Here is a 115,343-nt window from a genome sequence, read left to right on the forward strand (position 1 = left end):
TGTTAGCATGCCGCAGGCGCAACGACGCGCCACACAACGACTTGTCGCTTGGGCAACCATGTCCCTTTCTCCCATGATGCAGCAGTACGAGGACGCCAAGCAGGCGTGCCCCGACGCGCTGTTGCTCTTTCGGATGGGAGACTTTTACGAGCTCTTTTTCGAGGATGCCAAGACCGCGGCGCGGGTGCTGAATCTCGCCCTGACGAGCCGCGACAAAGGGGAAAACCCGGTCCCGATGGCCGGCTTTCCCTACCATCAGCTCGAAACCTATCTCGCGCGGCTCATTCAGGCCGGCCTGCGCGTCGCCATCTGCGAGCAGGTCGAGGATCCCAAGAAGGCCAAGGGGATCGTCAAACGCGAGGTGACGCGCGTCGTCACCGCCGGCACGCTCACCGACGACGCGCTGCTCGATCCGCGCGAAAGCAATTATCTTGCCTCGCTGGTACAAGTAGACGACGCGTGCGGGCTGGCGTGGGTCGATCTGTCGACGGGCCGCTTCCAGGCCACGACGGTGGCCACCGCGCGGCTGGCCGACGAGCTGGCCCGCATCGGCCCCGCCGAGTGCCTGCTGAGCGACGAAGCCGCCCCCCCGCCGGTCGGGCCGAATTCGACCGTGCTCGTCACGCGTCGGCCCGCCTGGGCCTTCGCCGTCGCTACGGCCAAGGAATCGCTCGCGCGACATTTTCGCACGCTGGCACTCGACGGGTTCGGCTTCGACGAGGATGCGGATCGGCACGGGCTGCGCGCGGCGGGGGCCATTCTCGACTACCTGCAAGAGACGCAGAAGACGGGCCTCGCGCACATCGATCGGCTGGTGCCCTATCGCGTGGGCACCCGGCTCGAGATCGACGAGGCAACGCGGCGCAGCCTCGAGATTGTCCGTACCATGCGCGACGGCCGCCGCGAAGGTTCGCTGCTCGGCGTGCTCGACCGCACGACGACCTCGATGGGGGCCCGGCTGCTGGCCGACTGGATCGCCAATCCGCTGACCGACACCACGGCCATCGACGAACGGCTCGATGCGGTGGCCGAGTTGGTGGCCGACGCTTCGCTCAACGACTCGCTGCGCGAAACGCTGGACGGCGTCTACGATGTCGAACGGCTGCTGGCCCGCGTAACGACGGGCCGCGCGACACCGCGCGATCTGTCCTTTCTGGGCAGGACGTTGCGCAAGCTGCCCCATTTGAAGGCAAAACTCGCGGCCCGCCAGAGCGCCTTGCTCTCGCGTCTGGAGGGAGAGCTGGATCTTTGCCCCGAGCTGCGCAGCAAGCTCGACGCCGCGCTCGAGGAGGACTGCCCGCTCGTCTCGCGCGAAGGGGGCTTCGTTCGAGAAGGTTACCGCACAGAACTCGACGAGCTGCGCTCACTGGCCACGGGGGGCAAGCAATGGATCGCGCAGTATCAGGCCGAAGAGATCGCGCGGACGGGAATCGCCAATCTCAAGGTCGGCTTCAATAAGGTCTTTGGCTACTATCTCGAAGTATCGCGTTCGCAGCACGACAAGGTGCCAGCCCATTACGTGCGCCGGCAGACGGTCAAGAATGCCGAACGCTACATTACCGACGAGTTGAAGCAGTACGAGGAAAAAGTCCTCACGGCCGACGAGCGCGCCAACGAGCTCGAGTACGAGATCTTTCTCGAGTTGCGCGAGCTCGTCGATTTCGCCGCACCGCGACTGCGCCAGGCGGCGGCCGTGTTGGCCGAACTCGACGTGCTCGCCGGGCTGGCCGATCTGGCACGCCGCCAGGGGTACTGTCGTCCGCGCGTCGTCGACGCGCCGGTGCTGAGTATCCGCGACGGCCGCCATCCCGTGCTCGATTGTACGGAGCCCACCGGCACGTTCGTGCCGAACGACGTGGTGATCGATGCCGTCGAGGCGGGCATGATGCTCATCACCGGGCCGAACATGGCGGGCAAGAGCACCTATATCCGTCAGGCCGCCCTGCTGACCTTGATGGCGCAGTGCGGCAGCTTCGTGCCGGCGCGCGAGGCCACGATCGGCGTGGCCGATCGCATCTTTGCCCGGGTGGGGGCGAGCGACGAGCTGTCGCGCGGGCGTAGCACGTTCATGGTCGAGATGACCGAGGCGGCGCGCATTCTGAACACCGCGACGCGGCGCAGCCTGGTGATTCTCGACGAGATCGGCCGCGGCACAAGCACCTACGACGGCGTCTCCCTTGCCTGGGCGGTGGTCGAGCATCTCCACGACCGCATCGGCTGCCGCACGCTCTTTGCCACGCATTATCACGAGCTGACCGATCTCGAGCGGACCCTCTCGGGGGTAAAGAATTTGAATGTGGCCGTGCGCGAGTGGGAAGAAGAGGTGGTCTTCCTGCACAAGATCGTCGAGGGAGCGGCCGACAAGAGTTATGGCATCCAGGTGGCCCGGCTGGCCGGCGTGCCGCGCGAAGTGATCGAGCGGGCCAAGCAGATCCTCTCGGAGTTGGAAGAGGAGCATCTCGACGGCGACGGCTCGCCGAAGATGGCCCGCCGTACCTCGAAGGGACGCGGCGCCCAGTATCAGCTCACCCTGTTCGGCCCCGTCGAGCATCCGTTGCTCGACAAGATCCGTGAACTCGACGTCAACCGCCTGACGCCGATCGAAGCCCTCTCAGCCATCCAGACCTGGCAGGCGGAGTTGACGGCAAGGCTGGATGGGAAGAAGCGGAAGTAGGGGGCAGGGGTCAGTGGACAGAGAACACTCGTCACTGACCCCTGACCCCTGACCCCTGACCCCCTGACCCCCTGACCCCCTGACCCCCTGACCACGTTTCCGCTTTTTTGCTTGGCTTCGCTCGGGCCGGTAATTAGCCTGAATCAGTGGTTTCGTCCTTGGCGGCGGGCCCAGGAACTAGAAGCAGTGCGAGGTGTGCGATGGCACGTCCGTGTGGAATGAGGAAACTGGTCGCCTTGACCTGTGCGGCGGCACTGGCGGTCGCGCCGCTGCTCTTGGTGGCGGCCGAGCGCAAGCCGAAGTCGGGCGAGTACAACCCGAAGCATAAGTCGGTCGAGCTCTTCTCGGCGATCGAGCAGGGAGATCTCGAAGTCGAGCTCATTCCGCGCGATTCGACGCAGGCGCGTCTGATGATCCACAACAAGACGGGCGAGGCGCTGAACGTGAAGCTGCCCGAGACGTTTGCCGGCGTGCAAGTGTTGGCGCAAATCGGTGGTGGTATCGGCGGAGGTGGCAACCGAGGTGGTGGTGGCGGTGGCGGACAAAGCTTTGGCGGAGGCATGGGGGGTGGCGGTTTCGGCGGTGGCGGCATGGGAGGTGGCGGCTTTGGCGGCGGACAGTTCAACGTCGCTCCGGAGCGCGTCGGTGAAGTGAAGGTCCGCTGTGTCTGCCTCGAGCACGGCAAGGACGAGCCTCGGCCGAAGATGCACTACGAGCTCCGTCCCCTCGACACGGTCAACGACGATCCTCGTCTCCGCGTCTTGATGCGGGAATTCGGCAAGGGGGAACTCGATCAGCGGGCCACGCAGGCGGCCGCCTGGCACATTGCCAATGGCATGAGCTGGGAGGAACTGGCGGCCAAGGAGATCAAACGCGCCAACGGGACGCGAGAGCCTTACTTCTCGCCGGAAGAGATGCAAACCGCCGTGCAGATGGCCACCGTTGCCGAACGCATCGCCAAGGAAGAAGAGGCGAACGAGCCGGAGAAGAGCCAGGGCGACGACCACGAATCGTCGGCCAGCCTGGGCGACGAACTGCCGAACGAATAGTCGTTCGAAATCTGGCGGTGCGTTCGATGCACCGCGTTGTTCAGGCGGCGACGGCCGATTCAGCGCGTCGCAGGGCCGCGGCCAGACGGCGAATTTCTTGTTGCTGCGCCAAACGCTGGCGTTCCCACTGTTGCGAGGCCTCGAGCACCTCGGCCTCGCTGGCCGCCAGCGTGCTCTGTCGCGCGGCGAGCTGTTCGGTCTGCCGATCGAATTCTGCCTGACGCGCGGTGGCCCATTCTTGTAGCTCGAGCTTTCGCGTGGCGAGTTGTTCCTGGAGCTGGGTCAGTTCGGTGCGGAGCCGTTCGAGCTCCGCGCGCCGCTCTCCCAGCTCGCTCAAGGCCAGGCGATGGTGATCGCCGAGGCGGGCGCGAATTCGCGCGAGCGATTGATTGAGCATGGCGGGGGCCACGCTGCCCGAGAGCTGCGCCCATAGCTCTTCGGTGGCCAGACGCATCTCGAGCGACTCGCGATGGACCTGGTTCAGGTCGGCGCGCATCTGCTCCAAGGCCTCGCGGCGCCCGTCCAGTTCGGCTGCTTCGTCAGCGAAACGTCGCCGCTGCTGCTCGAGTTCTTTGGCGGCGCGTCTTTGTTCGGTGACGAGACGCTGCCGTTCGAGCTTGAGTTGTTCTTGTAGCTCCTCGCGTTCCCCTTCGGCGGCCTGCCGCGCTCCCTGCAATTCCGTAAGGTGGCGTTCGCAGAGTTGTTCTTCGGAGACGAGACGGCGTTCTTGCGCCTCGAGGCGGTTCTCCCAGGCGGCGAGCTCCTTGGCCATCGTCAATTGCTGCGGGCTGGGCTCGCGGCGCCATTGTTCGACGCGTGCGGCCTCGGTTTCAATCGCGGCGCGGCGCCGTTCGAGATTCGCCAGCGCCAGTCGCACTTGCTCGAGCGACGCGGCACGTTGCTGATCGAGTTGCTGCCGTTCGCGCAGGCAGCTCTGCTCCGTGTCGCGCCGCAGGTGCTCGAGATTCGCGCGTGCCTCGGCGAGCAGCGCTTCTTGCTGCCGCAGACGATCGCTCGCGGCGGTCAGTTCGCCCATCTGGCGCGTGAGGTCCTGTTCGCGCAGTTGAGCATCGAAGCCGGCGCGGCGGCAGGCCGCGGTGTGGGCGCTTTCGCTCGTGGCCAGTTGTTGGGCCCGTTCGTCGAGCTGCGTCTGTCGCGCGTCGAGCCGGGTGGCGCGTTCGTCGAGTTCGGTCTCCTTTTCCGCCAACTCCTGGGTTCGTTCCTGGAACCAGAGCCGGCTGTTGCGCCAGTGACTATCGAGCTCGGCGTGGGCGGCATTGAGCTGCGATTCGCGCCGGTCGAGCTCGCGCTGACGCTCGGCGAGATGCTCGCCCAGTTGGCGCGCGTGCTGTTCGAGCGGTGCGCGCAGGTCAAACTCGGCCACGGCGAGATTCACCGCCGGAGCGACTTGTTCGGCCCCCTGGCCAGTTGGTGTCACGGGCGCGGCGACGGTGGCGTCTGCTTGCAGCTCCGACGCCGTACGTAGAACGTGCGGCGCATCGACGCGCGTCTCGGTGAAGCCGCCTTCGGACGTGGGCGCCGTGGCGTCCGATTTCAATCGCGTTTTGGCCATGAGCCTCGCTTCCCGCCGGCCGGCCCGTGCTGGACGGGTCGGCCAGGTCTCTGCAACCGGCAAGATTTTCCCAGGGTCCTAAATCGGCCACTTGCGGGCGCAAGTTGACGGCGATTCGGCGCAAAGGGAGAGCCGGCCGGCGCTATAGGGCACAGCTCCGGGAGACCAGGAGAAATGGGCAGGCGAGGTGCAGCACCCCACCCGGACAGCGACGCTAGCAAGCGGTCGCGCCGGGACGAGGGACAAAAACCGGGTGTGCTTAGGCCTTGGCCGCGTCGAGGGCCTCTTGCAGGCGATGCTTGGGCTGCACACCGACGAAGCGGTCGACCACTTCGCCGCCTTTGAAGATCATCAGCGTCGGAATGCTGCTGATGCCGTAGTTTTGTGCGGCGCCAGGGCTGTCGTCGATGTTGATCTTCGTCACCTTGACGCTGCCGGCGTACTCGTCGGCCAATTGCTCGACCAGCGGCGCGATCATGCGGCACGGCCCACACCAGGGAGCCCAGAAGTCGACCAGCACCGGCACATTCGCCTTGAGGACTTCCGAGTCAAAGCTGGTGTCCGTCACTTCAGTTAGCTTTCCCATGTTCAACTACCTCCCGGGCGTAATGGTGGGGGCCACAGCGCGATCAGCCGACGCAAAGCTCGACCCCGACCACGTTTGCGGCAATTGGCGCCACAGTTCCGATTTCGTTAGCGGAATTATAGGACTAGCGCGCGGGGTGTCAACGCAGGGCCCCATGTCCGCGCAAACCACCGCGCGACAATTGCATTCGACCTCGGCGCTCCCTACGCTACGCCAAGGCGAGAGCCAGTCTTCCCTGCACTTCCACATCATCGGTCGACCATGCGTTGCTTCCTTGTCTCAAAAAGCCCCATGGGCGAGATCTCTTCCGCTGTCACTGATGTCGCGGCCGAAGAGCTTCCGCCGGGCGATGTCACGATTCGCGTTGCCTATTCCTCGCTCAATTACAAGGATGGACTCGCCTCGACTGGTCATCCCGGCGTCGCGCGGCGATTTCCTCACATACCGGGGATCGACGCGGCGGGTACGGTCCTTGCGAGCCAGGACACCCGCTATCGCGCGGGGGACGAAGTACTCGTGACCGGGTTCGATCTGGGGGCTGGCCAGTGGGGCGGTTACGCCGAACAAATTCGCGTACCGGCTGCCTGGGTCGTGCCGCTTCCCACGGGGCTGACGCAGCGCGAGAGCATGATCTTCGGGACCGCGGGCTTTACGGCCGCGATCGGTGTTGAAGCGCTTTTAGCGCACGACATCACCCCCGAGCGCGGCGAGATTGTCGTCACGGGGGCCACCGGCGGCGTGGGAAGCTTGGCCGTGGCGATGCTGGGCCGACTCGGCTACCGCGTGGTCGCGGTGAGCGGCAAACCCGAGGCGGCCGACTTTCTGAAAGAGTTGGGCGCTACGGAAGTCGTGCCGCGCGATGCGGTCGACGATCGTACGGACAAAGCACTGCTCGGCGCGCGTTGGGCCGGCGCCATCGACACCGTGGGAGGTAATACGCTGGCCACGATTCTGCGTTCGACGACCCGGCACGGCTGCGTGACAGCGTGTGGGCTCGTGGGAGGGGTCGAACTGCCGCTGACGGTGCATCCTTTCATTCTGCGCGGCGTGCAGTTGGTGGGGCTCGATTCGGCCACGTATCCCTCCGAGAAGCGTCCCGCGCTGTGGGCCAAGATGGCGGGGCCCTGGCGGCCGAAAAACCTCGACATGCTCGTGGCCGACGAAGTCCCCTTGGAGAGAATTCCGGCGAAGGTAAGCGAGATCCTGGCGGGCAGGATCCGCGGGCGCGTGCTCGTGCGGCTCTGATCTGACGCGCTTCGGTCGGCCCGCCCGCTTGCTGTTTTGCTTCCCTGGCGCGTGGCGACTAGCATGGTCGTGTGATTCCTGCCCAACCGCCCATTCGGGCCACGTGGCCCCTGATATTCGCGCGCCGTTTGCCGCACGCTGTAACTGCGCGCCGCGCCATTCTCGCGCTTGGTTGCCTTGCCACGTTCCTGTTTCTGCCGGCGGGTTCGTCCGCACAAGTCGCCTCCGACACCACGGACATTACTGGCTTCGAGGTGCCCGCCGGCTTTGAAGTCTCCCTCTTCGCCGACGATGATCTCGCCCACAACATCTACTCGATGACCTTCGATGCGCGCGGGCGACTGGTCGTGTCGGGGCCGGGCTACGTGCGGCGTTTGCTCGACGACGACGGCGATGGCCGCGCCGACCGCAGCGAAACCTACTGCGATGGCCCCGCCAGCGGGGCGCAGGGGATGTGCTTTGTCGACCACGATCTGATCTGCACGGCCGATGGCGCCTTGCTGCGCTATCGCGACGAAGATGGCGACGGCACGGCCGATGGCAGCCCGCAACGCTGGACGATGCTGAAGAACTCGGAGCATGGCGCGCATGCCATCGTCCAGGGCCCCGATGGCTGGCTCTACATCGTCTGTGGCAACGATGCCGGCGTTTCACGCGATCACGTGCGGCACGTGGGCTCTCCCGTGCAGGCGCCGCGCTGCGGCGCGATCTTGCGCGTCTCGACCGACGGCAAGCAGTTGGAGGTGCTCGCCGACGGTTTTCGCAATCCCTACGACCTGGCGTTCAACGCGACGGGCCATCTCTTCACGGTCGATTCCGATGGAGAGCGCGATCATCACCTTCCCTGGTATACGCCGACGAGGTTATTCGATGTGGCCGCCGGCCGCCAGCATGGTTGGCTGAACGACGGTCACGTCCGCAGTTGGAACCAGCCCGAGTCCTTTGTCGACAACGTCGATCGCGCGGCTCGGTTGGGACGCGGCTCGCCCACGGGACTCGTCTGTTACCAGCACACGGCTTTCCCCGAGCGCTATCGTCAGGGCATCTTCAGCGCTTGCTGGACGTTGGGACGGATCTACTTCCTGCCGCTGGCGCCCGAGGGCGCCACCTATCGCGCAGAGCCGGAAACCTTCATGCGCACGACGGGGAACGTGGGCTTCGCCCCGTGCGACCTCGAAGTCGCGCCGAATGGCGATCTCTACGTGGCCATCGGCGGACGACAGACACGGGGTGGCGTCTTCCGCATTCGCCATGTAGGAGAAACGCAGAACGAACGGGCAGCAGCTAGTTCCCCCTCCGCGGAACCATCGATCCTCGACGTGTTCGATGCGCCGCAGCCCTGGAGCAGTTGGTCGCGCGCCAGGTGGAGGCCGTCGGCCGAACGGATCGGGCCTGCTCCGTTTCTCGCCGTCGCGCGTGATGCGTCTCAATCGACGGCGCGTCGGCGGCGAGCGGTGGAATTGCTGGTCGAGGTCTTCGCCGGACTTCCGGTCGAAGGGGCGCGCGAGCTGATTCAGGAGGGCGAGCCCGCCCTGGTGGCCCGCGTGGCATGGGCGGTGGGGCTCGAACGGGGCAACCCCGAGAGCCTCTCGCTGCTAGCGCGTCTGACAGGACACGCCGATCCCCGCGTGACACGCGCGGCCTGGGAGGGGCTCGCGCGGCAGCGGTCATTCGCGCGCGATCTCGATCCCACGCCCCATTGGCTTGCGGGGCTGGCGAGCGCCGATCGGCGAGTGCGCGCGGCCACCATTGCCTGCGGCAAACGGGCTGGCCGCGTGAATTTTGCCGCCGCGATCCGCGCGCATCTCGCCGACGAGAATTCCGGCACGTTACCGCCGCGCGTCCAACTTGGCCGGCTGTGGATCGAGCGACCGCTGGCCGCCACGAACCGCGATTGGAGCGAGCTGTGCCTGCACCACTGCCAACAGATTTTCCGCGATACGAACGACTCGCAATTGCGTCTCGAGGCCGTGCGTCTGATGCAGGTGGCGTTGGGGGATATCAAGCAGGGGGAAGCGGGCGCGAAACTGGCCATCGGCTACGAGGCGAACGCGCCCGACGTGGTGGACGAGACGTTTCGCGAAGAGACGGGGCAAGATCTCGCCGCGAGGTTTCCGACCGGGCATGCCGAGCTGGATCGCGAGCTGGCCCGGCTGTTGGCCCTGCTGGGTTGTTCGTCGCTGGAGCTTCCCAGGGCCGTCAGCACGCGTTGGACGAAGGAAAGCACCGTTCCCGATGACGTCCATTATCTGATGGTGCTGGCCCAGTTGCTCGGCACGCGCGAGGAGTATGTCAGCCGCGCTACGGCGGCGGCCCTGCTTGCGCTCGACGAGAAGCTTGCCGCCGGCGGGCTGTTGGTCAGCCGCAACTGGCCCGACCGCGTGCAAGAAACCTTCGATCGACTGATGGCGCGCGATGAGGCCCTCGTGCCGGCGATGCTCGACGATGCAACCTTCGGCCGCGCCGCGCATAGCATGTTCGCCCTGCGCATGACGCCGGAGGGGCGCGAACGCGCCGCACGGCGCATGCTCGACGTGGTGCAAGGGGCCGATCCAGCGGAGGGGGCTGTCTGGACCGACGAACTGGTCCAGGTATTGGCGGGACTGCCCCCCGATGAGGTCTACCCCGCGTTGCGCGGGCAATGGGAAAACTTCGCCCTGCGCGATTCGCTCCTGACGGCCCTCGCTCAACAGCCGCAAGCACAAGATCGCGAGCACTTTGTCGAGGCGTTGTCGTCGTCGCAGCCGGAGAGCGTCGAGCGTGCGGCGAGTGCGCTCGTTCAGCTCGAATTGCCCGGTAGCCGTCATGAGGTGGCGCAGGCGATTCTCGCCCTGCGCCGCTTCAGCCTGATATCGCCCGAGGCGGCGAAGCAACGGCCGCTGGCCGGGGCCTTGGGCGAGCCGGTCGAAGCCCCGTTCCGCCGGCCACGCATGGCCCTGACGTCGTTGCTTACACATTGGACGGGAGAGCCTGTCGGCAAGTTATCGTCCGACGAAGAGTCCAGCGCCGCCTCCGCGCCCGATCGCCCCAGCGAACTCCTGGAGTCGTGGACACGTTGGTTTAGCGAGAAGTATCCCGACGATGTAGAGCTTCTAACGCCGGTCACAACGGCGAGCACGGCCGCCTGGCAGGCACGACTGGCGGGCATCGATTGGACCGCTGGCAGCGAAGAGCGGGGGGCGAAGATTTTCGAGCGCGCCACCTGCCACCGTTGCCACGTGGGCGTGAATCGCTTGGGGCCCGACTTGGCCGGCGTGGCCGATCGCCTGGCGCGTGACGACCTCTTCGGGGCGATCGTCGATCCGGGCCGCGACGTATCCCCCCTTTACCGCACGACGCTCGTCGGCACGCACGACGGCAACGTCTATCACGGGCTCGTCGTTTACGATTCGCCCGAGGGACTGTTGCTGCAGACCAGTCCCGATACGACCGTGCGCATCACGGGCGAGGAACTGACCGTGCGACAAGAGAGTACGCAGTCGCTGATGCCGACGGGCCTGCTCGATGCGTTCACGAACGATGAAGTGGCCGACTTGTACGCGTACTTGAAGACGCTGCGGCCGAAGTGAGGCCGGAGTCGCCGCGGCGAGTACGCGGCGTCACCCGCGTTTCAGAATCTCGCGGACGATGCGTGCGGGGCGGCCGTCGGTCAGCTTTTGATCCTGCCCGTTGTAGTGGAAGGCCAACTGCGTGTGATCGAAGCCGAAGAGGTGCAAGAGCGTGGCGTGGTAGTCGTTCGGGCTGACGGGATCGACGACGGCCTTGTGGCCGAACTCGTCGGTTTCGCCGTACGTGACGCCCCCTTGGATGCCGCCGCCGGCCAGCCAGGTGCTGAAGCCCTGGCCGTTGTGATCGCGACCGACGTTGTCGTCGGAGCCGTTGTTCTCGACGACCGGCAGGCGGCCGATTTCGCCCCCCCAGTGGACCAGCGTCGTATCGAGCAGACCGCGGTCCTTGAGATCCTGCACGAGCGCGGCCGAAGGCTTGTCGGTTTTTGCGCAGCAATCGGCCAGCGCCTGGCGGATGTTCGAGTGATTGTCCCAGATCTGCCCGGCGACAAAGAGTTGCACGAAGCGCACGCCGCGCTCGACGAGGCGCCGTGCGATCAGGCAGCGCGTGCCGTACTCGGCCGTGACGGGGTCGTCGAGGCCGTAGAGCTTGGCGGTTGTAGAACTCTCTTGCGAGATGTCGAGCGCCTCTTTGGCGGCCGTTTGCATTCGGGCGGCGAGCTCGTAGCTGGCGATGCGGGCTTCGAGGTCGCCTTCGCCAGGATGCGCCTCGAGGTGGCGGCGATTCAAGGAAGCCAGCAGATCGAGATTCTGCCGTTGCAACTCGCCGCGCAGGTGTGCCGGCGCGTCGAGGTTCAGGATGCGCGGCTCGGCCGAACGCACCACGGTGCCCTGGTATAGGGGCGGCATCCAGCCGTTCGACCAGTTGCGCACGCCGTCGACCGGGTGCCCACCGGGATCGGTCAGCACGACATAGGACGGCAGATCCTGGCTTTCGGCCCCCAGGGCATAGGTCATCCACGAGCCGAGCGCGGGTCGGCCCGGCTGGGCACGTCCCGTGTTCATGAACCAGATCGAGGGCTCGTGCCCGTTGATATCGGTATGCATCGAGCGGACCAGCGCGATCTCGTCGACGATCTTTGCCGTGTGAGGCAACAGCTCCGACAGTTCCATGCCGCACTGGCCATGTTTGGCGAACTTCCACGGGCTGCCCAGCAGCTTCTTGCTGGCGCGATTGACGAAGCTGTAGGTGACTTCGCCTTCGTAGTCGGTGCCGCTACGGCGGGTGAGCTCGGGCTTGGGATCGAAAAGGTCGACGTGGCTCGGCCCGCCGTGCATGAAGAGCGAGATCATCGCCCGCGCCTGCGGCGGTTGGGGGGGCTGCTTGGGGAGCATGTCGAAATGATGGTTTGCGCGCGGCACATGGGGCGCGGCCCCGAGAGCGCCTTCGTCGCGCAGCAGGCAGGCCAGCGCGACGCTGCCGACGCCCATCGCATTGCGTGCCAGGAAGGCGCGACGCGTCCAGGGAGCTGAGCGCACTATCGGCGCGTCGTGATTCTCGTTTCGACTCATGCTCTTCGGCCTCACTCGGTAGGTCTAGTCGAAGTAGAGGAATTCGTTGCTGCCCAACAGCACCTGACAGAAGTTCGTCAGCGCGGTCCGCTCGTGATCGTCAGCGGTAGGGGGATTATCCTTGCGGTCGTCGGGCACCGGCTGTGCCGCGAGCCACGCCGTTTGCTGCTGGAGAAACTCCGCCACGGTTTTTTGCTCGGCTTCGTTCGGCAGGCGCAGATGCGCCCATTGCCACGCACGCCTGGCTTGTTCCTCGAGGGTGCCGCCACCGACGTGCGCCCGCGCGGCGAAGTATTTGGCCTGCTCGAGGATGAATTCGCTATTCAAGAGCAACAGCGCCTGCTCGGCCACCGTCGACGACGTGCGCCGATCGCAGTTCGTCTCCATGACCGGCGCATCGAAGGCCCGCAACACGGCCAGCGGGCGGCTGCGGCGCACCTCGACATAGACGCTGCGGCGGAAGGCCTCTTCGCCGATGGGCACCACCTCGCCCGGCGTATTCGAGGCCCCTTTCACATCGACTCCCACGACGACCTGACCGACGGCGTCCTCGCGCACGGGCACCGCGGGCCCAAACATCTTGCGGCTGAGCACGCCCGAGGTGGCCAGAATACGATCGCGAACCGACTCGGCGTCGAGACGCCGCACGCTCATCCGCGCCAGCAGGCGATTATCGGGATCGACGGCATCCGCTTCCTCGCGATGCGCCGACGATTGACGGTACGCGGCCGACGTGACGATCAATCGATGTAGTTGCTTCATCCGCCAGCCGCTGTCGACGAATTCGCTGGCCAGCCAGTCGAGCAACTCGGGGTGCGACGGCAATTCGCCCAGGCGGCCGAAGTCGGAGGGCGTACCGACGATGCCCTGGCCAAAGTGGTGCATCCACACGCGGTTTACCAGCACGCGCGCCACGAGCGGATGCCGGCCACTGGTGAGCCAGGCAGCGTAGGTCGTACGGCGGCCCGTCGTGGGCAGGACACTATCGTCCGCGGCGATCGACAGCGGCGCGTCTTCGGTTGAGCAAACTAACAGGTCGCCCGGCGCTACCTCGTGCTTCGGCTGCTTCGGGTCGCCACGATGGAACAGGTGCGTGACGGGGATTTGGCCCGGCATTTCCGTCAGCGGACGAATGAAGTGTTCGGGAGGTTTCTCGGCGCGAATCGTGCCGATCTCGGCGTCGAGCTTCTTCAGTTCGTCGGCGTGCCCCTGGTTGTACTGGTAAAGCACGCCGGGGCTGATGTTCACGCTGGGATGCTCGGCCAGTAACGCGACTTGCTCGGGCGTGCGCTCGGCCGCGGGTGTGTTGTAGGCCGTGCGCAGCGAGTCGCGTAGCTCCTCGGGATGCTTCTGCAATTCCTGCTCGAGCGCGGCCTCCATGAACTCCGCCTGCCGGGCATTGCGCACCGTAACCTTTTCGGCCGCGCGCGCTTCGACTTCGGCGGCAAGCGCGCGATCCGCATCGGTGTAGAGCGAGATGCGGCGCGCATCGGGCGTGCGCCAATTCACCGGATCGAGCGCCGGCTCGAGCACGGCGCGCAGGCGATAGTAGTCGTCCTGCAGGATGGGATCGTAGCGGTGATCGTGACACTGTGCGCAACCCACCGTCATGCCCAGCAAGGCGCTACTGACGATCTTGATCGTATCGGCGACGACCTGGTTGCGCGCCAGTTCCTGATCGATGCCGCCGGTGGCGGTGCCATCGGCCGCCATGCGCAGAAAGCCGGTCGCCACGAGCAGGTCGCGGCTTTCCGGGGTGAGATTCGTGTAGGGGGGCGCGACCATTTCATCACCCGCCAGTTGCTCGCGGATGAACGCGTCCCACGGCTTGTCGGCGTTCAGCGAGCGGATGACGTAGTCGCGATAGTAATACGCATTGTCGCGCGGACGGTCTTCGTCGGTGTACCCTTCCGAGTCGGCGTAGCCGGCCGCGTCGAGCCAGTGTCGTCCCCAACGTTCGCCATAGTGGGGCGAGGCCAACAGGCGATCGACCAGTCGTTCGTAGGCATCGGGGGCCTCGTCGGCGACGAAGAGCGCCAACTCGTCCGCGCTCGGGGGCAACCCGGTCAGGTTGAAGTAGACTCGTTTGGCCAGCGTCCGCTTGTCGGCCTCGGGGCCGAAGGCGATGCCGGACGATTCAAGCCGGGCAAGTAGAAAGGCGTCGATCGGCGTGCGGACCAGCTCGGTGTGGCCGACAGGAGGCACGGGGGGACGTACTACCGGCTGAAACGCCCAGTACTGGCGATCCTCGGGCGAGATGCCGGCGCCGGAGGGAATCGCCTCGGGTTCGTCTCGTTTCGTGGGAGCGCCGGCGTCGATCCAGGCACCGATCGTCTCGATGTCGGAGGTCGAGAGCTTGTGTTCGGTCGGCGGCATCTCACCGTCGCGGATGCGCTGATAAAGGTAACTGTCGTCGCGCTTGCCGGGGGTAATCGCGACCCCCGATTCGCCCCCGGCGACGAGGAATCGCTTGAGACGCACGTCGAGCCCGCCGGCCAGTTCATCGCCATTGCCGTGGCAATGGTAACAATTGGCGCGCATGATCGGCCGAATGTGTTCTTCGAAGGTGAGCGCAGCCGGATCGGCGGCACGGCCTTCGAGTGCGAAGCAACCAATCAGCAGGGCAAATAGGAGCCAGCCGAGGCGCGGCATGAGGGACTCCGGCGGTTGGGGCGCGGTCCCGGGTTGGCTGGGGTGGGACCGCAGGTGGGTACGGTTTTCAAGTATCCTCGAACAGGTGCAAAGTGGCAACCTTTTTTGTCAGCACCCATTGCTTTTCTTCATGCTCAACTGGCGTCGAGACTCACCGCGATTATTGGGCCCACGAACTCGATGAGTTGCAGGATATGATGACGTTGCAACTTGCCAAGAAGCAACTTCAAACATATCTCTCTTGGCTGCCTGTCGAGTGGGGAGCCTAGGACGACAAGATTTGCGCTTAAGCTACCGCAGGCGGCCCCGCGCTTCCAGCGGCCAGATCGCTTCCAGGCGGTCGCCGCGGAAGGCGTAGAACTCGTTGTGCAGTACGGTAGAAAAGTCGCCGTAGCCGGGAATGATCGTCAGACGGTCGCCGATCTCGAGGTGTTCCGCGCTGGGCGCGAGCTCGAGCACGCCATGTTCGGCCGAGAGGGAGACGAACTCAATGTCGTCGTGTCCCACGACGCGCGGCGGATGGATCTCCATGTTGTGCGTCTTACGGCCGGCGTCGATGATCGCGCGGTGGGGCGCCGGCCGGCTCACCACGGTGGCGACGAGCGTCAGCGCAAAGTCGAAGCCCACGATCTGGCAGCGCTCGCGGTAGAAGGCATCCATGAAGATCAGTCCTCCGGCCTGGAGTTCGCTGACGCCGGGGCAGGCGAGCGTTGAAGCGTACGAACCCGTGCCCCCCGCCGAGACGATAGGGCAGGGGAGGCCGGCGCGCAAGAGCAGGTCTTTTGTTTCGGTCAGCATGCCAATGGCCTGCTCGACGCGCGTGCGTTTCTCGTTGGGATCTTCGAGCGTCAAGAGATGTCCTTCGTAACCCATGATGCCGGCCAGTTCGATTCCCGGGGCGGCGTCGATCAACTTCGCGAGTTCCAAAGTGGCCTCGCCGGGGGCCACGCCACAGCGGTGCATGCCGATATCGACCTCGACGATCATCCGGGTGTTCGTGCCGGCTGCGCGCATGGCCTGATTGGTGGCTTCGATCTGCAGCGGGTGATCGACCGTGACAATGGGGTCGGCGACGCGCGTCAGTTGTGCCAGTCGGGCCAGCTTTTGAGCGCCGACAATTTGATTGGCGATCAGCAGGTCGCGAATGCCCCCGGCGGCCATCACTTCGGCCTCGCCCAATTTGGCACACGTAACGCCAATCGCGCCGGCGGCCACCTGCCGGCGGGCAATCTCTGACGATTTGTGCCCCTTCGAGTGGGGGCGCCAGTCGACGCCACGTTCGCGGCAGAGCCCGGCGATGCGGGCTATGTTCGCTTCGAGCCGATCGAGGTCGATCACCAGGGCCGGGGTGTCGAGTTCATCGCGTGTCGAGCCCAGGGGGGGCTGATTCGTGGCCATCGTCTGCTCTTGCTATTTCCCAGAAACATTTTCAGCCGGCCTGCGCTTGGTAGGTAGCCGCCGGAAGGTGATTGTTTTCCCCCGGCGCTACAGAAGCAAGCCACGACAACCATGTCAGGAGTTTGAGGGATGTCAGGTCACCTCAATGCCTTCGAGCGTTATATGCTGGCGGATGACCGTGCGAGTCATCCGATGACCTTTACCGTGCGCATGAAGCTGGCGGGCCGGTTCGATGTCGACGTCTTTCGCCGTGCCGTGCGCCAGGCACTGGCGCGACACCCGTTGCTCTGCTCGCGGGTCGTGGGGACCGGCCGCGCCGCCACTTGGATGGCCAGCGAATCAGAGGTACTCGTCGACGTGGCGGAACTCGACCAGGATCTCCGTTTTCCTGGGCAGGAAAAAATCGACTTGCAACACGAACTGCCCGTGCGGTTGTGGGTGCGCTCGTCGGGCACGGAGACCGAGGTACGAGCCCAGTTTCATCACAGCGCGACCGATGGCATCGGGGCCTATCGCTTTCTCGAAGACACGCTCTGCGCCTACGACGCCGAGGTTCGCGGGACGGCGCCTGCCTGGCGACCGGTGCTGGTAGAGAAGCTCGCACGGCGTGCCAGGTTCGGACTTGCTTGGTGGCAGGTGTTGCTGCGCTTGCCGCAGGAGTTGTGGGGCGTTGTCGTCGGCATGGCCATGTTTCTGCTGCCGAGACCGGCGTCGCTCCGCTCGGGTCCGCACGTGGTCGTGCCGGCCGACGAACGCCGCGAGTTGCTGAATTATCCGACGCACACGTTCACGGTGGACGAAACGAAGCAACTGCGCGAAACGGCGCGTGGCGCCGGCGCCACACTGAACGATCTGCTGCTGCGCGACTTGTTTCTGACGATGCAGGCCTGGAGCGACGCCCGCGGACTCGGCCGAGCGCGACAATTGTTCCGCATCATGATGCCGGTCAACCTGCGCACGGCGGACGATGACGATCTGCCGGCGGCGAACGTCGTAGCGATGGTCTTTCTCGATCGGCACCTGGGCCTGTTTCACCACCCGGCCCTGCTGCTCAAGTCGATCAAGCTCGAAACCTGGTTCTTGAAAACCTTTCGCTTCGGCCTGGCCTTCGTGCGCTCGTGTGCCTTGATCGGATCGATTCGTGGCGGGCTCGAGTTCATGACCCGGGACAATCGCTGTTATGCGACAACGGTGTTGAGCAACATGGGACAAGTGATGACCGACGTACCGCTGCCTCGGCAGAACGGGAAGATCGTGGCGGGTGAGCTGGTGCTGGAAGCGATCGAGTCGGCCCCGCCGGTGCGTCCCTTCACTTCGATGGCGATCACGCCCGTGACGTATGCCGGCCGGATGGCGCTCGTGTTGAACTACGACCGCGAGCGGTTCTCGGCGGCCGAGGCCCAGGCATTCTTGAGTCTTTACGTGCAGCAGCTCCACGCGGCGGCCGGGATCACCGTGACCCTGCCGACGACGCTGGAACCGGCGCTCGCGGCTTGAGGAATCACGGGTTACCAGAGCAAATAACCGCCGTCGAGGACGATCACCGAACCGGTCATGTAGCTCGACGCGTCGCTGGCCAGGTAAAGGGCCAGGGCCCCGATCTCGTGCGGCTCGCCGACTCTACCCATCGGGATGCGCTCTTCGATCTGCTGTTTCAACTCCGGGCGCTCGCCGAACCAGCGCCGATTGGCGTCGGTCAGAAACGCCCCGGGCGCAATGGCGTTCACCGTCACGTTGTAAGGGGCCCAATCGGCGGCGACCGATTTGGTGAACATGGCCAGCGCCGCCTTGCAGGTTTCGTAGGAGCGACCGCGCATCAGCTTGCCCGGGACGAAGCCCGAGATCGACGCCACGTTGATCACGCGACCACGCCGTCGTGGCAGCATGGCGCCGCCAATCAACTTCGTGCAGACAAAGGCCTGCGTTAGGTTCAGATCGACGATCCGCTGCCACTCTTCGAGCGGCATCTCCTCAGTGGGAAAGTTGACTCTCCTTCCGCCGACGTTGTTCACTAGGATGTCGAGGGGCGCGTATTCGCTCAGCACCTGCTCGCAAAACCTGGTCGCTCCCTCGGGCGTGGCGAGATCCGCCACGACGGCCGTCACCCGGGGCGACGACTCGCGCAGTTCGGCGCACGCCGTTTCGAGCTGATCGCCGTCGCGACTGGCAATGATTAGTTCAGCGCCGGCCTGTCCCAAGACGCGTGCCATTTCCAAACCCAAACCACGGCTGCCCCCCGTGACGACGGCTCGTCGTCCGTCGAGGCGTAATCGGTCGAAAACATTCATGGTGCGCTACCTCAAATTCTTCTAGACCAGGTCGGAACCGGGATTTGGCGGAGAGCTTCGAGCGCGAAACGCATCAATCTATTCGCACTTGTGTATTTGTCCGGCTACTATAACGCTCCGTCGCCTCGGTTTGTCGTCCATTCGTGAGGGAAACACGTCATGGATCGTCGAACGTTTCTGTCAGGCACGTCCACCGCGCTGGGGCTGGCCGCGGCGAGCGTTTCATCCACGTTGATCCAGCCACGCCTGGCCAAGGCCGCGCCGAACGATCGCGTGGTCGTCGCCGTAGCCGGCGTGCGCGGGCGTGGCTCTTCCTTGCTGAACACCTTCGCCGGTTTGCCAACGTGCGAAGTGAAATACGTCTGCGATCTCGATGCGAGTGTGCTGGCCGAACGAGTCGCCGGCGTCGAAAGCTCGACCGGCCGCCGTCCCGAGGCGATCAAAGATTTTCGCCGCGCGCTCGACGACAAGAGGGTCGATGCCATCGTGCTGGGTACGCCCGACCATTGGCACGCGATTCCTACGATCATGGCCTGCCAGGCGGGCAAGGACGTCTACGTCGAGAAGCCGGACGGACACAATATTATCGAAGGGCGCACGATGGTGGCCGCCGCCAAGAAGCACGGTCGCGTCGTGCAACTCGGCACGCAATCGCGCAGTTCACCCCACTTCCATGCGGCGATGGAGTACCTGCGGGCGGGCAACATCGGCCGTCCCCTGTTCGCCAAGGCCTGGGAGAGTGCCCAGCAAGGCTCGATCGGTCATCCGCCCGATGGCGAGCCTCCGGCCGGCGTGGATTACGACCTGTGGCTGGGACCCGCGCCGAAACGCGCGTTCAATCCGAACCGTTTCCACGGCAACTGGCGCTGGTTCTTCGATTACGGGACGGGGGATCTCGGCAACGACGGTGTTCATCGACTCGACGTGGCTCGTTGGGGATTGGAAACGGCCATCGCGGCGGCCGGCGAAGCCCCGCTCCCTCTGTTTCCCACCAAGACCACCGCAGTCGGCGGGAAATACTACTTCGACGACGACCAGGAGTGGCCCGACACGTTGATGGTCACCTGGGACTATCCCGGCCGCGTGTTGACCTACGAGATGCGTCTCTGGAGCCGGTACCCGCTGTATGGCGATCCCGAGGGAGCGGCGGTCTACGGCGACCGCGGCTACGTGGTGATTGGCAATCGCCGCTGGCGAGCGTTCGGCTTGAAAGATGAACTCCTGCGCGAAGAGAAAGGGGAGCAGAACGAAATCGGTCACGCGCAGAATTTCATCGACTGCATGCACAGCCGCGGACGGCCGGTGGCCGACCTGGAAACGGTGGGCCACCCGTCAAGCGCGCTCTGCCATTTGGGAAATATCGCCTGGCGGGTCGGCCGGACGGTGAAGTTCGACCCGGCGACCTATACGTTTCCGGGGGACGACGAGGCGAATCGGTATCTGACGCGGGCGGAATATCGCGCGCCGTGGACGCTGCCGACGCTGGACAACGTCTGACGGTGGCGTTCTGCGAACAGCCTGGGGAAGAATGCCTTCGTGGCATTCTTCCCCCCCCTCGCCAGGTTCGCAGCAAAGCTGCTCACGGCTCGCAAAATCACGACGGATGTCGCGATTTTGGGATCGCATCCTGCGATCCGCACAGGCCGAGGAATACTTCCCCGGCCTGCTAACCTCAGGGTTCATCCTGCTGCCCCGGCGGTGTAGACTTTTGGGAAGCGCGAGAGAACTTCGTGTCCCCAGAAGAGGTCAGCCTCACGATGCCCCCACGCCTTATTCGCGGTCTGGATGAACTGCGTACGCTCGTCGGCCAGGAGATCGGCAAGAGCGATTGGCTCGAGATCACCCAGGACCGCATCCAGCAGTTCGCCGACGTCACGGGCGATCATCAATGGGTCCACTGCAATCCCGAGATGGCGGCCGCGCACTCGCCCTATGGCACGACGATCGCGCACGGTTTCCTCACGCTTTCGCTCTGCACGATGCTGGCCCAGGAGATTGCCACGATCGAGGGCATTCGCATGGGCGTGAACTATGGCTTGAACCGTGTGCGATTTCCCAACGCCGTTCGTGTCGGCGCGCGCATTCGCATGTCGTCGGTGCTCACCGAATTGAAGGACATCGCCGGAGGGGGCGTGCAAGTCACGTACAAGCAAACGTACGAAGTCGAAGGAGAGGACAAACCGGCGTGCGTGGCAGAGACTGTCGCGCGGCTGTTCTTCTAATCGGCAACGTCCCCCCACGACAAAGTCCCACTGGGTTTGCTCGCCTCATGAATTCTTGTGCATTCGTTCGAAGCTCGTTCTTCGCGCGCGTGGTGGGGCTGTTTGCCCTCGTGGCGCTGTGCGTCCTGGTGTTTCCCTCGCTATCGATCTCCGCCGAGCGCGGGCCGAACGTCGTCCTCATTCTGGGAGACGATCAGGCCTGGACCGATTTCGGGTTCATGGGGCACCCGACGATCGCGACGCCGCACCTCGACCGGCTTGCCTCGCAGGGGGCCGTCTTCACGCACGGCTACGTTCCGACGAGCCTCTGCCGCGCCAGCCTGGCGACCTTTGCCACGGGACTCTTTCCGCATCAGCATGGCATCACGTCGAACGATCCTCCGCCTGGCGTCGATCGTTCGCTGATGCTGCGACACATGAGCGGCCATGCCACGATACCGCGCCTCTTGGCGCCGGCCGGCTACCTGAGCCTGCAGACGGGCAAATGGTGGGAGGGGCAGCCCGCGCTGGGGGGCTTCACGCATGCCATGTCGCACGGCGATCCCACGCGGGGCGGGCGGCACGGCGACGTGGGGCTGACGATCGGTCGAGAAGGGCTCGCGCCGATCGGCGAGTTTTTCGACACGGTCGGCGAGCGTCCGTTCTTCTTGTGGTACGCGCCGCTGTTGCCTCACATGCCGCACAACCCGCCGCAGCGGCTGCTCGAGAAATACTCTGCGCCCGATCGGCATCCCCAGCTGGCGGCCTACTGGGCCATGTGCGAGTGGTTCGACGAGACGATCGGTGAGTTGCTCGCCCTGCTCGACGAGCGCGGGCTGGCAGAGAACACGCTGGTGGTGTTCGCGGTCGACAACGGTTGGATCCAAGAGACGGGGGAGGCCAAGACGACCCGGGGGGGCTTTGCTCCCAAGAGCAAGCTCTCGCCCTACGATGGAGGCGTGAGGACCCCCGTGATCGTGTGCTGGCCGGGGCACGTTTCGCCGACGAGCATCGCCACGCCCATCTCGACGGTCGATCTCGTGCCGACGATGCTCACCGCCTGCGGTGTCGCGCCGCCGAGCCATTTGCCTGGTACGAATCTGCTGGAGGTGGCGACGGGAAGCCCCTATCCGCGGGACACGATCTGTGGCGAGATCTTCACGCACAATGCCGTCGATATCGACCGCCCGGCGGCGAACCTGACCCACCGCTGGTGTGTCGCAGGAAACAGGAAGCTGATCGTCCCGGCAAAATCTCCTGCCCTGGTGGAACTCTACGACCTTGCCAACGACCCCACCGAGACGAAGAATATCGCAGCCGAAGAGCCTGAGACGGTCGCCCGGCTCCGCACGCGGCTCGACGCGTGGTGGCCGGGTAAGTAATCTTTCGCGCCGCGCGATTCACGGGTGACACAGCACGCATGACCCCAGCGTCCACGCCAGAGATCATGGGTTTTACGACGGTTGCCCCCATCCGCCCGCTCGATCCCCAGCGCACCGTGCTGACCGATGGCGTCGTGGTCTTGCGCCCGGTCCGCGAAAGCGACGCCGACGATGTTTACGCCTCGGTGCGCGAGTCGCTCTCCGAGATGATCGCCTGGCTTCCCTGGGCGCATGCCGACTACACGCGCGAGGAATCGGTCTCGTGGCTCTCGCTCTGCGCCGACCACTGGCGCACTGGGCGCGAGTACAGCTTTGCCATCGGCGATGCCACCGACGGCTCGTTTTGTGGCGCCGTGGGCCTGAACCACTTCGATCACGACACGCACCGGGCGAACTTGGGCTACTGGGTGCGCGCCAGCAAGTCGGGACGCGGCATGGCCACGCGGGCCGCCAGGTTGCTCGCTCCCTGGGGCACCGATGTATTGAATCTCCAGCGGATCGAGATCGTGGCCGCCGTGGGCAATACGCGCAGCGTCCGCGCGGCCGAAAAGACCGGCGCCCTGCGCGAGGGGATTCTGCGCCGTCGCTTGCGCGTCCATGGGAACCAGTTCGACGCCGTCGTCTTCTCCTTTGTCAAAGGCGATTTCTGCCAGCCGACCGAGTGACGAGCGGCGTCAACGAGCGGATCGCGGGACGGTCCCTATCGCCTGTACGGTGGTTCCCCTAGAATCGTGGCACCGCGCTTCGTTTCGCCATTTCCGAGGCGATGGGCGCCCCATCCCGCATCTCTCCCCGCTTCGAGAAAGTGTTTCGCATGCCACGTCGTTTCATCGCGCAGTTCGGCAACCAGGACTCGGTCGACGAGATCTTTCTCGCCGCCGACAAGCAACTGCGGCCGAACCGCAACGGCAACCTGTACCTGCAGGTCGAACTCTCGGATCGCACCGGGCGCATCGGGGCGCGCATGTGGAACGCTTCGGAGCACGTCTATCGCAGCTTCGAGAACGGCGATTACGTTCGCATCGAAGGGAGCACGCAGGTCTACCAGGGGGCCGTGCAACTGATCGTGACGAATATCACGCGTGTGCTGCCCGAGGAGGTCGACGAAACGGATTTCATGCCCCTGGCGACCCGCGAGATCGACGGGTATGTCGTACGCTTGGGAGAGTTGCTGCGGGGTCTGACGAACCCGCACCTGCGTGCCCTGGCCGAAGCGTTTCTCATCGACGAAGAGTTCATGCGGCGCTTTTGCCGTGCCCCGGCCGGGATCAAGCACCATCACGCCTACGTGGGCGGACTGCTCGAGCACGTCGTGAATCTGCTCGAGGTGATCGTGCGGATCGCCGACCGCTACCCGATGATCGACTCCGAGCTGTTGCTGATGGGGGCGTTCATCCACGACATGGGCAAGACCGAGGAATTGGCCTACGATCGCGCCTTCAGCTACACGGACGAAGGGCAGTTGATCGGTCACGTCGTGATGGCCGTGGGCATGCTCGACCGCAAGGTTGCCGAGGCCGAGGCCCTGGCCGGCGAGCCCATCGACGAGGAGCTGGTGCTTCGGCTCAAGCACATGATCGTCAGCCATCACGGACAGTACGAGTTTGGCAGCCCGAAGCTGCCGATGACGCTCGAAGCGGTGGCCCTCGCGCAACTCGACAACCTGGACGCGAAGATCCACGCTTTCGAGCAACAGATGCGTGACGACCCGAACACCGAGAGCAGTTGGACGATCTACCACCAGCAACTGGGTCGCAAACTGTTCAAGGGCCAGCACGCCGTTCCGGCCCAGGGCGCCCGTTGAGCGCGCCCCCCGCTGCGCGTGCCCAGCCAGGGCCGACGCAATGAAACACAGACAACACATTTTCCCAGGACTGCCGCCCCGCGCGGCAAGATTACATGCCCAACGAAGATCTCGAACGAGCGCTCCTTGCGCTCGTGCTTGCGCCCGGCTATCGGCCGATGAAGCCGCGAGCTTTGGCCGAGCAACTCGGTCTCTCGGACGACGACCGTCCGATGCTGAAGAAACTGATTAAACGACTCGTCAAACAAGGCAAGATTGCCTACGGGGCCAACCATCTCGTCGGTCCCGGTCGTCCCACGGGCGCCGCCGCTTCAAAAGACGGTGGACTCATTACCGGTATCTTCCGCCGCGTGGAACGGGGCTTCGGCTTCGTCCGGCCCGCCGGCACGCTGCCTTCCGTCGGCCGCGACGCGGACATCTTCGTTCGCGAGGATCGCGCCGGCGATGCCGCCACGGGCGATACGGTCCGCGTCCGCCTCGCCCAGGGAAAAAACTGGCGTGGCAAGCCTGAGGGGACGATCGTCGAGGTCGTCCAGCGAGAAACGCACCAGTTCGTCGGCACGTATTTCGAGACCGCCGGCACGGGCTACGTGCAGGTCGATGGCACGTTGTTCGCGCGTCCCATCTCGGTGGGAGACACCGGCGCGAAGAATGTGCAGCCCGACGACAAGGTCGTCTTCGAGATGGTCCGCTTTCCGTCGCACATCCACGATGGAGAAGGTGTGATTACGGAAGTGCTCGGCAAGCGGGGCGAGCCGGGCGTCGACACGCAGACGATCATTTACGAATACAACCTGCCCGACGCCTTTCCCGACGATGTGCTCGAAGCAGCTCGCCTCGAGGCCGATCAGTTCAATCCCGACGAGCTGCAGGATCGGCTCGACCTGACGAACGAGACGATCATCACCATCGACCCGATCGACGCGCGCGATTTCGACGATGCGATTTCGCTCGTGCGCATTGAAAAGGGACATTGGCGTCTGGGCGTACACATTGCCGATGTCTCGCACTTCGTGCGACCGAAATCGGCCCTCGATCGCGAGGCGTACAATCGCGCGACGAGCGTCTATCTGCCCGATCGCGTGCTCCCCATGCTGCCCGAGGTCATCTCGAACGGGCTGGCAAGTCTGCAACCCGATCGCGTGCGCTATACGAAGACTTGCTACATCGAATTCACGGCCGACGGGGCTCCCGTGGCGGTCGATCTACACTCGGCGGCGATCAAGAGCTGCCGCCGTTTCACCTACGAAGAGGTGGACGATTATCTGGCCGATCCCGAGATCTGGCGCGAGAAGCTCATCCCCGAGGTTCACGAGTTGCTCGGTCGGATGCACGAATTGGCGATGACGCTGCGTGCGCGGCGTCGCCGGCGCGGATCGCTCGAGCTGTCGATGCCCGAGGTGAAGGTCGATCTCGACAAAGATGGCCGCGTCACCGGCGCGCACGTGGTCGAGAATACGGTCAGTCATCAGATCATCGAAGAGTTCATGCTCTCGGCCAACGAAGCGGTGGCCGAGACGCTGCACGAGGCGCAGTTCGAGTTCCTGCGACGCGTCCATACGGCGCCCGACCCGCGCAAGCTCAAGGCGCTCACCGAATTTGTCAAGGAGCTGGGGTTCGAAGTCGAAAGTCTCGAGAGCCGGTTCGAATTGCAACGACTGCTCGAGGCCGTGCGCGAGTTGCCCGAGGAACGAGCGGTGAACTACGCCGTGCTGCGCAGCCTGCAGCGAGCCGTGTACAGTCCTCAGGTCGAAGGGCACTTCGCGCTGGCCAGCGACTGTTATTGCCACTTCACGTCCCCCATTCGACGTTACCCCGATCTGACGATTCACCGGCTGATCGATGCCCTGCTCGCGAAGCGTAAGCCAACGCAGGACGCGAACGACCTGCTCATCGCGGGGGAACATTGCTCCGAGCGGGAACAGCGTGCGGAAGACGCCGAGCGCGAGTTGACTAAAATCAAGCTGCTGGCCTACCTCAGCACGCGCATCGGCGAGGCAATGGACGCCGTGGTGACCGGGGTCGAGGACTTCGGCCTCTTCGTGCAGGGGATCGAGTTGCCGGCCGAGGGGCTGATTCACATCACCTCGCTCGAAGACGATTACTACGATTTCGATCGGCGATCACACACGCTCAGCGGTCGGCGTGCCGGCAACTCGTTCCGCTTGGGGGATCGCGTGCGGGTTTCGGTAGCACGCGTCGACGTGGATCGCCGCGAACTCGATTTCCGGCTCGTGGCGCGGCAAAAACGCCCCGCGACGCGGCCGGCTGTCGACCAGCGCCGTGGTGAAGTTAAACACAAGCCAGGCCGCGGTTCCTCACACGTGGGACGCCCTGGCGCCGGAAAGCCGAACGACCGCACGGGCGATCGCGGCAAGCCGCACGGCGGTAAGAAGGGAAAGACGAAAGGTCAGAAGAACGCCAGCAACGGCTCCAAGAACAAGAGCAAAGGCAAACGCAAACGCCGTCCAGGCCGCTAGGTGGAACAATTTTGCCACTGCCCACTGACCACTGCCCACTGACCACTCTTCCGGCGACGACCCTGGCGGTCCGGCGAGCGACCGCTACAATACGGGCACGCTTGTTTGGTTTGATTGTTTTGGCAACTTGGCAATCCTCGCACGCCCCCGGGGGCTTTGGTTCCGCCGGCGGGGATTGCATTGTTTCACCACGTCGCGCCCGAGGTGCTGCATGAGCTGCACGCTGGCCCAGACGCCGATCCACGATTGGCACGCTGCGCACGGCGCCCGCATGGTCGACTTCGCCGGCTGGGCGATGCCGGTGCAGTATGGCTCGATCGTGGCGGAACATCAGGCCACGCGTCGGGCGGTGGGCCTGTTCGATATCTCGCACATGGGGCGGATCCGGTTCGATGGCCCCGGCAGCGCGCGGTTTCTCGATCGCCTGGTGACGCGCCGCGTGAGCGATCTCGCCCCCGGTCAGGTGGTCTATTCGCTCGTCACGAACGAGGCGGGAGGCATCCTCGACGACGTGCTCGTCTACCGCCTGCTCGACGCCGCGGGCAACGATTATCACCTGCTTGTGGTGAACGCGAGCAATCGCGAAAAGATCATCGCCTGGCTCGACTCGCATCACGACGCGACGTCGGACGATTGCCGCTACGCCGATCTCACGCACGATTGGGCCATGGTCGCCGTGCAGGGGCCGCGCGCACTCGAGCTCGTGCAGCCTCTTTGCGATGTCGATCTGGCAGCCATGCCCTACTATTCGGCCGCCGAAGCGCTGATCGCGCGGCACGGGGGGGTCGTCAGTCGCACCGGTTACACGGGGGAGGATGGCGTCGAGCTCATCGTCGGGGCGGCGGCCGTCTTGCCGCTGTGGGAGCGTTTGCTCGCGGCTGGCCAGCCCCTGGGCGCGCAACCGGCCGGGTTGGGCGCTCGCGATACCCTGCGGCTGGAAGCGGCGATGCCCCTCTATGGGCACGAGTTGGATGAACAGACCGATCCGTTCCAAGCGGGACTCGCCTTTGCCGTGAATCTCGACAAAGAGTTTCCGGGACGAGACGCACTCATCGCCCTGAGACAAGACAAGTCTCGCCCGCGCCGCATTGGTCTGGAGATCGCCGGACGGCGTCCTGCCCGCGAAGGTTACGTCCTTCTGTCGGGCGGGCAAGCGGTCGGCCGCGTGACGAGCGGAACCTTCTCGCCCACGCTCGAGCGTCCCATTGCCCTGGGGTACGCGAGCCCGGGGTTGGCGGTCCCTGGCACCGAACTGCAGGTCGACTTGCGCGGTCAGGCCGCCGCGGCGCATGTCGTCAAAATGCCCTTTTATCGCCGCGCGAAAAGCTGATTCGCCCGGCGCGCTCGTACAGGAAAAGGAGTTCTCCGCGTGACACCCGATCAATTGCTGTTCGCCAAGACGCACGAATGGGTCCACGTCGCCAACGACGGCGGCGACAAGGTAGCCACGGTGGGCATCTCGGCCTTTGCCGTCGAGGCGCTCACGGATCTCGTCTTTCTCGGCCTGCCCGACGTCGGACGCCAACTCAAGGCGGGAGAAGTCTTCGGCGAAGTGGAATCGGTGAAAGCGGTGAGCGACCTGTACAGCCCCGTTACGGGCGAGGTGGTCGCCGTGAATGGCGATCTGGCCAATCATCTCGAGTGGCTTGGCGAGGATCCTTACGGTCGGAGTTGGCTCGTCAAGATTCGCATCGCCGACGAAAGCGGGCTGAAAGCATTGCTCGACCATGCCGCCTACGAGCGGCAATGTGCGGAAGAAGGACATTAGAGACAACGCCAGTGGTTGGCATGTGCGATTGACGCAATCGCAAGCGCAAAGTATGAGCGAGGGGGCACTTCAAATGGTGCTCATTCCGTGATTCCCCCTCGCTGACGCTTCGGGTTGGGATGACGTGCCACCCGCAACTAGCGTTCGACGCAGTATGAGTCCGGCCCTCACGCCGGCTTTACAGGAGGTTTCAGCCGAACGATGCCTTACGTGTTCAACACCCCCGAAGACCAGCGCCAGATGCTCGCGGCCATCGGCGTCGGCTCGATCGACGAGCTTTTTTCGCTCGTGCCCGCCGAGCTGCGCTTGCAGCGCCCGCTCGAGATTCCGCCCGCCATGAGCGAGCTCGAACTGACGCAGCATGTATCGGCGCTAGCCGCGGCCAACCGTTCGACCGACCAACGGGTCTGCTTCCTGGGAGCCGGCAGCTACGATCACTTCATCCCCGCCGTGGTCGACTACGTCGGCTCGCGCGGAGAGTTCTACACGTCGTACACGCCCTACCAGCCCGAGGTGAGCCAGGGAAACCTGCAGGCCTTCTTCGAGTATCAGACGCTCATTTGCCAGCTCACCGGCATGGACGTGTCGAATGCCAGCCTTTACGACGGCGGGAGCGCCGCGACCGAGGGCGTGCTCATGAGCATGTCCGCGACGCGACGTCACCGCCGCGTGGTGACCGCCGCCAGCGTACACCCGGAGTATCGCGCGGTGCTGTCGACCTACCTGCGTAGCCTGGGAGCCGAGCTGGTCACCGTCGGTACCCCGGAGGGGACGACCGCCCCCGACGATCTGGCCGCCGCCGTCAGCGACGAGACCGCGTGCGTCCTGCTGCAACAACCGAACTTCTTCGGCTGTCTCGAAGAGATGGAGACACTGGTCGAGATCGCCCATCGGGCCGGGGCGTTGGTCGTCGCCTCGGTCGACCCGATCAGCCTGGGCCTGCTCAAGCGGCCGGGCGATTACGGCGCCGACATCGTCGTGGCCGAAGGTCAGTCGCTCGGTAGTCCGCTCTCGTACGGTGGGCCGTTTCTGGGCATCATGGCGGTGCGCGAAGAGCTGGTGCGTCGCATGCCCGGCCGCATCACGGGCGAAACGGTCGATCGCCGCGGACGCCGCTGCTGGGTACTCACCCTGCAGACGCGCGAGCAACACATTCGCCGCGAAAAGGCCACCAGCAACATCTGCACGAACCAGGGGCTCTTCGCCCTGCGGGCCACCGTCTATCTCGCGTCGCTTGGGCCGCGCGGCCTGGGCGAAGTTGCCGAACTCTCGCTGCGCAAAGCGCACTACGCCTGCGACAAGCTCGCGGCGACCGATCGCGTCTCGCCGGTCTTCGAGCGGCCCTACTTCAAAGAGTTTGTTGTCCGCGATGTCGACGGGCATGTGGCAGAACTGCTTGCCGCGGCCGAACGAGCCGGCTTCTTCGCGGGCGTGCCGTTGGGGCGTTGGTATCCAGAACTGGCCGACTGCTTCCTCGTCGCCGTGACCGAGAAACGGACGCGCGACGAGATCGATCGACTGGCCGACTGCGTAGCTCATGCCCAGAGCGAGGCTTGTTCTCTCCATGCGTAATACACGTGCCACACGTTTGTTGTTCGAATTGTCTCAACCGGGGCGCCGCGCGACGCGTTTCCCCGCCAGCGACGTGCCCGAGCAACCGCTCGACGATTTGTTGCCGGCGAGCCACCGTACCGAAACGCCGCCAGATCTGCCCGAACTGGCCGAGCCCGATCTGGTGCGACACTTCGCCAACTTGTCGACCTTGAACATGTCGGTCGACACGCACTTCTATCCGCTCGGGTCCTGTACGATGAAGCACAATCCGAAGCGGAACGAGCGGTTGGCCAGCCTGCCGGGGATCGTGAATCTGCATCCCTACCAGCCCGAAAGCTCGTTACAAGGCATGCTGCAACTGTTGTTCGAGTTGCAGCAAATGCTGGCCGAGATTGCCGGTCTCGACGCCGTTTCGTTGCAGCCTGCGGCCGGTGCGCACGGCGAGCTGGCGGCCTTGCTCGTGGCGGCGGCCTATTTCCGCGAACGGGGAGAGAAGCGGACCAAGGTGCTCGTGCCCGACAGTGCGCACGGCACCAACCCGGCCAGCGCCACGATTGCCGGCTTCGACGCGGTCACGGTGCGCAGCACGCCGCAAGGCTTTGTCGACGTGGCCGATCTCGAGTCGAAGCTCGACGACGACGTCGCCGTGTTCATGATTACGAATCCCAATACCCTGGGGCTCTTCGACCGGCAGATCGCCGACATCGCGGCCAAGGTACATGCTCGGGGGGGGCTGATCTATCTCGACGGCGCGAACATGAACGCGATTCTCGGCATCGCGCGGCCGGGCGATTTCGGCGCCGACATGATGCACTTCAATCCGCACAAGACCTTTAGCGGCCCCCACGGCGGCGGTGGTCCCGGCGCCGGTCCGATCGCCGTCCGCGAGATGCTTGCTCCTTACCTGCCCGCCCCCGTGGTGGTGAAGCGGGGGGAGCGTTACGCGCTCGACTACGATCGCCCCCGCTCGATCGGCCGCGTGCGCAGCTTTTTCGGCAACACGGGCGTGCTCGTGCGTGCCTACTGTTATCTGCGGACGCACGGCCCGGACGGGCTCAAGCGAGTTTCTGAAAACGCCGTGCTCAATGCCAACTACCTGTTGAGTCGCGTGAAGCACATCCTGCCGGTGCCACAGGGGGATCGCTGCATGCACGAATTCGTCGCCACGGCGGCGGACTTGAAGTCGAGCAAGGGCATCTCGGCGATGGATATCGCCAAGCGTTTGCTCGACTATGGCTTCCACGCCCCCACGGTCTACTTTCCGCTGACGGTGCGGGAATCGATGATGATCGAGCCGACCGAAACGGAAAGCAAAGACACGCTCGATCGTTTCGCCGAAACCCTCTTTCGCATTACCGAAGAGCCGGCCGATCTGCTGCACGAAGCTCCCCATACGACTCCGATCAGCCGGCCCGACGAAGTGCGTGCCGCCCGGCAGCCGGTATTACGCTGGTCAGCAGCCACCCAGGGGGCTGAGTCGTAGCGACTTGCTCGTTTCGGCTCGTACCGCCATCGACTCCGCATGAACCTCGCTACCGCGCATCGCTGTCGCTTGCTGGTCGATCCGCCGGGGGGGGCTGCCTGGAACATGGCGGTCGATGAACTGCTGGCGATCGGGGTGGCCGAGCCGAATGAACTCGGCTGTGCCTTGCGATTCTACCAGTGGGAAAAGCCCACCTTGTCGCTAGGCTATTTCCAGTCGCTTCCGCCAGACTACCGCGACATGGTCGAGCGGGGGGAGCTGGCGCTCGTACGCCGGGCCAGCGGAGGGGGAGCGATTTTGCACGATCGCGAGCTGACTTACTCGTTCGTGGTTGGGATCGAGCATCCGCTGGCGGCCGATGCCGAGACGCTCTACCGCCACTGCCACGCGGCGCTGGTAACCGTTCTCGCGCGAAGCAAAGTGTCGGCCGAGCTGGCCGAGCACCGTGAGGCGCGCCCTCCGGCGGAACAGCCCTTTCTCTGCTTCGAACGCCGCGCGCCAGGGGATGTCGTGGTCGGGCCGTCAAAAATCGCGGGGAGCGCCCAGCGTCGACAACGGCAGGCCATTCTCCAGCACGGCAGCATCTTGTTGGCCACATCTCTCCACGCGCCACAAATCCCGGGTTTACGCGAAATCTCGCAATTTCAAGGATCGCCCGACAGTTTGGCTCACGAATTGCAGAAGGAGTTGGCCACTCAACTGCGACTCGCGTTCGAGATGCGTCCACTGAGCTCGACTGAACGAGCTACGGCCGGAGCATTGGTCGAGACGCGGTACGGCAACCGCGACTGGACCTTGGCACGCTAACATCAGCGTTTGCAGAAGTGGACGGTGCGCGACCATGTCGACATCGACCGCTGAAAGAGGCTATCCCGTTGACCCTGATTTTGACTTGCACCCCGTCGACGGGTAGTATCGAAGGGCAGCCTTTGCGCGATGCGGCATTACGGAAAGTAGCCGCCTCTGGGGGGGATGCGCGACACGTCGGCTGCGTTCGATTCGGAACAGCCTATCTCTTGCAGTTGATCGGCGGCGAGGACTTGCCTGCCTCATGGCGCGCCTCGGTAAGCGTTCGCCTTGCATTTTTGTCAGCGAAGGGGGGGCATGAAAACTTCTCTTGCCAAGGCAAGAGGGGGGAACATAATAGGGCCGTTTAGAAAAACCGTGGAGCTTGGGCTGTTTTGCCCCGGCCCGCGTAACAATAGAAGTAGAAGTTTGAAAGCCAATTCGCCGCGATTCCAAACCCGAATGATGCGGGTTGGTCTCGTGGGTCGACAAACCCCCTAGGGGAGTTTGCCGACGGAAGTCGAAAGCCCTTGGATTCGGAGACGTTGAACGCAGAGGATTCGTCGAGCGCTATCGTTACCTCGTATTCCTCTATCTGTCAGATGCTTCCCCTGCGGAGCAACGCCGAACCATGGACGTGAGACTGAAAGTATTGGCGGGGGCAAATAGCGGACAGGAAGTCAAACTTCCCGCGCCGAAGTTCTTTATTGGCCGAGCTGAAGACTGCCACTTGCGCCCGAAGAGCGATTTGATCAGCCGCCACCATTGCGTGGTGATGGTGGAAGATTCGCTCGTCGTGGTGCGCGATCTCGGAAGTCGCAACGGTACGTTCGTCAACGACGAGCAAATCGTGGGTGAGCGAGAACTGCGCGCCGGCGACAAGCTGCGCGTGGGCCCGTTGCAGTTCGAACTCGTCATCGTCGAGTTGCCAGCTGCGAAGAAGCGGCCCAAGGTGACAAGTGTCAAGGATGCGGCAACCCGGACCGCCAATGGCGGCCCTGGGGCGAAAGCCGACGACGACGTCACCCAGTGGCTCAGCGAAGAGACGCAGCCCGAGATGCAGGAGACGCGCGAGATCGAGGCGGGAGACACCGAGGAGATCAATCTCCGGACGACGGTAATGCTCCCCCCCGGCGACGATTCTGCCGAGACGAAGACCGACAGCGCTCACACGGCCCCCCCCAAGCCAGCCGCGCCCCCGAAGAACGCGAGCAACGACAGCGGCAAGGCCGCGGCCGACGTGCTGCGAAAATTCTTCCAGCGACGCTAGCCCGGCCCTTTCTCATCTTTCCTCCGTGCGGGGCCGACGATGCCGCCCCCGCCTGGGGTTCTCTCCGCGCGCTCCCTAGACGGATTTGCGCTTGCGACTCCACTCGCCTTGGAATAGGGTCGAAAGCTGGCCAGTGGTTGGCGGTTCGTCGGCGGCGGCCACTGGCGACGGTGGACCCATCTTGTTGCGACCGAGGAGATTGCGATGTCTGTCGACGAGGAGGCTGTCAAGCGGCGATACCGCGAGTTCCTCGACCTGATGCCATTGACGCTGGCCATTGCCGGCTTGCCCCCCAGCGAGGGCATGCGGCACTATACGACCGAACAATTGCAGGCCCGGGCGCAGATCGTCACGAACGCCTTCCGTATTGCCCGCCAGACGGTGCGCGACTCGATCAAGTCGGCGTAAGCGCACCGTGCATTGATGGAAGCACCACGATGGGTCGATGTCCATGAAAGGTGGCGCAACTTGACCCGCGCTGTCGGCCGCGCCTATAGTTCCACGTGCCATCGTCGGCGATAGAGCAGCCTCAAGAATTGGGGAGTGGGCCGGCGATATTGATGGTCTGGTGCCCCAGGGAGTAGCCGCTTTGAAATCGAATCAAGCCGGAAAGAAGAAGCAGCCCAAGGCGGCCTTGCTGGGGATCGGATTCGATGCCGAGGATGGCCAGACGCGCATCACGCGCGGCGGTAATTTTCTCCTTTACGGCGGATCGGAAGACACCCACTCCGTCATGCGCGAGACGGTCATCAAGGTGAACGAAAAGCTCGAGAATCGGGGTCGCCGGCTCGAGGACGTCTCGACGAGCGACCTGCGCAAGCTTTTCGAAGACCTCTCCGGCTAAGGCAGCCGTCCCACCCCCGAGCCCTGCCTATTCTGCCACCTCTAACGTCTGCGACATGTATAACCGCGGACTTTCTGGAGCGGGCCTGCCCATGGCACCGCCCAAGAGCTTGTCTACAATGGGCTTTCGGCGAGGTGTCGGGCCAATCCGCTCGACTGGGGGGCAGGGTGTTTGAAACTCCTGGCCCCAAGCTAGGGTAAATCTTCACAGACCGGCTCCCCGACCTCCAAAGGTGAGCGATTGTCCGACGACGTCCGAGAGCTGGTCGTCCGTTGCCTGGCGGGTGAGGAGCCTGCCATGGTCGCGCTCGTCGAGCGCTTCCGCGGCGACGTTTTCGGGCTTTGTGTGCGGATGCTCGGGCATCGCGAGGACGCCGAGGACGCCACGCAGGAGACGTTCGTGCGGGTGTTGCGGCACCTGGCGCGTTGGGACCAGTCGCGCGAATTTCGGCCTTGGTTGCTGGCCATCGCCGGGAATCGTTGCCGGACGCTGCTCGCCCAGCGCTCGCAGCGTCCGCAGCCGAGCGACCTGGTAGAAGAGGTGCCCGATGAGACCCCCGACCATCAGGCAGCGAGAAACCTGGCCGAGGAGGTGGATTTGGCACTGGGCGCGTTGCGCGACGAGTATCGCCAGGCCTTCCTCCTCTTCCACGAACAACAACTGAGTTATATCGAGATCGCCGAGGTAATGGCGTGCCCCGTCGGCACGGCCAAGACCTGGGTGCATCGCGCCAGACGTGAAATGGCGGGCCGCTTGCAGCGGCGAGGAATCACGGGAACGGTGAAACATGAAGTGCGGTGAATTTGAAACACGACTCAACGACCTGCTCGACGCGCGGCAACCGCTCGCAGGAGACAAGCAACTCGCGGCCCACGCCGCCGAGTGCGAAACGTGCCGCGCCGATCTGTCGGCCTATGGCGCCTTGGCAGGAGAGATCGCTGCTCGTCCGCGGCCGTTGCCATCGGCCGATCTCGTGTCGCGCGTCATGGCAGACCTGGCGACCCCGCAGGTCGAACGTCCGGCGGATAACCGCACTCCGTGGGTGGCTTTTGCCCTGGCTGCGGCCTTGTTGATCGCGGCGTTCCCCGTGTGGAGTTGGTGGAGCGAACGTGCCGAGGAAGGTGGCACGGCGGTGGCGGTGTTGCCGGTCGAGCAGCCTGCTGGGCTCGCCGATGCATCATCTCCGATCGAACAAGCCAGCGACGAACAGGCCAGCGATCTGCCGATTGGCGAACTGGTGCGTCAGGTGGGAGACCGCTACTTCGACTTGGCGCAAGAAACGCAGGCCAACTATGCCGAATTGGCGTTGTTGCTGCCTGGCGTACGAGCCCCGCGCGAGCAGGAGCCGGCACCGTCCGGCGCCGTGGCCACGGCCGATGCGCGCGGCTCGCGCGGTTGGGTGAACGACATGACCGAGGGATTGAAGCCGGTGACGAACTCGACCGTGGGGGCGTTCAGCTTCCTGCTCGAGGCCCTGCCGACGGAAATTCCGGCCGAGAAGCTCTAGACCGACGATTGTTTCGCGCGGACATTGCCACCGAGGATCCCCAGTCCGCCGGTTGGTTACCGAGGAATGGGATCGCATTTCTCGCCCCTGTCCACGCAGCAATCGAGAGGCTCCTGCCTGCCGTCCGATTCTTCCGGTAGTGGGCCCCCAGCGTCCCTGCCGCGATTCCTGCCCCGGGACGGCCGTTCGATCGACCGATCAGAGTGCCGCGAACATTATTGTGTGGAACGCGGTGGTTGCCGTTCGACCCCCGTCGAGCGACGATGGACCCCTGCCCAGACGTATCGGTGAATCGCGCGTACTGGTTGGGGCCGCGACAAGATACGCAGAACGAGAGAGGTGACCACGTATGAAGGCGGCTCGTGGACTCTGGCACTGGTGCGCTCCCTGGTGTGCGCTGATTCTCTTGTTCGTTGCGCTGGGGGGGCGCGCGGCCCGCGCCGCGGACGATGCTCCCTCGCTGGCCCGACTGGTGCCGGCCGACGCCGGGCTCTACATCGAATTCGATGACCTGGTCAGTCATGCAAGCGACTTCTTCGAGGGGGAGTTCCACAAGCGCTTGATCGAACTACCGCCGCTGGCCAAGTGGCGGCAAGAGAACCAGATTCCCATCGGATCGATCATCGAGGCCCTCTCGCGGCAATTGGGAGTCTCGGCCGACGAGTTCAAGCAAAAGCTGCTCGGCCGCAAGGCGGCCGTCGCGGTGTGGCCAGGAGCTGGCGCGCCGGCCGGTGGATTGTTCCTGCTCGAAGCGGCCGACCAGAAACTGCTCGAGCGCGCTATGCTGGCGCTGGCCGATGCGCATCGCCGAGTCGGCGACTTGAAGCAGGAAGGCGAATTGGAACACGCGGGGAGCAAGTACCGCGTTCGCACGCTCGATCGCGGCGAAAATAACCTGAGCATCTACGTCGCTACGCTCGGTCCCATCGGGGTGCTCACCGGCAGCGAAGCGGTGATGCACCAGGTGCTCGAGTTGCATGCCGCCACGGAAGTAAATGAAAAAAGTCTGGCGGGCACGCGCCCCTTCGCGGTAGGAAGTGCCCGCTGGAAAGAAAACGCCGCGGTGAAAAAGTTCGTCAATCCGCGATCGTTCGAGGAGCAGATGGTTGCCGAGCTCGACCGCGTGGCCGACGATGCGGGCGTGGAAAGCGAAGCGCCGTTCCTGCGCCAGGCGATCGTCGAGGCGTGGCGCGCCTCGGACTATTGGGTCACTTCGATCGAGGTCGGGCCGCGCGTGGCGGTCGATAGCTTCTTCCATCTCGACCGACAGCGCATTCCGGCGGCGCTGCAGAGGGTGATCGACAGCCTCGGGGGGGAGGCGACTTTTCTCCGCCGTGTGCCGAACCATGCGTTCTTCGCTTTTGCCGGCCGGGTGAATCTAGGGCATCTCAGCTCGCTGTTTCTCGCCGCGAGCGATCTGGAGAATTTCGAAGAAGTGCGCGACATGGCGCAGGGCCTGCTCCTGGGGCTCGACCTGTTCGACGACGTGCTGACGAGCCTCGGGCCCGACATGGGCGCCTACCTCGCCTCGCGCGAGAGTGATGCCGCCGATGGAGAGCGACAACTCGACCTGGTGCTTGGTGTCGAGGTGCAAGAACGCGAGGAGGGGGACGATCGCCCTCAAGCATCGACCGCGCTCAAATCGGGCCTGCGCACCGTCATGACGCTGGGTGCCAACTTCATCAACCAGGATCGCGATGAAGACGAGGTGCAAGCCGAGGTGCGCATGGTCGAGATCGAAGGCGTGAAGTTGACATCGCTCGAGGGAGCGGGCGACCGCCTGCCCGGCAGCCTGCCGGGGGGACTGATGGCGACCTATGGATTCGTCGACCGCTATCTCCTGTTTGGCTCGTCGATCGAGGCCGTGTCGCTAAGTCTGCATGATCGTGGAACGGATTCCCTGGCCGAGTCGCCGGAGATTGCCCGCGTGTTGGGGAGCACCATGTCGCCTCCCAGCCAGGTACTCTTCATTCGCTGCGATGAATTTCGCGAGTTTCTGGAGTCGAACCGCGGTTTCTTCGCTTCGGTCGTGTCGATGACGCGCGGACTCGATCGTCAAACGACGCAGCGCAGCCTCGATCAACTGGCCGACGTGCTCAAGCTGGCTGAAACAATCGCCCTGGCGGCGAGCTTCGAAGAGAACGGTCTGCACATCTCGATCGAGCTCGATACGGCAGAAGAGCTGCCCATGTCATCGCAGGGAGAGTAGGCCCCGCCCCTCCAGGCAATGAGATAGCGATATAGCGCGAGTGCTTTGCTCGGACGTCATTTCCAAGCCGCACTGGTCGCCGCAGCCCGTCAATTCCACGTCTTGTGCCTAATCGAGCCAGGCACCACCCGACTGCAGTCGACAGGAGGGTCGTCCGATAATGTGGGTACTTGCACCGCCTTGGTAGCGGACTCTTCCGATTTTTTCGGGCAAGTTCCCATGTTACGCCGCATTGACGCACAGCATTCGTTTTCGTTGGCCGAGGCCCGGGCCCTAGTCGCCGACCTGTTCGAGCCGAAGGCCTGGATCTATTGGGTCGACTTTCTCGTCTCCGATGCGATCGCCTTCGGCAGCCTGTTGGCGATGAACTACCTGCTGCTGTTTACCGAGTTCAGTGCAGGCCAGGCCGTGCTCTGGGCGGGGCTGTACGTGGCGTGCGGCCTGGCGGCCTATCGGGCCTCGCTATTTACCCACGAGTTGTCGCATTTGCGGAGCGATTCGTTCAAGGCGTTTCGCGTGGCGTGGAACGTGGGGTTCGGCATTCCGCTGCTGATGCCCTCGTTTCTCTACCACACGCACCTGTCGCACCACTCACGGCGCGAGTTCGGCACTGCCGACGATGGCGAGTATCTGCCGTTTGCGTATGGTTCACGGTGGAATTGGATCATGATGCTGGGCGAGCCGTTCGTGCTGCCCCTCATCGCACTCGGGCGTTTTCTGATCCTGGCGCCGCTCTCGTGGATGATTCCGCCGTTTCGCCGATGGCTGATGCGGCATGCCTCGTCGATGGTGGTGGCGCCGACCTACGTGCGGCCCGAGCCCTCGGCGGCGGAACTGCGCTGGTGGCGGATACAAGAGGTGGCCTGTTTCGTCGCGGCCTTGGGCACCGTGATGGCGGTGGCGACAGGTCGCATCCCCGTCATCGTGATCGTGCAAACCTATTCGATCGCGTTCTTCGTGCTGATGATCAATGCGATCCGCTCCTTGGGTGCCCACCGTTATCGCTATGGATACGAACCGTCGACCTTTCAGGAGCAGGTGCTCGATTCGGTGAATTTCCCCCACAACTGGCTACTGGGACCGCTCTGGGCGCCGGTGGGATTGCGCTACCATGCCACGCATCACTTGTTTCCCTCGATGCCCTACCACGCGTTGGGTGAGGCACATCGCCGGCTGATGACCCAATTACCGGCCGACCACCCCTACCGCCAGACCGAAGCCCCCGGGCTGTGGTCGGTCATCTTCGACATCTGGACCGCGCGAAATCGGCGCGAGGCCGAACCGGCCGGCCGGGACGTAGCCCCGTCGCGGTCGAATCGCGTCCCGACGCAGGCGTTCTAGGCGCGCGCTAGTACTCTATCTCAGGGGTAGGTCGCCCCCTTCGAGTCGCTCCAGCGCGGCTCATTTTCTTGGATCCGCGAACCTGCAACGCGGACGCCTGACGGACCTGAACTTTTCAGGCTGGCGATTCTGTGATCGCCGACGGCTCGGGCGGGTGTCGAACTGCCCGGCGTGCGTTCCGATTCTGACGGTTGTGACGTGGGTTCTGGCTTGGCGGCCCGCAAGACCGTAAGGATTGCCTTGTAAGAAAATTCCCCGCTACGCGAAATGTTTCGCAGAACCGCCTGTTTTGCGCAAGTGGTGTATTTTATAGGGGAAACAGACCGATCCTCACTTGGCCCCCCGACGTGTCTCCCGCCTTCCCCCAGCCCCAGGTGACCACGTGACCAAGACGACCAAGAAGAGCGGCTCGAAGGAAACTGGTTCTGTAGCGATCGATCGTCGTGCCAAGGCGTCCGCGGAACGTCGGGCGAGCAAGGATCGTCGTTCTCGTACCGAGCCGGTGGCCGTCGAGCGTCGTCAGCTCGAACGCCGCGCGAAGGTCAGCCGTCGTCGTCAGATCGACCCCACCACCTGCGAACGGGACTACTCGGTGGACGAGGTCGAATTCATGCGAGCGCTCGAACAGTACAAGCGCACCAGCGGCCGCATGTTCCCCACCTGTAGCGAGGTACTCGAGGTCCTGCGTGGCCTGGGCTACGAAAAGGTGAGCGGCGTGCAGCGTCCAGCGGCCTTGGTCGAAGGGGCGACGCCAAGCGACGCCGAAGCTGGCGAGAGCGAAGAGTAAGTCTGGCCGTCATACCCGCGTGTAGTAGGGCCCGCCGCCGTTTGCCCTTCGGCGCTTTGGGCGGTGTTTGGTATATTGCCCCAGTCTACAAGTGTTCACCGCCAGAGCGGCCCCTGCGCTCCTCTGGCGCGTGAATCACCGACCCCGGGCGATGTACGATGCCACGCGAGCCAATTCTCAAATCGAGTGATTCTCTTCCCGAGGTTGCCGCGACCGCCAAGAGCTGGCGGTCGCTGGAACTCGACAGCGAGTTCGACATCAGCCTGCGTCCGCAGCGAATGCGCGACATGGTGGGGCAGCGCGAGGTCTACGCGCGGATCGAGATCGCCATCGACGCCGCGTCCAAACGAGGCGAGACGTTGGGGCACATCCTCTTCGACGGACCGCCGGGACTGGGGAAGACCACCTTTGCCACGGTCATTCCGCGCGATCTGGGAGTCTCGTTTCAGATCGCCAGCGGCGCGGTGCTGACGGCGCCCAAGGACCTGGTGCCTTACCTCACCAACGCCGAGGAGGGCTCGGTCCTGTTCATCGACGAGATCCATCGGCTGCCGAAGGCGGTTGAAGAGTTTCTCTATCCGGCGATGGAGGATTTCCGCATCGACATCGCGCTGGGCGAAGGGGTGAACGCCCGGACGATCAACATGCCGCTCAAGCCCTTCACGCTGATCGGGGCGACAACGCGGACCGGACTGCTCTCGGCGCCGCTGCGCGACCGCTTCCAAATGCGGGAGCATCTCGATTTCTACACGGTCGCCGAATTAGCCGAGATCGTGCGGCGTAACGCCACCAAGCTGCGGGCACCGATCGCCGCCGACGCGAGCCTCGAGATCGCCTCGCGCAGCCGCGGCACGCCACGCCTGGCGAACAACCGGCTACGCTGGGTGCGCGATTACGCCACGAGCAAAGCCGACGGCGCCATCACGCGCGAGCTCGCCAACGCCGCGCTCGACATGCAGGGCATCGATCAGCTTGGTCTCGACAAGCAGGATCGCAGCCTGTTGGAGACGATTGCCCGTGTCTTTGGCGGTGGCCCCGTCGGCATCGAGGCGCTGGCGCACACACTGAATACGGCGGTAGACACGCTCTCGGACGAAGTCGAGCCGTATCTCTTGCGCAGCGAACTGGTGATTCGCACGCCCCGTGGCCGCCGCTTGACGGCCAAGGGCTACGACCATCTCGGCCTGCCCGGCACGGCACAGGCCGACGATGGTCAGCAGTTGCTCTTTGGCTGAGGTGTGATTTAGAGCAGGCCGCGCAGTGCCGTCAGAGCGGCTTCGTAGTTCGGCTCGCTGGCGACTTCTTGCACCTGCTCGGCGTAGACGACCTTGCCCTCCTTGTCGAGCACGAAGGTGCCGCGGGCGAGGATCTTCAATTCCTCGATCAGCATGCCCCAGTTCTCGCCGAAGCTGCGGGTCTGATAGTCGCTGGCCGATTGCAGGTTGGTAATGCCTTCGGCGCCGCAGAAGCGGTTTTGGGCGAAGGGGAGGTCGAGACTGACCGTCAGGGCGTTGATCTTATCGCCCAGGGCGCCCAGTTCTTGGTTGAAGCGGCGGGTCTGCGTCTGGCAGACGGGCGTGTCGAGCGAGGGGACCACGCTGATGATCGTCGGCTTCCCCTTCAGGTCGTCGGGGGTGAGGGTCTTCAGGCCGTCCTTGAAGTAGTGCAGCGTGAACGGGGGAGCGGGACTTCCCACCTTCACCGCCTCGCCGGCCAGGGTCATCGGGTTGCCTTTGAACGTGACGGCGCCAGATCGCGACATGGGAAATTTCCTCGCTCGATTTGCGTTGGGGGCTCGGCTCGAATCGTTGCCGTAGTATCGCGCATCTCGGGAAACGTGCAACCCTCTGCCATGCCCCGCCACGATTCCATCCAGGGGGCAGTTTCGGACAGCCCCACGGTTCGTGGATGTCGAACGGCAATGGCTAGCAGGCTGCTGAAAAAGGTCCGTCGTGGCCTTTTTCAGCCTCGCGAAGTGCGGAGTTGAACTCCGCACCGCTCGCAAAAGAACGACTTCCGTCGCTATTTTGTGATCGCATCCAGGCGATCCTAGCAGGCTGCTGACTTTTTCAGCAGCCTGACAGCTCGTCACTGGCATTCACAACAAATCGAAGGAATTGGCGTGGGGGAATTGCCACTGGCTTTTCTGCCGCCTAAGCTGAGGGAACCTGTGGGCCTCGATACGGACAGGCTACCGGCATTCAATCACCTCTCGCCGGTTGCAGGCAGGAAGCGCACGCAGGTCGCTCCGCTTCAAAGGGGCGTGACTCGCAGGCGGTCTCATCATCGAGCGCACGTTCGTGCGTGGGGAAATTGGTTGAAGGAGCAACGTATGGTCGAGTTGGCCCGAGGTTGGTTGGCGGACATTGAACGAGGCCCTGACTGGCTCTTCGTCAGGCTGCAGAAGCCGGAATTTGCAGCCGACGACGCGCCCCCTTTGGCCGATAGCGTGTGGGAACTGCTCGAGCAGCACTTCGTGCATCGAGTGGTGGTCGAGATGGACCAGATCGAGTGGCTGCAAAGCTACCTGGTCGGCCAGCTTGTGCTGCTGCATCGCCGCGCCACGCAGCATGGCGGTATCGTGCGTTTGAGCGGACTTTCGCCCGCCAATCGCGATATCCTGGCCGGCTTGCGACTCGAGAACCGTTTTCCCTACTACGCGAACCGGGACGACGCCGTGCTGGGCTATCTGCCCAAGCAGCCTCGTTGACCGGCTCGTCGCGCGGGGACCATTCCATCGCGGTACGACGCCCCTGCCTGACATCTGCCAGGCACGAGGGGGGGTGCGCGCAGCGATCGTGCCGAGTGCGGCGAATTCGATCCACGCACATCGTACGACGCGGTCATGACGCGCGAGCGCAGACCGCCTCGTCGCCGTGCGTGGTGGTTGTGCAATTCGCTGGGCTTAGCGCCAGGTTACTTCCAGACGGTTGTCGATGGCGCCCACGCCGTCGATGCCGCGAAGCATCTCCTGGGCCATCTGCTTTTGATAGTAGGACTGCACCGTGCCACGCAGCACGACGCGCCCTTCGTGCGTCTCGATGCGCAACATACGACGCGGAAGATGAGGGTTCGATTCGAGGGCCACTAACACGCGCTGGTTCAGTTCCGCCGAGGCTCGATGGTCGAGCAACGAATCAACGAAAGTGGTCATGAAATGCCCTATGAGGACGCCGCCGGGTGGGAAGGATTACAGCGCGATCCGGAGAGGCCGCGCCGGGGGGCTTGCGCCGCGATCCGCCGTGCCGGGAAGCTGGCGTTCGCAACGCAATGCACTCTGCCGAACAAGAAATCGGCAAAATGCTAGCTTGCTGTCTAGTGCTTCCCGTGAGAAGAGATAGGAATTCGCGGCGAGCCTGCCGGTCGTGCCGGTTGTTCAGATGATGCCCGCGGCCGTCGCGGCGGCGAGCGCCTGCGACAGTAAACCGCACAACACCGTGGCCAGCAGGACGATCGCCGCGGTGCGCAAACGTGCATGAAATCGGGCGGCGAAACGGGGCTCGGCGGCAGCGCGTTCGAGAAACTCGATCCGTCGCGCAATGCTCGCGTGCTGCCAACTCCGCGACGATCGAGACGTGCCGTTCAGGTAGGCCAGCTTCTCGAGCGCCGTGACGAACGGATGTACCGCCAGCGACGGTTCGCCGTGGCGATTGCACCAGGCGGCAGGCCCGCCACTGACTTCGACGGCGTAGAGATCGGCCTCGTGCTCGAGTCGTTGCGAGTAGGACCCCAAAAGCACGGCGAGGATGCCACCCAGCAGCACGATCGCCGTGAACCCGCCGGCGAGCGAATCGTCGACGCCGAGCGTGGCCGGCACGCCGGCAATCGCCTGAGCCATGCCGGGCAACCAGTATTCGACCGACCACCACACCGCCACCGGCGCGAGCACGATGAGCCCGCGCATCAGCAGGTGCCGGTAACGGACGTGTCCCAACTCGTGGCCGAAGACGGCGACCAATTCGTCGTCGTTGAAATGGGCCAGCAACCGGTCGCTGAGAAAGACGTAGCGCAACCGCCGCCAGATGCCGGTGACCGCGGCGTTGGCCACGGTCCCTTCGGTCCGCCACAGCAGAATCTCGGTCGGCAGGAAGCCGTTGGCCAGGGCGAGCGCTGTCAGACGCTCGCGCAAGGGGCCGGCAGGCAAGGGCTCGGTCTGCCAGACGGTGCGCAGCAAGAGCGGAAACAACAGAAATAGGGCCGCGATCGGCAGCCCGAACAGGGCCGCACCGAGCGGTTTGTCGAGCAAGTCTGGTTCGAGCACCCGGACCGTGTCGTGCAGCGTGAGGAAGATGAGCAGCGGTACCATCAAGAGGCCGAGCTGGTGGCGGGCCTGAAACAACAAATAGCCACCGCGGGTCCAGAGCGGAGTCGATTCGCCGGTCGCCGCGGTACGGGCCAGACGAATGGCCCGGTCGACCTCGTAGAAGGCGGCCCACGAGAGAAACAAGGGGAGGAGCAGGGGGGCCAGGATCAGCAGTTCGTCGACCAGCACGATATCGCCGAGCCCCCAGTCGGCGCGCACGACGCGGCTCCAGGAAAGGTAGTACTCGGTCGCCAGGGCGATGCCGAGCCACAGCATCCCATGCACCGTGCGCAAGCGACTGAAGCGCATGAGCAGTTGCCGGCGGCGATCGAAGTCGCGGCGCAGCCCGGCGGCGGTAACCCCCGCGGCGGCCGTCGCAAACAGCGAGACCACGGCCACCCCGGCCATGACGGCGATCAGGCGATACGATGCGCCGCCAACCGCCGTTTCGGGCGCGCTTTCAGCGAGCACGATGGTCGCCAGTACGGCCAGCGCAAGGGTCCACTGCATGACGTCGTCCGCATGGGAGAAGGTCCGGGCGCAGAAGGGGCCCGGGCAGAAGTTCCATGCTAGTCAGAGAGGACGCTACCGCCAAACAGGCTGGTGCGATGCCCCTTACGGCGAGGGGAGCAGGCCCCCGGCGCCCGAGGTGAGGGTCTCGATATTGCCCTGTACCGCGTCTTGAGCGGGCTGGGCAAGCAGCTTCAAAAAGACGCTCGGGCGAGGCTGTTGTGGTGGGGCTGGCTCGTCTGGAGTGCTTTCGTCCTTGGCCTCGGCTGCCGCCGTCGACTCCTCGGCCGGCTTCTCCTTCGACGCCCCTTCGGCCGGCATTTCTTCTTCGACTTCAACCTCGACGGCAACGGCTTCGACCTCCGCGCCGGCCTCATCGGCAGGAAGCTTCTGGACCGGCTTCTTGGGCGCGCCGAGAGGCGCCTTGGGCGGTCCGCTGGAACCGCAGCCTACGAGGGTCAGCAGGGCCAACGCCGCACACGCCAAGCCGAACGAACGCATGATCGACCTCTTCGCGAATCCGAAAGAACAGGCTGAATTCATGACGAGCAGCGTTTGCGGCCAACTCGTCGATCCCCAGAAGCGGGGCTTATCCTAGCATCCATGCCGGCATCTCGCCAGCTTGCGGAAGCTGAATGACGCTGACGCTTTCGATATCGGGGTGCCCCAGCACTTCTTCGAGTGCGGCGGCCGGCGGAGCGCTATCCAGATTCAGCACGCCGATGGCCTCGCCCCCCGGGCTCTCGCTCGCGCGGCCGACGGACATTTGCGCAATGTTCACGCGGTGCTTGCCGAAGATCGTGCCGACCGAACCGATGATGCCCGGCACGTCGTGGTGGGTGAAGATCAGCAGAATACCGTCGAGATAGGCCTCGAGCCGGTAATCGCCGAGTCGCACGAGACGTGCGAGCTTGCTGCCGAACAGGGTACCCGCGGCGATGTACTTCTTCGACTCGGTCTCGACCTCGACGGTGATCATCGAGCTGAAATCGCCGGTGTCCGAGCGCGACTCTTCGTAGAGTTTGATGCCGCGCTCGCGGAGCAGCACCTCGGCGTTGACGATGTTGATCTGTTGGGCGAGGGCATTGCGGAGCAGTCCGGCTGCGAAACTGGCGGTGATGAGCTTCGTGTCTTTGCTGGCGACTTCACCGCGGTAGATGAGGCGGCAGGCCTGCGGGGCGCCGCGTCCCATCTGGGCGTGCAGGATGCCCAGTCGATAGGCCACATCGAGAAACCCGCGCAGCCCGGCGAGCTTCTGCGGGTCGACGGGGGTCATGTTCACGGCATGGCGAATGGCGCCGGTGGTCAGGAAATCGACCAGCAGGGTGACGCCTTCGACCGCCACTTTGGCCTGAGCTTCTTCGGTGCTGGCGCCCAGGTGGGGCGTGCAGACCACCCCCGGCAGGCCGTAGAGGGGACTCTTCGTGCAGGGCTCTTCGGCGAAGACGTCGAGGGCGACACCGGCGATCCGGCCACTCTGCAGCCCCTCGACCAGCGCGGCTTCGTCGTAGATGCCCCCCCGGGCGCCGTTGATCAGACGCACGCCGGGCTTCAAGATCTCGAGCTGACGCTTGCCGATCAGGCCGCGCGTCTCTTCGGTCAAGGGGGTATGAACCGTGAGGAAGTCGACGTGAGGCAGCATGCCGTCGACGCTGGGGAAGATCTCGATGCCCAGTTCCTTGGCACGCTCGCTCGACAGGAAGGGATCGTAGCCGAGGACGCGCATCTCGAAGGCCCTTGCCCGAGCGGCGACGGCCTGACCGATGCGTCCCAGGCCGACGATGCCCAGGGTCTTGTCGGCCAACTGCGTGCCCATGTACTTGCCCCGGTCCCAGCGACCTTCGATCAGGCTCTGGTAGGCGGGGGCGATATTGCGCGCCATGGCCAGCATGAGGGCGATGGCGTGCTCGGCCGTGCTGAGGGTATTGCCCGTGGGCGTGTTCATCACGACGATGCCCAGCCGCGTGGCGGCGACCCCGTCGATGTTGTCGGTGCCGACTCCGGCACGGACGATCGCCTTGAGCCGCTGATTGCCTTCCAGGGCGTCGGCGGTGATCTTCACGCCGCTGCGGACGATGGCGCCGTCGAATTCGGCAAGCGCCTGGCGGAGATCATCTCCCTTGAGGCCGGTGCGCACTTCGTACTGGATGCCAGGAGCGGCATCGAGCAGATCGAGACCCTCTTTCGACAACGGATCGAGAACGATGACACGGGGCATGAGGCACTACGCGCTTGTCGCGCGCCAGAAAACAGAACTGCGTTGCGCGGCTACATCACCCGCGATCGGTGGCGTCGCCCGATCCCCCGTCAGGCAGGGAGCGGCGAGCGCGGTTTGGTCGCCCCGGCATTCCAACGCCGGGGGAGCCGCTTGGAAGAATGAAACAGTAACAGCGCGGCCGCCGAAGGCCAAGGACCCAAGTCGCGCGGTTACGGGGCAACTACGAAACCGCCGCCGAGCGGGCCTCGGCTAGTACCTGGCAGGCGGCCGCGGTGCTGGCGCCGAACTCGACGGGCCGTCCCAACTCGTCGAGCACCAACTCGATTGCCGAGAGGGTCGAGAGGATGTCCAACTCGTCGACGATGCCCATGTGGGCGATGCGGAAGATCTTGCCCTTGAGATCCCCCTGACCGCCGGCCACCTTGATGCCGAAACGGGATTCGAGCAACTTGGTGAACTTGGAACCATCGAGCCCCTCTGGGAAGCGAACGGCGGTGAGACCGTCGGCCGGACGCGCGGCGAAGGGCTCGAGACCGATCGCGGCCACCCCAGCGCGGGTGGCGCGGCTCAAGACCCGGGCACGCTCCCAGATCGCTTCCATGCCGGTGGCACGGATCAGCTTCAGGTTCTCGGCCAGCGCGGCGATCATCGTGTGCGCCGGGGTCCAAGGCGTATCGGGGCCATCCTTGATCTTCTTGCGATGCTGCTTGAGATCGAAGTAGTATGCCTGCGGCTTGATCGATTCGATCTGTTTCCAGGCGGCGTCGCTTACGGTGAGGAAGGCAAGCCCCGGGGGCATCATGAGCGCCTTTTGCGAGCCGACGACCAGAATGTCGATCCCCCAGGCCTCGGTGCGGCATTCCATGACGCCGGCGCCGCTGATGCCATCGACGACGAAGAGTGCCTTCGACGGTGCGACGACCTGCGCGATCGCCTTGACGTCGTGGCCGACACCCGTGCTGCTCTCCATCAACGTGCCGTACACGGCGACCGCATCGGGGTGCTTCTCGAGCAAGGTGGCCACGTCATCGGCGCGGACGGCCTCGCCCCATTCGACCTCATGCTTGACCACCTCAATGCCGTAGGCCTGGCAGATATTGACCCAGCGGTGGGCAAAGTTGCCGGCGTCGAGCACGATGGCCTTCCCGCCGCGCGGCACGACATTCGTCACGGCGGCCTCCATGGCGCCCGTGCCCGAACTGGCCAGGACGATCACGTCGGATGACGTTTGAAACACCTCTTTGAGCCCCTCGAGCACCTCGGCGAACAAGGCGCGAAACTCGGGCGTACGGTGGTGATTCACCTGCTTGGCCAAAACGAGCAGGGCTTCCTCGGGCACCTGGGTGGGACCGGGGGTCATCAAACGTTTCTTGAGCATGGACGAATCCTTGAAGGGGCTACCGCGTAGCCGGCTATTCAGCGACCGAGCGCCGGTCCGCCGATGTCTTGGGCAAGCGGGGCAATCCATCCTGACGATTGCAGCCCGCAATTCCTCTCGCCAGGGGGCATTTTATCTCTGCCGTGGAACTTTGACGATGGGGTCTTGGCGAAGCAGTTCGACGCGCACCGCTCCCCCCGGGGGACACGAAGATCAGGGGAAAAGTTCGCCCGCTAGGCGGTCGGCAGCTCGAAGCCGGTTCGGCGGGGACGGTCGAGCAGGGCGTTGGCTTGCTCGTCTCCCTCGAACATTTCGCGTTTGGGGTCCCACTGCAGGGGGCGACCGATCTCGCGGGTGATGTTCGCCAGGTGGCAGACGCTCACCGAACGGTGGCCGATTTCGACGTCGGCCACGGGCAACTCGCGCGAGCGGATGCAGTCGAGCCAGTTCTGCATGTGCCAACGCGCCTGCCAGAGGGCGAGCTCGTCGCTCCACTTGCGTTCTTCTTCGGCCACGTTGACCTGCTTGTTCAACTCGGCGGCGATCTCGGGGGGATTCGAGCTGAACTTGTTGCGATTGATTTCGAGCTTGCCCTTCTCGCAGATGAAGACGGCGCCCCCCATGGGGCCGCGACCTGGCTCGATCACGAAGTTGACCGGCACGCCGCTGGCATACTTCATGGCGACCTGGCCGTGTGGGCCCTCGGAGAGGGGCTTCATTTCCACCGGACCCGTGTCGTCCATACCCAGGGCCCATTGGATCTGGTCGATGCCGTGCGCACCCCAATTGGTCATCTCGCCGCCGGAGAAGTCGCGCCAGCGCATCCAACCCATCCAGGCCTGGTTGTAGGGACGCATGGTTGATTGATTCAGCCAGACGTTCCAATCGAAGTTGGGGGGCAACTCTTGTTCGGCGGGATTCTCGGCCGGCGAGGCCTCGGGTCCGGTGTAGTTGATGGCGCGGACCTCGAGCACCTTGCCCAGCCCGCCGCTACGGACGAGCTCGCACGCCACGCGGTTCATCTCCATCGAACGCTGTTGCGAGCCGACCTGCAGCACGCGGTTGTGCTTGCGGACCGCGTCGACCAGCGCGCGACCTTCGCGCACGTAGAGGGTGAGGGGCTTTTCAGCGTAGACATCCTTGCCGGCCTGGCAAGCATGGATGCAGGGAAGGACGCGTTGAAATTCGCCCGTGGCCACGATCACGGCATCGACATCATTGCGCTCGAGCACGTGGCGATAGTCTTGATACGTGGTCCAATCGGCCCCCTTCTTCGCTTTGAACGCCTCGGCCCGTGGCAGGTTGCAATCCGAGAGGGCCACGATCTGCCCCTCCTCGGGAAGTTGCTCGAGCAGGAGCGACGCTCGCCCACCGACGCCGATCGCCCCGACGCGAATGCGGTCGTTCGCACCGGGCTTGCCGGGCGCCGCCAGCACGTGCCGCGGAATGATCGTGGGCATGCCCCAGGCGCCGGCGGCCAGGGCGGCCGAGGCGCCGAGGAACTGGCGACGAGTCGTGAGCTGCGAACGTACGGTGGGCGTCTTGTGCATGGCGGTGGGCGATCCGAAACGAGGCGTGATTTTGCGTTCCCCCGAGTCTGCGAGTATATCAGGGGAGCGGTCGGGGGGTACCTTTTTGCCGGACGGCCGCCCCTTTCCAATGCGAGAATCATGTCGCGAAGAATTCGTTGGGGAATCCTGGGAACGGCGACCATTGCCCGTGAGGCCGTGATCCCGGCCCTGCTGCGCGAACCGCACAACGCCAACTCGCAAGTCGCGGCCATCGCCTCGCGCGATTTGGAAAAGGCGCGCCGCGCGGCGGCGCAGTTCGGCATCGAGCGTGCGTACGGTTCTTACGAAGAACTGCTCATCGATACCTCGATCGACGCGGTCTACGTTCCGCTGCCGAATCATTTGCACGTGCCCTATGCTCTTCGTGCGTTGGAATGTGGGAAACACGTCCTGTGCGAGAAGCCGCTGGCCTGCACGGCGGACGAAGCGGAGCGGCTCGTGGCGGCCGCACAGTGTTTTCCGCATCTGAAGGTGATGGAGGCGTTCATGTACCGCCACCATCCACAATGGCATTGGGCGAAAGAGGTCGTGTCGAGTGGCGTGTTCGGACCGCTGCGCAGGGTCGAAATGAGCTTCACGTTCTTCGACGATAATCCGGCCAGCATTCTGCACCATGCCGAATGGGGAGGCGGGGCGCTGCTCGATATCGGCTGCTACGGCGTGTCGCTGGCGAGGTTTCTGTTCGGCGCCGAGCCGCTCAGCGTGCGCGGAAGGGAGCAGATCGATCCGCGGTTTGGCGTGGATCGCCTCACCGAGGGCACGCTTGAATTCGCAGCCGGCAGAGCGAACCTCCGCGCGGCGACGAACGAGGAGTTTTCGCAGCGGATGATCGCGCACGGCGAACTGGGCTGGCTCGAGCTCGAGACTCCATTTCTGCCCCCCGCCGACCGGCCCTGTGTGGGGCGACTGCGCAGGGGTGATCGCGTGGAAATACGCGAGTTCGGGCCGTGCGATCAGTACGGCATTCAGGCCGATCTGTTCGTGCAGGCGATCGTTGAAGACTTGTCCGTGCCAACGCCGCTTGCCGATGGGCTGGCGAATATGCGGGTTATCGACGCAATTGTGCGCAGCGCAAGGAATGGGCAGTCGGAACAGCCGTAAACGGCGGAGCAGTCTTGCGTATGGCCAGTTGGCGAGTCGGTGGGAGCTACTTGCTCGGTCGGGACTTGCTCGGGGCGACCGTCTTTTTGTCCTTGGGCTGCTTGGGCTTCTTCTTTTCTTTACGGATGTCTTTGCTACCCATGTCGGCGTGACCTGCTTGTTGATGATTTGACCTGCGTCCGAAGTGGCGCGGCAGGCGAGCGTTCCGTAATCTAGCGTGTGGTACGATTTCGACAACACTATGTGCGCAGCATGTCCTGATGGATGACCATGCGGCACCGACTTCCAGGCGGATTGCTTACGTTGCGGAGTGCGCCGGTAGGTTGCTTGACGACCTCGCGCCGAATGACTCGAATTCAACTACGTTACTTCTCCTGTTTTCGTTGAATCGATCCTGAAACGATTGCAGCACAACCGTATGACTACTTCGAACGCGGCTGGCGAGTTTTCTCACGTCCCTATCGTCGATGTGGCGCCACTCGTGGCGAATTCTGCCGGGCAAGGGGCCGTGGCCGAGCAATTGGGCGCCGCCTGCCGCGAGTGTGGGTTCTTCTATGTCGTGGGGCATGGGATCGAGCCGCGTCTGTTTGTGCAGCTCGAGGAGTTGAGCCGGCAGTTCTTTGCGTTGCCCACGGCCCAAAAGCAGGCAATCGCCATGTCGCGTGGCGGGCGGGCGTGGCGCGGGTACTTTGCCGTGGGAGATGAGCTCACCTCGGGCAAGCCCGATCAAAAAGAGGGGCTCTACTTCGGCGCGGAGTTGCCGGCCGATCATGCCGAAGTGTTGGCGGGCACGCCGCTGCATGGGGCGAACCTGTTTCCCGACGTGCCGGGCTTTCGCGAGGTGGTGCTGGAGTACGTGGGGGCGCTTACGGAGTTGGGGCACGCGCTGATGACGGGCATGTCGCTGAGCCTGGGGCTCGAGGCCGATTACTTCGCGCGCCGCTACACGCGCGATCCGCTGGTGCTGTTTCGCATCTTCAACTATCCGTGGTCGCCACCGCCGGCTGGCACGGACGAAGCCCGCTGGGGGGTCGGCGAGCATACCGACTACGGCCTGCTCACCATGCTCTGGCAGGACAGCACCGGCGGCTTGCAGGTGAAGAGCCGCAGTCGTTGGATCGACGCGCCGCCGATTCCCGGCTCGTTCATCTGCAATATCGGCGACATGCTGGATAGCCTTACGCGAGGCATCTATCGCAGCACGCCTCATCGCGTATTGAACATGGCGCAGCGAGACCGGCTGTCGTTTCCGTTCTTCTTCGATCCGAACTTCCGCGCGGAGATCCGCCCCATCGAAGAGCTGGCCGGTCATGAGATCGAGGATGATCGCGACGAGCGTTGGGACCGCGCGAGCGTCCACCACCTGAGCGGCACGTATGGGGACTACGTGCTGAACAAGGTGTCGAAGGTCTTTCCGCAGTTGCGCAGCGAAGTGATGTGACGGGCCGGCGCGTCAGTGCGGGACGTCGCCATCGTGGCCTAGCGCGGCCATGTAGGGGAGCGCATCGGGATCTTCGTCTCCGTCATCCTCGTCTTCCGTATGCGGTCGGTGGGCGTTGATCCATTCGATCACATAGTAGAAGACCGGCGTGAGAAAGATGCCGAAGACGGTCACGCCCAGCATGCCGCCGAAGACGGCCGTGCCGAGGGTACGGCGCATCTCGGCGCCGGCGCCGTGCGAAAGGATCAGCGGCACGACGCCGATGATGAAGGCCAGCGACGTCATGACGATGGGGCGGAGGCGGAGCTTGCAGGCCTCGAGGGTGGCCTCGCGCACGCTGACCCCCCGTTCGCGCTCGGCCTTGGCGAACTCGACAATGAGGATCGCGTTCTTGCACGCCAGGCCGATGAGCACGACGAAGCCGACCTGCGTGAAGATATTCACGTCGAGGCTGGCAAATAGCACCGCCGCGACCGAGCAGAGCAGGCACATCGGCACTACCAGAATCACGGCCAGCGGCAGGGCCCAGCTTTCGTACTGCGCGGCCAGCACGAGAAACACGAGCACGACGGCCAGGGCGAAGACGATCATCGCCGTGTTGCCGGTCTGAAGCTGCAAGAGGGCCAGCTCGGTCCATTCGGCGCGCATCATGCGGGGCAGGTTGGCCTTGGCGACCTGTTCCATTTCGGTCAGGGCCTGACCGGTGCTCACCCCCTGTTCGGCGGCGCCGTTGATGGGGGCGGCGCGATACAGGTTGTAGCGCGTGATGACGGTCGGCCCTTGCACGTCGCGCACGTCGCTGAACGCGGAGAGGGGGACCATGTTGCCCTCGGCGTTGCGAATCTTGAGTTGCTTGAGATCCTCGATCTGGTTGCGGAAATCGGGCCCGGCCTGGACGTTGACCTGCCAGGTGCGGCCGAAACGGTTGAAGTCGTTGACGTAGAGGGAACCGAGATAGACCTGCAGCGTGTTGAAGACGTCGGCCATGTTCAGGCCCATCCGTTTCGCCGCGGTGCGGTCGATATCGAGATAGAGCCAGGGGCTGTTCGCGCGGAAGCTGGAGAAGAGATCGCGCAGCCCCGGCGTTTTGTCCCCCTCCTGCACGATGCGCTCGGCGACGTTTTGCAGCGTCTCGCTGCCGGCGTCGCCGCGATCTTCGATCACGATCTTGAATCCGCCCGCGGTGCCCAGGCCGTCGACCGGCGGCGCGCCGAAGACGTTGACGGTTCCTTCGCCGATGGCGTTCTTCACGGCGTCTTGCAGTTGCGCGGCGATGACGTCGCCGGTGAGTCCCTTTTCAACGCGATGCTCGAAGGTGTCGAGCATCACATACATGGCGCCGAAGTTGGGAGACGAGGCATTCAACAAGATCGATTGACCGGCGATGGCCACGGTGTGTCGCACGCCGGGAATGGTGGCGGCGATCTTTTCGATCTGCAGCACCGTTTGCTGGGTGCGCTGCAGCGAGGCCGAGTCGGGGAGTTGCACGTTGACGAGCAGGTAGCCTTTGTCTTGCGGCGGAATGAAGCCCTTCGGCGCGGCGACGAAGCTCTGCCAGGTGAGCAGCAGCAGGCCGCCATAGACGAAGAGCACGATCAGGCTGACGCGCAAGAGTCCGCCGACGACGCGGGTGTAGACGCTGGTCGCGCGGTCGAAGACGCGATTGAAGGCGCGGAAGCCCGCCCCCAACAGACGGTTGAGCCAGGGGGCGGCGAACCATCCCACGATGGCCCCCAGGAGGACGGCAATCCAAGGCCAGTAGTCGATCCATCCCGCGGCGACCGGGGCCTCGCCAGGGGCGTGCCCCGCGGCGAACCCGCGTGCGACGAGTTCCCAGCCCAACCAGGCGCCGGCGATGGGAAACGCGATGCGCGGCAGAGGGGGCGTGGCCTCGTTGCCGCGCGGACGGAGCAGAATGGCGGTGAGGGCGGGGCTGAGGGTCAACGAATTGAACGCTGAAATCACGGTCGACACGGCGATCGTCAGCGCGAATTGCCGGAAGAACTGCCCGGTGATGCCGGAGATGAACGCGCAGGGGACGAACACCGCGCTCAGCACGAGTCCCACGGCGATCACCGGCCCGGAAACCTGTTGCATTGCCCGAACCGTGGCGTCGCGCGGCGAGAGTCCGTGCTCGATATGATGCTCGACCGCTTCCACGACCACGATCGCGTCGTCCACCACGATCCCGATGGCGAGCACCAGGCCGAAAAGCGTCAGGTTATTCAGGCTGAAGCCGATGGCCGCCATGGCCGCGAACGTGCCGACCACGGCCACGGGCACGGCCACCAACGGAATGATGGCCGAGCGCCAGTTCTGCAGGAACACGAGCACCACGATGGCCACCAGGATGATGGCGTCGCGCAGCGTCTTGAACACTTCGTTGATTGATTCCTCGATGAACGGGGTCGTGTCGTAGACGATCGAATACTCGACTCCCGTCGGAAAACGATCTTTCAACTCGGCCATCTTCTCGCGGACCAGTTGGGCGACGTCGAGGGCGTTCGAGCCGGGCAACTGATAGATGGAGAGGGCGACGGAAGGCTGTCCGTCGAGCGTACACGATTGGTTGTAGACGAGCGCGCCCAACTCGATATTGCCGACGTCGCGCAGCCGCACGAAACGGCCTTCGGCGTCGGCCTTGAGAATGATCTCGCCGAATTGCTCGACGTCGATCAGGCGCCCCATCGTGCTCATCGTGAACTGGAAGACCTGTCCCGACTCGACCGGGGGCTGGCCGATCTGGCCGGCGGCCACCTGGGTGTTCTGCTGCTCGATGGCGCGGACCACATCGGTGGTGGTCAGCCCGCGGTAGGCCATTTTTTCGGGATCGAGCCAGAAACGCATGCTGTAGTCGCGCTGGCCGATGTAGGTGATGTCGCCCACCCCTTCGAGGCGCGAAAGTTCATCCTTGAGCTGAATCGTGGCGTAGTTGCTCAGGTAGAGATTGTCGCGCGAATCGTCGGGCGAGAAGAGGTTGACGATCATCAGCACGCTGGGGGACTTCTTCTTCACCATGATGCCGCGTCGCTGCACGAGATCGGGCAACGTCGGCTGGGCCAGCGAGACACGGTTCTGCACCAGCACCTGGGCCATGTTCAGATCGACGCCATGCTTGAACGTGACGGTCAGCGTGTAGACGCCGTCGTTCGTACACTGCGACGACATGTACAGCATGTTCTCGACGCCGTTCACCTGCTGCTCGATCGGCGCGGCGACCGTGTCGGCCACGACCTGGGCGTTCGCGCCGGGGTAGACGGCCGAGACCTCGACCGTCGGCGGCGTGATCTCGGGATACTGCGCGATCGGCAAGGCGATGAGCGCGACGCCCCCGGCCAGGGTGATGATGATCGACAACACCGAGGCGAAGATCGGTCGGTTGATGAAGAATTGCGAGAACAAGCCGTTACCTCATTTGGAACGCGGCGCGGTGGAGACGCTGCTGCCGGCGTCGGCCTGCGTGGCGAACTCTCCGGAAGAATCGCTCGCCTGCCTGGATTCGTCGTGCGACTCGTTGGCGATCCGCAGGATCTTCGGGCGCGGTAGCGTTTTGCGCCGCAGGGGCACTCGGGCCAGGCTCGCCACGCGGCGGGCCGTCGCGCCGGCCAGACGGCGGACCGGCCGCAGGCTGAGCGTGCCGAGCACCAGGGCGTTGAACTTGCGCAGCCGCGGCGAAGCAAACAGCTTCGTGTGACTCAGGTAGTCGATCGTGTAGAAGAAGACGGGGGTAAGCACGAGCCCGAACAGGGTGACGCCCAACATGCCGCTGAAGACGGCCACGCCCAGGGCTTTGCGCATCTCGGCGCCTGCGCCGTTCGAGATGATGAGGGGCACGACCCCCAGGATGAACGCCAGCGAGGTCATGACGATCGGTCGCAAGCGCAAGCGGCAGGCGGCCAGGGTCGCCTCGAAGCGGGGCACCCCGGCGACGCGCTGTTGCTTGGCGAACTCGACGATGAGGATCGCGTTCTTGCTGGCGAGCCCCACCAGCACGACGAAGCCGATGCGCGTGAAGATATTGACGTCCAGGCGGGCGATGCTCACGCCGATCAAGGCGCTGAGCAGGCACATGGGCACGACGAGAATCACCGCCAGCGGCAGCGACCAGCTCTCGTACTGCGCGGCGAGCACGAGAAAGACCATCACCACGGCAAAGCCGAAGATGACGGTCGCCGTGTTGCCGGCCAGCAGCTCGAGGTAGGACATGTCGGTCCACTCGAAGCTCATGTTGCGCGGCAAGGTGTTCTTGGCCAGGGTCTCCATGATGGCGATGGCCTGGTTCGAACTGACGCCGGGGGCCGCGGCGCCGTTGATGGCGGCGGCCGGATACATGTTGTAGCGCGTCAGCACCATGGGGCCGTTCACTTCCTGCACGGTCGCCAGTGACCCGAGCGGCACCATCACCCCTTCGGCGTTGCGCACTTTTAACTTCGAGATGTACTCGGGGCGGTCGCGGAATTGGGGATCGGCCTGGATGATGACCTGCCAGGTGCGGCCGAACTTGTTGAAGTCGTTGACGTACAGCGAGCCTTGATACATGCGCAGCACGTTGGCGAAATCGGCCGCGTAGACGTGACGCAGAATCGCTTGCGAGCGATTGAATCGCACGTAGTACTGCGGCACGTTCGCCCGGAAAGAGGAGAAGAGCGTCTGCAGGCCGGGCGTCTCGTTGCCGAGCTTGACCAGCCGCTCAGTTTCTTCCTGGAGCACCTGCGGCCCGACGTCGCCGCGGTCCTCGATCATGATGCTGAAGCCGCCGGCCCGACCGACGCCACGAATCGGGGGCGGCGGGAAGACCTGGATGTTCGCCCCCTTGATCTGCGCGCCAAACTCCTTGCGCAGGTAATTGGCCACCGCTTCGCTCGAAAGTTCAGGCGTGCGGCGGTGGTGATAATCTTGCAGGTTGACGAACATCGAACCGAAGTTCGAACCAAACGCCTGCAACACGAACGACTGGCCCGTGATCCCCGAGCAGTGCTTGACCCCTTCGTGCTGGCGGGCGATCTCGACCATCTGATCGATGACCGTCTGGGTACGCTCGAGCGAGGCGGAGTCGGGCAACTGTACGCTGCAGAGCAGATAGCCCATGTCTTGCGAGGGGATGAACCCCTTGGGAGTGGCGACAAAGCGCCACCAGGTGACGCCGAGCAGGCCCCCGTAGATCAACAGGCAGATCAGGCTGGCGCGCAAGACTCGCCGCACGACCGCGGTGTAGACGTTGGTCGTGAATTGGAAGGCGCGATTGAAGCCGCGGAAAAACCAGCTCAACAACCGATTCGATGGTCCCGCGAGCAGGGCTCCGACGAGCGCTCCGCCGAGGACCAGGATCGTGGGTGCAAGCCACGAGGCGAAGCCCGGGCTTGCGCTGGCGCTATCGATCAGCCAGAGGCGGGTACGTTCGTCGTAAAGATACCAGGCCAACCAGGCACCACCGATCGGAAAGCAGAGCCAGGGCAGGGGGGGCGCCGCGTGCTTGTCGTGACGCTTGAGCAGCACGGCCGTCAGGGCCGGACTGAGCGTGAGCGAATTGAAGGCCGAGATGATCGTCGACACGGCGATCGTCATGGCGAACTGGCGGAAAAATTGCCCGGTGATGCCGGAGATGAACGCGCAGGGGACGAACACGGCGCTCAGCACGAGCCCCACGGCGATCACGGGTCCGGAGACTTGCTCCATGGCCTTGATCGTGGCCTGGCGCGGCGAGAGCCCATGCTCGATATGATGCTCGACCGCTTCGACCACGACGATGGCGTCATCCACCACGATGCCGATCGCCAGCACCAGGCCGAAGAGTGTCAGGTTGTTCAAGCTGAACCCGAAGACCGCCATGGCGGCGAACGTGCCGACGATCGCCACCGGCACCGCCACGAGCGGGATCAAGGCCGAACGCCAGTTCTGTAGAAAGAGCAGCACCACGAGGGCCACGAGCACGATAGCATCGCGCAGCGAGTTGATTACCTCGCGGATCGATTCGCGTGTGTAGGGCACGGTGGTAAAGCCGACGTCGTAAGCGAGCCCCTCGGGAAAGGTCTCGCTCAGCTCCTTCATCTTGGCCATGACCAGGTCGTGCGTCTCGAGCGCGTTCGCGTCGGGACGTTGGAAAATCGCCAGGAAGACCGTCGGCTGGCCATCCATGCTGTTGTTGACGTCGACGCTCTTGGCGGCCAATTCGACCCGGGCCACGTCGCGAATGCGGACCGTGCGCCCCTCGGAGTCCGCCTTGATGATGATCTGCTCGAAATCCTCGACCTCGTCGAGACGCCCTAGCGTGCTGAGCGTAATTTGCAGGTTTTGATCGTCGGGAGATGGCTGCTGACCGATGGCGCCGCTGGCCACCGGGGTGTTTTGCTCTCGGATGGCCGCGGCCACGTCGGCCGGCGTCAGGTTGCGCGCGGCGAGTTTTTCGGGATCGAGCCAGATGCGCATGCTGTAATCGCGCTGGCCGAAGACGTTCACGTCTCCCACACCTTCGACACGGGCGATTTCGTCTTTAATCTGCAGCACGACATAATTGCTCAAATAGAGCTGATCGTAGCGGCGGTCGGGGGAGAAGACCGCCAGGCCCATCAAGATGTCGGGCGAACGCTTGCGCGTGCTGACGCCGGTCTGCTTGATGACGTCGGGCAGGGCGGGGACGGCCAGGCTGACACGGTTCTGCACCAGCACCTGCGCCATGTCGACGTCGACGCCGTTTTGGAACGTCACCGACAGGTTGTACTGCCCGTCGTTCGTGCAAGTCGACGACATGTACATCATGCCTTCGACGCCGTTGACCTGCTGCTCGATCGGCGCGGCCACGGCCTGCGCGACGTCGCGGGCACTCGCCCCGGGATAGGAACAGCTCACCGACACCGTGGGGGGCGAGACCTGTGGAAACTGTGCCACGGGCAGCGTCCACAGCGCCACGGCTCCCGCCAACGTGATCACGATCGACAGCACCGCGGCAAAGATCGGGCGATCGATGAAGAAGCGTGAAATCACGGCTGCAACTCGTAGCGAGAGCGGACGCGGAGCGAGGAGGGAAACGAGGTGGGGCTAGCGCTCGGTCGTCAAACCGGGAAGGGCCGCCTGTACGGCGGGGGGCTCCGTCAGCTTGGCGTCGACCTTGGCCCCCGGCATGACACGCTGCAGCCCCACGACCACAACTTTTTCGTTCGGAGAGAGGCCATTCGTCACGACGCGCAGGCCCGAGTGGAGACTGCCCACATCGACGCGGCGGTAAGCGACGATCCCTTCATCATCGACGACGTAGAGGAAACGCTGTCCCTGGTCGGTGCCCAAGGCCGACTCGGGGACGAGCAAGGCGCGGTAGGGCTCGCCGATCGGCACGCGCACGCGTACGAACAGACCGGGCGAGAGCAGTCGATCGTTGTTGTCGAACACCGCACGAACGCGCAAGGTGCCCGTGCTAGGGTCGACGCGGTTGTCCTCGAAGTTGAGCTGACCCTGGTGGGGATAACCTTTTTCGTCGGCCAGCCCCATCAACACGTCGGCGTGCGTGCCGGCCATGGCGGCGACGGTTCCTTCCGATGAGGCGCGCCGCAAGCGGAGCAAGGTGCGTTCGTCGAGATCGAAGTAGACCCACATCGGATTCTGCGACACGACCCGCGTGAGAATCGTGTCGTCGGCCTTGACGAGATTGCCCGGATCGATGAAGGGGCGGCTGACGCGACCCGCGATCGGCGAGCGAACCTTGGTATAGCCCAGGTTGACGTTGGCGATGGTCAGCGAGGCCTGCGCCGATTTCAGCGCGGCTTCGGCCTCGGCCACGTCGCTGGTCATGAGATCATGGGCCGATTGGGTGATGACGCCGCGGGCGAGGTTCTCTTTCGAACGCTGGAAGTCGAGCTTCAATCGTTCGAGTCGCGCCTCGGCCTGGGCGACGAGCCCTTCGGCGCGCGCGGCTTCCGCCTTGTAGTAGGGGGGATCAATGTCGAACAGCACGTCGCCGGCCTGCACCTCGGCGCCGTGCTTGAAGTGGACGGCGGCCAGGTAGCCGGTAACGCGGGCGCGGACGTCGATGCTCGTCACCGCTTCGGTTTGTCCGGTGAAGTCTTCATAGTCGCGGATGTCTTGATAGACCGGCAGTGCCACTTCGACCTGCGGCGGCAGCATCGGTGGCATGGGGGGCGGGGCCTGACCGCAGCCCGCCAAGGGGAGGGCGAGCAGGCTGAGGGGGAGGATGTACAAGTAGCTCTTCACGATGGCGCTCTTCAACTCTAGCCGTTTTGGCCGTTCCGGAGACTTGGGTCGTTTCGCGGCTGCTCTTCGGGCGGGGGATTGCGCCGGCGGCCGTGCTCGTTGAGCAGGCCATAGAACACCACGTCGATGATGTCCTGCACCTGCGCCTCGACCGAAACCTGTCGCTGCGAAAAGTGATTCGTAAACATCGTGCCGTACATCAGGTCGCCCAGCACGTCGAGGATGCGGTCGACCGGAATGTCGCGGATTTGGCCTTGGGCGATATAGCCGCGGTACAGCAGTCGCAGGCGTTCGCGGTGGGCCTCGCGATGTTCGATATAGGTGGGCTTTTTACGATCCTTGAACAGAGCCCGCTCGTGTACGAAAAGTTCGCACAGTTCGGGGTGCTCGGCGAAGAACGTGAGATAGGACCGCACGACCTGGGCAATGCGGGCGGGGGGATCCTCGATGTGCTCGATGCTGGCATCGATCGAGGCGCACAACTCGCGCATGCCACGATCGGCGGCGGCGAGAAACAGCTCGCGCTTGCTGGGGAAATAGCGGTAGAGGGTGCCTTTGCCGATGCCGAGTGCATCGGCCAGCAATTGGGTATCGGTGTCGGCATACCCACGCTCGGCGAAGAGCTTGGTGGCGACATCGAGAATCTGTTCTCGGCGATCGAGTGTTCTTACGGTGGACAAGTGGGCAAATCCTGCGGTCAAGCTTACCCCCCACGTGGCGGACTGACTGGTCAGTCCGCCACGTCAATCGTAAGTCAACCCTGTCGGATCGTCAACGGCGAAGGGCCAGTTTTGACGGTTCGCAGGGTTGTACCGGGCCGTTTCGTGTTACCCGAGGATGCTTCGGGGGGGCGCCCCGTGGACAGAAGCACGGCCGGGGAACGCGGCGTCCAGGTGGGCGCTCGACGAGGTACCCGGGACGTTGCTATTATCTCAGCCGCGTCCTGCGCCTCGATTTGAGAACCTCCATGACACAGCCTCCTGCCGAAGGGCAGGTACGCCAGCCCTCTGGGCCCAGCCATTCTGCTGCCCCTCCTGCCGCCGCCTCGACGGCATCTGGCAGTTCCCACCACCAGAGTGCTTGGCTCTGGGTCATGTGCCTGACGGGGGTCGACTATTTCAGCACGCTCGGCTACCAGCCTTCGCTGGCCTTCGAGTCGGCCGGTTCGCTCGCCCCTTTGGCTACCGGCGTGCTGGTGCTGGCCACCCTTTTCGGAGCCCTGCCGGTCTACTGTTACGTGGCGGGACGTTCGCCGTTCGGGCAAGGATCGATCCACATGCTCGAAGAGCTGGTCCACGGCTGGACCGGCAAGTTTCTCGTGCTGACGCTGCTGGGATTCGCGGCGACCGACTACGTGATCACCAAGACCCTCTCGGCTGCCGACGCCGCCGAACATCTGTTGCACAACCCGCACTGGCGCCAGGTGGCGCCCTTCCTGCAGAGCCTGAGCGAACATCAGCAGCGGATGGTCGTGACGCTGACGCTATTGATCCTGCTCGGCATCAGCTTCGTGCGGGGCTTCCGCGAGGTGATCTGGATCGCGGCGATCATCGTGTGCGTCTTTCTCGGCTTGAACGCCGTGGTCGTCGGGAGTGGGCTCGTCTATCTGATCGCCCATCCCGGGTTGCTCGGGCATTGGTGGAACGACGTCGTCACGGGCAATTGGCACCTGCACCACGAGCCGATCCTCGCAGGGACCGATTTCTGGACGATCCTGGCGATCGCGCTGTTGCTCTTTCCGAAGCTGGCACTGGGCTTGAGCGGATTCGAAACCGGCGTGGCGGTGATGCCGCTGGTGCGCGGCGACGAGGACGACGATCCCGCACTACCGGCGGGACGCATCCGTAACACGCGCAAGCTGCTGACGTGTGCCGCGGTGATCATGTCGCTGTATCTGCTGGGATCGGCGATGGCAACGGCGACACTGATTCCGCCGGAGTCGCTGGGTCGCGATCAACCGGCGGAACATCGTGCGATGGCTTACCTGGCCCACGGGGAGAGTCCGTATTTTATCAATCCGCTGTTTGGGGTGTTCTTTGGCACGATCTACGACATCAGCACGGTGCTGATCCTGGCCTTTGCCGGCGCGAGCGCGATGGCGGGTTTGTTGAATCTCGTGCCGCAGTACCTGCCGCGTTATGGGATGGCGCCGGGTTGGGCGCGGGCGGCGCGACCGCTGATTATCTTGTTTACGCTCATCAATCTGCTGGTGACGTGGATCTTCAATGCTGATGTGAGCAAGCAAGGGGGAGCCTACGCCACCGGCGTGTTGGTGTTGATTGTCAGCGCCTGCATCGCGACGGTGATCGACACGTTCCGCCACCGCGCAGGGGCCTGGTATCGGCGTCTGGCGTGGCCCTACCTGGCAATTACGATTCTGTTTCTGTACACGATGTCGGCCAACATGTTCGAACGTCCCGACGGCATCAAGATCGCCAGTTGCTTTATCGTGGCGATCGTCGTGTCGTCGCTCTTGTCGCGCGTCATGCGGAGCAAAGAGCATCGCTTTCAGGGATTCGTGTTTGCCGATCCCGAGTCGCGATTTCTATGGGACAGCTTGAAGCACCTGGAGTTTCCGGTGCTGGTGCCGCACCGTCCCGGACGGCGTAGGCTGGAAGTCAAGGAAGCGAGCATCCGCGAGCGTCACCGGCTGGGGCCGGAGGTGCCGATCGTGTTCGTGGAAGTGCAGCTTGGCGATACGAGCGAATTCGAGCATCAGCCGGTCTTGTCGATCGAGAATGTGGGGGAACGCTTCGTCATTCGCGTGGCCGGGGCGGCGAGCATTGCCCACGTGGTGGCCTCGGTAGCGTGCGAGCTTTCGGCCGTGGGAAAGCCGCCGGAGATCCATTTCGGCTGGTCGGACGAGAGCCCGCTGTCGGCCAGCGCCAGCTTCTTTCTCTTCGGCGAGGGGAACGTTCCCTGGATCGTGCGTGAACTGATCCGCAAGACGATTTCCGATCCTGATCGACAGCCGCGCGTCATCGTGGGATGATCTCGGACGTCGTGCGGCTCGCTGGCGTTGGAATTGGACAACGTAAGCCGCCACGTGCTCGATGGCGACAAACTGCTATCGTGCGCGATCGCTTTATAGCGTCTTGAGGTACTCGAGAACGGCCTGTTTTTCGGCCTCTTCGAGTTCGGCGGGGAAGATGTGTCCGGCGTTGCTCTTGCCCACGATACGGCTGTCGAAGTAGGTGCGCCGCGCGCGGGGATTGGTGACGTCGGTGGGGATGTCGTCGTAGGCGGTCACTTCGAGGCCGATCTTTTCCTGATCGTAGCCATCCTCGCTGCGCTGCCAGACGACCGGGCGCTCTTCGGGGTAGAAGAGATGGCGCAGCGTCGGGACGGAGCCATTGTGGAGATATGGCGCCGAAGCCCACACGCCGTCGAGGGGTGGCGCGAGGTAGCCCCCGGGATCGACGATCATTTTCTTCTTGCCGTAATTGCCGAACCAGGTCATTTGCGCGCCGAACCGCATGATCGGCAGAATGGAATCGAGCCGCGTGCGGTCGGTGCCGACGACGTCGATCGGGATGATCTGGTTCGGATACTCGGAGTCTTTGCCGTACGTGCCGTGGCACTCGGCGCAGCGGTTGTTGAAGATCGTCTCCCCCTCGGCGGCCAGTGTGGCATCGATGCTCCACGGCCAGCGTGGCGTCTCGAGCGACTCCATCCAGGCGAGGATCACCCGATAGTCGTCCTCCGCTTTGTCGAAGGCATCGCGCCCATTGGCGGGATCCATCATGAAGGCCATTAGCGCGCGATGATCCTTCGGCGAATGGCCATCGGAGTAGAGATGCGTTTTCTTGTGGACATACCACCAGGCCGGCGCGTCGTGATCGTTGTGCAGCAGCTTGGGCACCATCTGGTTGGGTCGATAGTTGAGATCGCGGTCGCGCAGAGAACCGAGCAAGACGCCGAATACGATGGCATTGGTCGTACCGTTCGAATCTCCGAGGGGGACGTCGAGCTGCTTGGGTAAGGTGGGCACCTGCTGGCCGAGGAGGTGTTTGGTCTGGGCTACCTCGTCGTACAGCGTTTGCATGGCGATGTGCGAATTGGGCAGCCCGGGGATGACCTGCCCCGCCACCTTGCCACCGTGACAGAAGAGGCAGTTGACGGCCCAGCCAGCCGTCTCGTGGCTGGCGGCAAACTGCATGGGCACGCCCCCGGGACGTCCGGGCGCCTCGGTCAGCCCATAGCGGCGGAGGGCCATCTGGCGGCGTTGTTCGGCACTGGCCGACTCGGCCTTGGCACGGAGTGGCTCTTCCCAGACGCGCCAAAGATTGTCGAACACCTCTTGGTCCATCAGCGGCGGGATATAGTGCCGCTCGATGAGCAGGCGATAGCCAGGTTCCTGCGAGTAATCGCGAACCCCCAGGTTGAGGTTCGCGCCAGACGCAACTCCGACGAGGGAGACGACCAGGGCAAAGAAAGCGAAACGCGAGCGCGATTCCATAGACCACACCCCGATGCAGAGCGAATTGCCTGACATGCTATGCAAGCTAACGATTAGGCAGTTAACCTAACGGGCCGGTATGTGTCAAGCTTTTCTCTGCATCGGGATACGTTGCGGATGGCTCACCGAACGCCACCCGTGATATACAACGTTTCGCCGGTTACCCAGGACGAATCGGACGAGGCGAAGTAGAGCACGGCCGGAGCAATGTCGTCGGGCGTGCCGATGCGGCCCAATGGCGTCGAAGCGGCGGTCGCATCGCGATAGTCGGCAAAGACGCTCGCGCGGAGCCCTTCGGTGTCGACCATGCCCGGGTTCACCGAATTGACCCGGATACCGCGCGGCGCGAGCTCTTTGCCCAGGGTGCGGGTGATGGCATCGACGGCGGCCTTCGTGGCGTTGTAGACCGCACTATTGGCCGGCGACCAGGTCGCCACCACCGAACTGATGTTGACGATGCTGCCGCCATGCTTGCCGAAGAGCTTGACTGCTTCTTGGGTGGTTTGCAGCAGGCCCAGCACGTTCAGATTGAACTGCCGGTGAAAATGCTCCTCGGTGATCTCTTCGAGGGGTGCCTGTTCGAAGATGCCGGCGTTATTCACCAGAATATCGACGTGGTCGAAGTGGCGTTTCGTCTCGGAAAAGAGCCGTGCGATGTCGGTGAACTTCGAGACATCGGCCTGAATGGCCACGGCCTTTCCGCCACTCTTTTCAATGTCGGCCACGACCTGTTCGGCGCCCTGCTTGCTCGACGCATAGTTGACGACCACCGACGCTCCTTCGGCGGCCAGCAGTCGGGCAATGCCCGCCCCGATCCCCTTCGAGGCGCCCGTGACGACCGCGACCTTGCCTTGCAGTTTCTGCGACATGAGGACGTTCCTTGTGCTTGTAAACGCTTTGTTGGGTGAACGCTTGGACGGTGGTACTCGAGTGGCTGCCAGCCGGTTTGTGGATCGCGTCTCCGGCCCTGGCTGACGAGAGAGATTACCGGCCCCTGAACGAGAGCTTACAGACGGGGCAAAGAAAAATTTTTTCTCCGGGCGTGAGTGCAGGATGCAAGTCCCCACGGGGCGATCGGAAACAGGGGCGTGTAAGGATTGCCCGGCTGGCTGGTAATCCCCGCTGAGCATACCCCTTGGCGGAGACCCAACCATGTGGATCGTACGACTCGCCCTGCAGCGTCCTTATACGTTCGTGGTAATGGCCCTGTTGATCGTGGTGCTGGGCGCGACCTCGATCACGCAGATGCGGACCGACATTTTTCCCGAGATCGACATTCCCGTCATTACGGTCATCTGGACCTATAAGGGAATGGAGACGAGCGAGGTCGAACGGCGCATCACGACCTATAGCGAATACGCGATGTCGTCGAACGTGAACGACATCAAGCGGATGGAATCGCAGACGCTCAATGGCGTGGCGGTGATCAAGATCTACTTTCACCAGGGGGTGGACGTCAGCACGGCCATGTCTCAGGTCACCTCGGTCAGCCAGGCGATCCGGGCCGTGATGCCTCCTGGCATTCAGCCGCCGATCATCGTGCGGTTCAACGCGTCGAGCGTGCCGGTGCTGCAAGTCGGCCTGAGCAGCGAGACGATGTCGGAGGAAGAGGTCTACGACTACGGGCTCTACATCCTGCGCACTCAGCTTTCGACGGTGCAGGGACTGACGTTGCCCACACCGTACGGCGGCCGCGAGCGGCAGGTGATGGTCGATCTCGATCCGCAATTGTTGCAGGCGAAGGGGATCTCGCCCAAAGAGGTGGCCGACGCGATCAACGCGTACAACCTGGCCTATCCGACGGGCGTAGCACGGATCGATACGCACGAGTATCCCGTCACCTTGAACAATACGCCCCCCACGCCCGATCGCTTTAACGACATTCCGCTCAAGGTGGTCGGTGGGGCAACGATCTTTATGCGCGACGTCGCGCAGGTCCGCGATGGCAGCACCTCGCAGACGACGGTGGTGCGCCGGAACGGCAGTCGTGGGGCACTCGTAACGCTGCTGAAGAACGGCAACGCATCGACGCTCGACATCGTGAACCAAGTGAAGGGGATGATGCCCGAGATCGTGGCGGCGGCCCCGAAGGAGCTGCACATCGAATTGCTGTTCGATCAATCGTTGTTCGTCACCGCGGCAATCGAAGGGGTGGTGGTCGAGAGCATCATTGCCGGTCTGCTCACGGCGACGATGATCCTGGTCTTTCTCGGCAGTTGGCGCAGCACGCTGATCGTGGCGGTGTCGATACCACTCGCCATCCTGTCGTCGATTATCATGCTCTACGCCCTGGGACATTCGCTCAACGTGATGACCTTGGGCGGTTTAGCGCTGGCCGTCGGCATTTTGGTCGATGACGCGACGGTCGAGATCGAGAACATCCACCGCAACCTGGGGATGGGCAAACCGTTGCGGCAGGCGATTCTCGACGGGGCCATGCAGATTGCGGGACCGACGTTCGTCTCGACGCTGACGATCAGCATCGTGTTCGTCTCGGTGTTGTTTCTCGATGGACCGGCCCAGTATCTCTTCACCCCGCTGGCGCTGGCCGTGGCGTTCGCCATGCTGGCGTCGTACCTGCTGTCGCGCACGATCGTGCCGACGATGGTCGATTACCTGCTGCCGGCCGAGCTGTCTCATGGTCACCACGGTGCATCGCAAGGATGGTTTGGGCGGCTGCACGCCGGCTTCGAACGCCGTTTCGAACAGGTCCGCGACGCGTACGTGCGGGTCTTGAAATGGAATCTCGAGCACCGGGGGCGGGTCTTCCTCGCCTTCGCCCTGATCGCCGCGAGCGGCTTCATGCTGTTGCCCTGGGTGGGACGCGACTTCTTTCCCACGGTCGACACGGGCCAATTCCGCTTGCACGTGCGTGCGCCCGCCGGCAGCCGCATCGAAGAAACCGAGCGTTACTTCACGGCGGTAGAGCAGGCGATTCGCGAGATCATCCCCTCGGACGAAGTCGAGCTAGTGCTCGACAACATCGGCCTGCCGAATCGCACCTACGCGATGGCCTTTGGCGACAGCGCCACGACCGGCATGGCCGACGGCGAGATCCTGGTATCGCTTGCGCATCATCGCCAGCAGTCGACCCCCGCGTACATGGCTCGGCTGCGCGAAGAATTGCCGCGACGTTTCCCACAGTTGACGTTCTTCTTCCAGCCGGCCGACATCGTCAGCCAGATTCTGAACTTCGGCTTGCCGGCGCCGATCGATATTCAACTCGCGGGACTGAATCGGCAGGAAAACTACGCCCTGGCCAGCGAGATCGCCGAACGCATCCGCCACATCGAGGGGGTGGCCGACGTCCATCTCCACCAGGTGATGAACGTGCCGAAGTTGCACATCGACGTCGATCAGACGCGCGCCGGCGAGTTGGGCTTCACGCAGCGCGACGTCGCCGACAGCGTGCTGGTATCGTTGTCGGGCAGCGGCCAGGTACAGCCGAACTACTGGGTCGATCCCTCGATGGGAATCTCCTATCTGGTCGAGACGCGGACACCGACCTACAAGCTCGACAACATCGACGCCTTGAACGGATTGCCGCTGGCGTCGCGCAGCAGCCAGGGGGTGCAGTTGCTCTCGAATGTGGCCAAGGTCGAACGCGGCGTGACGGCCGAAGTGGCAAATCACACGAATGTACAACCGACGTTCGATGTCTATGCCAACGTGCAGGCCCGCGATCTGGGGAGCGTGGCAGGCGAGATCAATCGTATTCTCGACGAATATCGCGCGCGGCTTGCCCCGGGCAATACGATCACCATGCGAGGGCAAGTCGAGAGCATGGAGTCGGCCTTCTGGCGATTGGGTCTGGGGCTGATCTTTGCCGCCGTGCTGGTTTACCTATTGATGGTGGTGAATTTCCAGAGCTGGCTCGACCCGTTCATCATCATCACGGCGCTGCCGGGGGCCTTCGTGGGCATCGTGTGGTCGTTGTACCTGTGGCAGACGACATTTAGCGTGCCCGCCCTGATGGGGGCGATCATGTCGATTGGCGTGGCCACGGCGAATAGCATCTTGCTGGTCACGTTTGCCAACGAGCAGCGTGAGGCGGGTTCCTCGGCCTTCGAGGCGGCACTCGAGGCGGGTCGAACCCGCATGCGGCCTGTGTTGATGACCGCCGCGGCGATGATCATCGGCATGCTGCCCATGTCGCTCGGCCTGGGGGAAGGGGGGGAGCAGAATGCCCCGCTGGGACGGGCCGTGATTGGCGGTTTGGCCGTGGCCACCGTGACCACGCTGCTGTTCGTGCCGGTGGTCTACAGCTTATTGCGTCGCGACCAAGTGTCCGCCGCGCCGGTGGAATGATTTTCTCGGGTCACCCGTGTAAGGAACCATCGCGGGGTCGGTATTCCCCGGAAAGGGAAGCCGAGCCCCGATTTTGATAGGAGGAGCCAGGATCATGATTGCCCCCGCGAATCGCGATAGCCACACGAGAATCCCGTCGCTCGATCGTTCGCAGCGTGCCGCAGCGGTTGCCGACGCAGCCCCGGAAGTACCGTTGCCGGCAGGAAGCCCGTCCGTCGGGCGTCGTCAGGGGCGCGCCCGGCGGACGCTGCGCTGGCTGGGCGTAGCGGTACTGGTCGTGGGGATTATCGCGGTGCTGGGGCAGTCCTGGCATGGCGGCACCCACGAAACGGCGCACGCGTCGCCGCGCGGTATGCCGACGTTGCGAACCGTGACGATCGAACGCCCCACGCCGGCCACGGCGGCCAAGGTCGAGTTGCCCGCCAGCGTGCGACCGTGGCAAACGGCCACGCTCCACGCGCGTGTGAGCGGTTATCTCACCGCCTGGCATCGCGACCTCGGCGAGCGTGTCCGCGCGGGAGATCTGCTGGCCGAGATCGAGGCCCCGGAGCTCGATCAACAGTTGGCCGAAGCCGAGGCCCTGACGCGCGAAGCAATCGCCTCGAACGTACAGGCGCAGGCCGAGTTGGTCGAAGCCGAGGCTGACCTGAAAGTGACCGAAGCGCAGTTGGTGCGCGTGCAGGCCGAAGTGGCGCTCGCCAAGAGCCAACTCGCACGGCGACAAAAGCTGCTCGTCAATCGCACGGTGACGCAAGAAGAGTTCGAGACGTTCGAGCGCGAAGTCGAGGCGCGCACGGCGGACGTGGCCGCGGCCGAAGCCGATGTCGCACGGCGCAAGTCGAATCTTTCGACCCGGGCGGCGGTGATCGAGGCGCGCGAGGCCTTTGCCAAGAGCCGGCAATCGAACGTCGAACGCTTGCGCGAATTGCAGGGCTTCAAGCGAATCGTCGCGCCGTTCGACGGCATCGTCACGCGCCGCAGTGCCGAGGTCGGCATGCTCGTGAACGAAGGTAAGGAGCCGATCTATGTCGTCGAGGATATGCGCCGCGTGCGCGTGCAGGTGAGCGTGCCGCAAAGTTATGCCGCCCGAACGATTCCGGGGACCGCGGCCACGGTACGCGTGCCCGAGTCGGAAGGAGAATCCGTCGAGGCAACGGTGACGCGGATTGCCGAGTCGGTCGATGCCGGCAACCGAACGATGCTCGCCGAAGTGGAACTGGACAATACGAACCGCCGCTTTCAGCCAGGGAGTTTTGCCCGGGTCGTGCTCGAACCGCAGGAGCATGCCTCGCCATGGACCATTCCGACCAGCGCTCTTTCGATGCGAGTGGATGGGCCGCACGTGGCCGTGGTGGATGAGCGGGGCGAAATCGAGCTGCGACGGGTGCAACTGGGGCGCGACTTGGGATCGCGCATTGTGGTGATCGAAGGCATCACGGGGATCGAACGCCTGGTGATCAATCCGACCGATGACATGACTACGGGGACTCGCGTGCAGGCGAACGTATCGGACGAACCGGCAGAGTCGATAGCACAGCGTTGAGGTCGGCCGTGGGAGCCGTCCGGGGCGTGGAGCGTGAGAGACCATGAGCCACCTCATTGCTGAGTCGCGAAAAATGGGGGCCCCTCGTCCCGCTGACTTCCAGGGCGTATCATGTGGGCTGAAGCGGTTAAGGCGGACCGCGTTCTCAGACTGGGCGAAAGCTTATGGCTTCACAAGGTGCGACCCGGCCCGTGGACGATTCGCCTCTCACACGCGCCAGCCTGCTCATTCAGATCCGGGACGGAACGAATCACGCCGCGTGGCAGGAATTCGTGGCGTTGTATGGCCCGGTGGTGTATGGCTTCGCGCGGAAGCGCGGCCTGCAGGATGCCGACGCGGCCGATCTGATGCAGGACGTGATGCGTTCGATCTCGGGGGCCATCGGGCGCCTGGAGTACGACCGCAACCAGGGGACCTTCCGCGGCTGGCTCTTCACGATTACGCGGAACAAGGTTTTCAATTTTCTCTCGGCGCGGCGCCATCGCCCCCAGGGGTCGGGCGACTCGGCCACGAATCGCCTGCTGTCGAACACCGCCGAAGAGGCCGACGGTACCGACGTGTGGGAGATGGAGTACCAGCGCCGGCTGGCTTCGATCGCCATGGATCGCGTGAAGGGCGAATTCCAGGAGAAGACCTGGCGTGCCTTCTGGCTGACCGCGGTCGAAGGGGTGACGGCGCCCGAAGCGGCCCAGCAGCTTGGTCTCTCGACCGGCGCGACCTATGTGGCCAAGAGCCGCGTGCTCGCTCGACTCAAGGAGGAAGTCGAGGCGATGCGCCGCCAGGAGGAAAGCTGAGATGAAGACAGGCACCAGTTGCCCTTCGAGCACCGAGCTGCAGCAACTCCTCGACGGCTCGCTGTCGAGCGATCAGCAGGAGGTGTATACCCGGCACATGGACTCCTGCCAGTGCTGCCAGGCAAAGCTTGAGCAGATCGCCACCGAAGGCACGAATCTTTCGCAAGTGGTCGAGCACCTCGATCGCGAGCAACCGCTGGCCACGTCGGCCTATTGGCCGGCCGTCCAGGCGCTCGATACGCACAAGCACACCACGCTGGTGCAGCAGGCGACTCCCTCGGGGGCGCCGTCAACCGTGACTCGTTCGCGCGAGGTTTCGCTCTCGTTCCTGCTGCCGGCCGAAGACAGCGTCTATCTTGGACGGCTAGCGCACTTTGACGTGATGCGCATTCTGGGGCGTGGCGGGATGGGGGTCGTGCTCGAGGCGTTCGATTCGCGCCTGCAGCGCCACGTGGCGATCAAGGTGCTCGATCCCGATATCGCCGACGATGAAATTGCACGACAGCGATTTTGCCGCGAGGCGCGCTCGGCCGCGTCGATTACGCACGAGAACGTCGTGGCGGTGCATCAAGTCGAACGGGCCGGCGAGCAAGGATTGCCTTACCTGGTGATGCAGCTCATCTCGGGCGAGTCGCTCGAACAGCGGCTTTCGCGCGAAGAACGGCTCTCGTTCCGCGACGTGGTGCGCATCGGCATGCAGGCCGCGCAGGGGCTCGCCGCGGCGCATGAGCAAGGCTTGATCCACCGCGATATCAAGCCGGGCAATATCCTGCTCGAGTCTTCGCAGGACCGCGTCAAGCTGACCGACTTTGGTCTCGCCCGCGTGGCCGAGGATGTGAAACTGACGAGCACGGGATACGTCTCGGGCACGCCGCTCTACATGTCGCCCGAGCAGGCGATGGGAGAAGAAGTCGACGCGCGTTCGGACCTGTTCAGCCTGGGGGCGGTGCTGTACGAGATGTGCGCCGGGCAGCCGCCTTTCCCGGGCAATTCAGCCTTGGCCATCTTGCGGCAGATTTCGGATAGCAAGCCGCGCCCCTTGCGCGAATTGAACCCGGTGGTGCCCGACTGGTTCGCCTACACGGTGGACAAGCTGTTGGCCAAGAAGCCAGAGGATCGCATTCAATCGGCGACGCAACTCGCCGAGTTGTTCGAGTTTCACTGGGCGATCATGAAGGCCTCTTCAGAGGAGATTCCACAGGTTTGCGCGATCGAAGAGGCACGCGAGGCGCGGCGAAATCGGATCATTGCCGTGGCCCTGGCGACGTCGTTCCTGGCGATTGGCTTGCTGGGGGGCTGGATGTTGTCGAATCGAGGCGTGCCCGCTGCCGCTCCGGCGATGGTCTCGTCTGGCGAGGCGCTGGCCGTCCTGAGCGCGAACGCGGGGACGGTCTGGTCGGTGGGGTTCGATCCCACGAGTTCCACGGTGGCGATGGCGGTCGAAGATGGCGCCGTGCGGTTGTGGGATATTCCCTCGCGCAGCATCAAGTCGACGATTAGCGCCCATCGTGGCATCGTCTGGAATTCGCGCTTCTCGCACGATGGCAAGCTCGTTACTTCGGGGGACGACGGCCTCATCAAGCTGTGGGATCCGAGCAAGGACGAGCCGCTCAAGACGTTCAAGCATCCCAATGCCGTGCGTGGGCTCGATCTGGGCCACGACGAAAAATTGATCGTGGCGGGGGATCGTGCCGGCGGTATTCGCGAATGGACGCTCGACGCCGATACTCCGTTGGTCGAGGCCGAACAGCCGGGCGCGGTCTACGTGGTCGCCCTCTCGCCCGATGGCGAAATGCTGGCCACGGCCGGCACGGACAAGGTTGTGCGTTTGTGGAACGCGAAGACGCTCACCCTCAAGCTACCGCTCGAGGGGCACACCGGTCCGGTAAACGGGCTGGCCTTCAATCATGATGGCCACCGTGTGGCCTCGGTCAGTTGGGACAAGACGATACGCATCTGGGATACCGGGAGCGGCCAGTTGATCAAGTCGTGGGAAGGGCACGAAGGCGACATCTGGGGCGTGGCCTACTCGCCCGACGGCAAGAAGATCGCCACCGCCGGCCACGACAGCGCGGTGAAAGTGTGGGACGCCGAGACGGGCGAACTGCTGGCCACGTATCTCGGCCACAAGTTCGCAGTACACACGGTCGCCTTCAACGAGGATGGCACGCTGCTGGCCTCGGGCGGGCGCGATGGTTCGGTGCGGATTTGGAAGATTGAATGATGTCGAAGTCTGGTAATGGAATGGCGACTACTCGCGAACAACTCGAGCCGGGCCGTACGGGGTTTCTCTTCGACCTCGACGGGACGCTCGTCGACAGCGTCTATCAGCATGTGGTGGCCTGGCACGAGGCGTTGTCGCAAGTCGGCATCGAGTTGCCAGTATGGAAGATCCACCGCCGTATTGGCATGAGTGGTGGTTTGATGGTACACGCGATCGCCCGCGAGACGGGGCACGCGCTCACGCCGGCCGAGGCGAAGCGACTGGTTAAGCTGCACTCGGAAGCGTACGCGCGCCTCTCCGGGAAGATTCAGCCCTTGCCTGGGGCACGCGAGTTGCTCGCGCATCTGACACAAGTTGGCGTGCCATGGGCGATTGCCACGAGCGCGCGGCTCGAAACGGCGCGTCCAACGCTCGTGGCACTGAATGTGCCGGCGAGCGTGCCGATCGTGACGCGCGATCAGGTGGTGTATGCAAAGCCTGATCCTGATCTGTTCCTGGCGGCGGCCGATCGACTCGGCATTCCGATCGCCGGCGCCGTGGTAGTCGGTGACAGCGTGTGGGACTTGCTCGCTGCGCGGCGTGCGCGGGCGTTGGGCGTGGGATTTCTCTCCGGCGGCTACGGCAAAGAGGAGTTGGAACGCGCTGGGGCGTACCGCGTTTACGCCGACCCCGCCGATCTGCTCGCGCATCTCGACGAAGTTGGTGTGCGCTATCCGGAGTTGGCCGCCGAAGAGTCGTAAAGCAAAAAGCCTTCGCCGTGCCATAGAGCCGTCGTGGTACAATCCCTCGTTGAAGATCGACCACAACGACCCTACGGAAAAGTTCCGCAGGATCGTCGTGTTTGTCGCGATGGAAATTGTTTAGTTGGCGTTTGCCGTCACACCCGGCCAGTCGTCGGTGCGGAACGGCGTGAGGGGCAGACCGTCGCCCGTGAACATGTTCACCACGGGGTTGTCGGCCCAACCGTAGCGCACGGCGACGGGCTTCGCCACTTCGGCACTCGAGACGGCGATGCGGCCATCTTTCAGGATCTCGGCCTGGGCCGGGACGAACTTCTTGTCTTCGCCGGCGATGGTGAAGCCGCGCGGCTCGCGGACGTCGAAGGGGCGCCAGCCCGAGGCGAGATTGTCGAACGTCAGGTTCGCCTTGTCGCCGTCGACTTCCATCGACTTGTAGCGGGGGCTGGCCGCGGCGATGTTGACGCCGTACTGCTTGGCCAGGGCCCAGCGGGCGAGCCGCTTGCCGACGTCCTGTTTGTTCTTGGGATGGATATCGTAGCCTTCGCCGGCGTCGATGATGACGGCCTCGCCGGTGTTGGGCAGCTTGTCCATGGTCATGGTTTGGGCTTCGCGCAGCTCGGCCCAGGCGCTATCGCCCGGCTGCGGCGCTTCGGCCATGAAGTCGGCCAACTGGACCCAGTAGAAGGGGAAATCTCCCTGTTTCCACTCGTCGCGCCAGCTCTGGATCATGAGTGGGAAAAGGGTGCGGTACTGGTAGGCACGCCCGGCGTTCGATTCGCCCTGATACCAGATGGCGCCGCGAATGCCGTAGCCCAGGTGCGACTTGAGGACACCGTTGTAGATGTTGGCCGGGTTGTGATTGCCAGCGAGTTGGCCCTTGAGTTGGCCGAGTTGCTTCTTTTCATCTTCGGTGGGCGTGGGCTTCGCTGCGAGGGCATCGGCTTGAGACTTCATCGCGTCCCAACGCTCGAGCAGCGGCTTGTAGGCTGGGTCCGAGGCGAGCTTGTCGCGCTCGATCCAGGCCTCGCAGGCCGAGCCTCCCCAGGCGTTGTTGATCATGCCGATGGGCACGTGGATCGTGTCGTAGAGCTGCCGGGCAAAGAAGTAACCCACGGCTGAGAAGCTGCCCACGTTCTCCGGCGTGCAGACCATCCACTTGCGATCGTCGTGGCTCCAGATGGGGTCTTGCGAGCCGATCTGCGGGAAGTTGATCATGCGGATTTGCGGGTAGTTGGCCGTCAGACGTTCGAGGTCGGCATCTTTGCTGGCATTGACCGACCATTGCATGTTCGACTGGCCCGAGCAGATCCAGACCTCGCCGACGAGCACGTCGGAGATCTTGATTTCGTTGTTGCCTTTGATGGTCAGCTCGAGCGGTCCGCCGGCCGACAGGGGGGAGAGCGTCACGCTCCAGTTGCCGTCCTTGTCGGCCGTGGCTGCGTGTTTTTGATCGCCGATGGTGACGGTCACTTTCTCGCCTGCGTCGGCGCGGCCCCAGACTTTGTTGTCCTGGTCGCGCTGCAAGACCATCGAATTGCTGAAAATGTTCGGCACGCGCACGTCGGCGATTGCGAATGGGCAGAAGTTCCACACCGCTGCCAGCGCGAGCAGCAGGACCCCGAAGCGAAAGATCGAGTGACGCATGAGGCAAACCTTGCTTCTTGTAGTGATGTCGATTCCCTCTCAGATTGGGCAACAGTCTAACGTCGACCCGTGAGGTATGCCACTCGGCGACAGATTGAAAGGCCGGCCACGGTATTCGTACGATTCGGTTGCACGCCCCAGGAAATCGGGTGAAACTAGCGTACCGGACAAAGATCGATTCCTGGACGAATCTCCCCTATCCATGCCCCTTACCCGTCGCCAATTCACCGCGCTGTCGGCCGCGACCGCTGCCGTGGTCTGCACCGGCCCTCGATGGTCGCAGCCCGATCCTCAGCCCTTTCGGCTGAAGTACCTTCTCGGCTCGTGCCTGTACGGGTACGCGCCCCTGGCCGAGATTTTGCCCGAGGTTCACAAGACCGGCGCGACAGCGGTCGACATCTGGCCCAAGGTGCATGGCAATCAGCGCGAGCAGCTCGACGAGCTGGGCGAGGAGCGCTTCGCTCAGTTGTTGCAACGACACGACGTGACGCTTGTCTGCATCACGCAGTATCCGCTCGGGCCGTTTGGGCTCCAGGACGAGATGCGGCTGGCCGCGCGACTAGGATGCCGCACGATCGTAACCGGTGCTAAAGGGCCGAAGGGGCTCACCGGGACGGAGTTGAAGCAGGCGGTGGGTGAGTTCGTCGAGCAGATGAAACCTCATCTGGCGGTGGCCGAGGAGACGGGCGTGACCATCGCCATCGAGAACCACGCCCACAGCCTGATCGAATCGCCCGACTCTCTGAAATGGTTGGGCGAACTGCGCCCCTCGCGCCATTTGGCCGTGGCCTTTGCTCCTTATCATCTGCCGCAAGACGAAAGGTTGCTGGCCGATCTGATCCGGGCGCTGGGCGACTCGATGGCCGTGTTCTACGCCTGGCAACATGGTAACGGCTGCCACACGAAGCAGCCTAAAGAACAAGAGCTGCTGCAGATGCCGGGACGCGGCCCGCTCGAGTTCGCACCGCTGCTGGCTGCCCTGCGCGAGATCCGCTACCAGGGTTGGACCGAGATTTTCATGCACCCCTTTCCGCGAGGCATCCCGATCCTGGAGACGACCGCGCAGGTCAGCGCCGAAATCAACCGCGCCCGAGCGTACCTCGGCGAGCAACTGTCGGCTGCTTCGACTCCTTAGGCCAGTTCTTTGCGCTCGATGTGGAATGTTTACGCGCTATTGCCAGGGGGGCTTACCTCTCGGGCAATGGCTCAATCTTTAGGCCAGTACGCGGCAGGGGCACCCCGCTAGCAGTCGCCGATCTGTGCGGCGGGAGGCAGGTCGCGTTGCCAATTTCTCGTGCTCCGACTAGATTCGATGCGCGAGAAGAGGATTGGCAATGATTCGATTTACCTGCCCAGGATGCGGCTACCAGTTTGCGTGTGCGGAAAAGCACGCAGGCCGCCGAGCGAAGTGTACCCAGTGCGGGGCGCCGATGGTGGTGCCCCACGGCACGCCCCCTGACGATTGCGCGATCGCCGAGCGAGATTCCTCCGTCGCGGTTGCTACTCTGGCTGCCAAACGCGAACGGGCGGCGGCCATCGTCGCGGCCATGTCGTCGCAGCGCGTTGAAATCCCACCGACCATTGCCGAGCCTGCAGCACGTGGAACGACTCCATCGACTTCTGCCGGCCCGATGGGTTCGGCCGGCTTGTTCGGCGCAATCTCGGGGGGGCTGGCACTCGTGGCGCTGGCGATGATCTTTCTGTTGCCCGTCGCCGTGTACCCGGTGGCGGCCTTGGGGATGCTCGTCGCCGCGGTGGGGATCGTCGCCGTTCGCCGACGGGAAGGGACGGGTAAATCGCTCGTCATCGCCGGCGGCGTGCTGTGCTGCGTGGTTTCGATCGGCTTTGGCATGTTGACGGCGCTGCTGAAGAATATCGAGCAGCAGGACGCGGTGCTGCGGGCCGAAGTCGCGAAGGCCGCCTCGCCCACGCCCCCAGAGGCCGACCCCCTCGAAGCGGCGGAACTGGCCATTCCCAAAACGCCGCCTCCCACGGCCGCCATCGAGGCCTTGCAGGCCACGGCGGCGTTCGCCGAGCCGAAACGCCTGGGCGAGGTAGAGGTGCGGATCGTTTCCGTGCATTTCGATGTCGCCCCCACGAAGACGGTCGCCGAGATGCGCGTGGACAGGAGCGGCACGTTCGACTATTCACTGAAGAAGCTGCGGGAGGAACAGCAATATCTCGTGCTACGACTTTGCGTGCGCAATACGAGCGCCGCGAACGATCTGGAATACAACTCGTGGGGTGGCGAACAGTCGGCGCTCTTCGGTGTGAACGCCACGTTGCACGATGAGCGAGGCCAGCGCTACGCGCGTGTCGATGCGCCAAAAGAGGATCCTTACGTCGAGCACATCGCGGCGGATTTTATTTCGCCAGGGGAGGAGATCATCGACGCCATCGTGTTCGAGAAGCCCCGGCCCGGCGTCACCAAGGTCACGGTGGAATTGCTTGGCAAGGCCGTTTCGCAGGCAGGAAGTCTGTCGATCGACATTCCCGTGGCGCAGATCGTATCAGTCGATGAATTCGGCGTTCCCGTACGCCTCGATGAGGCCAAGCGTCCGGCGGTTCCTTTCGCCGAGAACGACGACCGCATGTAAAGACGCAGCTTTCTTGCGAGTGTGCCGAAGTGGCGCTCGAGCGTTGGGTTCGCGCGGAGTTGCGGAGTAAGGAAGAGACAGGGGGCACGCGGAGAAATCGACGTCGGAGTGTGGCGGCCTCTCTTTGCTTGAAGGAAAGCCAAGAAGATTCGGTGTAGGGTGTTTCGGTCGATCTCTTTTGCTTGAGCGGTTCCTTATCTTCTTGTCACTGCGCGACACCGACCATCTTGCGACTTGGAGTTGTTGCAGAAGGGAAGTTTTTTCCGCAAGGTGATCGGTGCTACCCCGCCACTCTTTTTGCGCGATCAGGCGCCCGCTCGTTCGCAGGGACGGTCACACGTCGAGGCGGCCGTCGTGCGTTCCCATGCGAGCAGCCACTGCTTGTTGGCGACTCCCCCCGCGTAGCCCGTCAGAGAGCCATTCGCGCCGACCACGCGGTGACACGGCACGAGGATGGATACGGGATTGCGGCCATTGGCATGGCCCACGGCTCTCGAGGCCTGGGGATTACCCACGCGGAGCGCGAGCTCGGCGTATGTGATGGTCGTGCCGTAAGGAATCTTCGCCAGTGCTTGCCAGACTCGCTGTTGAAACGGCGTGCCGACGAGTTTGAGCGGTACGTCGAATTGCTGCCGCTGGCCGTGGAAATACTCGTTCAATTGTTCGCGCACGGTCGCGAATGCCGCGTGCGAACGTTGCCAGGCTGGATCGACCCCCGGCCATCGCTTGTGCCGGGGGAGAAACAGTCCCGTGACGAAGGCGCCATCTCCGCGAACGACCAACTCTCCCAGTGGACTGTCGATGTAGTCGAAGCAAGTGGCGTCGGGCATGGAGCATGGTTCCTTTCAGGATGATGCTTTGCCGAAGGGGATGTGCGGCAACGACGGCGAGAGACTTTCCCACAAGTGCAAGGCAGCATAGGCACGCCAGGGGCGCCATCGCTCGGCGGCACGTTCGAGGGCACCGGCGGATTTCATGCGCGAGGCTTTGAGCAATCCCAAATCGCTTGCAGGAAACGCGTCGGGCCAGCGCAACGTGCGCAGGGCGATGTACTCGGCGGTCCAGACGCCGATGCCGGGCAGTTTTTTGAGTTGGGCGATTGTTGCCGGCGGATCGGAGCCAGGTTCGAGATCGATCTGACGGCGCATGACTGCGCGAGCCAGACTGCGCAGGCTGGCGGCGCGAGCACTCGGCAATCCCAGCGCGGCTAGAGTCGAAGTTCTGGCGTTGGCGAGAGTCTGGGCCGTGGGAGCAAGTCGGTTCAGACACGCCAGGGGAGTGACGATCGGTTCGCCGAATCGCGCCGCGAAGCGACCTGCCAGCGTCGAGGCGGCGCGCACCGAGATCTGTTGTCCCAGGATAGCTCGCAGGCCGAGTTCAAAAGAGTCGAACGCCCCCGGCACGCGCAATCCGGGGCGAGTGGCCACGCAGGTTGCGAGCAGCGGATCGGGTGCAAGGTGCGCAGCAATGAGGTCGGGGCGAGCATCGAGATCGAAAAGCTGGCGCAGCTTGACGAGGATGGCCGGCAATGCCGTCGCGAGCGCGGTGTCCAATTCGACCGCGAGCAGATGACGAGCGTCGATGGGCGAGACGCAGAGCCAGCCCACTTGGCTGCCGACTCGGGCCGTACGATAGTAGGCGCCATCGCGTACGCATTCGACGCCGGGAATGGCCCGGGCGGCGAGAAAGCGCAAGAGCGCGTCCCAGGCATAGGGGGGACGATAGGTCAGCATGAGACGCAAACGATCGTTGGCGGCCGGCCGCGGTGCGGAACGGCGCAGTTCGCTCGGCGTCAGTCGATAGTGCTGGCGAAAGAGAGTATTGAAACGGCGCACGCTGGCGAATCCGGCCGCGTAAGCGACCTGGACCAAGGGCAATGGCGTGTCGGCAATCAGACGCTTGGCCAGCAACAGGCGATTCGTTTGCGCAAGTTCGACGGGAGTCACGCCCAGTTCTTCCAGCATCGAGCGGCGCAATTGTCGCGAGCTGATTTGGAGGCTGGCGGCAAGCTGTTCGAGCTTGCCCGATCCGTTCAGGGCGCCGGCTTCGATGCGGGCCGCGGCCGTTCGCGCGATCCGACGCGAGCTATCGACCGGCGCCAGTCCCGGCGCGAGTTCGGGGCGGCAACGCAAGCAGGGGCGAAATCCGGCCTGTTCGGCACGGGGAGCACTGGCGAAGAAACGACAATTGCGACGCGCCGGTGTTCTTGCCGTGCAGACGGGGCGACAGTAGATGCCGGTCGTTTGGACGCCGACGAAGAACAACCCGTCGAAGCGGCGATCGCGCGCGACGAGCGCTCGGTAGCAGGCGTCATCCTGAATGGTCATACTCGAATTGTAGCGGCGGCGCGAGGCATCGCTCGCCGTTTTCGGACACGCATCTCGGAATTCAGCGCAGGCGCGGTCCAGACACTTTACTTCACGTTTTCACAAGACTGCCGGCGTGGCAGCGCCGTCGTGCAAGGATTGGCCATCGTCCACGATCGTGCTTTCGCAGTCTACCGCATGAAGTTTCGGTGAGCGGACCGTGCCACGCTTCAAGTCGATACGGGCGACGCTATAATTGTCGCCGGCAAGCCGCGCCCGAGAGTCTTCATTCTCTCCATCGTGTCAGGAGTCTTACGATGTCGAGCATGCGCGCCGTTCAGGTATCGCGTCCCGGGGGCCCTCTCGAACTGGTCGAGCGTCCCATTCCGAGTCCAGGTTCGGGGCAGGTGCGTATCAAGGTTCATGCCTGCGGCATTTGCCATAGCGATGCCTTGACGAAGGACGGCACCTGGGCCGGGCTCGAGTTTCCGCGCGTGCCGGGGCACGAAGTGATCGGCGTGATCGATGCCGTCGGAAAGGATGTCCCCACGCGTTGGACGCCTGGCCAGCGCGTCGGCGTCGGATGGCACGCCGGACACTGCGGCTACTGCGACACGTGCCGGCGCAGCGATTACTTTGCGTGCGAGACCGGCATCCAGGTCACCGGCATTTCGTTCGACGGTGGATACGCGGACTATATGGTCGCTCCCTACACCGCGCTGGCCGTGATGCCTGGGGAACTGGCGGACATCGAGGCTGCCCCGCTGATGTGTGCCGGACTGACGACGTTCAATGCGCTGCGCCATTGCGGCGCTCGCCCGGGCGATCTGGTGGCCATCCTGGGGCTGGGGGGACTGGGGCACCTGGGCGTGCAGTACGCAGCCAAGATGGGATTTCGCACGGCGGCGATTGCCCGCGGCGAGGACAAGGCGCCTCTGGCCCAGGAGTTGGGCGCCACCCATTACATCGATAGCCGATCTTCCGATCCCGCGGTGGAGTTGGCGAAGCTTGGGGGCGCCAAGGCCGTGATTGCCACCGTGACCAACGGCCCCGCGATGGCCGCGACGCTGGGGGGACTCGCCCCGCACGGTCGCTTGTTCGTGGTGGGGGCCGCCCCCGAGACCGTCGATGCGCCTCCGCTGACGCTCATCATGGGGCGCCGCGCCATCGAGGGATGGTATTCCGGCACCTCGATCGACGCCCAAGACACGCTTTCGTTCAGCGCCCAGTCGGGCGTGCGATCGAGGAACGAGGTTTTCCCACTCGAACAAGCTGCCGAGGCGTACGAACGGATGATCAGCGGCAAGGCACGCTTTCGCGTCGTGCTGACGATGACGTAGTGGCTGCTCCCGAGCGGCAGGCGAGAGGAGGCTCGGGCTGGCCGCGGTGAGCGTGGCGCTTCTGCCGGATGCGCTTTCGCGGGGGGATGGGGCAGGGCGATTGCGCCATATTAGGTAATCTGTCATGTTCTTGGCAAGTCGGCGTTTGCACAATCGCGAGAGGGTCTTGCGTTGGCGGCGGCTGTGACTTGCCAGGAGAGTCTCAATGGTGCGGCGGAGGACTGCTCGGTTCGAGGAACATTTCGATCACCTGACCGACCCGCGACGGCGGGAAGGTGTTTATCCGCTGGTGAACATCGTGGTCATCGCCGTGTGTGCGGTGATTAGCGGCGCGGACGACTTCGTGGCGATCGCAGATTGGGCCAATCTGAAGAAGGACTGGCTGGCGAAGTTTCTCGACCTAAGCGCGGGCATTCCCTCGCACGATCGCTTCAACGCCCTCTTCCGCGCGTTGAAGCCGGCCGAGTTCGAGCAGTGCCTGCTGAGTTGGATCACGGCGCTGCACGAGGTCACGGACGGTCAGGTGGTGGCCATCGACGGCAAGACCTTGCGTCGCAGTTTCGACACAGCGTCGAGCAAGGCGGCCATTCACATGGTCAGTGCCTGGGCTACGGCCAACTCGATCAGCCTGGGCCAAGTGGTCACGGACGAGAAGTCGAACGAGATCACGGCCATCCCAAAACTACTGCAAATACTGGAGATTTCGGGCTCTCTGGTGACGATCGACGCGATGGGCTGCCAGAAAGAGATCGCCCGGCAGATCGTCGAGGCGAAGGCCGACTACGTGCTGGCGGTGAAAGACAACCAGCCCAAGCTGTGCGAAGCGATCCGCGATTTCTTCAGCGAACACCTGGAAGACGATTTGCAGCAGGTGGCGCATCGCCGGCACGAAACGCACGAGAAGGGGCACGGCCGTCACGACGATCGTTATTACTATCTGGCCAAGCTGCCCGACGATTTTCCCCTGGCCGAGGAGTGGCCCGGCCTGAAAGCGATCGGCCTGGCGGTCCGCGTGACGGAACACATGGACGGACGCACGAGCGACGACGTGCGCTATTACATCACCAGTCGCTACCTGAGTGGCAAGCGCTTTGCTGAAGCAGTGCGCGGGCACTGGGGCATTGAAAACTCGTTGCACTGGCAACTCGATGTGACGTTCGGAGAAGATCAGAGCCGGATCCGCAAAGGGCACGCCGACGCCAACTTCAGCCTGCTGCGAAGAGCCTCGCTCAGCCTGCTCAAGAACAACAAATCCAAGAAGCTCGGCGTGAAGAACAAACGACTCTCCGCCGCCTGGAGCGACGACTATCGACTCCAAGTCCTCTGCGGAACTTGACTTTTGGTGCAATCGCCCTGGGGGATGGGGCCCGCGGAAAAAACGCCAAAAATTGTGGGGCATGGTGCCGCGTGTGCGCGGCGGCGTTGTTACAATCGTGCGATTGTGACCCTCCGCCCGCCGGAATCCGTTGGCTGAAACGAACCGTTTGGGCAGATCTTTTTTTCCCTGGTTGCCACAACTAGCGGCTCATTCGCGTATGGATCCTACGCTGCTCATCGGGTTGGACGGTGCGACGTTTTCGGTGCTCGATCCGCTGATCGCCGAAGGGCATCTACCTCACTTGGCGCGGCTGATTTCCGGAGGCGTGCGCGCCACATTGCGCACGACGCCCCATCCGCTGACGCCCCCCGCGTGGACCACGCTGATGACGGGTCGTGGTCCGGGCAGCCACGGCATCTTCGATTTCCTGCGCTCCGAGCTCCGTAGCGGCGGCGCGTACTTCACGCTGAACAACTTTCGCGACATCCGTACCGAAACGATCTGGACGATCGTCAGCCGACTCGGCGGGCGCGTGATCTCGCTCAACTTTCCCCTCATGGCGCCTCCGCCCGCCGTGAATGGCGTCATCGTGCCGGGGCTTTTGTCGTTTCGTCACCTGCGACGCAACGTCTTCCCGCTCGAGCTGTACGACGAGCTCAAAACGCTCGATGGTTTCAGCTCGCAGGCCTTGTCGTGGGACTTCGAGCACGAAAAGAAGGCGTTGCAGCTCATTCCCGAGGAAGAGTTGGAACCCTGGGTCACGTTCCACATCGAGCGCGAGAAGCAATGGTTCTCGATCCTCGAGCATTTGATGCGCACGCGCCCGGCCGATCTCACGGCGGTCATGTTCGACGGGGTCGACAAGCTGCAGCACGGTTGCTGGCGCTTTCTCGACCCGGCGTGGTTTCCCGCGCAGCCGAATGCGTTCGAGCGCAAGATGCGCGATTTGTGTGTGCGGTATTTCCATGAGCTCGATGGTTTCATCGGGCGGATCGTGGCCCAGGCGCCGGCCGACGCCCGCGTTTTTCTCGCCTCGGATCACGGTTTCGGTCCGACGACCAAGGTGTTCCGCATCAATAAATGGCTGGAACAATTGGGCCTGCTGCACTGGCAACAGGAAGGGGGCACGGGGGGACCGCGCACCGGCGCGCACTACGTGGCCCTCGATTGGCAAACAACCAAGGCCTACGCCCCCAGCGCCGCGACCAACGGCATCCACATCCGGGTCGAACAGCAGCCAGGGGATGGAGGCGTGCCTCGCGCGGAGTATGAGTCGTTCCGCCGTCAATTGATCGATCCATTGCTCGCCCTGCGCGATCCAGCCGACGGCACCCCACTGGTCAAAGAGGTGCTGTTGCGCGAGGAGGCCTTCCCTGGCCGAGAACTCGGGCACGGGCCCGATCTGACCCTGGTGATGTGCGATCACGGCTTCGTCTCGGTGCTCGATGCCGAACCGGTGATCTGGACTCGCCCCATCGTGGCGGGCACGCACTATCCCGAAGGCATCTTGATTGCCCACGGACCAGGCATCCGCCAGGGAGAGACGTTGCCCGAGCAGTCGATTCTTGACGTGGCAGCCACGTTGCTCCATAGCCTTGGCGAGACGATTCCAAGCGACTTCGAGAGCCGCGTGATGCAAGAAGTTTTCACGCCCGAGTTCGCCGCCGCGCGTCCGGTTCGCACGGGCGCGGCGACGATTTCCGTCGGCGGCGCGCCGGTCACCGCGCCATCGACCGACGAAGAAGATGCCGAGGCGGAAGAAAAGATCATGGAACGCCTGCGGCAATTGGGATACGTCGAATAAAGGTTGCCGCCGGTGCTGGGCCGATCTTCGCGAGCCATGCCTTACGGATTGGACTGAGGTCGCGCATGGCGCTGTTTTCTGCAGATCGACTGCTCGATCGCGTGGCGATCGTCACCGGCGCCAGTGGCGGCATTGGCCGCGCCACGTGTATGGCGCTGGCTCGCTCGGGGGCACATATTGTAGCCGTCGGTCGTAGCGAAGAGCGACTTGCCGCGACGGCCTCGCTCGTGTCGAAAGCGGGCGCCGGGCGCGGCCAGGTGCTGACGCTTTCGCTCGACGTCCGCGACGAAGCCGACATGCAGCAGATGGCCGAGCAGACGCTCGAACGATTCGGCCGCATCGACATGCTGGTGAACGTAGCGGGCATTTTGCGGGCGCGTGGCGCCTCGTTGCGTACCGTGGCGCGGTTGTCGGCCAGCGAATGGGACGAGGTGCTCGACATCAATCTGCGCGGGACGTTTCTCGCGAATCGTGCCGTGCTGCCGGCGATGCTCGCGGCGCGGCGCGGCGACATCTTGAATCTATCGTCGAAGTCGGGACGTGTGGGCATCGCCTTCGATGCCCCCTACTGCGCGTCGAAGTTCGGCGTGATCGGTCTCACGGAAGCGGTGGCCGAAGAGGCACGCCCCTACGGCGTGCGCGTGCAGGTCCTCGTGCCGGGGGAATTCGCCACCGACGTTTTGCAGCAGGCGGGTCCGGTGCCGCGTCCGACGGATCTTCCGCCGCCGGAACGCGTGGCCCACACCATTCGCTGGATGCTTTCCGTTCCGGCCGATACACGATTGATCGCGCCGGTGTTCGAACCGTTCAAACGCAGCGGCGCCGGATGGCGCGGCGGCAAGGCAGGGACGGATGGTCCCGCCAAACCAGTTTCAGCAGCGAAGGAAACAGCGATGGAAACACAAGCCACCAGTGCGCCCGAGGATCTGCGGGGAAAGGTGGTGATCGTGACGGGGGGGACCGGCGGCATCGGGCTTGCCACGGTCAAGGCCGTGGCCGCCGAGCAAGGGTCCGTGGTGGTCGCCGATCTCGACGCCGAGCGCGTGGCAGCGGTCGTGGCGGAACTCGAAGCAGGAGAAGCAGGAGAGGCGGGCGCCCACTTGGGACTGGCGATCGACGTGCGCCGCGAGGAAGATCACGAGCGGCTCGTGCAGCAGACGCTAGAGAAGTTCGGCCGCATCGATGCGTTGATCGCCTGCGCCGGCATTCTGCGTAAACGCGGAACGCCCCCCAAGCCGCTGGTTGACGTGACAATCGACGAGTGGAACGACGTGATCGATATCAATCTCAAGGGAGTGTTTCTCTCGAACCGCGCCGTGCTGCCCACGATGATCGCGCAGCGCGGAGGGACGATCATCAATCTGTCGTCGGTTTCGGGCTTGCAGGGGCGCGCTCACGACGGCCCCTATTGCGCCTCGAAGTTTGGCGTGATCGGCCTGTCGCAATCGGTGGCCGACGAGGTGCGCAGCTACGGCATCAAGGTGCAGGCCCTGATGCCGCACGCCGTGGCGACCCCCTTCTGGGAACAAAACAAGCCGGCGCCGATGCCGGGAGACGCCCTGCCCCCCGAGCGTGTGGCCGACTTGATCGTCTTCATGCTGATGCAACCGGAAGATACGGTGCTCGTCGGGCCGGTGATTGCCCCCTTGGGAGCGCGAAGACGCCGGGCGCCAGGCAAGAGCTCGACCGCGGCCGAGTAATCCGCGACCGCGCTGCCACGGATGTGCAGGTGCGAACGCTCAACTGGGCACACTTTCGGACGGGGCGGAATCGGCTCCGGGCATTTGGCCACGGACGACGACGTATGCGTCGACGATCAGGTCGCCCCCCGGCAGCGCGCGCAGGATCGCCTCGTAGTCTTCTTTCTCGAGATGATAGAGCAATAGCTTCGAGCCGAAGTAAATGCGGCTCGATTTGTTGAAGCGATACCACGTCTCGTGCGTCACGTCGGTGATGTGGATATCGACGAGGCCGGCCTGGGCGAGCATCGCTGCCAGATCGCTTACGATTTTGTCCGAGACATACTCGACCGACTGCCGCGCGACTCCCTCGTCGAGCGTGGGGCCGATCGGATCGGCGGCCACGATGACCCCACCGGCAACAAGTCGCTCGGCGAGAGTTTGATAGGCCGCCGCGCGCTCGAGCGAGGAGAATGCCTCGACGGCCAGGATGACGTCGAACTGGTCTGAGGGGAGCGGCTCGTCGGGCTCGCACGTGGTCACGAATGCCTGCGGCAGCAAGCGGGTGATGATGGCTGGCGCATCCGCCGCGCCGCGCGCGATGGCCAGCACTCGCGGCGACGTCGTGGCCAGATCGGCCCGCGAGGTGAGGGCCAGGGCGGTCAGTTCTTCGACGAGGCCTTTCGCGGCTTCGCCGCCGGATAGTTCCTCGCGGCGCCAATAACCCGTGTTGCGCAGCGCGGTGCCGTGGTAGAAGCCCGCGATGGTCGTCGCGGTATCCGTGGGGAGGACGATCGAGTCTCGCTCTTCGATCGAGAGACGCGTGTAGGGATCGGCCGCTAACGACAACGTATGGTCGTGACGAAACTCCGGCTCGTGATGCCGGGGGCGAGCGGACGGGTTGTCGAGCGTGGTCTCATGCCAGACTCGGTCGAGCATCTCTGGCGGCTCGGGGGCGCCTGGGGCGCTATCGCCCAGGTCGGGCAGCGCGAGGACGCGCTCGCCCAACGTGCGGCTACCGCTTTCGATGCCCGTGAGCGGTGGGAGCGTTTCACCCGCCGCGAAATCATCGGCGGTGAGATCTCCCTTGTGGTCGTGCGATCCGTGCCAGACTTCGACCCCCCCCTGGGGATTCAAGAGATAGCGCCAGCCTTCCGGCGAGCGCATGGCGACGTTCGGACCGTAGGGATTCGCGGTTCCGACAAACAAGCCGCGCGGTGTCGAAAGCAGCGAGCGAATGCCCCAGTTGTAAGGATTGCCGAAGCCGTTGCGCGTGACGGGGATCCACCGATCGCCGTCGGCCGTACACCACAGCTCGCAACCGCCACGCCAGCGCATGTACTGCTCGACCGTGCGCTCGTCGAAGGCTCGCCGCTCGGGCGCCTTGGGATCGCCGAACGGGAGCATCGAGGATGAATCCATCGTGCCGACGTAGAGGCAACCGTCGTGCTGACACATGCGCCAGATATAACCGGCAAAGGGATTGTCGAAGCCCGCGCCCAGGCCGCTGCGGGGAACTTTGAGCCCATAGCGCGTCATGCGCGGATCGCCGGCGACGACGTCCCAGGTATCGTCGGGATAGACGCGGATCACCTCGCCGGCGGCGGGACCGATGTTGTTCACCTTGTCGTAGCCGCCGTTCTGCACGCCGGTGCCGAAGTAGACGCAACCCTGGAACTCCGTCAGGCAGACGACGCCCTGGTTGTAGTAACTCGCGCGATCGGCGCCGCGGTCAAGCACCTTGGTCCAGCGGAAGGGGGGCTCGCCTTCGGCCTTGGTCTTCCAGAGCTGGCAGCCTTCGCGGATGTTCATCGTGCCGGCGTAGAGGTAATCGCCGGCGACGCACATGTCGTAGACGCCATAGTTCGATGGATCGCCAAAGGCATTGACGTTCGCCGGCTGCCACGCGCCGGTGGCCGGATCGTCGGAACAGAAGATCACGGCCTGGTAGGCCAGGTTGGGGTCGGCGCCGCGCGAGCCGGCCGGCGCCATGAAGAGCCGATCGCGAAGCGCGATCATCGAGCGGTACGCCGTGATGTTGCCGTCGCCGAGCCCCAGCCCGGGCTGGCCGATTTGCTCGAAATTGCTGCCATCGGAGGAGCGCAAGAGTACCGGCCCGATGCCGAAGGAACCGCAACTGGGAATGGTGTACAGGCAGGGATGCGAATCGCTTCGTCCCTGGAAGACGGCCATCGAGCGGAACCCGGCGGCCACGGGGACCGTGCGACCGTCGATGCCGGCCGTGACGGGGGACTTGTAGACGCGGTCCCAGTGATCGGCCTGGGCGTCGTAGCGCCAGATCTCTCCCCCTTGTTCGCGCGGATCGAACGCCGCGGGGACCTCGACCGGCCAGACCTGCGTCGGAATGTCGAACTTGAAACGCGTGCGCGCGAGGACCAGCAGATCGCGGTGCGTGCCGATGTAGAGATAGCCCTGGTGCCAGGCGTAGCTGTAGGCGTACGAGTTGTGACCGTCGCCAAAGCCGTGCGCCGCGATGCGGCGAAAGTTGCCGATCGAAAGTCCGCGCGAGCGCGACTTGTCGAGCGATCGATCGGCTACCGCGTTCATTCGATATATCCCAGGCTCTTCAGGCGTTCCATCAGGATCGCTTCGTCTTCAGCGTCCATTTCCTCCTCGGCCGGGGCCTCTTCTTCCGAACCTTGATCGGCCGGGTTCGTCGATTGGTCGGCCACGGGAGGGGCGAGACGCGGCGGATCGCTGGCCAGATAACCGGGATCGTAGAACTCGGTCGGCACGTGTCCGTCGTACTCGGCCGGAATCTCCAAACCCAGGCTATGCAGCAAGAGGGGGGCCACGTCGAGGATGTTGAGCAGCTCGGTTTTGACCCCGCTGTGCAGCCCCATTCCCTTCCCCAACAATACGCCATGCGGATGGTGCGTGCCGAAGGGGGCGGAGCGGGGCCGGACCACCACGCTCGAATTCAGCACGGAAACAAAGCCGAAATCGCGCAGCTCGACAGTCAGATCGGGAAACTTTTCCATCCGGGGACCGGCAAAGATCTCCTCGCGCGTGCGGACGTGCGTCACGACCTGCCCGCCGTCGGGACCGCGCAGCTCGAGCAATCGGCGGATCAACTCTCGGCGGAAGGGGTCGTACTCGCCGGGGGGTGTCTGAATCCAGATGCCGTTGGCGCTCGGCGTGAAGGCGAACGCCTGGCTGCGTTCCAGGTCGATCGCGTTGACGTCGTTCTCCGGCTTGAGCGTGGCGCAAGCTTCCTCTTGATCCTCCTGCTGCTGCCCTTTCCAGACCAGCCAGCCTTGCTCAGCGAGCCAGCGGTTGATGTAGAGGATCTCGTGGCTGGCGGTGAAGCCGTGATCGGAGACGACGAAGACCCGGCCCCAGGGACCGACCAGGTCGAGCGTGCGGCCGAGGAACGCATCGATCTGCGCGAAGTACTCGTGGCATAGCCCGATCACCTCGGACTCCCACGCGGTGGGCTTTTTCGGCGCGAAGGCCGGGTCGAGATAGCGATAGGCCAGATGCTGCAGCTTGTCGACGCCGTCGAAGACGATCGCTGAGAGATCGCTCGGCTCGTGCTGCATCAGGTGCGCGAGAATGCCGAACCAGGCGCGATCGCGCGCGATGTGGTGGCGCAACCAGTCGGCCCAGAGTTCCGGGGCCATCTCTTGCAGCACCTGGCGCTCGATCTCGAGGTCGAGTCCGAGGACCTTGGCGTCGAGCCCCTCGACTCCTTCCAACCGCGCGAAGAGATCGCGGGGAAAGCTGGAACGGCGCAGGTGCCGCCCCGACGTGAAGCCGGGAATCGAGTGGCCGCGAATCTCTTGCGCGGGCGCCGTGCCATAGTAATTGAGCACCGTGACTCGGCGTCCCTGCCGCGAGACGTAGTGCCAGAGGGTCTCGGCATGATTGTCGCGCGAGTCGTTGATGTGGCCGTAATTGCCTTGCGCTCCCCAACGGAACTGCGCCCAGTCGGCAATGCCGTGATGTCCGGGGCTGCGCCCCGTGGCCAGCGTGGTCCAGGCCTGGGGCGTGAGGGGCAGGGGAGAGGACTGCAGCGGAGCGCGAACGCCTGCGGCGTAGATTCGTCCGAGGTTCGGCATCACGCCGCGCGCGACCAACTCGTCGAGAATCGTATAGGTAGCGCCATCCAGGCCGAAAAGAACCGTTTTCATAACTACCGATCGTTGTTCACCAGTGCGGATTTGCCGGGAGCCTGCTCGAACGGCGTGCGGGGCCTCAGACCTCGCGCGGGAGCAGACACAATGCGATGACGCGATTCTCGCGGATGCGACGGTGGGCCGCTAGACGGACCGGTCGGTTCGGTGTGGAAACGAATTCGGGAAACGCCTCGGCCATGGGGCCGTGCAGATCCATCCACAACGTGCCACGCGGCGCGTCGATTTGCTGAATGGCGACTGTGCGTGGACCGCCGATCACTCCGCGCCCCAAGGCCTTGCCGAACGATTCTTTGGCCGCCCAGCCCGAGAGGTACCACAAGTCGGGCGACTCGCCGGTGGCAGCCGCCGCGGCGTCGAGCAGGGCGCGCTCTGCCGTGGTAAACGTGTCTTCGACCAGTTCCGGCGGCATGGGTTTGGCCAATTCCATGTCGATGCCGGCTCCGCGGAAGCTGCCGGCGCCGGCGGCCACGGCGACCGCCTCGAGCCCCTTGTGCGAGATGCTCACGTGCGGCGCATCGCCGTGCGAAAGGCGTACGAGCGGCCGGCCGAATTCGTCAGGCAGAATGCCCACGTCCGCCAGGTAGAGGGGAGTCCGGGCTCGCAGTCGGACGGCATCCTTGGCGGCGATGCGGCCCATCAGCCACGAAGCCGTCTCGCGCGGCGGCGTCTTCAATTCGCGAAAGATGCGCCGCTCTTCTCGCCCCAGGATGATGCGCCCCAAGACCTGCGACCAGAGCCGTTCCATGAGCACGGGATTTTGGATGCGGGCGACTTCAGCCACGACGCAATCTTCGATGCCCGGCACGCCGGCAAAGAGATCTGAGATGGCGCGGCTGCACGTGACTTCAGTGGGCGACTTCGATTGGTGATGGATCGGCGTGGGGAAATCGACCACCTGGCAGCGACGTCCCATGATGCGCAGCACGACTTCGTCGCGAGCGGTTTTCACTTCGAGATCGGTGAGCAGATGCTGGCCTTCGCGGCGAGCGGTGGCCACGCAGGTCAGCGGCTCGTCGGGCGGAAGCTCGGTGAATTCGAGACGCTCGAAGCTGTTGGGATAGACCATGTGAACTTCGGAGTCGTCGGGGTGCCAACGGCCGTAGATCATGCCGGGGACCTGGGTCGCCACGTCGATCAGGGCCATTGGCACGCACAGGGCCGGCGGATCGGCCGAGGCGAACAACCGCGTGGCGTCGGGTTCGTGGACCGTGGCCCGGACGGCGTCCGCATCGCAGCATTCGAGCCTGGCGACCCCGTGAAAGGCAGGTCCGTGGAAGAGAATCCAGCCGTAGATGTCGTCGGCCCAGTCGACAGAAGTCCGAGCGCGATCGGCCACTTGAGGTGTACCGAGCGACGCCGATGTCGGCGCTAGCTCGACGGTCCCTTCCGCAATCGCGGCGGCCATTCCTTCGACGTCGGCCTCGTAAAGCGCGACGCGGACGGTGAATTCGTCCGTACGGTTGGCCTCGATGCGCAAGCGGCGGGTGTCGCTCTCGAACGTGACCCAGCGCAACGTGCGGACGTCGGACATGGCCACGACCTGGTAGGCCGGCACGAGCCGCGCCGCCGCTTCAGCCAACAACTCGAGCATGCCGGCCATCGGCAGCACGGGCAGGGCGATCAGATCGGGTTCGTCGGCCGAAAGCCTGCGTCCCAAGAAGGTGTGATCTTGCAGGAAGCGATGTTTCTCGACGTCCAACTCGCAGTCGGCCACCAGTCGTTGGCCCGGCTCGTGGACGAGCACCGCCTCGACAAAGGGGAAAGGAGACACGGCAAGCGCGACCTCGGCCGATAGCTCGGGCGACTCGACCTGCTCGGCCGTCGAAGAAGGGGCCGCGGGCGTCGTAGACACCGCCACAGCCGAGGTAGCAAGGGGGGCGCCGGCTGGGCGCGGGGCAGCGGACTTTGTGCCACGGGCCGAGAGTTCTACTACGCCCGAGGCCACTTCGCGCAGCGTGCGCGCGGCGGTCAGGCGCTCCATCACGGCTTCGGGGGGATCGGCGCTCTTGGGGAGCGCCTCGCGCCGGATCGCGCCGATCACTTCGACACGTTTGATGGAATCGATGCCCAGGTCGGCCTCCATGTTGGCATCGAGATCGAGCATCTCGGCCGGGTAGCCCGTACGTTCGCTGACGATACGTACCAAGCGGTCGAGAATCGAGGCCTGATCGACGAGAGGCGACTCGGTCGAGGCCGTTCCAGACGCCGCTTGTGGAATGGAGACGCGTGGCGCCGAGGCGCCGTTGCCATTCGTCGCTAGAGCCTTGGCCACTACCGGCGCGGCGGGGGCAGGTGAAGTCGGAGCGATTGCCGGCACAATCGGCGACGCACTGGTGACAGGCCGGTCTGCGTGGATGCCGTTTTCGCTGCTGGGGGGGGGCGGCACGGGCGTCATCGGCAGGCTGGGCTGCATGTGGGGAGTGGTAATGGCAGCGGGCGTTTGAGTCGCCGCGGCCGTCATCACTTTCTGCTGCAATGCCAGGAATTGCCGCATCGTCTGCTGGTAGTCGGCGTAGGCGCGCAACCGCGCGTCCATCGCCGTTGCAGCGACGGGATTATGCGGCGTTGGCCCGGCAGAGGTGAGTTGGGCAGAGCGCGACGGCGTTGCGGTAGCCGATACCGCCACCGGAGGAACGCCCGGACTGATGGTAGGCATCGCCGGCGCCGCCGGCGGAGTTTCCAGAGGCTTGCTTGTCATCGGTGGGAGCGGGACCGCGGGTGAATGCTCGCGCCAGGCTTCGATCGTCTCGCAATCGAGCGTAAGGGTGGGCAAGTCGAGACGCAGCGGCGGATCTTCCGGCGGCGCCTGCACGGGCTGGCCCAGCAGATCGACGATCCGCGGGGCGCGTCGGCGGTAAAGCGCTTCGACGTCGAGTCCCGCGCCGTGCGCCACGAGCATGCCGACGGCGCGGCAAAGCTGCGTGATCCCATCGGTACGCTGCACATCGAGCGGCACCGCGGCGTGCGGCTTTCCACGTAGCGTATCGGTGATGAAGTTCGTTAAATTGCCGCGCGGTCCGACCTCGACAAAGATGCGGATGCCCGCGGCGTGCATCGCTTCGATCGTTTCGCGGAAGCGAACCGAGGTGCTCCACTGCTCGATGGCCAGGTTGCGTACGGCGGGCACCTCGCGGGGATAGACACCGGCGCTCGAGCAGGACCACATCTCGACGGTCGGCTCGGCCAGCGGAACGGAGTCGAAATATTCTTCGATGATGCTGACGGCGGGGGCAAAGTCGGCGGTGTGATACGCCCGACCCCAGGGGAGACGTTCGCAGAGGCCTCCCTTGCCGCGCAATTGTTCGAGGGCCGCTTCGGTGGCAGACTCATCGCCGGAGAGAATGACCTGGCTGGGACAATTGTCCATGGCCACGCGGAGCTTGCCGTTCGAGCTGGCGAGCACTTGGGCCACGGCCTGGGGGTCGGCGCCCCCCACGGCGGTCAACACGGCCGGGGGGACACGTCCCGAGCGCGCCAGCGCCACGGCGTTGTTCGCGCCATCGGCCAGGACCTGGATCAGCTCGTCGTCGCTCGCCGGCGCAATCGCGCCGGCGGCCAGCAACGCGCCGAATTCGCCACTGCTATGGCCGATGATCGAATCGGCGCGCAGATTCAACGTTTTCAGTAACGCCAGCAATCCGCGCGAGGCGAGCGTGACCGAAGTGACCGCTCCGCCGAGGGCGAGCAGATCGTTCTCGGCCGACTCGCGTTCGCTCGGCAGGGGAAAGATCAGCCGGCTCAGCGGCTGCCCGAACGTGCTCCGCGCGAAGGCGGCATCGGTCAGATCGAACTCGCGGCGGACCTCGGGGAAGTGCCGGCACAGATCGGCTAGCATGCCGGTGTACTGGGCCCCTTCGCCAGGAAAGACGAAGGCGACGCGACCGGTGGCGGCCAGCGGCTCGGCCTGCCAGAAGATGCCGCTGCGATCCTGAATCTTCGTACGGTCTGGCTCGGCCAGATAGCGCGACGCGGCGGCGAGCTTCTTGCGCAGATCGTCGAGATCGCGCGCCACCAAGGTGAGCTTTGCCGGACCGGACAAGCACGCGGCGGAAGCGGCCACATCGAGCAGCTCGATGCCCGAAGATTGATCGAGCCAGATGGCAATCTGCTCGACGCGCGAGGCCAGTTCCGCACGATCCGCGGCGGAGATCACCACCAACTCGGCGGGCCAGCGCCGTTCGAGTCGCGTGAGCGTGGCTTCGTCCGCTGCGGGGTGTTCTTCGAGCAGGGCGTGGGCGTTGATGCCGCCGAAACCGAAGGCATCGATCGCCGCACGGCGCGGCGTCTCGCGATCGCCGTGGATCCAGGGACGCGGCTCGGTGTTCAGGTAGAACGGCGTCGAATCGATATCCAACTCGGGATTTGGCCGCTCGGCGTGCAGCATCGGCGGTAGCACGCGGTGATAGAGCGCGAGCGCCGTCTTGATGAGCGAGGCGGCGCCGGAGGCCGGAATCAAATGGCTAATCATCGACTTGACGCTGCCGACGGCGATGTTCGGCTTCGGCCCTTGGCGCGTACCGAAGCAGGCCGAGAGGGATCGAATCTCCGTGGCATCGCCCAACGGAATACCGGTGGCATGCGCCTCGATGAGACCGACCGACGCGATATCGCAGCCCGACTGCTCGTACGCGCGGCGAATCGAGAGTTCCTGACCTTCCTGGCGCGGGGCCAGCAGGCCGAGCGCTTTGCCGTCGGACGAGACACCGACCGATTTCAAGAGCGCGTAGATGCGATTGCCATCGCGTTCGGCGTCGCTCCGCCGCTTGAGCACGATCACGCCACACCCCTGTCCCAAGAGCGTGCCGTCGGCATCGGCCGAGAAGGGGGCCGGCGTACCCTTGCGGCTGAGCGCCCCGAGATAGCTGAACGCCTTGTGGACGAGTCCCGGCGTGGAGACCTGCACTCCGCCGGCCAGCACGGCGTCGCAGCGCCCGGCGCGCAGCTCGCGGATCGATTGATCGACCGCCAGGAGCGCCGAGGCACATGCCGCGTCGACCGTATAGGTGGGACCCTGCAGGTTTAGCCGGTTGGCGATCCGCGCGGCGAGCACATTGTGCGTCAGGCCCGGCACTGTCTCGGCGTTGAAGGGGGGCATGTGCGCCTTGAGAGAATCGCGCAACCGCAAGAGATCTTCTTCCGAGCGGTGCGGCTCGAGTTGGCGCAAGACCTCGAGCACCTGGTCGATCATGTAGCCTTGCGCGATCATCGTCACGAGGCCGCGATTGATGAAGATGCCGCGCCCCAGGATCACGCCGGTGCGCTCCGCCACCAGCGGAATCTGCGGGTAGCCGGCGTCGGCCAGGGCCTCGACCGCGGCGCGAAAGGCGAGAAAATGATCGGGCTCGGAGCCTTCGATGCTGCTCGGCATGATGCCGTAGCGCGCGGGATTGAAACGGCAGAGGTCGCGCAGGTATCCGCCCCGACCCGTGTACGAGCGAGTCGGATCGGCCGGGTTCAGAAACAGATCGGGCTGCCAGTCGGCGGGGGGATCTCCCACGGCGTCGACGCGATCGACGATGTTCTGCCAGAATCGCCCAGCCGAATCGGCCCCGGGCAGAAAGCAGGCCATGCCGACGATGGCGATATCTTCGGGTGTCCGCACGGGAGAGCGTGCGGCGGGCGGAGAACTCATCGCGACACGCTCCCGGCAATGCGGTTCAACGCCGCGGTGCCTGCGCCCTCGAGCCCTTGAAGCAGGCCGACTACCTGGCCGTCACGCAGCAGCCACACATCGGCCTTGTAGGCGCTTTCGTTGGTGCTGGGATCGAGGCGGAAGAGTGCCTCGAGGCGTCCGCCCGACAGCGGTCCAAAGCGGTGATACACGGCCACCCGATTCGGCAGCGGCGACGTGTCGAAGGTGGCGCGCGACCAGAGCATGGCCAACTGCGGGCAGGCATCGATCACGACCGGATCGATCAACCAACTGGGGGCACTCTCGCGCCCCAGGCATTGCCGCGGACTGCTCGGTTGGAAGATGGCATCGACGCCGCTGATGTCGAGCCCTGGCAACTCGGCAATCGCGCGGAACAACGGGCCGTGAAACAACCAGCGATCGTACGCCTCGGTCACGGTGTCGAGCGGGAAGCGGGTACCGATGCGCGCCAACTGCGGCGCCGGCGGGGGCATAGGACGATCGAGCGAGATGCGCACGGTCGACTGGTAGTGGGGCCGCTTGCGCTGCGCGGCGTCGAAGATTCTGACACGCCACTGACCGGCGCGATCGTCGCGCGAGAGGGGCGTTGCTTCGACCACCAGCTTGCGCTCGGGGGTTTGGAAAACGATGCCGGCGAACATGCGGACGTCTTCGACGTGGGTCACCTGCCAGCCGGTCGGCGCGGCGGCCTGAGCAGCTTCGGCCATCAGCTCCAAGGCCAGGGCGGCCGGCAGCACGGCGCGACCGTCGATCACGTGATCGCCCAGCAGGGGCAACTCGGCCACGTCGAGCGTCAACTCGGCCTCGATGCCGCCATCTTCGAGCCGACGAACCCGGCCGGCCGCGAGCAACGGCGTGCTGGCTTCAATCACTTCCGCCGGAGTGAGATCGAGCGTGGCCTGGTCCTGATCGACCCAGGGCCCGGCGCCGTAGATCACGGCGCAGTCGTGCCGCGGACCAAACAGCAATTCACGCACGGCGGCATGACTTCCGGCGGCCGGAGCGATCATGTTCACGCCGCGAGCCGCAAACTGGCGGGCCACCTCGGGCGTGACCATGCCGGCGCCCGCCCAGGGACCCCAATTGAGCGCCACGACGCGGCCGGGCCAGACATCGTTCAAACGTCGGGCCACGCGGTTGAGGATTTCGTTGGCGGCGGCATAGTCGCATTGCCCGGCGTTGCCGAAGAATCCGGCCACCGACGAGAAAAGCACGAGCGCGCCGACGTGGGCGGCATCGAGCTCTCCCACGATCGTGAGGAGCGGATCGATCTTGGTCGAGACGACGGCGTCGAACGAGTCGGTCGCCTTGTCGCGAATCAACCGATCTTCGATCACGCCGGCCCCATGCACGACCACGTCGAGCCGGCCATGCCGGGCACGGCAATCGGCCAGCGCCTTGGCGAAGGCGGCGCGATCGCGCACGTCGCACTCGATATACTCGGCACGCGAGCCTTGGGCCCGCAGCTCGTTGAGCGTTTCGCGGATCTCGCGATCGGCGAGCAGGCGGCGCAGGCGATGCTCAACGTCGCGCGGGGAGACCGTACCCCCGGCGGCCCGCAGTTGTGCCAAGAGCGCCTGCCGCAGGGCGGTGGCGTCGGTGGCTCCGGCCGTGGCCGGGTCTTCATGTTCGGCTGGCATAGGGCTACGGCCCACGAGGATGAGCGTGGCCTGCGTCGCATGGGCGATCTCGCGCGCCATCTGGGCGGTGATACCGCGAGCGCCGCCGGCCAGCAGCACCACATGCGAGCGATCGAGCGTCAGAGTGGGAGGCGAGGTGCCTTCTTCCGTCAGTTCGCGATGCAGGGGGCGTGGCGTGAGACGCTTGCCTTGGCGATAGCCGATTTCCACCGGTCCGGCGGCGAGCAGCTCCCGCACAAGCGACGCGACGTCGGGCGCCGCGTCGTAGTCGACCGTGCGGAACGAGGCGGTGGGCCATTCTTTGGCGGCCGTCTTGAGCATGCCAGCCAATCCGCCGCGCCAGGGGCGAGTTGCATCGCCGGGCGTATTGAAGTCACCGGCGCCGAGGCTGGCGGCGAGCACGGGGAAACCGGCCGAATCGTTCGACGATAGCTCCGGCGCGAGCGCCTGCAATAAGAACAGCAGCCCGCGCACTTCGCGGCGATAGAAGTTGTTCCAGTCGCCCCGTTCGAGGGCAGGAAATTCGGGTGCCGCCGCGAGGGGCGCCAGGTGCAAGAGCGCCCCGATCTGGCCATGGCGGCGACGCAACTCGGCCACGTCCGATTCGGCCGCTTCGCGGCTCGCCAGGGTGTCGCCGGGCAGGATCTCGGCACGGCCACCGCGCTGGGCAATTTCGTGCGCCAGTTGGGCCGCCAGGCCTTGCCCGTCGTCGGTGATCAGCACCAGTCCCGGCGGCAGGGCCAGCCCTCCGTCGGCATCGAAGGGGACCTCGACCGAAGTTACGACGCAGCGCGGACAGGTGGCGGATCGCTCGCGCGGCGCGTGCGAATGGCCGTTCGTGCCGTTTCCATTCGAGTGCAATGCGGCGGGGGCCGTGGGGGCCGCCGTCCGCGTGGGAGTTGTTGCCGGTGCAGCCTTGGCCGCGACGGTAGCCGAGCCGCTACTCGACAAGCGCACGACCCCTTCGACGATCGTGCGGAGGCTGGTGGCGCCGCTCATCTGCTCCATGAACCAACTGGGAGGATCCTTGACCGCGGGCACAGCTGCACGGCGGAACGCGCCGATAATCTCGACCCGCTTGATGGAATCGATGCCCAGGTCGGCCTCGAGATTGGCCTCGAGGTCGAGCATGTCGGCCGGATAACCGGTGCGTTCGCTGACGACGCCGACGAGGAGGGTCGTCAACTCCTCGGGGGACTTCGACTCATCGTGTGCGCTCGCGCCATCGTGGCCTTGCACGACGACCAGGCTTTCTTGCAGCTTTTCCTGTACGGCCGTCGCCGGTGTGTTCCCCTGCGTCTCCTGGGCGAGTTGCTCGACCCCCGCCAGGATGTCGCGCAACGTCGCGGCGCCACTGACGCGCTCCATGAACCAGGCGGGCGGCTCTTCGACTTGCGGCACCGCGGCACGGCGGAACGCGCCGATGATCTCGACCCGTTTGATCGAGTCGATGCCGAGATCGGCCTCGAGGTTGGCCTCCATCGGCAACATGTCGGCGGGATAGCCCGTGCGATCGCTGGCAATGTCGACGAGCAATTGCGGCAGATCGGCCGCCATTGGTAGCGGTGTGGCTGGCGTGGCGGCAGGCGGGGCCACTGGTAGCGGCGCGGCGATCACCGGGGCAGGTTCTGGTTGCGGGGCCGGTGTGGCCGGTGGTGCTGCGACGGGCACCGATGCGGCCCGTTCGCCCGAGGGGGGCAGGGGGGCAAACGCCGGCGGTGCCACGGCCGCCACTGATACATACGTCTGCGATTCCGCCGGCGCCGGCATCGCACCACCGCCGAACATCGCCGAGAGTACCGATTCCTGCGTACGCAGGAACATCCGCATCGTGTCCTGGAAGTCGGCCAGCGCCTCGGGGGGCACGCTCAGCGAGGCCGGACTGCTCACAACCGGACCGGCGGTCGTGGCTGGCACGGCTCCCGCCACGACGTGCGCAGGCATGTTCGCCGGCGCGACCATGTAGGGCGCCGGGGGAGGAACCGGCGCGGGGGTAGGCGTTTGCGTTGCGGACACCGATTCGGGCGTGGGCTTCTGCATGACGGGGACCGTTGTCTCCGTAACCGTGGCATGGAGATCTACCAATCGCGCCCGTGGCTGCAGGACGCGCGGCGGTTCGCTCGAGGGTCGTGCATAGCCGCCATTGACCAGCCACACGTGTGGCGCCGGGGCACGCTGGACCTGGCTGGCAAGCGAGGCGAGATCGATAAGCTCGACCTGGCGACCCGCATACAATCGCTCGGCATCGACCGGGACGCCTTGCGCGTAGATCTCGGCGAGTGCCGCCAGCCATTCGCTATAGCCGGCGCGATTCGACAACTGCGTGGCGACGGCGACATGGGGACGATCGCCAAGGATCTCGGCGACGAGTCGCGAGAGAACCCGCCCGGGGCCGGCCTCGACGAAGATTCGCGCCCCGGCTGCATACATCGCTTCGATCTCGTCGGCAAAGCGCACCTGGCCGGTGAGATGCTGCATCAGCAGTTCTCGCACTGCGGCGGCTTCGCCGGGATACGGCGTGGCGGTGGCGTTGCTGAACGTGGCCAACTGCGGGGGCGCAAAGTCGCACGCGGCCAGATCGGTGGCGAAGCGCTCGCGGGCCGGATCCATCAACGGACTGTGAAACGCGCAGGCGACGGGAATAGGAGTGGTCGCCAGCCTGGCCGCGTCACAGCGTCGAGCCGCCTCGGCAAGTCCCGCCGCGGTTCCACTGACGATCGTTTGTCGAGGACTGTTGAGGTTGGCGAGCCAGACCTCGGCCACATCGCCGATCGCCTGGGCGACCTGTTCGGCCGAGCCGCGCACGGCGAGCATTTGCCCCAGTTCGCGTCCTTCGCCTTCCCGCGCCAGATCGGCAATGGCACGGCCACGCGCTAAAGAGAGGCGATAGAGTTGCTCTTCGTCGATCGTGCCCGCGGCACAGAGGGCGACCAGTTCGCCATAACTGTGACCGGCCACCATCTCGGGACGCACGCCAAAGCTGTCGAGCAAGCGGTGCAGGGCCCAATCACACACGCCGAGCGCCGGTTGCAGGACGTCGGTCGCCTTGAGTTCTTCGGCCGCAAGCCGGCGCTGATCGTCGTCGAACGTGGGGGGCGGGAAGATATAGCGACTCAGTGCGCGATCGTAGGAGCCGGCCAGAACGCCATCGGCCCGGGCAAAGGCATTGTTCACGTCGCTGAAGTCAAGCGCCAGGTCGCGCAACATCTCGACGAATTGCGAACCTTGCCCCGGATAGAGGAAGGCGATCTTGCCCGAGTCTGCCAACGGAGTCGAAGAATAGAACACGCCGGGGGGCAATGCCGGCGGCCCAGCACCGGTCGCCACGGAAAGATGCGCGGCAAGCACGTCGAGTTGTACGGCCAATTGCTCGGCATTCGGCGCGACGACCGCTGCCCTGTAGACGCCACTGGCACTTGCCTGACGCGCGTGCCAGGTGAAGGCGAGGTTCGGCAGATCGACTTCGGCGCCGGCTTCGACGGCCGCGCGGACTTGTTTGGCGAATCCTTGCGCGCGACGTGCGAGTCCGGCTGGTGTCGAGTCGGCCAGCAGGAACAATTCGGCTTCTCGGAAACGGCGTGCCACGGGCGGGGTCGGCGTGGCGGCCGCCGCGTATTCCTCGAGCACGGCGTGAAAGTTCGTTCCGCCGAAGCCGAACGACGAGATGCCCGCGCGACGGGGATGCTCGCTACGAATCCAGGGACGCAACTGCGAGTTGACGTAAAGGGGGCCGTCGACGAGGCCTGCCTCGGGATTGGGGCGTTCGACGTGCATCGTGGGGGGCAGGGCCCGATAGTAGAGCGCCAATGCCGACTTGATGACGCCCGCTACGCCGGCGGTGCATTTTGTGTGACCCATCATCGACTTGACGCTGCCGACCGCCGCCTGCCGCGCTGCGGAGCCTGCCAAAGTGAGCAATCGCCCCAGGGCGCGACACTCGGTCTGATCGCCGACGACGGTGCCGGTGCCGTGTGCTTCGAACAACCCGACAGTCGCGGGATTGAAGCGTGCCTGGGCGTACGCGCGCTCCAGCGTGCGAAGCTGGCCTTCCATGCGAGGCGCGGTCATGCCCTTGCTGCGGCCATCCGAACCGCCCGCCACCGCGCGAATCACGGCGTAAATGCGATCTCCATCCCGTTCGGCATCTTCGCGCCGCTTGAGCACGACCGCGGCCAGCCCTTCGCTAATGGCGATGCCGTCGGACTGGGAGTCGAACGTGCGCGAGCGCCCCGTGGGCGAAAGAGCCCCGGCGGTGCCGAAACAGAGGTACGTAAAGGGGCTCTGCAGCGTATCGCACCCGCCGCAGACGACCATGTCGCTCGTGCGCTCGACCAACTCGCGGCAGGCGAGATAGATCGCGGCCAGCGACGACGCGCACGCGGCATCGACCGTGAAGTTCACGCCGCCGAAGTCGAAACGATTCGCCACGCGTCCGGCAACCACGTTCATGAGGATGCCGGCGAAGCTGTCTTCGGACCAGGTGGGGAGCGCGTCGAGCACCGCGGGGCTGGAGTTTTCGGCGATCTGCGGCATCATTGCCCGCACGGCGTAGCCAGTGCCAAGCTCGGCAATGCCTCCCCCCGCGCCAAAGATGACGCTGGTGCGCTCTTTGTGAGGGTTCTCGCGATCGTAACTCGCGTCGCGAAGCGCGCGATCGACGAGCACCAGCGTGAGCAACTGCATGGGCTCGATCTGACGAAGGGCCGCCGGCGGGACGCCATAGCGCAGCGGATCGAACTCGACGTCGTCGAGAAAGCCACCCCAACGGCTGTAGATCTTGTCTTCGGCCGAGCGGTCGGCATCGAACCAGCGTTCCCATTCGAAGCGGTCGCGCGGAATCTCGCGGACGACATCGCGCCGCTCGATCACGTTGCGCCAGTAGGAAACCAGGTCTTCGGCGCCGGGAAAGAGGCACGACATGCCGACGATCGCGATGTCGAGCGTCGGCGGAGCGTCGGCCGTGGGGGCCACCTGGTGCGGTTCCTCTCGTTCGCCCGCGGCCAGGAGTCGCTGGGCGCCTAGGCAAACGTCCTCGTGCAGTTCGCGACAGGTGGAGCGGTGATCGCGCAGCGCCGCCAACTGGCCGATCATGTACATTCCCTCGCGCCGCTGCTCGTCGGGCGGAAGGTGCGCGTAGGGACTCTCGCCGGGGGGAGGAGACGTTTTGCGTGCGACCCCCTTCGAGGCGATCCGCAAACGGCCGAGATTCATTTGCTCGAGCTCTTCGCGAATGCGTTCGGCGGGCACCGCCTCTTGCTTGAGACGGCGTTTCTCGGTCAGGAAGGCGTCGTAAAACTCCGTCCGAGCGCAGCGTGTCGCATGGCCGGGGCCCGTCTCGAGCAGGACCGTTTGATCGGTCTGGATGGCTGCTTGTTGAAAGCCTTCGACGATGGCCCCCGAGGCGACAATTTCGTGCGTGAACAGGTAGGCAGTTCCCAGCAGTACGCCCACCTTCATGCCGCGCTCGATGAGCGATTCGGCCAGCACCGAGACCATGGCCGCACTGAGCCCATCGTGGATACCACCGGCAAAGAGTACGTGAACGTCCGCGGCCTGCTGGGGGGACAAGGGGGCGTCGAGCAGCACCTGGATCATGCTCTCCCACAGCACAAAGCTGCTGCGCGGACCGACGTGTCCCCCGCATTCGCGTCCCTCGAAGACGAAGCGCCGTGCCCCTTCGGAGAGGAACATCGACAACATGCCGGGGGAGGGGACGTGCAGATAGGTGGTGATGCCGCGGGCCTCGAGCGAGGCGGCCTGGTCGGGGCGCCCCCCGGCGATCACCGCGAAGGGAGGACGCACCTCTTCGATAACGGCGAATTGCCGCGCCCGCAGATCACGATCGACGAAGCCCAGGACGCCCACGCCCCAGGGAAGCGGACCGAGCAGATCACGGGTCGCTTCGAGCAATTTGCGAACCTGCTCGGGGGACATGAGTGCCAGGGCGAGAAATGGCAGGCCCCCCGCCTCGGCAACCGCCTGGGCGAACTCCGGCACGTCGCTGACGCGCGTCATCGGCCCTTGCACGACGGGGAACTCCGTCCCATGCGATTCGGCCAGCGGGTTGCCAGGACGCACAGCCGATTGACGCCGCGCTGCCGTGACCGACTTGCGCAAATCGCGGCGCAGCATGCGCAACGCCTGGCCAATCGATTGCACTTCACGCGACCAGGAAACTGCCAAGGCGGCATCTTGACCGATGGCCCAGATACGTTCCCGCTCGGACCGTTGGCTGAGCCCGACGGCGATGGCCTGCTGCCACTCGTGGGCGGCGCCCGCCACGTCGGCCTGCGACGATGGCGCGGCCAAGAGGCGATCGGCCACCCCCTCGAGCGTCGCAGCGGCGGTGTAGCCGGGCTGCGAAAAGAGCCTGAATTGGCCCCCGGCTGGGCTTTCGAGCGCCACGGTCTCGCTGCCATCGATCTGCGCGAGACGCCGCCGAAACGGGGCGGGGATTGGTGATTCGCTCGTCAGGGCGAGTTGCCAGTCGAGCACGACGCCGTGCGCGCCGGCCACAAACGCCGCGGCCACCGTTCGGCGGCCGATCCCCCCCCAAACCACGATGGGGAGTTGCTGCCGCGCGAGCAGGCGTTGTAGCAAGATCAGGCTCGTCTCGTCACCGACGCAGCCGCCCGACTCGTGCCCCTTGGCCAGCAGCAAATCGATCCCGTGCTCGGCGGCCCAGTGAGCCTGCTGCTCGCACGAGACGACCATGCCCACGCGCGACGCGACTTCCCGGGCTTGGTCGAGACAGGGGCACAGGCGATCCGCCGCCTCGGGACCGAGATTCGCTCCATAGGGGTAAGGTGCGACGACGACGAGATCACAGGAACCAATCGCGGCGAGAGCATCGTGGGCAAGATGTTCATCGCTCGCGTCGAGGATCAGGCCAACCCGACCGTCGGTGGCCGAGCGCAATCGAGCCGCCTCGCGACGGACAAGCTCGCCGTCGCGACAGAAACTGAGATCGAGCAACCCCACGCCACCGGCGCGTGCCGCGGCAATAGCCGGCCCCGCATCGCAAAGTCCGAGCGGATTGGCGACGTAGAAGTCGAAGTTTTCGAGAGTCGGGCGGAACGATCTGACGGAGTTTTCCGAGTGAACGACAGGCTCGGCTTGTTGGCCGTCACCAGGCGAGCCCGCGTTTGCACGACGCGCTGTCACGTACACCTATCCACCGGCGCAACGCCGAAGAAGACAACGGATGAATCCAAACCGCGGCTTGCCCCACTTCTTCTCTTTGCCCCGCGCACAGCGAACCATGCGCAGGGAAGTTGCCTCTTCGACCGGCGCAGGTCGATGCTGAGCGGTGCAGGGGAGTTGCGTACCGATCGCTCGGCAGGAGAGCGAATCTTCAGGTGCGTGAGAGAGCGACCTCGATCGCTCCCAAATGATCGCCAGAACGACGCGCGCCACCGCGACGTATCCGTATTCGATCGCGTCCTCGGCCTCATACCAATCGGGCAATATGCGAATTGAATATCGCCCGATCATTGCAGCATCGACATCAGGAAACCAGCATAGTCGACATTGCCCGGAAAGCAACATTTTCGTGGGTTTTTGCGGCATTCTTCACGGTTCTACACATGCTGGTGACGCAACCCGTCCACGGCTCTATCGGCGAAATGACCGTTCTTTCCGCAGCGCGGCGCTATTCTGGCGTTGTCGACGTCGTGTATGCTGAGCGGCATCGCGGTGATGCCGTCGCGGCAGCCCCCCCGAGTGGATCGCAACCCGAAGATGACGTCATGCCGGGCTACGCTCGCTCCGACTACGATGCCGAGGCGACTCGCCGGCGCAGCTTGCCCTGGCGTGCCGCCATTTTCATCATCGCCGTCGCCTGCTCCGGGGTCTTGGGCCTGGCGCTGTTGCGACACTCCCGACTTCAGGCCGAGGCCTCGATCTTGAATCGCGACGTTGAACATCAATTGCGCCACGGCGACCGCGACCGCTACTACTACGTCCACGTGCCCGAAGGGCACGATGGCACGCAGCCGCTGCCGGTCGTGTTGAACTTTCATGGGGGGGGTGGCAACGCCGACGCGGCGCGGCGCCAATCTCGCATGAATGAGGTGGCAGACCGACACGGCTTCCTGGTCGTCTACCCGGAGGGGAGCGGCCGGCTGCGTCACAAATTGCTCACGTGGAACGCCGGCTCGTGCTGCGCTTACGCGGTCGACAAGCAGATCGATGACGTGGGTTTCGTCGCCGCGCTGCTCGATGATTTGAGCAAGCAATACTCCCTCGATGCTCGCCGGATTTATGCCACCGGGATCAGCAATGGCGCGATGCTGGCCTATCGTCTGGCGTGCGAACTGCCGGATCGCATCACGGCGATTTCCCCGGTCGCGGGCACCCTGGGGGTAGACGGCCCGGTACCAGATCGTGGCGTGCCCGTCCTTCACTTTCACGGCCGGCAGGACAGAAATGTCCCATTTTCAGGCGGTTTTGGACCCAACGGCCTGCTGAAGGTGGACCACCGCTCCGTACCCGACACGATCGCCTGGTGGTGTCGGGCGAATCAATGCGACGTCGAGCGTCCCGAAGTGCAGGAGAGCTCCGACGTCGTGATTCGAAGGTATCTGCCCCGCGCGGACGCCGGCGCGAAGGGCGCGCCGGTGGAACTGTACGAGCTCACCGATGGGGGGCACACCTGGCCTGGCGGCGCCGACATTACGGCGGGGCTGGGCACCGGTAAACTGGTGACGAACGTCGACGCGAGCGAGCTGATGTGGCAGTTCTTTCAGCAGTTCTCCTTGCCGGCGAAGGAACGCGCCTCAGCGGAGTAAGGAACCGGTGGCGACGCGCCGCCCTATTGAAGCGTCCTCCTCGGGGGCACTCCCTCAGGTTGGGGACACTGTTAAGTTTGACAGAAAAACCTTGCTCTGTTTGCAGTTCCGCTCCATAATGTCGCCGATCTGGTTAGGTTCCGATTCTAGCGGTCGTGCGTGTTGTCATGCCTCGGTGGGGACGTTGAGGTAGCGGAAGCCCCGTTCGGTGTTTCCCAAGCCAAAAACGTTGTGCAGGCCTTGGAGCGCACTCGTTTCACAAGACCGGTATTTGTACTGCTGGTTCTTCCTTGGTGAACATTGTCGTGCTGCGCTGCGGGGAAAGAGAGCATTCAACCAGAGCGGCGTGAAACGGGTTGTTGCTTGTCAGACTGCGCGCCTTGTGTCCCTACTGCCGACAACACGATCGCGTCTTATCGCGAAGCGCACCGAGCCTTGCCCGGGCGTATTCCCATGCTCATGTCGTTGCGACGTGCGCCGATGACATGAAACTGCTCCGTCTACCGCCACGACGCTACCGAACTCGCCGTACTTAGGAATTGCGAAATAGGACTTCCGATATCCCGAGGCGCTTTCTCCATGACTTTCGATTCCCTCCGTTCGCTTCGTTTGGCCAATCGATCCAGTCGTTTCTGGCGCTGGGGAGCTGGCGCTACCTCGCGGCGCGAGCGGCGTGCGCTGCACCTCGATCCTCTGGAAGAACGTCGCTTGCTGGCGTTGAGCTACACTTTGACGCCCTTGGGCGATTTGCCCGCGGGGGCGTTCTTCAGTTGGGCCGACGGCATCAACAACGGGCTCGACATCGTCGGCGGCGGAAGCGGCTCGTCAGGCTTTCGTGTCGCGGATTTCGATTCCGTGGCACACACCGTGACCGATCTCGGCGCGCTGCCCGGAAAGTCGGCGGCGACCGCGACGGATGTATCGAGCGATGGTTGGATCACGGGGCGCAGCGGTAGTTCGACATTCCGTCCCGATATTTACACGAGTACGCCGCTCGACAATTCGACCGCGCTGGGTACGAGCGCGAATGGCGATCGAGCATTTCTTTACAACCCGAATACCCAAAGCTTTACGGATCTCGGCGTGTTGAGTGGTTGGAGCGCCGGCATGGCGATCAACTCGTCGCACCAGGTAACCGGGGCCAGCGGCGGCGGTGCGCAACAACACGCCTTTCTGTGGGGGGACGCGAATCGCAACGAAGTGCAGCAGATTTCGTTCTCGGGGACGGCGCCAACGAGCGGCACCTTCAAGCTCACCTTCTCGGGACAGACCACCGCGGCTATTGCGTACAACGCCAGCGCCGCCACCGTGCAGGCCGCCCTGGCCGCGCTATCGACCATCGGCGCTGGCAACGTGAGCGTCACGGGCGGACCTGGCCCCGCCGCTCCCTGGACGATCACCTTCCAGGGAGCCCGCGCCAATCACAATATGCCGCCGGTCTATTCACTGGCGGAGAACAACACGATCAACTCCGGCGCCGTGACGTCGACCACCATCACGCAAGGCTCGCGGGCTGGCATGCTCGACCTCGGCGATCTGCCGGGGGGGCAGAATATCAGCGCAGGGCTGGGAATGAACAATCATGGCATGGTCGTGGGACGCAGCTACCGCGCGACCGGGGTGCTCGATCCGCCGAACACGCCGGGGGGAGACTGGGTCAGCCAGCAGCACATCGGGGCGTTCGTGTGGGATCCGATCAACGGAATGCGGCCGTTGGTCCAGGACCAACCGGTTGTGCCAGACGATCCCGAGAATTTTCCGGTTTTCTCCAACCAGCCCGCGCATCAATTCAGTTCCGCGAACGACATCAACGATCTGCTCCTCGTCGCGGGCGAGCAGTTGACGATGGCGATCGATCTGGCCACGGGAGACGATATTCCCCAGGGAATCATCGCGGGCGTCTGGAATCTCAATAAGTCGACCAGCGACCCGAACTACTTCATCCCGATTCTGCCGATCAAGGAAGGGGGCGTGCAGTCGAAGTTCAGCCGCGCGCTGGCGATCAACGAGTTTCTCACCGTCGTCGGCACGGCCCAGATGCCGATCTCGCTGCAGCAACGGGCCTGGGTGTTCTTGCCCTCTCACTCGTTTCCGAATCCCGATGCGCTGCCCGTGGCCATCGACCTGAACACAGTGGTCGATTCCTCGGGCGCCGGCTGGATTCTGCAATATGCCACCGACGTGAACGACCACGGGCAGATCGTGGGGTACGGCCGCAACCCGAGTGGGCAGACCGAGGCCTTCTTGCTGACGCCCAAGAACGACGCCCCTGTGATTACGACGCCGATCCTGTCGGAGATCTACGAAGGGGGGCCGGCGCTCTCGTGGACGGTGCAAGCGACCGACGCGAACGCCGGAGATATTCTTACCTTCTCGCTCGATGAGGCCGCCCTGGCGGCGGGCATGACGATCACGCAGATCAATGCCACGACGGCGACGGTCACCTGGTTGCCGACGATCAGCTCGCCCAGCGAGTTTTCGTTTGTGGTGACCGTGCAGGACGACGGCTTCGCTCTCAAGAAGGACACGCGCACTGGTCACGTTGGCATTCGGCGTCCGACGATGTTCTCGGACGACTTCGAGAACCCGACGCTGCGACCGGAATGGCTCGTCTTCAATTACGGCGACGGTCGCGCGAGTCTGAATTCGGCGCATTCCGTCGGGTCGGGCACGCGGTCTTTCATGTTCGATTCGAGTGCGGCCAACGCCGGCAAGGATCTCAACGAGTTGGTGCTGCCGATCAACATGTCGTCGGTCGGCAATGCCGCTACCGGCGCGACCGCGATCCTGACCTTCTACCAGAGGGAAGGCGAGCTCGGTTCCCTGACGGTGGGAGAGGCCTACGATGCGCTGCCGACGGGCTCGCATCTGCTGGGCGCGCTGGGGGACGGCGTCTCGATCAGCAGCGACGGCATCAACTATTATGAACTGCGCGACGTCGTGAATTCTCCCTTCCCGTTCAGTCGCGAAGGGGACGGTCTGTGGCAGTTGTTCGAGTTCGACCTTGGTGCGGAAATCAATCGCATCAATGCGCAATATCCTGGCGCAAACTTATCGTTCAATGCGAACTTCCGCATCAAGTGGTCGCAGTACGACGACCAGTCCTTCCCCACGGAAGGATTCGCCATTGACGACGTGAAAATCTACAAGAATGCGCAGTTTCTCACGTCGAACATGACGCCCAATGTGTTTCACCGTGTGAACACCGGCGACTCCGAAGAACTGTATCGCGTGGCCTTCTTCGGCAATGTCGGGCCGAACACGCCGATCCTGGTATCGGTCCATGGTGGCGAGCGCGAGATTCTCCCCCACACGGTCAACTGGGCCCGTTACGTGGCCGATCCGACCAATGGTGTCGATGGCCTGATCGTCGTGGCTCCTTATTATCGTTCGGGAGGGAAGTACGAGGGATACGGCACGCTCGCCTGGAATCCGCAAGACGACAGCGCGCTCGACGAATCGTTGCTCGAGTTTCTCGATACTTTGACGACGATCACGGGCGTCGGAGACGACAGCCAACTTTACATGTTCGGTTTCTCGCGCGGATCGCACTTCGTCGAGGCCTTCGCGGCGGCACGCCCGACGCGCGTGGCGGCGGCGGTCATTGCCGGATCCGACCGTCACACGTTGCCGGACGACTCGGTGCTCTATCCCTACGGTCTCCAGGAGACGGTACTCAGCCCCCCACCGTACGGAGTCACGCTGGACGAGTCGGCCTACTTGCAGCACCGCATGATGGTCTGGATCGGTCAGCTCGACAGCGATCTCGAGGACACGAGCGAGCTGGCGATGCTGCAGGGTCCGAGCCGTCCCAGCCGCGCGATCAACATGTTCCACGAGATCGATACGCTGGGGAACGCCTTGCCGTACACGTCGCGCGAGTATGAACTGTTCATCCAGGAAGGTCGCGGTCACACATTCACGCAAAGTGACATGTCGACGTTCTACAACTTCTTGTTCCGCGAGAAGACGCCACCGCTGGACGAGCCGGTGCAGATATTCCCGGTGGTCGTCATGCAGCCCACGACGGGCGAGCGTTCAGCCACGCTGCCGGCAAACGTGACCGAGATTCCCGACTTGAATACGTTCTACATCGAGTTGTGGGTCAAGGCGCCGGGCGCCACGGGCATCTCCGGGGGCTCGCTCGATCTGTTCTACGATACCGCGCTGGCGAATGGCATTTCGATCAGTCATGGGACGATCTTCACCGGGGCGGCCACGGGCACGGTGGACGACGCCAATGGGCGTTTCCGCAATGTCGGCGGTACCACCTCGCAGACGAACGTCGGCGTCAACGAGTACGCGATGTTCGCGCGGCTGCAATTGACGTCGGGGAGCGACCCCGCGACGTTAAAGTCGTTCTTGCTCGCCTTGCAGCGGGGCCTGACCAATTTCACGCTCGTTGGTGGTACCCAGCCACGAACCGATCTGCACACGTTTGCCAAGACCAGCGTGAAGACCGCGAACGACGCGCCGATTCTGGCACCGATCGGCAATCAGACGATCGGCGAAGGTACCCTGAGCCTGATCGTTACGGCGACCGATTACGACCCCGGCGATACGCTCACGTTCAGCCTCGGCCCGGGGGCTCCTTCAGGAATGATCATTACGCCGGGTCCTGGCCCCCGTCAGGCGACGATTAGCTGGACGCCGGGAGATAGCAATCTCGTGGCGCCCAATCCGGTCTCCATTACCGTCACTGTGACGGACAATGGCACGGGGCTGCTCATGGATTCCGAGACATTGCAATTAACGGTGGTGAACACGCCGCCAACCGCGGGCATCACCGGCCCGAATTTTACGAAGGCGGGGGTGTTGCAGAACTTTACGTTGACGGCGCTGGATCCCGCTCCACAGGATCAGGCCATTGGCTTCGTCTACGACATCGACTGGAATGGCGACGGCACGTTCGACCAAACGCTTGTCGGACCAAGCGGCCTGGGGACGAGCCGCGCCTTCAGTGTCGCGGGCACCTATAAGATCGGGGTCCGAGCGACCGACAAGGATGGCGGACAAAGCGTGGTCGCCACGCATACGATCCACGTCTACAGCTTGTCGCAACTCGGGTCCGATATCGTCTGGGAAGGTTCCAACGGTAACGACTCGGTCGAGTTTCAGCAGACGGGGCCTGGCCAGGTACAGGTCCGCACCCTGACGGTTGGTGGCTTCACAGTCAACTCGACCGAGAACTTCTCCAGCGTCGGCGGTCGTGTGATCGGCCGCGGCAACTCAGGCAACGATGTTCTCAATGCCTCGACGTTGACCACGATTCCTGCCACGCTCGAGGGGGGCCGTCACAGCGATACGCTCATGGGTGGCGGCGGCAACGACATCCTCCGGGGTGAGTTTGTTGGCGCGAAGGGAGACGGCGCCGAAGGAAACGATTCGATCACCGGCGGCGCCGGCAACGACCTCATCGAAGGAGATGGCCTCGAAGGGGGCAAGGACACGCTTCGCGGCGGCGACGGCAACGATACGATCCTCGGCGACGGCAGCGACGGCGCGGAAGGGCGCGCCGACTCGATCTTCGGCGATGACGGCAACGATCAACTCTTCGGCCATCACGGCAATGACTTCATCGATGGCGGCAACGATCACGACCTGATCACCGGCGGCGACGGCAGCGAAGGGAGCGATACGCTCGTCGGCGGCGCCGGCAATGACGTCTTAAGCGGGGCCGGCGGCGCGGATAGCCTCGTTGGCGGCACCGGCATCGACCTGCTCGTCGGTGGCTATGGAGCCGATACGCTCAAGGGAGAGGGGGGCGAGGATCTTTTGATTGCCGACAAGACGAATTTCGACCTGAACGCCGCGGCCCTGTTGGCGATCCACGCCGAGTGGTCTTCGGCCAACAGTTACGCGACACGGATCGAGCATCTCACCGGCACCGCGGGGGGCGCGAACGGTAGCACTTACCTGATTCCCGGCACCACCGTCTTCGACGAAGGCTCGGTCGATCATCTGACCGGTGGCGCGACGGACCTCGACTGGTTCATCTACAATCTGCTGCAGGACGTGCTGAACGATCACGCCGCGGGAGAGACGGAAACCGATACGAGCGGCTTCCCATTGCCGTTGTGAAGATTCGCTGTCCCTGGCATGGCCTATGACGGGGTCGGTTCGGTTGGCAGGTGAACCGCGATGGGCTCGCCGTTCGAGCGACTCGACAAACCGTGGAGGCAAACGTTAACCGGCCGTCTCCGAGCGTTCGGCCTCGGCCAGCAGCGCTAGGGCCGCCGGCAGCCGGGCATCGATGGCAAGCGCTCCCCGGGCCATGTCGATCGCTTCGGCGATTCGTCCGGCAGCGAGCTGAATACGCCCGATGCCCACGTAGCACTGGACCTGCTTGGGATCGCGGCGCAGGGCAACACGATAGGCCCCGAGGGCCTCGCTTTTGAAGCCTTGTTCGAGGTACGTGTCGCCGATCCGGGCGTAAGCGGTCCCTTTTTTCTGCTGCAGTTCGGCGGCCAGTTTGTATTCTTGCACGGCCTCGTCGTATCGACCGCGACCGCGCAACAGATCGCCCAACAGCAGACGGTGTTCTGGATTCAGGGGGTTCATCCGCTGGGCTTTGAGCACTTCGTCGAACGCCTCTGGCTCGCGTCCCACCTCGGCCAGCAGCCGCGCCAATTTGTAGCGCGCCACGGTCTCTAGGGAATTGTGACGCAGGACCTCACGGTAGGCCGCGATGGCGTCTTCTGCCCGGGCGAGTGCCACGAGCGAATCGCCCAACATGAGGTAGGCGTTCGAATTGTCTGGCTCGGCGGCAACCGCCTGTTCGGCGGCAGCCAAGGCGCCGTTAACATTCTGCAACTCGAGTCGAACATAGGAGAGAGCCAAGCAGGCGGCGGCGAGCGTCTCGTCGAGACGCACGGCGGTTTCGAGGCAGGGTAGCGCTGCCTCGTAGTCGGCCAGCCGTGCCAGAATCAATCCCTTGAGCATGTGCGCCGTCGAAAGTTCGGGGCTTTCGCGCAACACGGCATCAATCTCGGAGAGCGCCTGACCGTGCCGGCCACGTTCGAAGAGACTCTTGGCCAGCGCCAGGTGCGCGGTATTGCTGCGCCCGATGTACCGGACCTTCGGAATGACAGGGCCCTGTGAGGAATCGTGCGACATGACCAGCAGCGATGCGACCGATGCAATGGACGCCACTCGGACGAGGGGCAGGCACTCCATTATAGGCAGACCTAGGGAAACAAGCGCGTCGTGCGAGAGGAATTCCTTTGGTGTTCGAGCACGGTCTCGCTATGGTGACGCTGCCGGCGCGCCGTGTGTGTGAATGCCTGCTCGTCGCGAGCCCTTATAACCCTTGCTATGCTGGCGATCCGTACCGCAAATGGCGGACCGGAGACCACTCGCCGCCGCATGCTGGCTGCTGAATCCCTTTGAGCCTGAAGGTGCCATGGCCGACTCTTCGACCGCGAATACGACTTACGAACCATTCAGCCGCGACCCTGCCTACCTCGAAGCCAATCGGGAATTCGTCGCCAGGCTGCCGCTGCAAAACGTGCGACGGATCCTCGATCTGGCCTGTGGAACAGGCACGGTGGGAGAGATGCTGCTGGCGGCGGCTCCTCAGGCCAGCCTGTACGGCGTCGATCTCGATCCGGTGCAGATCGAACTGGCCGCCCAGCAATACGCGCAAGCGGGTTACAAGGT

General features: G+C 64.3%; 70 protein-coding genes (1 of these 70 only partly in view). 43 read left to right on the top strand and 27 right to left on the bottom strand.

All coding sequences use genetic code 11. The features are described from left to right. The first annotated feature begins 58 nt into the window (after nucleotides 1-58). Together mutS and KF708_01705 are read left to right on the top strand one after the other, a co-directional pair. A complete protein-coding gene (gene mutS, locus KF708_01700) occupies nucleotides 59-2,674 on the top strand; it encodes a DNA mismatch repair protein MutS (GenBank protein ID MBX3411402.1) in 2,616 nt (871 codons plus the stop codon). A gap of 218 nt (nucleotides 2,675-2,892) precedes the next feature. After that, on the top strand, nucleotides 2,893-3,723 hold the full coding sequence (locus KF708_01705) for a hypothetical protein (GenBank protein ID MBX3411403.1): 831 nt from the start codon (nucleotides 2,893-2,895) through the stop codon (nucleotides 3,721-3,723). Between the two features lie 40 nt (nucleotides 3,724-3,763). Here KF708_01705 and KF708_01710 read toward each other — a convergent pair whose 3' ends face one another. Continuing rightward, nucleotides 3,764-5,296 carry a hypothetical protein gene (locus tag KF708_01710; protein ID MBX3411404.1) on the bottom strand — a complete coding sequence of 511 codons (1,533 nt, stop codon included), beginning with the start codon at nucleotides 5,294-5,296 and terminating at the stop codon, nucleotides 3,764-3,766. Nucleotides 5,297-5,555: 259 nt separating this feature from the next. Continuing rightward, nucleotides 5,556-5,882 (bottom strand): thioredoxin, encoded by a 327-nt coding sequence (trxA, locus tag KF708_01715; protein MBX3411405.1) that lies wholly within the window; start codon nucleotides 5,880-5,882, stop codon nucleotides 5,556-5,558. 291 nt (nucleotides 5,883-6,173) lie between these two features. Between trxA and KF708_01720 the strand changes: the two genes are divergently transcribed. Together KF708_01720 and KF708_01725 are read left to right on the top strand one after the other, a co-directional pair. Continuing rightward, nucleotides 6,174-7,127, top strand: coding sequence for an acryloyl-CoA reductase (locus KF708_01720; GenBank protein ID MBX3411406.1), 954 nt, complete (start codon nucleotides 6,174-6,176; stop codon nucleotides 7,125-7,127). 128 nt (nucleotides 7,128-7,255) lie between these two features. Then, on the top strand, nucleotides 7,256-10,696 hold the full coding sequence (locus tag KF708_01725; GenBank protein MBX3411407.1) for a c-type cytochrome: 3,441 nt from the start codon (nucleotides 7,256-7,258) through the stop codon (nucleotides 10,694-10,696). Nucleotides 10,697-10,726: 30 nt separating this feature from the next. On the opposite strand, the gene KF708_01730 is transcribed toward KF708_01725, so the two are convergent. The 3 genes from KF708_01730 to KF708_01740 form a co-directional block, all read right to left on the bottom strand. Continuing rightward, nucleotides 10,727-12,208, bottom strand: coding sequence for a DUF1501 domain-containing protein (locus KF708_01730; GenBank protein ID MBX3411408.1), 1,482 nt, complete (start codon nucleotides 12,206-12,208; stop codon nucleotides 10,727-10,729). Between the two features lie 24 nt (nucleotides 12,209-12,232). Further along, nucleotides 12,233-14,860 (bottom strand): PSD1 domain-containing protein, encoded by a 2,628-nt coding sequence (locus KF708_01735; protein MBX3411409.1) that lies wholly within the window; start codon nucleotides 14,858-14,860, stop codon nucleotides 12,233-12,235. Between the two features lie 291 nt (nucleotides 14,861-15,151). Next, entirely contained in the window at nucleotides 15,152-16,258 is a 1,107-nt protein-coding gene (locus tag KF708_01740) for a DSD1 family PLP-dependent enzyme (protein ID MBX3411410.1), read from the bottom strand. A 129-nt stretch (nucleotides 16,259-16,387) separates the two neighbouring features. Between KF708_01740 and KF708_01745 the strand changes: the two genes are divergently transcribed. After that, the gene (locus KF708_01745; protein MBX3411411.1) at nucleotides 16,388-17,755 is read left to right on the top strand and encodes a hypothetical protein; all 1,368 of its coding nucleotides are present in this window, start codon (nucleotides 16,388-16,390) and stop codon (nucleotides 17,753-17,755) included. Between the two features lie 11 nt (nucleotides 17,756-17,766). On the opposite strand, the gene KF708_01750 is transcribed toward KF708_01745, so the two are convergent. Continuing rightward, entirely contained in the window at nucleotides 17,767-18,546 is a 780-nt protein-coding gene (locus KF708_01750) for an SDR family oxidoreductase (protein MBX3411412.1), read from the bottom strand. 159 nt (nucleotides 18,547-18,705) lie between these two features. Between KF708_01750 and KF708_01755 the strand changes: the two genes are divergently transcribed. The 20 genes from KF708_01755 (at nucleotide 18,706) to ruvB (ending at nucleotide 41,197) form a co-directional block, all read left to right on the top strand. Beyond that, the gene (locus tag KF708_01755) at nucleotides 18,706-20,043 is read left to right on the top strand and encodes a Gfo/Idh/MocA family oxidoreductase (protein MBX3411413.1); all 1,338 of its coding nucleotides are present in this window, start codon (nucleotides 18,706-18,708) and stop codon (nucleotides 20,041-20,043) included. Nucleotides 20,044-20,303: 260 nt separating this feature from the next. Continuing rightward, complete coding sequence (locus tag KF708_01760; GenBank protein ID MBX3411414.1) at nucleotides 20,304-20,768, top strand: MaoC family dehydratase; 465 nt, start codon at nucleotides 20,304-20,306, stop codon at nucleotides 20,766-20,768. A gap of 47 nt (nucleotides 20,769-20,815) precedes the next feature. Further along, a complete protein-coding gene (locus tag KF708_01765) occupies nucleotides 20,816-22,129 on the top strand; it encodes a sulfatase-like hydrolase/transferase (protein ID MBX3411415.1) in 1,314 nt (437 codons plus the stop codon). Nucleotides 22,130-22,167: 38 nt separating this feature from the next. Beyond that, nucleotides 22,168-22,794, top strand: a complete 627-nt coding sequence (locus KF708_01770) for a GNAT family N-acetyltransferase (GenBank protein MBX3411416.1) — start codon at nucleotides 22,168-22,170, stop codon at nucleotides 22,792-22,794. A gap of 149 nt (nucleotides 22,795-22,943) precedes the next feature. Further along, on the top strand, nucleotides 22,944-23,933 hold the full coding sequence (locus tag KF708_01775; protein MBX3411417.1) for an HD domain-containing protein: 990 nt from the start codon (nucleotides 22,944-22,946) through the stop codon (nucleotides 23,931-23,933). 95 nt (nucleotides 23,934-24,028) lie between these two features. Beyond that, nucleotides 24,029-26,413: a ribonuclease R gene (gene rnr, locus KF708_01780; GenBank protein MBX3411418.1), complete on the top strand. Its 2,385-nt coding sequence runs from the start codon at nucleotides 24,029-24,031 to the stop codon at nucleotides 26,411-26,413. 211 nt (nucleotides 26,414-26,624) lie between these two features. Further along, the gene (gene gcvT, locus KF708_01785; GenBank protein MBX3411419.1) at nucleotides 26,625-27,743 is read left to right on the top strand and encodes a glycine cleavage system aminomethyltransferase GcvT; all 1,119 of its coding nucleotides are present in this window, start codon (nucleotides 26,625-26,627) and stop codon (nucleotides 27,741-27,743) included. A 39-nt stretch (nucleotides 27,744-27,782) separates the two neighbouring features. Continuing rightward, nucleotides 27,783-28,181: a glycine cleavage system protein GcvH gene (gene gcvH / locus KF708_01790; protein MBX3411420.1), complete on the top strand. Its 399-nt coding sequence runs from the start codon at nucleotides 27,783-27,785 to the stop codon at nucleotides 28,179-28,181. Nucleotides 28,182-28,382: 201 nt separating this feature from the next. After that, a complete protein-coding gene (gcvPA, locus tag KF708_01795; protein MBX3411421.1) occupies nucleotides 28,383-29,753 on the top strand; it encodes an aminomethyl-transferring glycine dehydrogenase subunit GcvPA in 1,371 nt (456 codons plus the stop codon). Then, nucleotides 29,746-31,218 (top strand): aminomethyl-transferring glycine dehydrogenase subunit GcvPB, encoded by a 1,473-nt coding sequence (gene gcvPB, locus KF708_01800; GenBank protein ID MBX3411422.1) that lies wholly within the window; start codon nucleotides 29,746-29,748, stop codon nucleotides 31,216-31,218. The genes gcvPA and gcvPB overlap by 8 nt, the downstream gene beginning before the upstream one ends. 39 nt (nucleotides 31,219-31,257) lie before the next feature. Further along, the gene (locus tag KF708_01805) at nucleotides 31,258-32,025 is read left to right on the top strand and encodes a lipoate--protein ligase family protein (GenBank protein ID MBX3411423.1); all 768 of its coding nucleotides are present in this window, start codon (nucleotides 31,258-31,260) and stop codon (nucleotides 32,023-32,025) included. 616 nt (nucleotides 32,026-32,641) lie between these two features. Continuing rightward, nucleotides 32,642-33,274 carry an FHA domain-containing protein gene (locus KF708_01810; GenBank protein MBX3411424.1) on the top strand — a complete coding sequence of 211 codons (633 nt, stop codon included), beginning with the start codon at nucleotides 32,642-32,644 and terminating at the stop codon, nucleotides 33,272-33,274. 204 nt (nucleotides 33,275-33,478) lie between these two features. Next, entirely contained in the window at nucleotides 33,479-33,682 is a 204-nt protein-coding gene (locus tag KF708_01815) for a hypothetical protein (protein MBX3411425.1), read from the top strand. Between the two features lie 181 nt (nucleotides 33,683-33,863). Beyond that, nucleotides 33,864-34,118 (top strand): hypothetical protein, encoded by a 255-nt coding sequence (locus KF708_01820; protein MBX3411426.1) that lies wholly within the window; start codon nucleotides 33,864-33,866, stop codon nucleotides 34,116-34,118. A 240-nt stretch (nucleotides 34,119-34,358) separates the two neighbouring features. Further along, on the top strand, nucleotides 34,359-34,919 hold the full coding sequence (locus tag KF708_01825; protein ID MBX3411427.1) for an RNA polymerase sigma factor: 561 nt from the start codon (nucleotides 34,359-34,361) through the stop codon (nucleotides 34,917-34,919). Continuing rightward, nucleotides 34,906-35,625: a hypothetical protein gene (locus KF708_01830; GenBank protein ID MBX3411428.1), complete on the top strand. Its 720-nt coding sequence runs from the start codon at nucleotides 34,906-34,908 to the stop codon at nucleotides 35,623-35,625. Before KF708_01825 ends, KF708_01830 begins: the two co-directional genes overlap by 14 nt. A gap of 349 nt (nucleotides 35,626-35,974) precedes the next feature. After that, nucleotides 35,975-37,834, top strand: coding sequence for a hypothetical protein (locus tag KF708_01835; GenBank protein ID MBX3411429.1), 1,860 nt, complete (start codon nucleotides 35,975-35,977; stop codon nucleotides 37,832-37,834). Nucleotides 37,835-38,053: 219 nt separating this feature from the next. Then, nucleotides 38,054-39,175, top strand: coding sequence for a fatty acid desaturase (locus KF708_01840; protein MBX3411430.1), 1,122 nt, complete (start codon nucleotides 38,054-38,056; stop codon nucleotides 39,173-39,175). Nucleotides 39,176-39,608: 433 nt separating this feature from the next. Continuing rightward, a complete protein-coding gene (locus tag KF708_01845; GenBank protein ID MBX3411431.1) occupies nucleotides 39,609-39,962 on the top strand; it encodes a hypothetical protein in 354 nt (117 codons plus the stop codon). 158 nt (nucleotides 39,963-40,120) lie between these two features. Beyond that, nucleotides 40,121-41,197 carry a Holliday junction branch migration DNA helicase RuvB gene (ruvB, locus tag KF708_01850; protein MBX3411432.1) on the top strand — a complete coding sequence of 359 codons (1,077 nt, stop codon included), beginning with the start codon at nucleotides 40,121-40,123 and terminating at the stop codon, nucleotides 41,195-41,197. Between the two features lie 8 nt (nucleotides 41,198-41,205). On the opposite strand, the gene tpx is transcribed toward ruvB, so the two are convergent. Further along, the gene (gene tpx / locus KF708_01855) at nucleotides 41,206-41,724 is read right to left on the bottom strand and encodes a thiol peroxidase (protein MBX3411433.1); all 519 of its coding nucleotides are present in this window, start codon (nucleotides 41,722-41,724) and stop codon (nucleotides 41,206-41,208) included. A gap of 570 nt (nucleotides 41,725-42,294) precedes the next feature. Between tpx and KF708_01860 the strand changes: the two genes are divergently transcribed. After that, nucleotides 42,295-42,672, top strand: a complete 378-nt coding sequence (locus KF708_01860; GenBank protein MBX3411434.1) for an STAS domain-containing protein — start codon at nucleotides 42,295-42,297, stop codon at nucleotides 42,670-42,672. Nucleotides 42,673-42,867: 195 nt separating this feature from the next. On the opposite strand, the gene KF708_01865 is transcribed toward KF708_01860, so the two are convergent. The 6 genes from KF708_01865 to KF708_01890 form a co-directional block, all read right to left on the bottom strand. Further along, nucleotides 42,868-43,116, bottom strand: a complete 249-nt coding sequence (locus tag KF708_01865) for a BON domain-containing protein (protein MBX3411435.1) — start codon at nucleotides 43,114-43,116, stop codon at nucleotides 42,868-42,870. Between the two features lie 222 nt (nucleotides 43,117-43,338). Then, on the bottom strand, nucleotides 43,339-44,775 hold the full coding sequence (locus KF708_01870; GenBank protein MBX3411436.1) for a M48 family metalloprotease: 1,437 nt from the start codon (nucleotides 44,773-44,775) through the stop codon (nucleotides 43,339-43,341). A 105-nt stretch (nucleotides 44,776-44,880) separates the two neighbouring features. Beyond that, nucleotides 44,881-45,276 (bottom strand): hypothetical protein, encoded by a 396-nt coding sequence (locus tag KF708_01875; GenBank protein ID MBX3411437.1) that lies wholly within the window; start codon nucleotides 45,274-45,276, stop codon nucleotides 44,881-44,883. A gap of 88 nt (nucleotides 45,277-45,364) precedes the next feature. Continuing rightward, nucleotides 45,365-46,993, bottom strand: coding sequence for a phosphoglycerate dehydrogenase (serA, locus tag KF708_01880; GenBank protein ID MBX3411438.1), 1,629 nt, complete (start codon nucleotides 46,991-46,993; stop codon nucleotides 45,365-45,367). Nucleotides 46,994-47,213: 220 nt separating this feature from the next. Beyond that, on the bottom strand, nucleotides 47,214-48,371 hold the full coding sequence (locus KF708_01885) for an alanine--glyoxylate aminotransferase family protein (GenBank protein ID MBX3411439.1): 1,158 nt from the start codon (nucleotides 48,369-48,371) through the stop codon (nucleotides 47,214-47,216). Nucleotides 48,372-48,604: 233 nt separating this feature from the next. Next, complete coding sequence (locus tag KF708_01890) at nucleotides 48,605-49,921, bottom strand: Gfo/Idh/MocA family oxidoreductase (protein MBX3411440.1); 1,317 nt, start codon at nucleotides 49,919-49,921, stop codon at nucleotides 48,605-48,607. Nucleotides 49,922-50,041: 120 nt separating this feature from the next. On the opposite strand from KF708_01890, the gene KF708_01895 reads away from it, so the two are divergent. Both KF708_01895 and KF708_01900 read left to right on the top strand, forming a co-directional pair. Further along, entirely contained in the window at nucleotides 50,042-51,043 is a 1,002-nt protein-coding gene (locus KF708_01895; GenBank protein MBX3411441.1) for a Gfo/Idh/MocA family oxidoreductase, read from the top strand. Between the two features lie 418 nt (nucleotides 51,044-51,461). Then, a complete protein-coding gene (locus tag KF708_01900) occupies nucleotides 51,462-52,484 on the top strand; it encodes an isopenicillin N synthase family oxygenase (GenBank protein ID MBX3411442.1) in 1,023 nt (340 codons plus the stop codon). A 12-nt stretch (nucleotides 52,485-52,496) separates the two neighbouring features. Here KF708_01900 and KF708_01905 read toward each other — a convergent pair whose 3' ends face one another. Genes KF708_01905 through KF708_01920 form a run of 4 tightly spaced genes read right to left on the bottom strand, consistent with a single transcriptional unit; the run spans nucleotide 52,497 to nucleotide 61,366 of the window. Continuing rightward, nucleotides 52,497-55,886 (bottom strand): efflux RND transporter permease subunit, encoded by a 3,390-nt coding sequence (locus KF708_01905; protein ID MBX3411443.1) that lies wholly within the window; start codon nucleotides 55,884-55,886, stop codon nucleotides 52,497-52,499. Between the two features lie 9 nt (nucleotides 55,887-55,895). After that, the gene (locus tag KF708_01910) at nucleotides 55,896-59,465 is read right to left on the bottom strand and encodes an efflux RND transporter permease subunit (protein ID MBX3411444.1); all 3,570 of its coding nucleotides are present in this window, start codon (nucleotides 59,463-59,465) and stop codon (nucleotides 55,896-55,898) included. A gap of 54 nt (nucleotides 59,466-59,519) precedes the next feature. Further along, on the bottom strand, nucleotides 59,520-60,686 hold the full coding sequence (locus KF708_01915; GenBank protein MBX3411445.1) for an efflux RND transporter periplasmic adaptor subunit: 1,167 nt from the start codon (nucleotides 60,684-60,686) through the stop codon (nucleotides 59,520-59,522). Nucleotides 60,687-60,703: 17 nt separating this feature from the next. Then, the gene (locus KF708_01920; protein MBX3411446.1) at nucleotides 60,704-61,366 is read right to left on the bottom strand and encodes a TetR/AcrR family transcriptional regulator; all 663 of its coding nucleotides are present in this window, start codon (nucleotides 61,364-61,366) and stop codon (nucleotides 60,704-60,706) included. Nucleotides 61,367-61,653: 287 nt separating this feature from the next. Between KF708_01920 and KF708_01925 the strand changes: the two genes are divergently transcribed. After that, entirely contained in the window at nucleotides 61,654-63,678 is a 2,025-nt protein-coding gene (locus tag KF708_01925) for a hypothetical protein (GenBank protein ID MBX3411447.1), read from the top strand. Nucleotides 63,679-63,771: 93 nt separating this feature from the next. On the opposite strand, the gene KF708_01930 is transcribed toward KF708_01925, so the two are convergent. Together KF708_01930 and KF708_01935 are read right to left on the bottom strand one after the other, a co-directional pair. After that, nucleotides 63,772-65,145: a cytochrome c gene (locus KF708_01930; protein MBX3411448.1), complete on the bottom strand. Its 1,374-nt coding sequence runs from the start codon at nucleotides 65,143-65,145 to the stop codon at nucleotides 63,772-63,774. Between the two features lie 122 nt (nucleotides 65,146-65,267). Further along, complete coding sequence (locus KF708_01935) at nucleotides 65,268-66,014, bottom strand: glucose 1-dehydrogenase (protein ID MBX3411449.1); 747 nt, start codon at nucleotides 66,012-66,014, stop codon at nucleotides 65,268-65,270. 283 nt (nucleotides 66,015-66,297) lie between these two features. Between KF708_01935 and KF708_01940 the strand changes: the two genes are divergently transcribed. From KF708_01940 to KF708_01960, 5 genes are all read left to right on the top strand, one after another. Continuing rightward, nucleotides 66,298-69,453, top strand: coding sequence for an efflux RND transporter permease subunit (locus KF708_01940; protein MBX3411450.1), 3,156 nt, complete (start codon nucleotides 66,298-66,300; stop codon nucleotides 69,451-69,453). A 94-nt stretch (nucleotides 69,454-69,547) separates the two neighbouring features. Beyond that, nucleotides 69,548-70,996: an efflux RND transporter periplasmic adaptor subunit gene (locus KF708_01945; protein ID MBX3411451.1), complete on the top strand. Its 1,449-nt coding sequence runs from the start codon at nucleotides 69,548-69,550 to the stop codon at nucleotides 70,994-70,996. A gap of 191 nt (nucleotides 70,997-71,187) precedes the next feature. Continuing rightward, on the top strand, nucleotides 71,188-71,790 hold the full coding sequence (locus tag KF708_01950) for a sigma-70 family RNA polymerase sigma factor (GenBank protein ID MBX3411452.1): 603 nt from the start codon (nucleotides 71,188-71,190) through the stop codon (nucleotides 71,788-71,790). A 1-nt stretch (nucleotide 71,791) separates the two neighbouring features. Then, entirely contained in the window at nucleotides 71,792-74,014 is a 2,223-nt protein-coding gene (locus KF708_01955) for a serine/threonine protein kinase (GenBank protein MBX3411453.1), read from the top strand. Next, the gene (locus KF708_01960) at nucleotides 74,011-74,754 is read left to right on the top strand and encodes an HAD family hydrolase (protein MBX3411454.1); all 744 of its coding nucleotides are present in this window, start codon (nucleotides 74,011-74,013) and stop codon (nucleotides 74,752-74,754) included. The genes KF708_01955 and KF708_01960 overlap by 4 nt, the downstream gene beginning before the upstream one ends. A 120-nt stretch (nucleotides 74,755-74,874) precedes the next feature. Here the strand turns inward: KF708_01960 and KF708_01965 are convergent, their stop codons facing one another. Continuing rightward, nucleotides 74,875-76,398: a sialate O-acetylesterase gene (locus KF708_01965; protein ID MBX3411455.1), complete on the bottom strand. Its 1,524-nt coding sequence runs from the start codon at nucleotides 76,396-76,398 to the stop codon at nucleotides 74,875-74,877. Nucleotides 76,399-76,600: 202 nt separating this feature from the next. Here KF708_01965 and KF708_01970 point away from each other — a divergent pair, with 202 nt between their 5' ends. Further along, nucleotides 76,601-77,533, top strand: a complete 933-nt coding sequence (locus KF708_01970; protein ID MBX3411456.1) for a sugar phosphate isomerase/epimerase — start codon at nucleotides 76,601-76,603, stop codon at nucleotides 77,531-77,533. A 199-nt stretch (nucleotides 77,534-77,732) separates the two neighbouring features. Next, on the top strand, nucleotides 77,733-78,995 hold the full coding sequence (locus tag KF708_01975) for a hypothetical protein (protein MBX3411457.1): 1,263 nt from the start codon (nucleotides 77,733-77,735) through the stop codon (nucleotides 78,993-78,995). 305 nt (nucleotides 78,996-79,300) lie between these two features. Here the strand turns inward: KF708_01975 and KF708_01980 are convergent, their stop codons facing one another. Then, nucleotides 79,301-79,666 carry a methylated-DNA--[protein]-cysteine S-methyltransferase gene (locus KF708_01980; protein MBX3411458.1) on the bottom strand — a complete coding sequence of 122 codons (366 nt, stop codon included), beginning with the start codon at nucleotides 79,664-79,666 and terminating at the stop codon, nucleotides 79,301-79,303. Between the two features lie 174 nt (nucleotides 79,667-79,840). Next, on the bottom strand, nucleotides 79,841-81,322 hold the full coding sequence (locus tag KF708_01985; GenBank protein ID MBX3411459.1) for a helix-turn-helix domain-containing protein: 1,482 nt from the start codon (nucleotides 81,320-81,322) through the stop codon (nucleotides 79,841-79,843). Nucleotides 81,323-81,618: 296 nt separating this feature from the next. Here KF708_01985 and KF708_01990 point away from each other — a divergent pair, with 296 nt between their 5' ends. From KF708_01990 to KF708_02005, 4 genes are all read left to right on the top strand, one after another. Then, a complete protein-coding gene (locus tag KF708_01990; GenBank protein ID MBX3411460.1) occupies nucleotides 81,619-82,641 on the top strand; it encodes an alcohol dehydrogenase catalytic domain-containing protein in 1,023 nt (340 codons plus the stop codon). Nucleotides 82,642-82,846: 205 nt separating this feature from the next. Further along, nucleotides 82,847-83,977 (top strand): ISAs1 family transposase, encoded by a 1,131-nt coding sequence (locus KF708_01995; protein MBX3411461.1) that lies wholly within the window; start codon nucleotides 82,847-82,849, stop codon nucleotides 83,975-83,977. Nucleotides 83,978-84,176: 199 nt separating this feature from the next. Then, a complete protein-coding gene (locus KF708_02000) occupies nucleotides 84,177-85,763 on the top strand; it encodes an alkaline phosphatase family protein (GenBank protein MBX3411462.1) in 1,587 nt (528 codons plus the stop codon). 65 nt (nucleotides 85,764-85,828) lie between these two features. Further along, complete coding sequence (locus KF708_02005) at nucleotides 85,829-87,463, top strand: SDR family NAD(P)-dependent oxidoreductase (GenBank protein ID MBX3411463.1); 1,635 nt, start codon at nucleotides 85,829-85,831, stop codon at nucleotides 87,461-87,463. A gap of 39 nt (nucleotides 87,464-87,502) precedes the next feature. Here the strand turns inward: KF708_02005 and KF708_02010 are convergent, their stop codons facing one another. The 4 genes from KF708_02010 to KF708_02025 form a co-directional block, all read right to left on the bottom strand. Next, entirely contained in the window at nucleotides 87,503-90,010 is a 2,508-nt protein-coding gene (locus KF708_02010; GenBank protein MBX3411464.1) for a hypothetical protein, read from the bottom strand. Further along, entirely contained in the window at nucleotides 90,007-91,596 is a 1,590-nt protein-coding gene (locus KF708_02015; GenBank protein ID MBX3411465.1) for an alkaline phosphatase family protein, read from the bottom strand. Before KF708_02015 ends, KF708_02010 begins: the two co-directional genes overlap by 4 nt. A 64-nt stretch (nucleotides 91,597-91,660) precedes the next feature. Next, complete coding sequence (locus KF708_02020) at nucleotides 91,661-97,234, bottom strand: polyketide synthase dehydratase domain-containing protein (GenBank protein ID MBX3411466.1); 5,574 nt, start codon at nucleotides 97,232-97,234, stop codon at nucleotides 91,661-91,663. Next, nucleotides 97,231-106,059, bottom strand: a complete 8,829-nt coding sequence (locus KF708_02025; GenBank protein ID MBX3411467.1) for an SDR family NAD(P)-dependent oxidoreductase — start codon at nucleotides 106,057-106,059, stop codon at nucleotides 97,231-97,233. The genes KF708_02020 and KF708_02025 overlap by 4 nt, the downstream gene beginning before the upstream one ends. Nucleotides 106,060-106,643: 584 nt before the next feature. On the opposite strand from KF708_02025, the gene KF708_02030 reads away from it, so the two are divergent. Further along, nucleotides 106,644-107,684, top strand: a complete 1,041-nt coding sequence (locus tag KF708_02030; protein MBX3411468.1) for a hypothetical protein — start codon at nucleotides 106,644-106,646, stop codon at nucleotides 107,682-107,684. 579 nt (nucleotides 107,685-108,263) lie between these two features. After that, entirely contained in the window at nucleotides 108,264-113,765 is a 5,502-nt protein-coding gene (locus KF708_02035) for a hypothetical protein (protein MBX3411469.1), read from the top strand. Between the two features lie 105 nt (nucleotides 113,766-113,870). On the opposite strand, the gene KF708_02040 is transcribed toward KF708_02035, so the two are convergent. Next, nucleotides 113,871-114,800 (bottom strand): tetratricopeptide repeat protein, encoded by a 930-nt coding sequence (locus KF708_02040; protein MBX3411470.1) that lies wholly within the window; start codon nucleotides 114,798-114,800, stop codon nucleotides 113,871-113,873. A 286-nt stretch (nucleotides 114,801-115,086) separates the two neighbouring features. Here KF708_02040 and KF708_02045 point away from each other — a divergent pair, with 286 nt between their 5' ends. Continuing rightward, nucleotides 115,087-115,343, top strand: partial view of a methyltransferase domain-containing protein gene (locus KF708_02045; GenBank protein MBX3411471.1) — the beginning only. 649 nt of this gene lie beyond the right edge of the window; the window shows 257 of its 906 coding nt (coding positions 1-257); the start codon lies at nucleotides 115,087-115,089; its stop codon lies off the right edge, out of view.

This window comes from Pirellulales bacterium (assembly GCA_019636335.1).
In the GTDB taxonomy this organism is placed as follows: Bacteria; Planctomycetota; Planctomycetia; order Pirellulales; family JAEUIK01; genus JAHBXR01.

Coding starts and splice junctions, on each gene's coding strand:
- KF708_01775 (MBX3411417.1), top strand. CDS start 22,944: ATGCCACGTCGTTTCATCGCGCAGTTCGGCAACCAGGACTCGGTCGAC.
- KF708_01750 (MBX3411412.1), bottom strand. CDS start 18,546: ATGAATGTTTTCGACCGATTACGCCTCGACGGACGACGAGCCGTCGTC.
- KF708_01875 (MBX3411437.1), bottom strand. CDS start 45,276: ATGCGTTCGTTCGGCTTGGCGTGTGCGGCGTTGGCCCTGCTGACCCTC.
- KF708_01840 (MBX3411430.1), top strand. CDS start 38,054: ATGTTACGCCGCATTGACGCACAGCATTCGTTTTCGTTGGCCGAGGCC.
- KF708_01940 (MBX3411450.1), top strand. CDS start 66,298: ATGTGGATCGTACGACTCGCCCTGCAGCGTCCTTATACGTTCGTGGTA.
- KF708_01870 (MBX3411436.1), bottom strand. CDS start 44,775: ATGCAGTGGACCCTTGCGCTGGCCGTACTGGCGACCATCGTGCTCGCT.
- KF708_01815 (MBX3411425.1), top strand. CDS start 33,479: ATGTCTGTCGACGAGGAGGCTGTCAAGCGGCGATACCGCGAGTTCCTC.
- gcvPB (MBX3411422.1), top strand. CDS start 29,746: ATGCGTAATACACGTGCCACACGTTTGTTGTTCGAATTGTCTCAACCG.
- KF708_01945 (MBX3411451.1), top strand. CDS start 69,548: ATGATTGCCCCCGCGAATCGCGATAGCCACACGAGAATCCCGTCGCTC.
- KF708_01955 (MBX3411453.1), top strand. CDS start 71,792: ATGAAGACAGGCACCAGTTGCCCTTCGAGCACCGAGCTGCAGCAACTC.
- KF708_02035 (MBX3411469.1), top strand. CDS start 108,264: ATGACTTTCGATTCCCTCCGTTCGCTTCGTTTGGCCAATCGATCCAGT.
- KF708_01720 (MBX3411406.1), top strand. CDS start 6,174: ATGGGCGAGATCTCTTCCGCTGTCACTGATGTCGCGGCCGAAGAGCTT.
- KF708_01995 (MBX3411461.1), top strand. CDS start 82,847: ATGGTGCGGCGGAGGACTGCTCGGTTCGAGGAACATTTCGATCACCTG.
- gcvPA (MBX3411421.1), top strand. CDS start 28,383: ATGCCTTACGTGTTCAACACCCCCGAAGACCAGCGCCAGATGCTCGCG.
- KF708_01740 (MBX3411410.1), bottom strand. CDS start 16,258: ATGGCCACGAATCAGCCCCCCCTGGGCTCGACACGCGATGAACTCGAC.
- KF708_01710 (MBX3411404.1), bottom strand. CDS start 5,296: ATGGCCAAAACGCGATTGAAATCGGACGCCACGGCGCCCACGTCCGAA.
- KF708_01925 (MBX3411447.1), top strand. CDS start 61,654: ATGACACAGCCTCCTGCCGAAGGGCAGGTACGCCAGCCCTCTGGGCCC.
- KF708_01765 (MBX3411415.1), top strand. CDS start 20,816: ATGAATTCTTGTGCATTCGTTCGAAGCTCGTTCTTCGCGCGCGTGGTG.
- KF708_02005 (MBX3411463.1), top strand. CDS start 85,829: ATGGCGCTGTTTTCTGCAGATCGACTGCTCGATCGCGTGGCGATCGTC.
- KF708_02030 (MBX3411468.1), top strand. CDS start 106,644: ATGCCGGGCTACGCTCGCTCCGACTACGATGCCGAGGCGACTCGCCGG.
- serA (MBX3411438.1), bottom strand. CDS start 46,993: ATGCCCCGTGTCATCGTTCTCGATCCGTTGTCGAAAGAGGGTCTCGAT.
- KF708_02010 (MBX3411464.1), bottom strand. CDS start 90,010: ATGAACGCGGTAGCCGATCGATCGCTCGACAAGTCGCGCTCGCGCGGA.
- KF708_01735 (MBX3411409.1), bottom strand. CDS start 14,860: ATGCCGCGCCTCGGCTGGCTCCTATTTGCCCTGCTGATTGGTTGCTTC.
- tpx (MBX3411433.1), bottom strand. CDS start 41,724: ATGTCGCGATCTGGCGCCGTCACGTTCAAAGGCAACCCGATGACCCTG.
- KF708_01895 (MBX3411441.1), top strand. CDS start 50,042: ATGTCGCGAAGAATTCGTTGGGGAATCCTGGGAACGGCGACCATTGCC.
- KF708_01985 (MBX3411459.1), bottom strand. CDS start 81,322: ATGACCATTCAGGATGACGCCTGCTACCGAGCGCTCGTCGCGCGCGAT.
- KF708_01865 (MBX3411435.1), bottom strand. CDS start 43,116: ATGACCACTTTCGTTGATTCGTTGCTCGACCATCGAGCCTCGGCGGAA.
- KF708_01755 (MBX3411413.1), top strand. CDS start 18,706: ATGGATCGTCGAACGTTTCTGTCAGGCACGTCCACCGCGCTGGGGCTG.
- KF708_01705 (MBX3411403.1), top strand. CDS start 2,893: ATGAGGAAACTGGTCGCCTTGACCTGTGCGGCGGCACTGGCGGTCGCG.
- KF708_01890 (MBX3411440.1), bottom strand. CDS start 49,921: ATGCACAAGACGCCCACCGTACGTTCGCAGCTCACGACTCGTCGCCAG.
- KF708_01990 (MBX3411460.1), top strand. CDS start 81,619: ATGTCGAGCATGCGCGCCGTTCAGGTATCGCGTCCCGGGGGCCCTCTC.
- KF708_01885 (MBX3411439.1), bottom strand. CDS start 48,371: ATGCTCAAGAAACGTTTGATGACCCCCGGTCCCACCCAGGTGCCCGAG.
- KF708_01960 (MBX3411454.1), top strand. CDS start 74,011: ATGATGTCGAAGTCTGGTAATGGAATGGCGACTACTCGCGAACAACTC.
- KF708_01935 (MBX3411449.1), bottom strand. CDS start 66,014: ATGTCGCAGAAACTGCAAGGCAAGGTCGCGGTCGTCACGGGCGCCTCG.
- KF708_01760 (MBX3411414.1), top strand. CDS start 20,304: ATGCCCCCACGCCTTATTCGCGGTCTGGATGAACTGCGTACGCTCGTC.
- KF708_02015 (MBX3411465.1), bottom strand. CDS start 91,596: ATGAAAACGGTTCTTTTCGGCCTGGATGGCGCTACCTATACGATTCTC.
- KF708_02000 (MBX3411462.1), top strand. CDS start 84,177: ATGGATCCTACGCTGCTCATCGGGTTGGACGGTGCGACGTTTTCGGTG.
- KF708_01830 (MBX3411428.1), top strand. CDS start 34,906: ATGAAGTGCGGTGAATTTGAAACACGACTCAACGACCTGCTCGACGCG.
- KF708_01930 (MBX3411448.1), bottom strand. CDS start 65,145: ATGGAATCGCGCTCGCGTTTCGCTTTCTTTGCCCTGGTCGTCTCCCTC.
- KF708_02040 (MBX3411470.1), bottom strand. CDS start 114,800: ATGTCGCACGATTCCTCACAGGGCCCTGTCATTCCGAAGGTCCGGTAC.
- ruvB (MBX3411432.1), top strand. CDS start 40,121: ATGCCACGCGAGCCAATTCTCAAATCGAGTGATTCTCTTCCCGAGGTT.
- KF708_01860 (MBX3411434.1), top strand. CDS start 42,295: ATGGTCGAGTTGGCCCGAGGTTGGTTGGCGGACATTGAACGAGGCCCT.
- KF708_01975 (MBX3411457.1), top strand. CDS start 77,733: ATGATTCGATTTACCTGCCCAGGATGCGGCTACCAGTTTGCGTGTGCG.
- KF708_01730 (MBX3411408.1), bottom strand. CDS start 12,208: ATGAGTCGAAACGAGAATCACGACGCGCCGATAGTGCGCTCAGCTCCC.
- KF708_01770 (MBX3411416.1), top strand. CDS start 22,168: ATGACCCCAGCGTCCACGCCAGAGATCATGGGTTTTACGACGGTTGCC.
- KF708_01970 (MBX3411456.1), top strand. CDS start 76,601: ATGCCCCTTACCCGTCGCCAATTCACCGCGCTGTCGGCCGCGACCGCT.
- KF708_01900 (MBX3411442.1), top strand. CDS start 51,462: ATGACTACTTCGAACGCGGCTGGCGAGTTTTCTCACGTCCCTATCGTC.
- gcvT (MBX3411419.1), top strand. CDS start 26,625: ATGAGCTGCACGCTGGCCCAGACGCCGATCCACGATTGGCACGCTGCG.
- KF708_01745 (MBX3411411.1), top strand. CDS start 16,388: ATGTCAGGTCACCTCAATGCCTTCGAGCGTTATATGCTGGCGGATGAC.
- mutS (MBX3411402.1), top strand. CDS start 59: ATGTCCCTTTCTCCCATGATGCAGCAGTACGAGGACGCCAAGCAGGCG.
- rnr (MBX3411418.1), top strand. CDS start 24,029: ATGCCCAACGAAGATCTCGAACGAGCGCTCCTTGCGCTCGTGCTTGCG.
- KF708_01805 (MBX3411423.1), top strand. CDS start 31,258: ATGAACCTCGCTACCGCGCATCGCTGTCGCTTGCTGGTCGATCCGCCG.
- KF708_01835 (MBX3411429.1), top strand. CDS start 35,975: ATGAAGGCGGCTCGTGGACTCTGGCACTGGTGCGCTCCCTGGTGTGCG.
- trxA (MBX3411405.1), bottom strand. CDS start 5,882: ATGGGAAAGCTAACTGAAGTGACGGACACCAGCTTTGACTCGGAAGTC.
- KF708_01965 (MBX3411455.1), bottom strand. CDS start 76,398: ATGCGTCACTCGATCTTTCGCTTCGGGGTCCTGCTGCTCGCGCTGGCA.
- KF708_02020 (MBX3411466.1), bottom strand. CDS start 97,234: ATGAGTTCTCCGCCCGCCGCACGCTCTCCCGTGCGGACACCCGAAGAT.